Raw genomic sequence first — 110,075 nt, forward strand, 5'->3', positions numbered from 1 at the left:
TGCCCCCACCGACAGTGAGCCGAAACCGGACTTGCCGTTGAGCAGGTCTTCGATTTCCTTGGCCTGGTCGAGCAGGGCCACTGCCTGGGGCAGCAATTGGTGACCCAGTGCATTGAGGCTCAGGCGTTTGCCGGCGCGGTCGAACAACTGGCAGCTGGACTGGCGCTCCAGTTCGGTCACCGAAGTACTGGCCGCCGATTGCGATAAAGCCAGTACGCCGGCGGCTTTGGACACGCTCTGGTGCTGGGCTACCGCGACAAAAACCTGCAGTTGACGAAGTGTAAAACGCATATCTATATAACCGATAAGACATATCTTGATAATCAACTTAACAGATATCGTCGCTGCCCCTAAACTATTGCGTAACTGTGCGCTTGGTCCGCGCTGCGTCTTTCTTCAGGAGCCACCTTAGATGAGCAACATGAACCACGAACGTGTCCTCAGTGTTCACCACTGGAATGACACCCTGTTCAGCTTCAAGTGCACCCGCGATCCGGGCCTGCGCTTCGAGAACGGTCAGTTCGTGATGATCGGTCTGCAGCAAGAAACCGGCCGTCCGCTCATGCGCGCCTATTCGATTGCTTCGCCGAACTGGGAAGAGCATCTGGAGTTTTTCAGCATCAAGGTGCCGGATGGCCCGCTGACCTCGCAGCTGCAGCACCTCAAGGAAGGCGATGAGATCATCATCAGCAAAAAGCCTACCGGCACCCTGGTACTGGATGACCTGAACCCGGGTAAGCACCTGTACCTGCTCAGCACCGGCACTGGCCTGGCGCCGTTCATGAGCGTCATTCAGGACCCGGAAACCTACGAGCGCTTTGAAAAAGTGATCCTGGTTCACGGTGTGCGCTACGTGAATGAAGTCGCCTACCGCGAGTTCATCACCGAGCACCTGCCGCAGAACGAGTTCTTCGGTGAGGCGGTACGTGAGAAGCTGATCTACTACCCAACCGTTACCCGCGAGCCGTTTGAAAACGAAGGCCGCCTGACCGACCTGATGCGTAGCGGCAAGCTGTTCAGCGACATTGGCCTGCCACCGATCAATCCACAGGACGACCGTGCGATGATCTGCGGTAGCCCAAGCATGCTCGATGAAACCAGCGAAGTGCTCGACAGCTTCGGTCTGAAGGTGTCGGCGCGGATGCGCGAGCCGGGTGACTACCTGATCGAGCGCGCTTTCGTCGAGAAGTAAGGCGAGCGCGACAAAAAACGCAGACCGAGGTCTGCGTTTTTTTATGCCTGAGATTTGCCCGGTGGCCGCCTGCGGTCAGCTGTCGAGGGTGACTTCCAGCACCTGGATCCGGTCCAGTTGCGGGTAGTGCCAGCGTACCTGTACATCCCAGAACTTGACCCCGTAGACGCGCTCCGGTGGCGGTACCTGGTAGGCCGGACGCGGGTCCTGGGCCAGACACTGCTCAATCAGCTCAACCAGCGGCTCACCCAGGCGCAGCGCGTGCTCACGGGCTTGCAGCAAGGCCGCATCAGCCCAGGCCACGCTGATCGGTGCAGGCGCCGCGCTGGCCATCAGGTTGATCGCATCGCTGACGCAATCTGCGTAGGGCACGTACGGCTTGATATCCAGCACTGGCGTGCCGTCGAGCAGGTCGATCCCGGACAGCAACAAGCGCCCAGGCTCTACCCCTTCCAGGCGCACCACTGACTGGCCGATACCGTTGGGCCGATGCGTGGCGCGGGTGGCGAACACGCCCATGCTCTTGTTGCCGCCCAAGCGGGGAGGGCGGACCTTGAGCCGTGGCTTGTCTTCCAGCGCCTGGTGAAACAGAAACAGCAGCCAGACATGGCTGACCTGCTCCAGGCCTGCCACCGCATCACCCTGATCGAACGGCGGCAACAGCTCGAGCACGCCACGCGCCGCCGGTGCCAGCTGAGGCTGGCGGGGGATGGCGAACTTCTCCTTGAAGCAGGAGCGGACAATGCCAACCGGCGCAACGCTATGCTGCATGCTCACTCAGCCGTGCACGCGCTGGGTCAGGCCCTTGAGGAAATTGCGCAGCAGTTGGTCGCCGCACGGGCGGTAATTGTCATGGCCAGCCTTGCGGAACAGGGCGCTCAGCTCTGGCTTGGTCACCGGGAAGTCGACCGACTTCAGAATCGCGTGCATGTCGTCTTCTTTAAGCTCGAAGGCGACCCGTAGTTTTTTCAGGACGGCGTTGTTGGTCACCGGTACTTCGATCGGCTGCGGTGGGCGCGACTCGTCGCGGCCGCGGCGATGGATCACCAGGCCATCGAGGAAGTGCGCCATGACTGCGTCCGGGCAACGCACATAGCCTTCCTCTTCTTCTTTCTTCATGTAGCTTGCGACTTCGTCGGCGGACACGGTAAGGCCGGACAGGCCGACGATCTCGATGATCTTGGCGTCATTGACCTTGAGCATGTAGCGCATGCTGCGCAGGACGTCATTGTGGTTCATTGTTGCAAATCCTGTTCAAAGCCGCGCCGAGCTGGCGCGGCGGTATTCCTTAGAAACGTTCGGTTGCTGCTACGTAGCGCCATTGGCCCAGCGGCAGCTTGCCCATCGACACACCGCCGACGCGGATGCGGCGCATGCTGACGATCTCCAGCTTCAGGCTGGCGCACAGGTCGCTGATATCGCCGCGCTGCGGGTTCTTCACAACCATGCGCAGGTGGGTTTCGTTCTGCCAGCTGGCCTTGGCCTTGGGCAGTTCGCGATCATTGCGCGACACGCCACGGGCAAGCCGCTCAAAGGCTTGCGGGGTGGCTTCACCGCGCACCTCGATGATGAATTCCTGCTCGAGCTTGCGCAGGTCGCGTTCGATCTTGCCGCTGACCTTCCAGTCCTGGGTGAACAACTGCAAGCCGCTGACGCCGCGCTCCAGCGGCGCCATGCAGGTCAGCCGGGTGAAGTGGCTGTGCAACGGGCGCACATCCTGGCTGTGGGCTTCGCTGAGGGTAGCCATGACCATGCTCGCGCGGGCGCTTTCCGGATCCATCCCGGCGGGTTGATTGAGCAGCAAGGTCACCAGTGCCGGCGCCTCGGCGCGGGCCCCTGGCAGCAGGGCGACCTGCTGGCCCTCGACCTTGAACTGGGGCTGCTCGACGACCAGGCCATCCACCGTCACCCAGCCGCCTTCGATGTACTGCTCGGCCTCGCGGCGGGAGCAGCCGAGTTGCTCGATGAGGCGTTTGGACAGGCGTACGGGTTCAGACATGGAGACGATTCGCTAAAGGCAGATTAAGACCTGCCATTGTACCTGCCCGCGCGTTGTTGAGGGCCGGGAATCTGCTGCTTTAACGGTGTTTGTCAGCACCGTGGTCGCCACTGCGGTCGCGCAGACGAAGGTGCAGCAAGGGATACGGCTGACCGAGGCCGTCCTGCTCCGAGCGTCCGATAATTGCAAAGCCCTCGTGCAGGTAGAAGCCCAGCGCCTGCGGGTTTTGCTCGTTGACGTCCAGATGGTCGGCGTTCAGTTCGCTGATGGCGTGGCGCAGCAGGCGCTTGCCGACACCTTTGCCGCGGTGCTCGGGGCCGACGAAGAGCATGGCGACCTGACCATTGGCGACCCCGGCGAAGCCGAGAATGCGCTGACGCACGTCCTTGCAGCAGATCAGCATGACCGCATCGAGGTACTTGGCTAGGATGTGATCGCGCAGCAGCAGGATGTAGGCATCCGGGAGAAAGTCGTGGGTGGCGCGGACCGAAGCTTCCCAGACGCGGATCAGTTCCGGGTAGTCGCTGGCGCGAGGAGTTTGCAGGGTGAACAGGGCTGGCATCGCGGCAGTCTCTGGTGCTGATTGCAGAACCATAGATGCTTAGTGCAGGCTTTGCTGGTTGGGGCCGCAATACGGCCCCAAGCAATCGTCAGACCGGCTCGGCCCACATGTCGTATTCGTCGGCATCCACGATCCGGCAACGGACCTTGTCGCCCGGCTTGAAGCCATGGTCGCCATCGATGAACACGCTACCGTCGATCTCTGGGGCATCGAAGAAGCTGCGGCCAACCGAGCCTTGTTCTTCGACTTCGTCGATCAGCACTTCGATCTCACGACCGATGCGCAGTTGCAGACGGGCGGCGCTGATGGCTTGCTGATGGGCCATGAAACGGTCCCAGCGGTCCTGTTTGATGTCGTCCGGCACTTCATCCAGGCCCAGATCGTTGGCCGGCGCGCCTTCGACCGGCGAGTACTGGAAGCAGCCGACGCGGTCGAGCTGGGCTTCGGTCAGCCAGTCGAGCAGGTACTGGAAGTCTTCTTCGGTCTCGCCCGGGAAGCCGACAATGAACGTTGAGCGGATCACCAGCTCAGGGCACTGCTCGCGCCAGTTCTTGATCCGCGCCAGGGTGCGGTCTTCGAACGCCGGGCGCTTCATCGACTTGAGCACTTTAGGGCTGGCGTGCTGGAACGGGATGTCCAGGTACGGCAGGAGCTTGCCAGCGGCCATCAGCGGAATCACGTCGTCGACGTTCGGGTATGGATACACGTAGTGCAGACGCACCCAGACGCCCAGGCTGCTCAGCGCTTCGCACAGCTCGAGCATGCGGGTCTTGACCGGGCGGCCGTTCCAGAAATCGGTCTTGTACTTGACGTCGACGCCGTAGGCGCTGGTGTCCTGGGAGATCACCAGCAGCTCCTTGACCCCGGCCTTGACCAGGCGCTCGGCCTCGCTCAGCACGTCACCTACCGGGCGGCTGACCAGCTTGCCGCGCATCGACGGGATGATGCAGAAGCTGCAGCTGTGGTTACAGCCTTCGGAGATCTTCAGGTAAGCGTAATGACGCGGGGTCAGCTTGACGCCTTGCGGTGGCACCAGGTCGATCAGCGGATTGTGGTCCTGGCGCGGTGGCACCACTTCATGCACGGCGTTGACCACCTGCTCGTACTGCTGCGGACCGGTGACCGACAGCACGCTTGGGTGCACGTCACGAATGTTGCCCTCGGCGACGCCCATGCAGCCGGTGACGATGACCTTGCCATTGGCTTTGATCGCTTCGCCGATCACTTCCAGCGACTCGGCCTTGGCGCTGTCGATGAAGCCGCAGGTGTTGACCACCACGACGTCGGCGTCCTCGTAGGTCGGCACGACTTCATAGCCTTCCATGCGCAGCTGGGTGAGGATGCGTTCAGAGTCGACCAGAGCCTTGGGGCAGCCGAGCGAAACGAATCCTACCTTGGGCACGGTAGAAGCGGGGGTGGTGGACATAGCTAACCTCGGTATTGAATGCGGCTGCAGCGCCGGTGGCGCAGCAATCGTGACGGGCGCTAGCGGCGCCTCTGATCAAAAAGTGCGCAATTCTAGCGAGCACAAGGTCGCTTGACCAGCAGAAATACGACGAACGCTGCGCTATGCTTCGCGCCATTGCAGCGAGGTCAATGTTGGACCTGGCTGCGGGTTCGAATTCTATTGGTCCGATGTGGCCGTCTGCGGGAGTGGTCGATGGTTCAGGCAAGCAGTCACGCCCAAGCGGGGCAAGGGGTCGCGCGCCCGATTGGCCTGCTGGTGGCAGCTGTTGGGGTGGTCTATGGCGATATCGGCACCAGCCCGCTTTATACGCTCAAGGAGGTGTTTTCCGGCGGCTACGGGGTGCCGGTCGACCATGATGGTGTGCTCGGCATCCTGTCGTTGATCTTCTGGTCGCTGATCTGGGTGGTGTCATTCAAGTATGTGACGTTCATTCTGCGTGCCGACAACCAGGGCGAGGGCGGCATCATGGCCCTCACCGCGTTGGCCACGCGGGCTTCAGCGCCTTATCCGAAACTGCGCATCGTCATGATCGGCTGCGGCCTGGTCGGTGCCTCGTTGTTCTATGGCGACAGCCTGATTACCCCGGCGGTATCGGTGTTGTCGGCGGTTGAGGGCATGGGGCTGGCGTTCGACGGCATTGACCACTGGGTGGTACCGATTGCCGTGGTGGTGCTGGTGGCGCTGTTTCTGGTGCAAAAGCACGGTACGGCCAAGATCGGCATCCTGTTCGGGCCGGTGATGGTGCTCTGGTTCGCGGTGCTGGCGCTGCTCGGCCTGCATGGCATCGTGCAGAGCCCGGAGGTGATCAAGGCGCTGAACCCGGCCTGGGCGGTCAACTTCTTCGTGGTGCATCCTGGCATGGGTGTGGCCATTCTCGGCGCGGTGGTGCTGGCGCTGACTGGCGCCGAGGCGCTGTATGCCGACATGGGCCACTTTGGCCGCAAACCGATTGCCCGCGCCTGGTTCATCCTGGTGCTGCCGGCCCTGGTGCTGAACTACTTCGGGCAGGGCGCATTGCTGCTGCAGGACCCGGAAGCGGCGCGCAATCCGTTCTACCTGCTGGCTCCGAGCTGGGCGCTGTTGCCGTTGGTCGGCTTGTCCACCCTGGCCACGGTGATCGCTTCCCAAGCCGTGATTTCTGGAGCCTTTTCGTTGACGCGCCAGGCGATTCAGCTCGGTTACATCCCGCGCATGCAGATCCAGCACACCTCCAGCGACGAGCAGGGGCAGATCTACATTGGTGCGGTGAACTGGGCGCTGATGATCGGCGTTGTGCTGCTGGTGATCGGCTTTGAATCATCCGGCGCGTTGGCTGCGGCCTACGGCGTAGCGGTGACCGGTACCATGCTGATGACCACACTACTGGTGGCGACGGTGATGCTGCTGTTGTGGAAATGGCCGCCACTGCTGGCAGTGCCGATCCTGATCGGCTTCCTGTTGGTCGATGGGCTGTTCTTTGCCGCCAACCTGCCCAAGGTAGTGCAGGGCGGCGCCTTCCCGGTATTGGCAGCGATTGCCTTGCTGTTGTTGATGACGACCTGGAAGCGCGGCAAGCAGATCCTCGTGGAGCGCATTGACGAAGCCGCGCTGCCGCTGCCGATCTTCATCAGCAGCATCCGCGTGCAGCCGCCGCATCGGGTCGAGGGCACTGCGGTGTTTTTGACCGCGCGGCCAGACGCCGTGCCTCATGCGCTGTTGCACAACATGCTGCATAACCAGGTTCTGCATCGTCAGGTGGTGTTGTTAACGGTAGTCAGCGAAGACCGGCCGCGGGTGCCGGAGCAAGAGCGCTTCGAGGTCGAAGCCTATGGCGATGGGTTCTTCCGGGTGCTCCTGCACTTTGGCTTCATGGACGAGCCGGACGTGCCGCAGGCACTACGCTTGTGCCATCTGGACGAGCTCGACTTTAGCCCGATGCGCACGACTTACTTCCTGAGTCGCGAGACGGTTATCGCCTCACGTCTGGAAGGCATGGCGCGCTGGCGCGGGGCGTTGTTCGCATTCTTGCTGAAGAACGCCAACGGCAACCTGCGCTTCTTCAACCTGCCGTTGAACCGAGTGATCGAACTGGGCACTCAGGTCGAGATCTGAAGTAACCGGGGCCGCAATGCGGCCCCGATTACTACTCAGTTCTGTTCAGCTACGTTGGTTTTGCCCTGGCGCGTCTCGATCTCGCCGATCAGGCGCTTGGCCAGTGCCGGGTAGTTCTCATCGAAGTGGTGGCCACCCGGCAGTTTCAGGCGCTCGCCAACTGCAGTTTGCTCGGTGCAGCCGCTCTCGTCGGCCTCTTCGACACCATAGATGCATACAACCTTGGCCGCAGGCATACGGGCCATTTCCGGGCCGGTCGGTGCTTCCTGGCCTTCTTTGCCAAGCCAGCCTTCGACTTCGATCTCGAAACTGCCGCTGCGGGCAAACGCCAGCAGGATCACCGCATCCACGCGCTGCTGATCTTCTTCTGGCAGGCGGTTGTAGATCGCCGGCAGTACGTCGGCGCCGAACGAATAGCCGGTCAGGACAAAGCGCTTGGTGCCCCACTTTTGCCGGTAGTGCTGCATCAGTTCGGACAAGTCGATGGCGCTCTGTTCCGGGGTCTTGTGCTGCCAGTAATAGCGCAGCGTGTCGATGCCGACCACCGGATAGCCGAGTTTGGCCATTTCGCCTGCTACATCGCGGTCAAGGTCGCGCCAGCCACCATCTCCGGAAAGGAACAGGGTCACGGTATCAGTGGTTTGCCCGGCAGGCACTTCCACCACCGGGATGCTCAGCGCGTTGCCGTCGTGGCCGACCAGAACCTGGGTCAGCTGACCCTTGAGCACCTGCGGCAGATGGATGTCGTAGTCGCTGATGCTGGTTTCGGCGTTGCTTTGATCACGGACGAAGGCGGCGCTGGCGTCATCCGGGTTGTCGTTCCAGGCGACATTCCAGTGGCCATGGGCAGCGCTTTTCGGTAGTGCCGGGCAGCCGGGTTGCTCAAGCTTGAAGTCGACCGAGATGGCGCGGGCCTTGTCATCGGTCTGGCTGGACAGCCAGCGCCAGGCTTGCGCTGCGCCAGGGCCGATGCCGGCAACCACGGTCGGTGCGCCGCCCAGATGGCTGATGGCCTGATCCAGCGCCTGTTGCTGCTTGGCGCAATCGACAGGTGGCAGGGTCACCTGCACCAGCTGCGCTTCGCCGGCCTGGCTCAGGTCGAGCAGTTGCTTGTCGCTGAGCGCCTGATCTTCAGGCACGCCAATCGCCACGCGGGTTTTGGCGGTGACTGCAGGTGTGGCTAGAACCAGGCTGCTGCCATCGGTCAGGGTCAGGTGCTCGACCTGAGCCTCCGGCGCCGGCCGGGTCCACAACCAGAACCACACGGCGGCACCCGCCAGGGCAAGCAACAAAGCGATCAATAGGAAGTGCCAATAGCGTCGAATCATCAGCGTTTCACCAATCCAGTCAGGCCGCCAGCGATCAGGGCGGCAGTGTCAGCCAATGCCACCAGCGGGTCCAGCCCGGCTGGCACGGCCATGTAACGAGGTTCCCAGTCTGGCTGGAACTTGTCCTTGAAACGGCGCAGACCCTGGAAGTTGTACAGCTGCTCGCCGCGCTGGAACACCAGCGAACCCAGGCGCTGGGTCAGCGGTGCGCCACGTCGCGGCTGCAGGCCGGAGAGCGGGACCATGCCCAGGCTGAAACGCCCGTAGCCATGGTTTTTGTAGTGCAGGATCAAGCCGATCATCATGAACTCCATGGTCAGCTTCGGCGCTTCAGGGTGCGCGCGCATCAAGTCGAGGCTGGCCAGCTCCAGGCTGTGTGTCTCGAGCAGGTTGGCGAACGCCACCGGGCGACCTTGGAAGCGGATCAGGGCGATGCGGAAGTGCTGTAGGTATTCCGGGCTGAAACGGCCCAGCGAAAAGCCTTTCTCGCGTACGTTCTTGCCGCTGAGCCAGGCGTCCGAGATTTCCTTGAGCTCGTCCATGGGTGCTTGGCCAGGTTCGTGTACTTCCAGGCTCAGGCCGTCGCGGCCACCGCGGTTCCAGGTGTAGCGCAGGTCTTTCATCTCCTTGCCTTTGGCTTCCAGATCGAAGCGGCGCAGATCAACCCGCGCTTCTTCGCCAAGCTTGAGCGCGGTCAGGCCGATGTCCATGTAGAAAGGCAGGTTCTCGGCGCGTACCTGGTAGAACACCGGGCGGGCATGGTGCACGTCGCACAGGTCACGGAACTGCCAGATCATCTCGGCGCGCTCCTGGGCAGGGCCAATCGGGTCGTATAGTGCGACCAGGCTACGGCCACGGCGGGCATACATGATGAAGGCGTTGTCGTTGGGGTGGAACAGCAGCGCCTTGTCGCCGGTCAGGGCCAGGCCGCCGTCTGGTTGATCGGACGCCAGCAGGATCTGCCGGGCCCTTTCCAGCTCATCGGCGGTCGGCAGATGGATCACCGGCCGCGCCGTGCGCAACAACCAGGTCAGGGCGACGAACACCAGCAGCACCGCGCTGCCCATGGCTGCGCGCAGGCCGCGTGGGGCGTCGGCATCGAGGGTGAACTGCCACCACAGCTGATGGCTATAGGGCACGTCCTGATAGGCGAACAGCAGCAGCCAGACCGATGCGCCGATAACGCAAGCACTGGCGACCAGATACACCGGCGAAAACGGCAGCTCGAGCAGGCGGCTCGGCCGGTAGAACGAGCGTCGGAACACCGCCAGCAGGACTGCGGTGAACGTCAGAACGCAGGCTTCTTCCCAGTCGAAGCCTTTCAGCAGCGACAGCAGCGCGCCCACCAACAGCAACACCGTGGTCAGCAACCAGGCAGCGGACAGACGTCGGCGCAGGCCCTGGGCCAGCAGCAGGCAAAGCACGCCGATCAGGCTGGCGCCGAAGTGCGAGGCGTCGATCAGCCGGTGCGGTACCAGAAAGCCCATGTGTTCGAGGCGCGTGTCGATCTCCGGTGTGGCGCCGGAAAACAGCAGCACCACGCCGGACAGAAACACCAGAATCGCCAGCACTGGTGCAGCCAGCCCGGAAGCGGCCTTCAGTGCCTGCTGGGCGAACAGCAAGCGGCGGGCTTCGTTGGCCAGCAGCAGAACGCAGGCCAGCAGCAGCGGCAACACCACGTAGATCAAACGGTACAGCAACAACGCTGCTGCCAGTGGCGCCGCGCCAAGCTGATCGGCAAAAGCGGCCAGCAGGATCGCTTCAAACACACCGACGCCACCCGGCACATGGCTGAGCACGCCCGCTGCCAGTGCCAGCAGGTACACCAGCACAAACGCGCCAAACGGCGGCGCCTCAGGCAGCAGCAGATACAACACTGTGGCGGCAGCCGCAACATCAAGTGCGGTGATCAGCAGTTGCAGGCCGGTCAGGCGCGCGCCGGGCAGGCGCAGCGTGCGCCGACCGAGCTTGACCAGCAGGCTGTCAGCCAGCGGCTGCTCGGCCGACCGGCGCCGATAGAGGCCGGCGACCAGCAGTGCACTCAGCATCAGTACCGCAATGGCGATGGCCGCCAATATACCGGCCGGCATGCGTAAGGCGATTGCTGCCGCAGGCAAGTTGCTCAGCGTTGCCAGTGCTGCCAAAGGGGGCAGGGCGCAGCCCAGCGACAAGCTGGCGAATACCGTCATCCGCGCCACTTCACCGGCACCCAGACCATGGCGGGCATACAGCCGATAACGCACCGAGCCACCCGACAGTATCGACAGGCCAATTGCATTGCCAATGGCGAACGCACTGAAACCGCCCAGCACCAGGGTTGCGGCTGGCAGCTTAACGGCGGCGTAGCGGCTGGCAGACCATTCATAACCAAACAGGATCACGAAGCCGACCACGGTCGCTAGCAGTGCACCGAGCATGGCCTGCTTCGGCACGCTGAGAATGGCGTCGTGCAGCGCATAGATATCCAGCTCACTGAGCAGGTGACGGCAGGCAATCAAGGCCATGCCGAACAACAGCAGGGTCAGTACCAGAACGATCGGTTGCCGATACCGGCTCAGCCGCTCGAGCCAGGGCAGGCGTTGGGCAGCCACCGGCAGCGCCGCGGTGAGTGGCGTCTGGGGATCAGGGGTATGGGCGGTCATGAGTTACCTCGGGCCGACAGCGCGAGGTGAGAGAAAGGTGCGGCCAAGTGGAAGTCCCTTAGGAAAACGTATCCAGATATTACTCCTGCCGGAGGCGCTTGCAGCGGTCCGACGGGGTTAAAGATAGTTCATCCATTAGGGCTGGCCAGGGTGTGGCAAAAGGCGAGGGCAGGCTGATCGGGGATTTTCAGAACCCCGGAAACAACAAACCCCGCGCTGTTTAAAACAGTGCGGGGTTTGTTCTGACGATTTGGTTGCGGGAGCCGGATTTGAACCGACGACCTTCGGGTTATGAGCCCGACGAGCTACCAGACTGCTCCATCCCGCGTCAGTGGGGCGCATTCTACGCATTACTGGCACTAGGTCAAGTCTTCCACGCTGATGCAGCGTAAATAACTTAAAAGCACAACGTGCAGACGAAAAAAATGGCCGCTGTTTTCACAGTGGCCATTTTCTCTGTTTGGTTGCGGGAGCCGGATTTGAACCGACGACCTTCGGGTTATGAGCCCGACGAGCTACCAGACTGCTCCATCCCGCGTCTGTGGGGTGGACTATACCCTGATTCGCGCTGATGTCAAGCTTACCCTTTGATTTAGAACAAATTATTCTAGGACAGCTTTATTTGAAGCAAAGAAAAAGGCCACTGTTTGCACAGTGGCCTCTTCTATATTTGGTTGCGGGAGCCGGATTTGAACCGACGACCTTCGGGTTATGAGCCCGACGAGCTACCAGACTGCTCCATCCCGCGTCTGTGGAGTGGATTCTACGCCCTGGCGCTGCGCAGTCAAGCTATTTCTCAGGGAAATCCTTTTCTGTTCAATCTGTTAGCGTCTCAATTAAGCGCCGGGCTCAGCAACGGCGGGCATTCCAGGCCAATTGTCGAATAGCAGAGTGCGCACGGTGCCAGCGCGTGGCGGTTACGGTAATATCTGTATGAATTTACAGTACTGACGGTCATCCATGTCTTTGCGCAAGATCATCCATGTCGACTGCGACTGCTTCTACGCTGCGATCGAAATGCGTGACGATCCGAGCCTGGCTGGCCGGCCGATGGCGGTGGGTGGCTCGGCGGAGCGGCGCGGGGTAATTGCCACCTGCAACTATGAAGCGCGCGCTTATGGGGTACGCTCGGCAATGTCCTCGCGCCACGCGCTTAAACTCTGCCCTGACCTGTTGATCGTCAAGCCGCGTTTCGAGGCCTACCGCGAAGCCTCACGCGAGATCCAGGCGATCTTTCGTGACTACACCGAGCTGATCGAGCCGCTGTCGCTGGATGAAGCCTATCTGGATGTCAGCGACAGCTCCTGGTACGGCGGCAGCGCCACGCGGATTGCTGAGGATATCCGCCAGCGCGTCGCCAAGTCCTTGCACATCACGGTTTCAGCAGGGGTTGCGCCAAACAAGTTCCTGGCCAAGATTGCCAGCGACTGGCGCAAGCCCAACGGACTGTTCGTGATTACCCCCGGCGAGGTGGAGGCGTTTGTTGCCGCGCTGCCGGTGGCTCGCCTGCATGGTGTGGGCAAGGTCACTGCCGACAAACTGACCCGGCTGGGTATCGATACCTGCATGGACATGCGCGAATGGTCAAAGCTGGCGCTGGTGCGCGAGTTCGGCAGTTTTGGTGAGCGTTTGTGGGGGTTGGCCCGTGGTGTGGATGAGCGCGCTGTGCAGAATGACAGTCGGCGTCAGTCGGTCAGTGTCGAAAACACCTACGATACCGATCTGCCTGATCTGAACAGCTGCCTGGCCAAATTGCCTGAGTTGCTCGATAGCCTTAATGAGCGGGTCGCGCGGATGGACAGCAGCTATAAAGCCGACAAGCCATTCGTCAAGGTCAAGTTTCATGACTTCACGCAGACGACCATGGAGCAGGCGGGTGCCGGGCGCGATCTGGAGAGTTACCGACAGTTGCTGAGCCAGGCGTTTGCCCGAGGTGGCAAGCCGGTGCGGTTGCTTGGAGTAGGGGTGCGCTTGCGCGATCTGCGCGGGGCGCATGAGCAGCTGGAGTTGTTTGCGCAATCTTGAGGGTGCGTCAGCAAGGCCGCCAGGCGGCCCTGTGACGAAGGCGATTATTGTCCGCCTGGATCTGCTACCAGTCGCCCGGTCTGTTTGGTCAGTGCCTGCAAGAATTCCTGCTGCAATTCTGGATCATTGCGGGTCAGTTCAATCAGGCTCTGCTCAAGCTCACTGGCTTCTTCTTCCAGGCCAAGCTCGGACAGCCGCTTGACCCGGTGAACCCACTGGCTGACATCGTCGTCTTCAAGGTCATCGAAGATCAGGTGCCGTGCTTCGACCAGTTTGTTGCGCAGCGTGCCGCTGACCAGCAGGCTGGCGTCGCCGCGAATGCCGTTGTCCTCGTCGACCACCTGCAGGTGCAGGGTGCCTACGCGGCCGAGATTCTGCTCGGAAAACGGCGCATCCAGCAGGTTCAGCCGCAGCACACCGTTACGGTCGGTGGTCAGCTCATGGTTGAGCTTGCCAGCCTTGACCTCGACCAGGCGCTCGCTCCAGGGCAGGTTGGTGGATTCTTCGCGCTTGGCTTTCTCCACCTCGCTGATGCCCGCCAGGTTCTGCTGGGCACGGCCGTTGGATTGCACGTTCATGAATGGATTGAGCCCGGCAACGCCATAGCTCAGCCAGTCATGAGTGACGCTCTGCGGCAGGTTGCCCAAGGCGAACACATTGACCACATTGGCACCGACTCCGGCCACCACCGCGACCGCGCCCAGCGGGATCTCGTAGATCTCCCGCCAGGGCTGGTAAGGGGTGTAGCGGTCGTAGCGGCGGGTCACTTCGAACTCGGTGACTTCGAAGCGCTGCTGCTCGTGAACGCGCACGCGCCGTTGCGGAAGCTCCATTACCTTGGGCTCGCCAACGTCGATCTGCAGACTGTGCTCGAGCAACTTGCGCTCGACGCGTTCTTCATGCTCGCTGCGCTGGGACATCTGATTGGCGCAGCCGCTGACGAACAGGGCGCCGCAGAGTGCGGCGCCCCCCAGGGTAAAGGTACTTCGCTTGTACATGTTCACTCGCGCAGTGGGCTATCAGCGACGGATGCGGGCTTGCAGGAAGGTCAGCACTTCGTTGACCGGCAGCGCCTGGGCGTCCTGCTCGGTGCGGTGCTTGTATTCCAGATTGCCATCGGCCAGACCGCGGTCACTGACCACGATCCGGTGCGGGATGCCGATCAGTTCCATATCGGCAAACTTGTTACCTGGGCTGGTCTTCTTGTCACGGTCATCGAGCAGCACTTCGAAGCCTGCAGCGGTCAGTTCGGCGTACAGCTTGTCGGTCGCCTCACGCACCACCTCGGTTTCGTAGCGCAGCGGTACCAGAGCGATCTGAAACGGCGCCAGGGCATCGTTCCAGATGATCCCTTTGTCGTCGTAGCTCTGCTCGATGGCAGCAGCAACCACGCGCGAAACGCCGATGCCGTAGCAACCCATCGACAGTACTACTGGCTTGCCGTTCTCGCCGAGTACCTGGCACTTGAGCGCCTCGCTGTACTTGGTGCCGAGCTGGAAGATATGCCCGACTTCGATGCCGCGCTTGATCACCAGGGTGCCCTGGCCATCTGGGCTTGGGTCACCGGCAACCACGTTGCGCAGGTCGGCTACTTCAGGCACTGGCAGGTCACGCTCCCAGTTGACGCCGAAGTAGTGCTTGTCGTCGATGTTGGCGCCGATACCGAAGTCGCTCATCAGGGCCACCGAGCGGTCGATGATGATTTCCAGCGGCAGGTTCAGCGGGCCCAGCGAGCCTGCACCGGCGCCAATGGCGTCACGCAGCTCGGCGTCGCTGGCCATGACCAGCGGTTCGGCAACCTGCGGGAGCTTGGCGGCCTTGATTTCGTTGAGTTCGTGATCACCGCGCACGATCAAGGCAATCAGCTTGCCTTCTTCAGCGCCGCGCACGATCAGGGTCTTGACCGTCTTCTCGATTGGCAGGCCATGGTTTTCGACCAGTTGGGCGATGGTCTTGGCATGCGGAGTATCGACCAGGCGCAGCTCTTCGGTTGGCGCCGGGCGCACGCTTTCGCGTGGGATGGCTTCGGCTTTTTCGATGTTGGCGGCGTAGTCGGAGCTGTCGCTGAAGATCACGTCGTCTTCACCGGTAGCGGCCAGGACGTGGAATTCGTGCGAGTAGTTGCCACCGATCGAGCCGGTATCAGCCTGCACTGGGCGGAAGTTCAAGCCCAGGCGGGTAAAGATGTTGCTGTACGCCTGATGCATGCGGTCGTAGGTTTCCTGCAGGGAAGCCTGGTCGGCATGGAACGAGTAGGCGTCCTTCATGATGAACTCGCGGCCGCGCATCAAACCGAAGCGTGGGCGGATCTCATCGCGGAATTTGGTCTGGATCTGGTACAGGTTGAGCGGCAGCTGTTTATAGCTGGACAGCTCGTTGCGGACCATGTCGGTGATCACTTCTTCGTGAGTCGGGCCAACACAGAAGTCGCGGTTGTGCCGGTCTTTCAGGCGCAGCAGCTCTGGGCCGTACTGTTCCCAGCGGCCAGATTCCTGCCACAGCTCGGCTGGCTGGATGCTCGGCATCAGCACTTCAAGCGCGCCGGCGGCGTTCATTTCTTCGCGGACCACGGCTTCGACCTTGCGCATTACCCGCAGGCCCATCGGCAGCCAGGTGTACAGGCCGGAGGCCAGCTTGCGGATCATGCCGGCGCGCAGCATGAGCTGATGGCTGATGACCACTGCATCGGCAGGGGTTTCTTTTTGGGTGGCGAGCAAATATTGACTGGTGCGCATGGGGGGCCGTGTCGATTGCCTAAGACGTTGAAATGACCCCGCATTCTACGGGGGCGAAACGAAAGCGTACAGGATGCCGCAGCGCAGGCCAGTTGTCAGCCAAGAAAAAGCCCGGCGTGGTCGCCGGGCTTTTCAAGTGCGGGGCACTGCAAGCCAGGCTTACAGGATGCTCAGCGGGTACTCGACGATCAGACGCAGTTCGTCCAGAGAGTTGGAGTAAACGGCGTCGGACGAGCGATAAGTTGCCTGACGAACACGGAAGCTCAGGTCCTTGGCGGGGCCCTCCTGAAGCACGTATTTGACGTCGATGTCACGTTCCCACTCGGTTCCGTTGTTGGTGCCTTCCACTTTCGCATCCGTACCGCGTACGTAGCGAGTCATGAAGGTCAGGCCAGGAATACCGAACTCGGCAAAGTTCAGGTCATAACGTGCTTGCCAAGACTTCTCGCCTTCAGCATTGAAGTCGGAGCGGGCAATGGAGTTTGCCAGGAAAATGGTGCCATTACCGTCGACGCCATACTGATAGCCGCCGTCGCCGGTCATCTTCTGATACGCGACGGTGAAAGTGTGCGCGCCAATGCTATAGGCGCCGGACAAGCTGAATGCGCGGCTGTCGATCTTGTCGCCATCATAGGCTCGAGCTTCGCCGCTGCCACTGCTCTTGGTGTCATACACGTTGAAGTCGAACACCAGGCCTTGAGTGTCAGAGATCGGCAGAGCCCAGTTGACGTTGGCGTAGTATTTGCGCCAGTAGTCTTCAACCTTGGAGTAGTAAAGGCTGGTGCTGAGGCTGTCGGTGAAGGCATACGTGCCGCCGGCAACGTCGGCTTTCTTCAGGCGGAAGTTGTCACGGTTGGTCTGTTCCTGACCGGTCAGGCTGGTGAAGCGACCCGCATTCAGGGTGAGGCCTTTGATTTCGCTACTGGTGATCAATGTGCCCTGGGCCATCTCAGGCAGCAAGCGGCTGTCGTCGGTGGCGAATACAGGCAGCGATACGAATTGGTCGCCAGCCTTGAGTACGGTGTCGGAAATGCGGAACTTGACCGCCGCGCCACCCTTGGAGTAGTCGTCCTGGGAACGGCCATCTGAACCGGTAGGGAACAGGCCCGTGCCGGAGAAGCCACGACCGCTGTCCAGCTTGAGGCCGAGCATGCCGATGGCGTCGACACCTACACCGATGGTGCCTTGGGTGAAGCCCGATTCAAAGGTACCGATGAAGCCTTGGCCCCATTCACGCTGATCATGACGCAGGCCGGCTGCGCGGTTAGCGGCCGACTCCTGGTTACGATAGTCACGGCTGAAGTACAGGTTGCGCAACTTGACTGACAGCTGGCTGTCTTCAATAAAGCCTTTGGAATCATCCTGCGAAGAGGCGATGGCCATTTGCGAGGTGCCTGCCGCAACGGCCAGGGCGATCATGCTCCACTTCATCACGCGCATCGTGATTTGCTCCTTTGGTTTTTAGGAAGAGTACCGCTGCGCCCGGGGTTTTAATTATATGGGGCAGCTCTTTCTTGTTGTGTCGGCGCGAAGGTATATCACGCTGACTCTTTATTTGGCGATATGCATAAAGCAACTTTTCACAAACTTTATGGCGTGTCGCTTATAACTAATTCAATGTCGCAAATTACGCGCCGAACAGCGGACATATATCCCAGCGTTCTGCTCCCTCATCCGTTAACCCAGGACGGTACCCCTTGATAGTGCTTCGGCGCCGTGGTCTGTCGGTAGCTCCTGCTCACTGCAGGTGTCGTGCCGACTTGGCGTTGAGGGAATGCAACAAGCGTGCTCATTTTCACATTGAGTTGATGAATTTTTCACATCTGCCTGATCGCTTGCTGGCAAACCTCCGAAAATAAAGGGTTCGGTCTGTCTGATGGTGTGCCAATATTCAACGGTCGATGCAACTGTAAGGTTGCTAACTAAACCAATGTGTTACCGCCGATTGTTCATCTTGAGTAGTTTTACTGGGAACCGCCGTCAGCACTGCGACGGACGGCTCTATTTTGGTGCGAAAAGTAGCGCTTTGTTACCGCGGCGGTGCAGGGCAGCTGTGCAAGCCAGCTAAAGTTTAGCTGGAACGCCCGATTTCATGCCTGTTGCGGCCAGGCAGGGTATCCTCCGCGCACCATGCCTGCGTTGCGCAGGCGATCTGATTGAAGGAGATTTGCCGTGTTCGTCCTGGATCCGCGTTTGCAGCAGGATTGCCTGGTGCTGGGAGATTTCCCGCTGTGTCGGCTGTTGTTGAGCAAAGACGCCAATTATCCGTGGTTCATTCTGGTGCCGCGGCAAGCCGACGTCAGTGAGCTGTTTGACCTCACGGCAGCCGACCAGCAGCAGCTGTGGCAAGAAACCACCTGCCTGGCCAATTCGCTCAAACAGGAATTTGCTGCCGACAAGATGAACGTGGCGACCTTGGGCAACGTGGTCAGCCAACTGCACATGCACGTGATCGTGCGCCACCGCAACGATGCTGCCTGGCCTGCGCCAGTGTGGGGCAAGGTGGCGGCTGCAGAGTACAGCGAGGAGCAACTCGCACAGCTTCGCCAGCGCCTGCGCTCGGCGTTGAACAACAATGACTTCAAGGAGGCGTGAGCTGATGTCTCTGGAATCGCAAATCATCGACCTGGAAACCCGTCAGGCGTTTCAGGATGACGCGCTGCAGGAGCTCAATGATGTGGTGGTCGAGCAGGGGCGGGTGATCAATCGTCTGCAACTGCAGATGGCCGAGCTGATCAAGCGTTACGAGGAGATGGTCGGGCAGTACGGCAGCGAAGGTGAAGAAGCGCCGCCGCCTCATTACTGAGGATGGGTACCTTGCGGGTGCATAGCGCCCGCAAGGCCTTTGCTGTCAGCGGCGCGAGACCGCGATCACGTCTTCGGCCTGCAGGCCCTTGTCGCGGTGCATGACCGAGAACTCCACGCGTTGGCCTTCGACCAGTACGCGGTGGCCGTCGCCACGGATGGCGCGAAAGTGCACGAAGATATCGTCGCCGGAGTCGCGCGAGATAAAGCCGAAGCCTTTCGAGGTGTTGAACCACTTGACGGTGCCGGTATCGCGCTTGCTGCCTTCCTGGGCAGCGCCGCCAGCATTGCGCGAGCGGCCGCTGCTGCGGCTGAAGCCGGCGACCAGGTGTGCCAGAACTGCCAGAGCAGCGCACAGCAGTGCAGGCAGGTTGCCCAGTTCAGGCCGGACCAGCACGGTTACTGTTTGCAGGGCAACCGCCAGCACCAGCAAAGCGCTGGCCAGGTATTGCAGTTGCAGGCGCGCGCCGCGGTAATAAATCGGCACGACCGGCGCCAGCAGTAGGTTGAGCAGGCCGAGCAAGGCCAGGTACACGGCCTCCGGTTGCTGCAGGAAGGGAATTGCCTCGGTGCGAAGGCTTGGTATGAGCGACAGCAGCAAGGCTGCTACGCCCGTCACCAGATGGACGATCTTGAACATTTGGGTTGGCTCACGTTTATAAGGTCAATCACAGGAAGAGCGGGCAGCACGGTGCGCATGAGAGAGAAAGCGCGGTCACGCAGCTGGCCTGCCTATGCATCCGGCATTAACAATCCGCACGGATGGCACCCTGCCTATTTAACAGCAAAGGCCCGGTGAGCTCAAACCGGGCGGATGATGGGGGGATCGATTGCCCTGCGTCACATGCAGGCGCAGGCAAGTCTTGTTACAGTGCGCCTTCATCCGCTTGACTACCCAAGCCATATGAAAAAGGGGAGCTTCATGGCAATCGATATCGGTATCAGTGAAGAAGATCGCAAGTCCATCGTCGATGGGCTGTCCCGTTTGTTGTCGGATACCTATGTGTTGTATCTGAAAACCCATAACTTTCATTGGAACGTTACCGGTCCGGCGTTCCGTACCCTGCACCTGATGTTCGAAGAGCAGTACAACGAGCTGGCCCTGGCGGTTGACTCGATCGCCGAGCGGATCCGCGCGCTGGGCTTCCCGGCGCCTGGTTCCTACGCGTTCTATGCCCGCCACTCATCGATCCAGGAGGAGGAGGGTGTGCCGCCTGCTGATGAGATGATCCGCCAGTTGGTCGATGGGCAGGAGGCGGTCACGCGTACCGCACGCAGTATTTTTCCGGTGGTCGACAAGGTCAGTGACGAGCCAACGGCGGATCTGCTGACCCAGCGTATGCAGGTGCACGAGAAGACCGCGTGGATGCTGCGCTCGTTGCTCGAAGGCAAATAAACTGTCCAAGCCGCCCTGCGCTGTGAAGCGCAGGGCGGTGGTGAACTGCACGCGCAGGCGGAAAATTTTGCCGCTGCTCATGCCCCGCCTCGCGGCGCTTCATTACACGCCATGATTCATGTCTCCAGCACATGAATGGATCCCCTTGGCGATGGAGTGGCAGCAGTGGACATCAGGGTGCGGAGCAGCAAACGCAATGTGTGTCAGGGACATTGGCCAGGCAAGGCCTGTGTCGATCCCTTCGCAGCGGACTTCGACATGCTGCAGGTGCAGCCAGTGTCGCGGTCGGTCAGGCTTAATGGCTTTGCCACCTGCCTGCGCCTGGAGGATGTGTATTGGCAGATATTGCAGCGTATTGCCGAGGTCAATCAGTGCTCGGTCAGTGCGGTATTGTCCTACATTGACCGCGAAGTTCACCTGCGCCACGGCGGGGTGCGCAACTTCAGCGGGCTGGTCCGGGTGATCTGCGTTGCCTGGCTACGCGATCCGCCAAGCGCGCGTTGAGTGCCGGGCGGGCTGCACTGACCTCTCTAACCATATATAATGCCGGTTTTTGCTGCCCCGGCAGCCAGCGTTATGGTTTGCGAGAGATCCCCGTGCCCCTTTACGACTATCAATGTGCAGCCTGCAACCATCAGCTTGAGGCGTTGCAGAAGATCAGCGCCGCGCCGTTGACTGATTGTCCGGCCTGCCAGGCGCCGGAATTGAAGAAGCAATTGTCCGTTCCAGGTTTTCGCCTCAGTGGCACTGGCTGGTACGAAACCGACTTCAAGACCGGGGCAAAAAAGAATCTGGCAGGCGGCGACAAGGCCGACTGAGTTGAATTGCAATGTCCGGGTCTTGCAGTATTAGCCCTCTGGGCGGCCAAGGCCTCCATCGAATACACGAATCACGAGAAGCGAACCACCATCATGATGCGCAGCCAATATTGCGGCCAACTGAACGAGAGCCTGGACGGCCAGGAAGTCACCCTTTGCGGCTGGGTCCATCGTCGCCGCGACCACGGCGGGGTGATTTTCCTCGATATCCGTGACCGCGAAGGCATGGCCCAGGTCGTGTTCGACCCGGATCGCGCCGAAACCTTCGCCGCCGCCGACCGCGTGCGCAGTGAATACGTCGTGCAGGTCACCGGTAAAGTGCGCAAGCGTCCCGAAGGTGCAGTCAACGCCAACATGGCGTCGGGCGGCATCGAAGTGCTGGGTTACGAGCTGACCGTACTCAACGAAGCCGAAACCCCGCCGTTCCCGTTGAACGAATACTCCGACGTCGGCGAAGAAACCCGCCTGCGTTATCGCTTCATCGACCTGCGTCGTCCGGAAATGGCCGAGAAGCTGCGTCTGCGTTCGCGCATCACCACCAGCATCCGCCGCTTCCTCGACGAAAACGGCTTCCTCGACGTCGAAACACCGATCCTGACCCGTGCCACCCCAGAAGGTGCACGTGACTATCTGGTGCCAAGCCGTACCCACGCCGGCAGCTTCTTCGCCCTGCCGCAATCGCCGCAGCTGTTCAAGCAGTTGCTGATGGTGGCCGGCTTCGACCGTTACTACCAGATCGCCAAGTGCTTCCGCGACGAAGACCTGCGTGCCGACCGCCAGCCGGAATTCACCCAGATCGACATCGAGACCAGCTTCCTCGACGAGTCCGAGATCATGGGCCTCACCGAGAGCATGATCCGCAAGCTGTTCAAGGAAGTGCTGGATCTGGAATTCGGTGAATTCCCGCACATGACCTTCGAAGAGGCCATGCGCCGCTACGGTTCCGACAAGCCAGACCTGCGTAACCCGCTGGAACTGGTTGACGTTGCCGACCAGCTGAAAGATGTCGACTTCAAGGTCTTCGCCGGCCCGGCCAACGATCCGAAGTGCCGCGTCACCGCCCTGCGCCTGCCAGGCGGCGCAAGCATGCCGCGTAGCAAGATCGACGAGTACACCAAGTTCGTTGGCATCTATGGTGCCAAGGGCCTGGCCTACATCAAGGTCAACGAGCGCGCCAAGGGCGTCGAAGGCCTGCAGTCGCCGATCGTCAAGAACATCCCTGAGGCCAACCTCAACGTGATCCTCGATCGCGTCGGTGCGGTTGATGGCGACATCGTGTTCTTCGGTGCCGACAAGTTCAAAGTGGTCAGCGAAGCCCTGGGTGCGCTGCGGATCAAGGTCGGCAACGACTTCAACCTGCTCACCTGCGAATGGGCACCGATGTGGGTTGTCGACTTCCCGATGTTCGATGAGAACGAAGACGGCAGTTTCAGCGCCTTGCACCACCCGTTCACTGCACCCAAGTGCACCCCGGAAGAGCTCGAGGCCAATCCGGCCACGGCGCTGTCGCGTGCCTATGACATGGTGCTCAACGGCACCGAGCTGGGTGGCGGTTCGATCCGTATTCACCGCAAAGAGATGCAACAGGCGGTGTTCCGCCTGCTCGGTATCGAAGCGGCGGAACAGGAAGAGAAGTTTGGCTTCCTGCTCGACGCGCTGAAGTTCGGTGCACCGCCGCACGGCGGCCTGGCCTTTGGTCTGGACCGTCTGGTAATGCTGATGACCGGCGCCCAGTCGATTCGTGAAGTGATCGCCTTCCCGAAAACCCAGAGCGCTGCCTGCGTCATGACCCAGGCTCCGGGCCTGGTCGATGCCAAGGCACTGCGTGAGCTGCACATCCGTCTGCGCGAGCAGACCAAGGTCGAGTAACACCGACCCGGGCGCGCCCGTGAGGTCGCGCCCTCGAATTTATCGCGTTCCGCCCTTCGGGGCGGAACCTGTTTGTGGATCAAGGATTCGGAGTCGATATGGCTGGTCATTCCAAGTGGGCGAACATCAAGCACCGCAAAGAGCGCCAGGATGCCAAGAGAGGCAAGGTCTTCACCAAGTGGATTCGCGAGCTGACGGTCGCGGCCAAGCAGGGCGGCGCCGATCCAGCGTCGAACCCACGCTTGCGACTGGCGCTGGACAAGGCACTTGGTGCCAACATGAGCCGCGACATCATTGATCGGGCAGTTGCCCGCGGCGCCGGTACCAACGAAAGCGACAACGTCGAAGAGCTCAGCTATGAGGGTTACGGCCCTGGCGGCGTGGCGATCATGGTCGAAACCATGACCGACAACCGCAACCGTACCGCAGCGGCTGTGCGCCATGCCTTCACCAAATGCGGCGGCAACCTTGGCACCGACGGTTCAGTTGCTTATCTGTTCGAGCGCAAGGGCCAGATCAGCTTTGCCCCTGGCGTTGACGAAGACGCCTTGATGGAGGCGGCCATGGAGGCCGACGCCGATGACGTGGTCAGCAATGACGACGGCTCGTTCGAAGTGTTCACCTCATTCAACAGCTTTTATGCCGTGCGCAACGCGCTGGAAGAAGCTGGGTTCAAGGCCGCCGACGCCGAAATCGTGATGCAGCCGACTACCAGTGCCGAGCTTGATCGCGATGGCGCTGAAAAAGTCCTCAAGCTGATCGATATGCTCGAAGACCTGGACGACGTGCAGAACGTCTATTCCAATGCGCAGATCTCCGATGAGGTCCTTGAGCAGCTAGGCTGATGCCGGCGCTTCAAGCCATCAGGGCCTGACTGCTCCAAGCGTGTTTTCATTTTCAACTTGCAGGCCCTATGACTCTGATTCTTGGTATCGACCCCGGTTCGCGCATCACCGGTTTTGGCGTGGTCCGCCAGACCGCCCGGGGCTGCGAATATGTGGCGTCGGGGTGTATTCGTACGGGCGCCGGCGAGTTGTCCGAGCGCCTGCAGATCATCTTTCGTGGCGTCAGCGAGATCATTCGCCAGCACGGCCCGGTTACCATGGGCATCGAACGGGTGTTCATGGCGCGCAATCCGGATTCGGCGCTCAAGCTCGGCCAGGCCCGTGGTGCAGCCATCGTGGCCGGTGCCGAAGCTGGCCTGGAGATCGCCGAATATAGCGCCACCCAGGTCAAACAGGCGGTGGCTGGCACCGGCGCGGCCAACAAAGACCAGGTGATGCTGATGGTCATGCACCTGCTCAAGCTGACGCAAAAGCCGCAGATCGACGCCTCTGATGCCTTGGCTATCGCCCTCTGTCATGCGCATACCCGCTCCAGCCTGATCCCCCACGGCTTGACCACTGCGCGCAAGCGCGGCGGACGCTTGCGTCTGTAACCGCTTCATGCGCTGATACACATTTTGGCCGGGTGAAACGTTCACTCGACGCATTTGCTGATAGGGTTGACCGGTCTGTGGCCGGCGCTCGAAAGGAAGGATCGAAACGTGATTGGACGTTTGCGCGGCACCCTGGCGGAAAAACAACCGCCGCATCTGATTATCGACGTCAACGGCCTGGGCTATGAGCTCGAAGTGCCGATGACCACCCTGTATCGCCTGCCCAAGGTTGGCGAGCCGGTTACCCTGCATACCCACCTGGTGGTGCGTGAAGACGCCCACCTGCTCTACGGCTTTGGCGAAAAGCGCGAGCGCGAGCTGTTCCGTGAGCTGATCCGTCTCAACGGCGTCGGCCCCAAGCTGGCGCTGGCGCTGATGTCCGGGCTTGAAATCGACGAGTTGGTGCGCTGCGTGCAGGCGCAGGATGCCTCGGTGCTGGTGCGTGTACCCGGGGTTGGCAAGAAGACTGCCGAGCGCCTGCTGGTCGAGCTCAAGGACCGCTTCAAAGCTTGGGAGACGTCCTCGTCGATGTTCACTCTGGTATCCGACGGCCCGGCGCCGGCCGGTGGCGCGTCCACCGCCGAAGCCGACGCGGTCAGTGCGCTGGTGTCGCTGGGCTACAAGCCTCAGGAAGCCAGCAAGGCTATCTCGCTGATCAAGGACAAGGCCGGCCTGAGCAGCGAAGACCTGATCCGCCGCAGCCTGCAAGGGATGATTAGCAAGTGATCGAAGCCGACCGCCTGATCGCCGCTTCCGGACGCGACCGCGAAGAAGTCCAGGACCGCGCGATTCGCCCGCTGAGCCTCGATGAGTACATCGGCCAGCCGGTGGTGCGCGACCAGATGGGCCTGTTCATCCAGGCTGCCCGTGGCCGCAACGAGTCGCTCGACCATACCCTGATCTTCGGCCCGCCGGGCCTGGGCAAGACCACCCTGGCCAACATCATCGCCCATGAGATGGGCGTTTCGGTGAAGAGCACGTCAGGGCCAATTCTGGAGCGGCCCGGTGATCTGGCGGCAATGCTGACCAATCTCGAGCCGCACGATGTGCTGTTCATCGACGAAATTCACCGGCTCTCGCCGATTGTCGAAGAAGTGCTGTACCCGGCAATGGAAGACTTCCAGCTCGACATCATGATCGGTGAGGGCCCAGCCGCGCGTTCGATCAAGCTCGATCTGCCGCCGTTCACCCTGGTCGGCGCGACCACCCGAGCGGGCATGCTGACCAACCCCTTGCGTGACCGCTTCGGCATCGTCCAGCGCCTGGAGTTCTACAGCGACAAGGACCTGGCCACCATCGTTACCCGTTCGGCGGGCATTCTGGGCCTGGTCATCGATGATTTCGGCGCCTTCGAGATTGCCCGGCGTGCACGCGGTACGCCGCGGATCGCCAACCGCCTGCTGCGCCGGGTGCGCGACTACGCCCAGGTACGCGGCAAGGGCGAGATCACCAAGGCGGTGGCGGACCTGGCGCTGAATCTGCTGGATGTCGACGAGCGCGGCTTCGATCACTCCGACCGGCGTTTGCTGCTGACCATGATCGAGAAGTTCGATGGCGGTCCGGTCGGGGTGGACAACCTTGCCGCTGCCATCAGCGAGGAGCGCCATACCATCGAGGACGTGCTCGAGCCGTACCTGATCCAGCAGGGCTACATCATGCGTACGCCGCGTGGCCGCGTGGTGACGCGGCACGCCTACCTGCACTTTGGCTTGAACCTGCCCGGGCGTTTGGCCGACCCGGCGGATTTTTCCGATGTTGTCGATGAATGACAGATCAAAAGGCGGTTTCCGTGGTCCTACCGCTGGCATGCCCATGGCGCGCTGGCACTAAGGCATTACCGAATGCAAAAACACTTGCCGGGCGGATTGGCAAGCCGAGGAGTAAGCACTAGAGTATGCGCGCGCAAAATGGGCTTGAATCGTTCGCACACCGCTGTCGCGTCTATTACGAAGATACCGACGCAGGCGGCGTGGTGTATTACGTCAACTACCTGAAATTCATGGAGCGTGCGCGCACCGAGCGGTTGCGTCACCTGGGTTTCTCCCAGCATCAACTGGCCGGGGAGAATCTGCTGTTCGTGGTTCACTCCACCGAGGCGCGCTACCACGCGCCGGCGCGCCTGGATGACGAGTTGCGGGTAACCGCAGAAGTCGTCGAGGTGAACCGCGCCAGCCTGCGCTTCGTGCAGCAGGTGTGGCGAGAACAAGATGCAAAGCTGCTCTGTGAGGGGCAGTTTCTGGTGGCCGCTGTGCGCGCCGACACTTTCAAACCCCGAGCCATCCCCCCAGCGCTGCGCGACGCCTTCCTGGCGGGCGGCCCGGGTACTCAATCGAATGCAGGAGAATAAGCGTGGAAGCTAACGTCGTCGACCATACCTCCATGTGGAGTCTGGTCAGCAATGCCAGCATCGTGGTGCAGCTGGTAATGCTGATTCTGGTGGCCGCCTCGGTCACTTCATGGATCATGATCTTTCAGCGCAGCAGCATGCTGCGCGCCGGTCGTCGTGCGCTGGATGCCTTCGAGGAGCGCTTCTGGTCGGGCATTGATTTGTCCAAGCTGTACCGTCAGGCAGGCAGCAACCCGGACCCGGATTCGGGTGTCGAGCAGGTGTTCCGTGCCGGCTTCAAGGAATTCTCGCGTCTGCGTCAGCAGGCGGGTGTAGACCCTGACGCGGTCATGGAAGGCGTTGGTCGGGCCATGCGCGTAGCCATCTCGCGTGAAGAAGAAAAGCTCGAGCAGAGCCTGCCGTTCCTCGCCACCGTCGGTTCGACCAGCCCATACATCGGCCTGTTCGGTACCGTATGGGGCATCATGAACTCGTTCCGTGGTTTGGCTTCTGCCCAGCAGGCAACCCTGGCTACCGTTGCGCCGGGCATCGCCGAGGCATTGATTGCCACTGCGATCGGCCTGTTTGCTGCGATCCCTGCGGTTATCGCCTACAACCGTTTTGCCGCACGCAGCGAAACGTTGATCAGCCGTTACTACACCTTCGCCGACGAGTTCCAGGCGATCCTGCACCGTAAAGTGCACACCAGCGAAGAGTAATCAGGTAGAAACCCATGGCCCGAGTTCGCCACAAACGCAAGCCCGTCGCCGAGATGAACGTGGTGCCCTACATCGACGTGATGCTGGTGCTGCTGGTCATCTTCATGGTGACGGCCCCGATGCTCAACCAGGGGGTCAAGGTCGACCTGCCCAAGGTTTCCAGCGAAGCCTTGCCGCAGGACAACAACGTCCAGATCCTTACCATCTCGATCAAGGCCGACAAGACCTACTACTGGAACCTTGGCAGCGAGGTCGATACCGACAAACAGATGGACAAGGCCATGACCTTGCCGGACATGACCAATGCCGTGACCAAGATCATTGCCGCCGGTCGCGACCAGGGCAAACAGACCCAGGTCTTTATCCGTGGCGACAAGTCCGTCGATTACGGCTCGGTCATGGGCGCCATGGGCGGGTTGCAGAAGGCCGGTGTCGGTAACGTTGGCCTGATTACCGAGGCGCCCTGATGCAACAGCGAGAGCCATCTGCCTCGGAAAGCTACTTCTGGCCCAGTGTCTGGGCCATTGGCTTGCATGTCGTGGTGTTTGCGATGCTGTTCGTCAGCTTCGCCATGACCCCTGAGCTGCCGCCGTCCAAGCCGATCGTTCAGGCTACGCTGTACCAGCTCAAGTCCAAGAGTCAGGCCACTACCCAGACCAATCAGAAGATTGCCGGGGAGGCGAAGAAAACCGCTTCGCGCCAGACTGAAGTCGAACAGCTGGAACAGAAGAAGGTCGAACAGGAGGCCGTGAAGGCCGCGGAACAAAAGAAAGCCGACGCGGATCAAAAGGCCGAAGCTGCTCGCGAAGCGGCAGAAGCCAAAAAAGCCGAAGAAGCTGCCAAGACTGCTGAAGCCAAGAAGGCCGCCGAGGCCAAGAAAGCCGAAGAGGCGAAGAAAGCCAGCGAAAAACAGCAGGCTGATATCGCCAAGAAGAAGGCGGAAGAAGAGGCCAAGAAAAAGGCCGACGAAGAAGCCAAGAAAGACGCAGCTGAAGAGGCGAAGAAGAAAGCCGCCGAAGAAGCCAAGAAAAAAGCCGCCGAGGATGCCAAGAAGAAAACGGCAGCCGAGGAAGCGAAGAAGAAAGCAGCTGAAGAGGCCAAGAAGAAGGCCGCTGCAGATGCCCAGAAGAAAAAAGCCCAGGATGCAGCCCGCAAGGCGGCAGAAGACAAGAAAGCCCAGGCCCTGGCCGAGCTGTTGTCTGATACCACCGAGCGCCAGCAGGCTCTGGCTGACGAGCAGGGCGACCAGGTAGCCGGTGATTTCGACGACCTGATCCGCATGCGCGCTGCAGAAGGTTGGGCCCGTCCGCCTTCGGCACGCAAAGGCATGACGGTAGTGCTGCAGATCAACATGCTGCCCGATGGCACCATCACCAGCGTCAGTGTGGCCCGCGCCAGTGGCGACGGTCCGTTTGATGCTTCGGCGGTGGCAGCGGTGAAGAACATTGGTCGACTGACCGAAATGCAGGGCTTGAAGCCGAGTGATTTCAATGCGTATCGCTCGTTCAAGATGACATTTACACCTGAGGATCTAGCGCTGTGATTAAACTCTTTCGAGGGCTGCTGGTCATGCTCTGCTGCGTGGCAGGTATGGCCGTAGCAGAGGAAAAGAACATCCTGGTCACCAGCGGTAGCGATCGGGCCACGCCCATCGCGGTAGTACCGTTCGGCCTGCAGGGTGGCAGCGTGCTGCCAGAAGACATGGCCGACATCATCGGCAATGACCTGCGCAACTCTGGCTACTACTCGCCGATTCCAAAGCAGAACATGATCAGCCAGCCAAGCCAGGCCAGCGAAGTCATCTTCCGCGACTGGAAAGCCCTGGGCGCCCAGTACGTCATGGTCGGTAGCATCGTGCCGTCCGGTGGCCGTCTGCAGGTGCAGTACGCGCTGTTCAACGTGGCCACCGAGCAGCAAGTGCTGACTGGCAGCGTTGCCGGTACTGTCGACCAGTTGCGCGACATGTCGCACTACATTGCCGACCAGTCGTTCGAGAAGCTCACCGGCATCAAGGGTGCGTTTTCCACCCGCATGCTGTACGTGACTGCCGAGCGCTTCTCTGCCAACAACACCCGCTACACCCTGCAGCGTTCAGATTACGACGGTGCCCGGGCAGTGACCCTGCTGCAGTCGCGTGAGCCGATTCTGTCGCCACGCTTCGCACCGGATGGCAAGCGCATCGCCTATGTGTCGTTCGAGCAGCGTCGCCCACGTATCTTTGTCCAGCACATCGACACCGGTCGCCGTGAGCAGATCACCAACTTCGAAGGCCTCAACGGCGCGCCAGCCTGGTCGCCGGATGGTTCGCGCCTGGCGTTCGTACTGTCCAAGGACGGCAACCCGGACATCTATGTGATGAACATGGGTTCGCGCGCGATCAGTCGCGTAACTGCCGGCCCTGGTATCAACACCGAACCGTTCTGGGGTAAAGATGGCAACACGCTTTACTTCACCTCCGACCGTGGTGGCAAGCCGCAGATCTACAAAACGTCGGTCAGTGGCGGTTCCGCCGAGCGTGTAACGTTCGTGGGTAACTACAATGCCAACCCGAAACTTTCGGCGGACGAGAAGACCCTGGTGATGATTCATCGCCAACAGGGCTTCACCAACTTCAAAGTGGCGGCCCAGGACTTGCAACGTGGAAGTGTAAAGATTCTCTCAGAGACCAGTCTTGACGAGTCCCCCACTGTTGCGCCCAACGGCACCATGCTAATCTACGCCACCCGCCAGCAGGGCCGGGGAGTCTTGATGCTCGTCTCTCTCAACGGACGCGTGAGGCTCCCGCTTCCTACCGCGCAAGGCGAAGTCAGAGAACCGTCCTGGTCCCCTTACCTGAACTGATGCGGCGTTACACCGTTTTGCTTAACACACTGGGGTTTCATTAGGAGTTTCACGATGGAAATGCTGAAGTTTGGTAAATTCGCTGCGCTGGCTCTGGCCATGGCTGTAGCTGTAGGTTGCTCTTCCAAAGGTGGCGACAACGCCGGCGAAGGCGCTGCTGTAGATCCTAACGCTGGTTACGGTGCCAACACTGGCGCTGTTGACGGCAGCCTGAGCGAAGAAGCCGCCCTGCGCGCAATCACCACCTTCTACTTCGAATACGACAGCTCGGACCTGAAGCCAGAAGCCATGCGCGCTCTGGATGTTCACGCCAAGGACCTGAAGTCCAACGGCAGCCGTGTTGTTCTGGAAGGCAACACCGACGAGCGTGGTACTCGCGAGTACAACATGGCTCTGGGTGAGCGTCGCGCCAAAGCCGTACAGCGTTACCTGGTTCTGCAGGGCGTTTCCCCTGCACAGCTGGAACTGGTTTCCTACGGTGAAGAGCGTCCAGTTGCCACCGGCAACGACGAGCAATCCTGGGCTCAGAACCGTCGCGTAGAACTGCGTAAGTAAGTCCTATGCGTACGTGCCGCCGTGCTTTGACCGTCCTCGCACTCAGCCTGCCCTTCACGGCGTGGGCTGCAGTCCCTGTAGTAGATGACAACGCGAGCAGTTATCCGCCCGCGGGTTATGGCACGAGCGGCGCCTATGCCGGAGCAGGGGCTTCAACCCCTGCTTCTGCACAGGGTCAGTTGTTCATGCAGCTGCAACAGATGCAGGATCAGATTTCCCGCCAGCAAGGCATCATCGAAGAGTTGCAGAACGATGTGTCGCGCATGAAGCAGGAAAACCTGGAGCGATACCAGGATCTGGACCGTCGCATTTCAAGTGGTGCCGCGCCTGCCGCGACTCCCGATAATTCTTCAACCGGTGGCGCATCCGATGCCGCTGCCGGTGCAGCAGCCGGCGCCGCTGGCGCTGCTGCGCAACAACCGGCCGCGGGTAGCGAGCCGGCTGATCCGGCGAAAGAAAAGCTCTACTATGATGCTGCTTTCGACCTGATCAAGCAGAAGGACTTCGACAAGGCCAGCCAGGCGTTTACCGCCTTCCTGCGCAAATACCCTAACAGCCAGTATGCCGGCAACGCGCAATACTGGCTGGGTGAGGTGAACCTGGCCAAGGGCGACCTGCAAGGTGCAGCTCAGGCGTTTGCCAAGGTCAGCCAGTCGTATCCCAAGCACAGCAAAGTGCCTGATTCCTTGTACAAGCTGGCCGACGTCGAACGTCGCCTGGGCCGTACCGACAAGGTCAAAGGCATTCTGCAGCAAGTAGTTACCCAGTACCCCGGCACTTCCGCCGCGCAACTGGCGCAACGCGACCTGCAAAAGCTCTAAGCAGCCCGTTTGTGAGAAAACCCGCGCCTGGCGCGGGTTTTTTCGTTAGACTCTTGGCCCTTTTACGTAAACACGCTGCTGCGGATAACGCTTTGTCGAGTCCGCGACAGTGCCTGACGGAGGCGGACAGCCTGTTTAGCTGTCACGCCCGTGGCGATCATGCAAGATACCTTACGCATCACCGAAGTCTTTTACTCGTTGCAGGGTGAAACGCGCACGGCTGGCCTGCCCACCGTGTTTGTCCGCCTGACTGGCTGCCCGTTGCGCTGCCAGTACTGCGACAGCGCCTATGCCTTCACCGGCGGTACGATTCGCAGCCTGGATTCGATCATGGAGCAGGTGGCGGGCTTTCGTCCGCGGTATATCTGCGTTACCGGTGGCGAGCCATTGGCTCAGCCCAACGCGTTGCCGTTGCTTGAGCGTTTGTGCGATGCAGGCTACGAGGTGTCGCTGGAAACCAGCGGCGCGCTGGATATTTCCAAAGTCGACAGCCGCGTCAGCCGTGTGGTCGATCTGAAGACCCCGGCCTCGGAAGAATCGCACCGCAACCGCTACGAGAACATCGAGCTGCTGACCCGTAATGACCAGGTAAAGTTCGTCATCTGTTCGCGCGAAGACTACGACTGGGCTGTCTCCAAGCTGATCCAGTACAACCTCGATCAGCGCGCAGGCGAAGTGCTGTTCTCGCCTAGCCATCATCAGGTCAGTGCCAGTGATCTGGCTGACTGGATCGTTGCCGACAACCTGCCCGTGCGCTTCCAGTTGCAGCTGCACAAGCTGCTGTGGAACGACGAACCCGGCCGCTGAAACCCAAGGACCAAGACATGACTGACAAACGCGCGGTAATCCTGCTTTCCGGTGGCCTCGACTCGGCGACCGTGGTCGCCATGGCCCAGGCCGATGGCTACAGCTGCTACACCATGAGTTTTGACTACGGCCAGCGTCATCGCGCCGAGCTCGACGCAGCCGCCCGGGTGGCCCGCGACATGGGAGTAGTCGAGCACAAGGTGATCGGTCTCAACCTTGACGGCATCGGCGGCTCGGCGTTGACCGACAGCAGCATCGACGTGCCTGAGGCACCTGGCGAAGGCATCCCGGTCACCTACGTGCCGGCGCGCAACACCGTGTTCCTGTCGCTGGCCCTGGGTTGGGCCGAAGTACTGCAGGCACGCGATATCTTCATCGGCGTCAACGCGGTGGATTACTCCGGCTACCCGGATTGCCGTCCTGAGTTCGTCGAAGCATTCGAGCGCATGGCCAACCTCGCGACCAAGGCCGGTGTTGAAGGGCAGGGCTTCCGCATTCAGGCGCCGCTGCAGAACATGAGCAAGGCACAGATCGTCCAGGCCGGTGTTGCCCGCGGCGTCGATTACAGCCTGACAGTGTCCTGCTACCAGGCCGATGATCAGGGCCGCGCCTGCCGCAAGTGCGACAGCTGCCGCTTGCGCGCGGACGGCTTCAAGGCCGCAGGTGTGGAAGATCCGACCCGCTACTTTTAAGCCTTTTACTGATGGGGTGTTGATTTTTCGTTAGAAATCAGTATTATACGCGCCATCAAAAGGGTCGTTAGCTCAGTTGGTAGAGCAGTTGGCTTTTAACCAATTGGTCGTAGGTTCGAATCCTACACGACCCACCATTTTTACAGCTGTGCGGAGCAAGCCTCTGGCTTGGTTCGGTATCAAATCAAGATGAAAAAGCCCGCCTTTCATGGCGGGCTTTTTCGTTTCTAGAGTTCCATGCGCGCAGCGTGGCATGGCCTTGAGGGCGTTGTCTTCACCAGAGCTGAGGCAGTGGTGCCGGGCCTTGCAGTGAAGGGAACAGCGGCAGTACATCGCTGGCCAGTTCATCAATGATGCCGAAGTGCAGGCATTCGTCGTATGGATCAACGATGAAACTGCAGCCGATAGCGGCCTGGCCTGCTGACAGGCACTTACTCAGCCCATTCGGGATCCCCGGTAAACACCACCGTGATCCAACGATCCGGCCCTTCGCCACCCACCGCATCACCGATCTCGTTGCGCAGTGCGTCCCATTCGGCGATGGTCCGCGCAGCCATGTCGGCAGGCACGATGAAGTACAGCTCGATCTCGCGCGAGCGCCCGACCTTGGCCACATACGCCCGAAACGACTGCAGGCCATGCTTGTGCGCGAAGGCCTGGGCGACGTTGTCGACGTGTTGCTTGAGGTCGCTCGGCGTCACCAGGAAGATATCGGCCAGGGCCTGGCGTACCACCGACAACGGCAGCGGAATGATCACCAGGCACACCAGTCCGAGCACCGCCGGGTCGATGTACGGTGAAATCCACTGCCACTGCGTGCCCTGAATCGCCAGGCCAACGCAGAAGGCAATCAACAGCGCGGCGGTAATGCTCGCCGACATGACCCAGCCCTTGACGTCCATGCGCACGAAGTCGGAGTTGAGCGTGCGGTTCGCGCGGGCCTCGACCACGGCGATGGTGACGCAGGCAATCACGGTCAGCACGGCGTAGATCAGGGCGATGCCGAACTCGAGGTCACGGCCGCCTTCAAGCAGGCTGCTGACCGCGTTGATCAGGGCGTAGATGGCCACGCCGCTGAGCAGAATGCCGTTGAGTGCCAGCACCATCGGTTCAAGGTGCCAGAAGCCCATGCTGAAGCGCTCGCGCAACTTGCGCGACATCTGCGCGCTGCTGACGTGGGCGGTGATCAGCTTGACCACCACCAGCGACAAGCCGCTCATGCTGGCGTCGACCAGCGAATAGACGCCGTCGAACACAATCGAGAACGAGCCCGAAGCCAGGCCGAAGGCGATACCGATGGTGGCGATGAACAGAGTGACTGCGATCGAGGTGCGCAGTAGGCCCTGCTCGCAGGTCAGGTCGAAAAAAGCCGGTTTGGGTGAGATCTGCATAACTGAAACTCTTGTACGGCGGTAATGCCGGGGGATAGCGGCCTCGGCATTGCCGAGGCTAGTACAGACTAGACGCGAAACTGCGCCATCAATGCTTGTTGCTGATTGGCCAGGTGGTTCAGCGCCTGGCTGATGCGCGCCGATTCGTCTGCCTGGCCGGCGAGCGAGTCGGTCACATCGCGAATGCCGGCCACGTTGCGGTTAACTTCTTCGGCGACGGCGCTTTGCTCTTCGGCAGCCGAGGCGATCTGCAGGTTCATGTCGGTGATCACTGCGACGGCCTCGCCAATGCGCTGCAGCGCGGGCATCGCCTGCTCCATCTGCTGCGCACTGTCCTGCGCCTGGCGCTGGCCGGCCTGCATGGTGCCGACCACGGCTTCGCTGCCTTGCTGCAGGCCTTCGATCACCTGGCGGATCTCCTCGACTGATACCTGGGTACGCTGGGCCAGGCTGCGCACCTCATCGGCCACCACCGCGAAACCGCGCCCAGCCTCGCCGGCGCGGGCTGCTTCGATAGCGGCGTTGAGTGCAAGCAGGTTGGTCTGCTCGGCAATGGCGCGGATCACCTCCAGTACCGAGCCGATCTGCTCGCTGCGGCTCTCCAGCGCTTTCGCCTGGCCCATCGCCGCATCCATGTCGCTGGCCAGTTGGGAAATTGCCCGACGGGTGTCGGCTACCCGCTGCAGGCCTTCGCGGCTGGCCTGATCGGCGCCGCGTGCCGCCTGCGCTGCCTGCGCGGCGTTATGCGCAACGTCCTGCGCGGTGGCGCTCATTTCATTGGCGGCGGTCGCCACCTGCTCGATCTCGCGTTGCTGTTGCTGCATGCCATTGCTGGTCTGGCTGGCGATGGCGGCGGACTGGTCCGCCGTAGTGCGCGCGTCCTGTAGCGAGGCTTTGACCTGGGCAATCACCGGTTGCAGCTTGTCGAGAAAACGGTTGAACCAGCCGGTCAACTGGCCCAGTTCATCATCGCGGGCGTAGTCCAGCCGGCGGGTCAGGTCGCCTTCGCCGCTGGCGATATCCTGCAGACGCCGGGCTACCATCAGGATTGGCCGGGTAACGCCACGCGCGGTCAGCCAGACCAGCAGCAAACCCAGCACCGCTGCAAACAGGCCGATGGCCAGGCTGATCAGGTTGGCGTCCTGGTTATGCCCGGCCAGGCGTTGGTTCAGCGCTACTGCCGGCGCCTGCAACACGGCCTCGGGCAGCTCCAGCAGAACTTGCCATGGGGCGGCGTCAGGGATAGGCGCAAATGGCTGCGAGACGCGCATCTGGCCGTGATCCAGGCGCCGCACTGGCTGCCCGGCAAGCAAGCTTGGTAGCAGCTCGCGGGCCGGCCCGCTGAGGACGTGCTCGAGCGGCTTGCTCAGTTGCGTGGCATCAGCGCTGTGGCCGGCGAGCAAGCCCGCCGGGCTGACGATGCTGACCTGGCCTTGGCCGTCGAACAGTTCCTGGCGGCCACTGAGGCTCAGTTGCTGGAGGTTGTCCAGGCTGATGTCCAGGCCAACTACGGCGATGACCTTGCCGTTATCCATGATCGGCATGGCGATGCTGGTCATCAGGATCTGCTGGCCATTGATCTCGTCGAAGTAAGGTTCGACCACGCAAGCCTTGGCGGTTTGCTCCGGGCAGGTCAGCCAGCGGTTGTAGGGCGAGCCGTTGGCGCCAATGCTGCTGTCGGCAAGCATCGCCTCGGGCATGGCTTCGGCGGTCAGCGTGCCGGACTGTGCTTGCGACCAGTACAGCGAGAAGCGTCCGCTGTCATTGCTACCGTGCTCGGGCTGGTTGATGAAGCGCGCATCCTGTTGGTCGAGGGCGTTGGGCTGGAACACCAGGTACAGGCCGATCAGGCCAGGGTTACCCGCCAGCGCCGACCGTGCCTGCGCAGCCAGCGCTGCGCGCAGGTCGTTGTCGCCGCGCTGCCTGAGCACCTGCACCAGACGGCTGAAACCGCTGCCGTATTGGTAGGCATCCATGAAGTAGCGCTGAATACGCAGTGCCTGGGTTTCGGCCTGAGCCTGCAGGCGCAGGCGGGCGCTGTGGTCGAGCAGTTCGCTGTTGGCGCTGAACACCTGTGCTGCGCTGCGGCGCGCCTGAGTCAGCGAGGTGGCCACCAGCAGGGCGACGATGACCAGCAGGCACAGGCCGGCGAGCAGGGTGATCTTCCACTGGATGGAAAGGCGGCGCGGGAGCATGGGTTTTCCTTCTCGAGCAGAGCGACGCCCGCATCAAGCGGGCGTCGGTGGGGGAGGCTCAGTCAGCGATACAGCTGGGCGGCGCGATGCGAAACGCCTTGGTCAGCCAGCCGAGGTAGATCAGCCCGGCCAGTGCCCAGGCGCCGCCAAACAGCAGCGAGTGCTGGTTGAGGTCCAGCCAAAGCGAGACGATGATGCAAAAGCCAATGGTCGGCAGCACCAGGTACTTGAAGGTCTGGGCCAGGCTCTTGCGACCCTTCTCGCGCAGGTAGCAGTGGTTGATCACCGCCAGATTGACGAAGCTGAAGGCAACCAATGCGCCAAAGTTGATTACCGAGGTAGCTGTGACCAGATCAAAGAAGATCGCCGACAACGCCACCAGTCCCACCACGGCAATGTTCAGCACCGGCGTCTTGTACCGAGGATGCAGGCGGGCGAACACCCGAGTCGGGATCACCCCGTCGCGGCCCATCACATACAGCAGCCGTGACACACTGGTCTGCGAGGCCAGGCCCGAGGCGATGGTGTTGATCACCGTGCAGGCGATGAACACCGACTGGAACAACTTGCCACCGACATACAGGGCGATTTCCGGCAGCGCCGCTTCCTGGTCATGGAAGCGCTGCATGGTCGGGAAATAGGCCTGGATGAAGTAGGACACAAGAATGAACACCACGCCGCCGATCAAGGCGGTGAGGAAGATCGCCCGCGGAATGGTCTTGCCCGGATCGCGAGTTTCCTCCGACAGGCAGGTCACCGCATCGAAACCCAAGAACGAGAAGCACAGAATGGTCGCACCGGCGGCCAGCGCGCTGAACTGCACCTGTGGGTCGACAAACGGGATCAGGCTCCAGGCCGTGCCCAGGCCCTCGCCATGCTCAAGGCCACGTGCGCAGAGATAGATGAACACACTGATTATCGCCACCTGCACGGCCACGAACAGGGCATTGAAGTGGGCCACCAGGTTGACGCTGCGCATGTTGACCAGGCTGATCAGGGTGACGAAGCCCGCCACCCAGATCCACTGCGGCACCTCCGGGAACATCGCCGACAGGTACAGCTTGGCCAGCAGGGCGTTGACCATCGGCAGCAGCAGGTAATCCAGCAGCGAAGACCAGCCGACCAGAAAACCCACGTGCGGATTGATCGCCCGCTGGGTGTAGGTGTAGGCCGAGCCCGACTGCGGAAAACGCCGTACCAGCGTGCCGTAGCTCACCGCGGTGAACAGCACGCCCAGCAGCGCCAGGATGTAGGCACTGGGCACATGCCCGGCAGTAATCCCGGAAACGATGCCAAAGGTGTCGAAGACGGTCATCGGCGTCAGGTAAGCCAGACCGATGATCACCACATGCCACAGGCGCAGGGATTTGCGGAACTGGCCGCCGGTGCTTGGTTCAGGCTGCATGCGTGCGATGCTCCTGAGCCTGAACGGTGGGCGAGTAGGCGGGCGGGCACAGCCAGGTCGTGCGGATGAGCTCCATGTTGTTCACCTTTTATGTCGGAGCGAGGGCGGGCGCATGCGAGGCGCCGGTGGCATGGCTGACAGTGCCGCAGCGAAGTTCAAGGCGCGCAGAGTCCCTAGTGGGGCGAGTAAGCGCGCTGCGGTTGTTCTTCGTTGTTAGGCGCTGAAGCAAGGTGGTTAAAATAAAAAACGATGCCGGGTAGGGTGTCAAGTTAAACATGACAGGATGTAACGGAGATCGAGCTTTTATCGGGTTTTTGCCGCTTATGCCCCAAGGTAAGTGCGAATTTTCATTCAAAGACAGATTTTAATGTCCGTAAAAATTTACGATCGCTGATTGCCAAACACATCCTCAGCAAATTTTTGCCCACCGAGCCCGGCGCATCCGACAGGCGTCAGTGGTACCCTTCGTGCCCAGCGCGACGGTGTCGCACCCAGTCCCCCCTTATGGAAAGCAATCGGTTCAATTCATGAAGAAATCAGTAGGCATCCTCTCCGGCCTGGCCGTCGCCATCGCCATTGCAGCTACCGCTGGCGCCTGGTACACCGGCAAGCAACTGCCCGCCGAGTTGCAGGCTTCGGTCACCCGTGCCAACGAAGAACTGCTCAAGGCCACTGCTGGTACCGGCGGCAGCATGAGCCTGGAACTGACCTCGCTGGAGCAGCACCTGTTCAGCAGCACCGCGCACTACCGGCTCAAGGCCAAGGATGTGTGGCTGGGCGAAGGCCAGGCGCTGAACTTCGATGTCGGCATCACTGATCAGCTTGAGCACGGGCCATTCCCGTGGTCGCGGGTCAAGGCGCTGAAACTGATGCCGGTGATGGTCTCGAGCAACAGCGTGCTCGACAAGGACGAAGCCACAGCCAAGTGGTACAGCGCTGCGGGCGAGCAATCGCCGATCACCGCCAATGTCGATGTCGGTTATGGCGGTCACATCGACAGCGATGTTCGCCTGGCGCCGATCAAGCTCAATGAGGTAGACGGCAACAGCGTTGACTTCTCCGGCATGCAGGTGCTGCTCAGCGGCGACCGTGAAGGCAAGGCTGTGAAGATTCACGCCAACGCTGATCGTCTGCAGATGAAATTGGTGGGTGCAGACCATCCGCCAGCGACCTTCACCCTGGACAAGTTCAAGGTAGGCGGCAACCTGGCCAGCACCGACCACGACATGGTCTATGTCGGCAACGTCGATGTCCTGCTTGGCCAACTGGAGGCTGTGCTTGGGCCAAAGCAGGAAGTGATGTTGCTCAAGGACCTGGAGCAAACCAACCTGTACACCGCCGAAGGTACTGACAAGATCGGTGCGCGAATCGCGTACAAGGTTGGCGACATCAACTACGCCAACCGTGCCGTCGGCAGCGGCAAGATGGTCGTGACCATGAACTCGGTCGACGTGCCGGCCCTGCAGTCACTGGCCGAGTGGTACCAGACCAAGCTGCCTGAAGTGCAGGCCATGCAAGCGGCCACTGCTGCTGGCGAGCCAATGCCGTCGTTCAACATGAGCGAGGAAGAGAAGGTCAAGGTTCAGGCAGACCTGCAGAAGATGCTTGCCGCCAAACCAAAGCTGGCCCTGGAGGAGTTGTCGTTCAAGACTGCCAACGGCCAGAGTCACTTCAAGCTGGCGCTGGACTTCGCCGCGCCGAGCTCGTTCGACCTGCCGCCTGATCAACTGGCCAAGCAACTGATCAGCCAGCTCAACGGCGAGCTGCTGGTGTCCAAGCCGATGGTCGGCGACCTGACCGCCTTGCAGGCCCTGCTCGAAGGCCAGACCGACCCTCAGGCGATTGCCCAGCAGTCCAGCCAGGCCGGTGAAATGCTCGGCATGATGGCGCTGCAAAGCGGCATGGCCACGGTCAAGGGTGACGACGTCGTGTCGAACCTGCACTACGCCGATGGCATGGTCGACTTCAACGGCAAGAAAATGACCGTTGAAGAGTTCGTCATGAGCCTGGCTGCACTCATGGCGGCGCCGTGGCCGCAGGGCTGACCGTGTGAAGGCGGGGCCAGGCAACGGTGGGGCAAGCCCACCGTTACCTGGCCTCGCAACTGCAAGCACTTGCGCGAAATCAGGTCAGCTACGCCGGCCTGATTGGCACGCGCAGAAATCGCTTTTGCAATGACCTGATTGTCTGTAGCCTTCGGCGCGATAATAATCCGCGCCCGCAGAAGGCCGTGATGGCCTGTCTGGCCGTCCGGCGTCATTAGCCTGACTGCCAGGGCTCGGTGATACTCTTGACTGACGCGCACGCGCGCCCGCAGGTCCAGCGATCATGACCCAGATTTCCGAACGGCTGTTGGTTCAAGCTCACCTTGACGCCAAGCAACCCCATCCCCTGACGCCCGCGCAGGAGGCCGAATACCGTGCGGCCATCGCTGCCGAGCTCAAGGCCCAGAATGCTGTGCTGGTTGCGCACTTCTACTGTGACCCGGTGATCCAGGCCTTGGCCGAAGAAACCGGCGGCTGTGTTTCCGACTCGCTGGAAATGGCCCGCTTCGGCAAGAACCACTCGGCCGACACCGTGATTGTCGCCGGCGTGCGCTTCATGGGCGAAACGGCAAAAATCCTCACCCCGGAAAAACGCATCCTGATGCCAACCCTGGAAGCGACCTGCTCGCTCGACCTGGGTTGTCCGGTAGAAGAGTTTTCGGCGTTTTGTGACAAGCACCCCGAACGAACCGTGGTGGTGTATGCCAACACGTCGGCTGCGGTCAAGGCGCGTGCCGACTGGGTGGTGACCTCCAGTTGCGCGCTGGAGATCGTCGAAACCCTGATGGATAACGGCGAAAAAATCATCTGGGGGCCGGACCAGCACCTGGGCCGCTATATCCAGAAGAAGACCGGCGCCGACATGCTGCTGTGGGACGGTGCCTGCATCGTCCATGAGGAGTTCAAGTCGCGCCAGCTCGCCGACATGAAAGCGCTGTATCCGGATGCGGCGATTCTGGTCCACCCGGAGTCGCCTGAGTCGGTGATCGACCTGGCCGATGCGGTAGGCTCGACCAGCCAGCTGATCAAGGCGGCGCAGACACTGCCGAACAAGACCTTCATTGTCGCCACCGACAGCGGCATCTTCTACAAGATGCAGCAGCTGTGCCCGGACAAGGTCTTCGTGGCCGCGCCTACCGCGGGCAATGGCGCTGCCTGCCGCAGCTGTGCGCATTGCCCGTGGATGGCGATGAATACCCTCGAGCGCACCCTCGACTGCCTGCGCACCGGCAGCAACGAGATCCTGGTCGACCCGGCCTTGATCCCGCGCGCTATCAAACCGCTCAACCGCATGCTCGACTTCACTCAGGCGGCCCGCCTGAAGTTGTCCGGCAACGCCTGATCCGCAGCTTGGGCGACGCCGGGCAAACCGGCGCCGCCTGAACGCTGCTTAGCGCATCATGTCCTTGACCATCCGCTGCTGCTCGAGAATCTGCCGCTGACGGGCGTCGATCTGCGACGCCAGCGGGAAGTTGCTGCCCGCGCGGCGTTTGGCGAAGTCGAGCTGCTGCACTGCCTGGTCAAAATCACCGACCAGCGTGAAGTACTCGGCGCGTGCCCGATGCAGGCCAATGGTATTGCCCGACAGCCCGCGCACTTCAGCCACTTCGTACCAGACGTCCGGGTCGTCCGGGCGCTTCTTGACCAGGTCATCCAGCACTTTCTCTGCCTCAGCCGGCTTGCCCTGCTTGATCAACAAGTCGGCGCGCGCCTGCTGCAGCGGATAATTGTTCGGATACAGGCTGCGTAGCCGCTCGACCCGCTGCTGCGCGTCGGCCAGGCGATTGTTGGTGATTTCCAGGTCGATCTGCGCCAGGTTGTAGGTGATGTCGTTGGGCGCCTTGGCCAGCAGTTGCTTGAGGTTGTCCCGCGCTTCGTTGAGGCTGCCGCCCTTGATCTGCGCCAAGGCAAGGCCGTAGCGGGCAGCATCCAGCTTGGGATCATCTGCGAGTTGATCGCGGAAGCGCTTGGCCGCAAGCCCCGGCGTGCCTTCGTAGGTCAAGGCGACGCGGGCGCGAATCAGCTGATAGCGCAGGCTGTCCTCGACGCCGCCCTTGGGCATCTGTTCGGCGCGGTTGCGGGTGTCGGCGATACGCGACTCGGTCACCGGGTGAGTCAGGAGAAACTCCGGCGGCTTGGCGCCGTAGCGGTACTGTCGGGCGAGGCGCTCGAACATGCTCGGCATGGTGCGTGGGTCGAAGCCGGCTTTTTCCAGGTTCTGGATGCCGATGCGGTCGGCTTCCTGCTCGTTCTGCCGCGAAAAGCGCCGCTGCTCCTGAATCGCCGCTGCCTGGGTGCCGGCAATCAGGCCAATACCGGCATCGCCGCCACCACCGGCTGCCAGTACGATGCCGGCCAGCAGTGCGGCCATCATCGGCACCTGCATGCGCTGCTGAGCTTCTATCCCTCGGGCAAAGTGGCGTTGCGACAAGTGGGCCAGTTCGTGGGCCAGTACCGAGGCGTATTCACCTTCAGTCTGGGCATTGAGGAACAGCCCGCCGTTGACCCCGACAATCCCCCCGGGAGCCGCGAAGGCGTTCAGCTCGCGGCTGTCGATAAGCACGAATTCCAATCGGCGGTCCTGCAGCTGGCTGGTCTCGGCCAGGCGATAGACGCTGGTTTCGACGTAGTCCTTGAGCTGCGGATCATTGAGCTGGCGCACTTGCCCGCGCAGCAGGCTGAGCCAGGCGCGGCCGAGTTCATGTTCTTGCTGCGGGGAAACGATTGCAGAACTGGCATCGCCCAGCGACGGCAGGTCATCGGCATGCCCGGGCAGGGCCATCAGGCAGGCCAGCGTCAGCAGGGTAGGGCGCAGTAGATTCATGCACGAAGCTCGCGTCGGATCAAAGACCCGTACTGTAGCCCGCTCACACCTTGGCGACCAGTGGCGGTATCCTACCAGGCTTGTCTGCCATGCACCGTTGCCACCGCCAGGAGCCCCTTGGATGATCGATACCCTGACCTGCGACGCCGAACTCGACGCCAGCGGGCTTAACTGCCCATTGCCGCTGCTCAAGGCAAAAATGCAGCTTAACCAGATGGCAGCGGGCGCAGTGCTCAAGGTGATTTCCACCGACGCCGGCTCGCAGCGCGACTTCAGCACTTTCGCCCGTTTGTCCGGTCATAGCCTGCTGCAACAAAGCGCCGAAGCCGGCGTGTATACCTACTGGCTGCGCAAGGCCTGAGTTTTCCGCCCAAGGATCGTCAATGTTCAAAGTGCTTCGTGACTGGATGCAGCGCTACTTCTCCGATGAAGAAGCCGTAGTCCTGACAGTCCTGCTGGTTCTGGCCTTTACTGCCGTGCTCACCCTCGGCGGCATGCTCGCGCCGGTGCTGGCGGGGATGGTCCTGGCGTATCTGATGCAGGGCCTGGTCAACGCCCTGGAGCGGATGCGGGTGCCCAGTGGTGTTGCCGTGGGCGTGGTGTTCGCCTTGTTCATCGGCGCGCTGGGGGTATTTCTGCTGGTGCTGGTGCCGCTGCTCTGGCACCAGTTGATCACCCTGTTGAACGAGCTGCCGGGAATGCTCGGTAAATGGCAGTCGCTGCTGTTGCTGCTGCCTGAGCGCTATCCGCACCTGGTCTCTGACGAGCAGGTGCTGCGCGCCATCGAATCGGTGCGCGGTGAGATTGGCAAGTTTGGCCAATGGGCGCTGACCTTCTCGCTGTCGAGCCTGCCGCTGCTGGTCAGCGCCATGATCTACCTGGTGCTGGTGCCGATTCTGGTGTTCTTCTTTCTCAAGGACCGCGAGTTGATCGGGCGCTGGGTCAGCGGCTACTTGCCGCGTGAACGCAGGCTGCTGACCCGGGTCGGTGACGAGATGAACCGGCAGATCGCCAATTACATTCGCGGCAAGGGCATCGAGATTCTGATCTGCGGGATCGCCACCTACATCGCCTTCATCAGCCTGGGGCTCAACTACGCCGCGCTGCTGGCGCTGTTGGTCGGGCTGTCGGTGGTGGTGCCGTACGTGGGGGCGGTGGTGGTCACCGTGCCGGTCACCTTGATCGCGCTGTTCCAGTGGGGCTGGGGCGATCAGTTCATCTACCTGATGGCGGTATACGCGATCATTCAGGCGCTGGACGGCAACGTGCTAGTGCCGCTGCTGTTCTCTGAGGCGGTCAGCCTGCATCCAGTCGCGATCATCTGCGCGGTGCTGCTGTTTGGCGGGCTGTGGGGCTTCTGGGGGATCTTCTTCGCCATCCCGCTGGCGACCCTGTTCAAGGCCGTACTGGATGCCTGGCCCAGGCAAGAGCCGGCTGTAGCACCGTTGCTGTAAGAACTGGGGCCGCTTTGCGACCCTTCGCGGGTAAACCCGCTCCCACAGGTTTAGTCGGCGCTGCAGACCCTTGTGGGAGCGGGTTTACCCGCGAAGGGTCGCAGAGCGGCCCCATACAGTTTCAGGCCTGATTCAATGCCTGCGCCGCTGCAAGCACGGCATCGACATGGCCTGGCACTTTCACGCCGCGCCATTCCTGACGCAGAACACCGTCCTTGTCGATCAGGAAGGTGCTGCGGTCCACACCCATGTATTCCTTGCCGTAGAGCTTCTTCAGCTTGATCACGTCGAACAGCTGGCAGAGCGCCTCGTCCTTGTCGCTGATCAGCTCGAAGGTGAAGCCTTGCTTGGCCTTGAAGTTCTCGTGCGACTTCAAACCGTCACGCGAGACGCCGAACACCACGGTGTTTGCCGCGGCAAACGCGTCGAGTTGATCGCGAAAGCCCTGGCCTTGAGTGGTGCAGCCGGGGGTGCTGTCCTTGGGGTAGAAATACAGCACCACCTGCTTGCCCTTGAGCTCAGCCAGGCTGACGCTCTGGCCGCTGGTGGCCTGGGCCTGGAAGTCGGCGACAGGTTGATCGAGGGTTACCGCCATGTGAGGCTCCTTACACCGGGTTTTGAGGGCGCCATGGTTCGATCAGGGCATCCAGGTTCAGCGCATCGGCAAAGTCCAGGAACTGATCGCGCAGCCAGCTGATCTGGGTGCCGGCCGGCAACACCACGGTGAACTGGGCGTTGAGCATGCTGCTGCCGGTCTGCGGCGCCAGATAGGTATCGCAGGTCATGGCTTCGAGCTCGACGTTGTGGTCGAGGAAGAACTGGCACAGCTCGTTGATAATGTCCGGGCGATAGGCGGCGCTGACATAGGCCACATAAGGCAGGGCCTGCGGGCGCACTTCCTGATCGGCGCTGCGCACCACATCAAGGGTCAGGCCGTGCTTCTTGCCCAGGCCCGGCAGGGTGGCTTCAAGGCGGGCAAGGGCATCCCAGCTGCCACCGACTTGCAACACCAGGGCGCTGGTTTCGCCGTGGCGCGACAGGCGCGAGGTGACTACCGCGCAACGATTGTCGACGGCGGCGCGGCTGAGAACGTTGGCCAGCTCCATGGGATTGGGGCCCAGGGCACTGATGACAAGGAATTGTTCGCGGACTGTGGGGGTGGACATGCAGCATTCCTAAAACGATGAGCGGTCGGTGCAGGACCTGGGACAGCCTCCGTTACAGCAAGGTTCTGAGCCGATTGCAGCGGCTGTAGACACCCGCGGGAGGCACTGTCGACGGCCCGGCGGGCCGCTCTGCACTGATCAAAGGATCAAGGGTAGCGAAAAGCAGCGCCGAGGGGAATGCTCCGCCCGCCAGCTTTGCTTGTGCAAGGCCGATGGCGCCAGTACCATTACCGCTCTCTTTTTCCGGCAGGAGCAGTTACATGATTGCGGGCAGTATGGTGGCACTGGTCACTCCCATGGATGCACAAGGGCGTCTGGACTGGGACAGCCTCGGCAAGCTTGTAGACTTCCACCTGGAAAAAGGCACTCATGCGATCGTCGCCGTCGGTACCACCGGCGAGTCGGCCACCCTCGATGTCGAAGAGCACATCCAGGTCATCGAATTTGTAGTCAAGCGTGTCAACGGCCGTATTCCGGTCATCGCCGGAACCGGTGCCAACTCCACCTCCGAAGCCGTGCACCTGACCCAGAACGCCAAGAACGCCGGTGCCGACGCCTGCCTGCTGGTGGTGCCGTACTACAACAAGCCGACCCAGGAAGGCCTGTATCAGCACTTCAAGCTGATCGCCGAGTCGGTCGACATCCCGCAGATTCTGTACAACGTGCCCGGCCGCACCTCCTGCGACATGCAGGCCGAGACCGTGATCCGCCTGTCCACCGTGCCGAACATCATCGGTATCAAGGAAGCCACCGGCGACCTGGTCCGGGCCAAGGCCATCCTCGATGGCGTCAGCAGCGACTTCATCGTGCTGTCGGGTGATGATCCGACCGCGGTCGAGCTGATCCTGCTCGGCGGCAAGGGCAATATCTCCGTTACCGCCAACGTCGCCCCGCGCGAAATGGCCGATCTGTGCGAGGCCGCACTGGCCGGCGATGCCGACAAGGCCCGCGCAATCAACGAACAACTGATGCCGCTGCACAAAGACCTGTTCTGCGAAGCCAACCCGATTCCGGTGAAGTGGGCGCTCGTGGAAATGGGCCTGATGCACAAAGGCATTCGCCTGCCACTGACCTGGCTGAGCGAGAACTGTCACGAAAAAGTCCGTACTGCCTTGAGCAAGTCCGGCGTACTGGTTTAATCGAGGAAGTACACCGCATGAAGCGATTGGCTGGTCTATCCGCCCTTGCCCTGATCATTTCCAGCACCAGCGGCTGCGGCTGGCTGTGGGGCGACGAGGGTTATTTCCGCGACCGCGGTAGCGATTACCTGCAGGCGCAACCGACCGCGCCGATGCAGCTGCCGGCAGACGTGGCCAACGTCAAACGCCTCGATCCGCTGTTGCCGATCCCGCGTAACGTTGCCGACGACACCGCCACTGGCGAATACGAAGTGCCGCGTCCGCAGCCGCTGTCGGCTGCTGCCGACATCAGCGACTTTACCCTGCAGCGCAGCGGTAACAGCCGTTGGGTGCTGGCCCAGCGTTCGCCTGCCGAAGTCTGGCCGGTGGCGCATCAGTTCTTTGAAGACAACGGCTTCCGCATCGCTGAAGAGCGTCCGCAGACCGGCGAATTCACCACCACCTGGCAGCGCTTCGACGAACTGTCGGCTTCGCTTGGCCAGCGCCTGGCCAGCTCGGCCAGCAGCGCCGAGAGTGAAGTACGTGTTCGCGTACGCATGGAACCCGGCGTGCAGCGCAACACCTCCGAGGTGTTCGTAGTCAGCGTCGAGCGTCCGGCTGGCAGCACTGCCCAGACCGATTTCCCGAGCAACTCGACCAACACCGGCGTCGATGCGCTGCTGGTCGACGAGATGCTCGCCAGCATGAACCGCAGCGCCGAGAAGGGCGGTTCGGTTTCGCTGCTGGCTGAGCGCGACTTCGATGCCCCAAGCCGGGTCAGCCTGAGCGAAGACGGCAGCGGCAACCCGGTGCTCAACGTCGGTTCCGACCTCGACCGCGCCTGGTCTGGTGTCGGCCGTGCGTTGGAGCAGGGCGAATGGCGCGTTGAAGACATCAACCGCAGCCTGGGCCTGTACTACATCAACTTGTCCGAGAAACCCGAAGACAAGAACAACCAGCCCGGCTTCTTCAGCCGCCTGTTCGGCAGCGAGCCGACCCAGGAAGAGCGTGAAGAGCGCGCCGAGCGTTATCAGGTACGCCTGAGCAAGGTTGGCGAGAGCGTGCAGGTAACGGTCGAGAAAAACATCAACACCGTGGCCCCGGCCGATGTCGCCCGCCGCGTGCTGAGCGCCATTCAGGACCGTTTGGGTTAAGTGCGCTTCGCAGTACTTGGAAGCGGCAGCCAGGGCAACGGCACGCTGATCGCCAGTGGTGATACGTACATCCTGGTCGATTGCGGGTTTTCCCTGCGGGAAACCGAGCGGCGCCTGGCGCTGCTCGGGGTCTCGCCAGCACAGCTGAGCGCGGTGCTGGTCACCCACGAACATGCCGACCACGTGCATGGCGTGGGTTTGCTGTCGCGGCGCTACAATGTACCGGTCTACCTCAGCCAGGGCACCTTGCGCGGCTTGCGCAAGCCGGTCGAGGTCGCCGGTTTTCTCGGTTGTGGTGACAGCATCAGCATCGGCGCGCTGCAGGTCAGCGCGGCGCGGGTCGAGCACGACGCCCATGAGCCGCTGCAGTACGTGCTCAGCGATGGTCGCCGGCGCTTCGGCATGCTCACCGACCTGGGCTGCTACGACGCTCGGCTGCTGGAGCGCTATCAGGGTCTGGATGCCCTGCTGATCGAAGCCAACCATTGCCGCGACTTGCTTGCCCGCGGTCATTACCCGCACTTTTTGAAGTTGCGCGTAGGCGGCAGCCAAGGACATTTGAACAACCACCAGGCCGCCAACCTGGTGGCCGAGCTGGGCTGGCAGCACCTGCAACACCTGGTGCTGGCGCATCTCAGCAGCAAGAACAACCTGCCACAGCTGGCCCGTCAGTGCTTTGTCGACGCCCTTGGGTGCGACCCGGACTGGCTGCAAGTGGCGAATCAGGAACATGGGCTCGACTGGCGCGAAATCGCCTAGCCCACCAACTCAAGCAAGCGGAGCCCATCATGGAAAAACGCGACGAACTCTACCGCGGCAAGGCCAAATCGGTTTACAAGACCGATGACGCCGACCGCTTGATCCTGCTGTTTCGCAACGATACCTCGGCGTTCGACGGCAAGCGCATCGAACAGCTCGACCGCAAAGGCACGGTGAACAACAAGTTCAACGCCTTCATCATGCAAAAGCTTGAAGAAGCCGGCATCCCGACTCAGTTCGACAAGCTGCTGGGCGACAACGAGTGCCTGGTGAAGAAGCTCGACATGATCCCGGTTGAGTGCGTCGTGCGTAACTACGCCGCCGGCAGCCTGGTCAAGCGTCTGGGCGTGGAAGAGGGCATCAAGCTCGAACCATCGACCTTCGAACTGTTCCTCAAGAACGACGAAAAGGGCGACCCGTTCATCAACGAATCCCATGTTGTGGCTTTCGGCTGGGGCACCGCCGAGCAGCTGGTCGAGATGAAGAAGCTGTCGCTCAAGGTCAACGAAGTGCTGAACAAGCTGTTCGATGACGCCGGCCTGCTGCTGGTCGACTTCAAGCTCGAATTCGGCGTATTCCACGGGCAGATCGTCCTCGGCGACGAGTTCAGCCCGGACGGCTGCCGCCTGTGGGACAAAGAAACCCGCAAGAAAATGGACAAGGACCGCTTCCGCCAGGGTCTGGGCGACGTGATCGAAGCCTACGAAGAAGTGGCCAAGCGTCTGGGCGTGCCGCTGTAAGGCCCGCTGTGACGCAAGCGTTTGATACCACGCGAATTTTTTTCAGATAAAGGTTTGCCTTTTACGAAATCGCTGGTATGATGCGCGCCATTGGAGAGATGCCGGAGTGGTCGAACGGGACGGATTCGAAATCCGTTGTACTGGCAACAGTACCTAGGGTTCAAATCCCTATCTCTCCGCCATACATCGAAAAGCCCCGCAGATGAAAGTCTGCGGGGCTTTTTGTTTTTTGCGTTGTCTGAAATGTGCGCAGGCATGGTGTTACCGTACTTCCTGATTTCATTTTCATGAGTGGTATGAGAAGACCTTCGCTAATGAGCTCTACTTGCTCTCATGCACCAAACTAATATGCCGCGTATGCGTGACTTGAATCAGTAAATTTAGTTGCTTTTTTACTTGCATGAAAATCGCCGTTTGAACCACTGGCTTCCCCCCGTTGCATAAAAGACCGCAATCATCTCTGCTGATGCTGATGCTGATGCTGATGCTGATGCTGATGCTGATGCTGATGCTGATGCTGATGCTGATGCTGATGCTGATGCTGGTCGGCAGCGGCTGCTGCGCCGTCAACGGCTGGGCAGGTTCAAGATTACGGTTCGGAAAGGGATTACAAGAATGCAAGCTCTGTGAGTTCGACATGTTGAGAGGTTTTGTTGGTGTGAAGAGTAGCGTCAGAAGCCTTACATTTTTTCGTTAGCTCGCCAGATCTATCGCTCAAGCATTACTAAGTTCACTAACACGGTATTTGACTTGGATCCAATGCCCAGAAACTGTATGATCCCGCCGCCGTCAGTACGATGGCGCATGATCATTTAAAGGACTTAGTATGAAAAAGCTGTTCAAAGCTACCGTCGCTGTAGCCGTCGTATCGGGTGTTGCGCTGCTGTCGGGTTGCACCGGCCAGGTCTACAACCAGCAAAAGAATTGCTCTTACGACTACCTGTTCCACCCTTCGGTTTCGGTCTCCAAGATCATTGGCGGTTGCGGCCCGATCGACAAGCTGCCACAGCAGCAGTAATTCCAGATCGTTGACGGGGCTGTTTGCTGCCCCGTCCAAGACCCTCGGTCATCCACGTGGCCGGGGGTTTTTGTTGTCTGGCGTTTACTCGGGCCACGGCCGCCCCGCGACATTCGGCCACTGAGACATCCCGTCACCTTGCCTGCCACTTGCGAATTTGTTTGTGCTGGCATTTCGGTTACAATCGGAAAAACGTTTCAGCCCTGACTGGTCAATTCGACCTTAGGCTGGCGTCCCTGTTTCTCAAGCTGCTGACTCCAATGATCAATAAAAAGCGCGCGCTGAAGGACATGGATAAACGAGGCCCTGCCTAGGCCTTCCTTACGTGCTATCGATTGGAATTGATCAATGTTCAAGAAAGCTGGCAAGACCCTGCTGGGTCTGGCTGTCGCGGCGAGCCTGATGCAGGCGCACGCCGATGAAGCGAAGAAAGTAGACGTGCTGCTGGTTGGCGGCGGCATCATGAGTTCGACCTTGGCGGTCTGGCTCAATGAGCTGGAGCCGAGCTGGTCGATGGAGATGGTCGAGCGCCTGGATGGCGTCGCTGAAGAAAGCTCCAACGGCTGGAACAACGCCGGTACCGGTCACTCTGCGCTGGCCGAGCTGAACTACACGCCAATGGATAAAGACGGCACCGTCAATATCTCCAAGGCCATCGAGATCAACGAATCGTTCCAGATCTCCCGCCAGTTCTGGTCGTGGCAGGTCCGTCAGGGCGTGTTGAACAACCCGCGTTCGTTCATCAACACCACGCCGCACATGAGCTTCGTGTGGGGCGACGACAACATCAAGTTCCTCAAGAAGCGTTACGACGCGCTGCAGGCCAGCCCGCTGTTCCGTCCGATGCAGTACTCGGAAGATAACGCGCAGATCGCCAAGTGGGTCCCGCTGATGATGGAAGGGCGTGATCCTTCGCAGAAGCTGGCCGTGACCTGGACGCCGATCGGCACCGACGTCAACTTCGGCGAGATCACCCGTCAGTTCGTCAAGCACCTGCAAACCCGGGAAAACTTCGACCTGAAGCTGTCCACCGAAGTGCAGGACATCACGCGTAACGAAGATGGCTCGTGGCACGTTGAGTACAAGAACCTCAAGGACGGCAGCAAGTCGGCCACCGACGCCAAGTTCCTGTTCATCGGTGCTGGCGGCGGCGCGCTGAAGCTGCTGCAGAAGTCGGGCATCCCGGAAGCCAAGGAATACGCAGGCTTCCCGGTCGGCGGCTCGTTCCTGGTGACCGAGAACCCTACCGTGGCCATGCAGCATATGGCCAAGGCCTACGGCATTGCTTCCACCGGCGCGCCACCCATGTCGGTGCCGCACCTGGATACCCGCGTGCTTGATGGCAAGCGCGTGATTCTGTTTGGCCCATTCGCCACCTTCTCGACCAAGTTCCTCAAGAACGGTTCGTACCTCGACCTGCTGAGCAGCACCACGCTGCACAACGTCTGGCCGATGACCAAGGTAGGTGTTGATCAGTATCCGCTGGTCGAGTACCTCGCTGGCCAGCTGATGCTGTCTGACGATGATCGCTTCGCGGCGCTGCAGACCTACTTCCCGAACGCCAAGAAAGAAGACTGGCGCCTGTGGCAAGCTGGTCAGCGCGTGCAGATCATCAAGCGTGACGAAGAAAAAGGCGGCGTACTCAAGCTGGGTACCGAAGTCGTGACCTCGCAGGACCGCAGCATTGCCGGCCTGCTGGGCGCTTCGCCAGGCGCTTCGACTGCGGCACCGATCATGCTCACCGTGCTCGAAACCGTGTTCAAGGAAAAGGTCGCAACGCCTGAGTGGCAAGCCAAGCTGCACGAAATCGTGCCAAGCTACGGCACCAAGCTGAACGATTCGGCTGCTGCTGTGCAGAAAGAGTGGAACTACACCGCTGAAGTGCTGCAACTGGAAAAACCACCGGTTATCGATCAGAGCGTTGGCACTGATACAACCGTGAGCAAGCCAGTTGAAAGCAACCCTGCGAGCGACATGGCGCTGTAATCAGGCTTTAGCTGCGCGGTAACCATTTGCCGCTACGGCAACCAGCCCATAAAAAACCACGAGGTGCTGCCTCGTGGTTTTTTTATGCCTGCGGTTTGCGGTTCAGGCTTGAACTGAATTTGAGTCATGCGGAGTACCTTGTCTGGTGTCTGAATTCAAACCTGTGCGGTCGGCAGATCTGCGGCTTGCCACCAAGTCCCCGCTGGACGGCGCATGCTGTGCCTTGTGATCAGTAGAGAAGGGCGCTTCGAACGGCGTTCATTACGCCTGCTGCGCGAGCCGATGGGCTGCGCAGGGGGAGAGGATGCGGCGGTTACTCAGCGCTGGCGCAGGATGCACTCGAGCAGGCCGGGGAAGCGGCTGTCGAGCATTTCGCTGCGCAGCGAATTCATGTGCGTGGTGCCGACATTGCGCGTCTGCACCAGGCCCGCATCACGCAGCACGCGAAAATGATGAGACATGCTCGACTTGGGCCGGCCGCCATCCAGCTCGCCGCAAGTGGCTTCGGTGACACCCGCCAAATGGCGCACGATGGCCATGCGCACGGGGTCGCTCAAGGCGTATAGCACGCGTTCGAGGATGAGGTCTTCACAGCTTGGATATTTGTAGGCTCGCATGGTCGACATGATAACGGGGCTTTCATTAATTGCCATAGTTCGATTATGATCGAACTATCGTATACCCAACCTGCTGGAGCTGGCTCATGTCTGCATTGTTCGAACCCTACACCCTCAAAGACGTCACCTTGCGCAACCGCATTGCCATTCCACCGATGTGCCAGTACATGGCCGAAGACGGCATGATCAACAACTGGCACCACGTGCATCTGGCAGGAATGGCCCGCGGCGGCGCCGGCTTGCTGGTGGTCGAAGCCACTGCAGTATCGCCAGAAGGACGCATCACCCCAGGCTGCGCCGGGATCTGGAGCGACGCCCACGCCGAAGCGTTCGTACCGGTGGTGAAGGCGATCAAGGCGGCCGGTTCCGTACCCGGCATCCAGATCGCCCACGCCGGGCGCAAGGCCAGCGCCAATCGCCCATGGGAAGGTGACGACCATATCGCCGCTGACGACGCCCGCGGCTGGGACACCCTGGCACCGTCGGCAATTGCCTTTGGCGCCAACCTGCCGAAAGTGCCAAAGGCCATGACCCTGGACGACATCGCTCGGGTCAAACAAGACTTTGTCGATGCTGCGCGCCGCGCCCGTGACGCCGGTTTCGAGTGGATCGAGCTGCACTTCGCCCACGGCTACCTCGGCCAGAGCTTCTTCTCCGAGCACTCCAACCAGCGTACCGATGCTTACGGCGGCAGCTTCGAAAACCGCAGCCGCTTCCTCCTCGAAACGCTGGCGGCCGTGCGTGAAGTCTGGCCTGAGCATTTGCCGTTGACCGCCCGCTTCGGTGTGCTGGAATATGATGGCCGCGACGAGCAGACCCTGGTCGAGTCGATCGAACTGGCCCGTCAGTTCAAGGCCGGTGGCCTCGACCTGTTGAGCGTCAGCGTTGGTTTCACCATCCCCGACACCAACATCCCGTGGGGCCCGGCCTTCATGGGCCCGATTGCCGAGCGCGTGCGCCGCGAAGCAGGCCTGCCGGTGACTTCGGCATGGGGCTTCGGCACGCCGCAGCTGGCTGAAGGCGCGCTGCAAGCGGGTCAGCTGGATCTGGTTTCGGTAGGCCGTGCGCACCTGGCTGACCCACACTGGGCCTACTTCGCCGCAAAAGAGTTGGGCGTGGACAAAGCCTCGTGGACCCTGCCAGCGCCGTATGCGCATTGGCTGGAGCGCTATCGTTAAGGCTCGCCCTAACGCCAGCCAGCACCGTTAACCACGCGGGGCCAGTCCGAGCAGCACAGCGCTGCGAGACTGGCCCCGCGTTTTTTGTGGCTAGCAGTTACTGGCCAAACACTATCCGTGCCTGGTTAAAGCACTGCTCGGCAATCGCCGACCTCGGCTCGCTGCGGCGCAGCAGCAGGCCGACCGGGCTGAGCACGCTGGCCTCGGTGATGGGGGTGATGCGCATGTGTTCGCTCAAATCCTCCAGCCCGCAGTTGAGCGGCATCACTGCGCAGCACATGCCGCTGGTGATGGCCTGGATCAGCTGGAAGGTCGAGTCGCTTTCCAGCACTGCCAGTGGCGCAAGGCCGCGGCTGCGAAAGCTCAGGTCCAGCGACTGGCGGTAATGCATGCCCTTGCTGAGCAGCCCCAACGGCAGATCCCCCAGCTCATCCCAGGCCAGCTCGCTTTGCTCGAACTGATAATGGCGGGTGTCGTGCAGCAGGCCCATGGTGGTGGTGCCCAGTTCGATCACGTCGAAAAAACTTGAGTTAACCTGATCCAGATAGCAGATTCCCAGGTCGAGCTGATTGCGGCTGAGGCCATCGACAATCTGCTCGGAGGTACTCGAGCTTAGCTGAAACTGCAGCTCGGGAAACTTCTCCCGCAGCGGCACCAGCAGCGCCATTGGATTGAAACTGGCCAACGGCACGCTGCCCAGGCGCAGGCTACCGACCACTTGGCCGCGGCAGCTGGCCGCTTCGGCCTGGAGGCCGTCATGTGCGGCCAGCAGTGTCCGCGCCCAAGCCAGAATGCGTTCGCCGGCCTCGGTGAAACCCTCGAAGCGCTGGCCACGTTCGACCAGCACCAGGTCAAGTTCTTCTTCCAGATTACGCAGGCGCATCGACAAGGTCGGCTGGGTGATATGGCACAGCGCAGCGGCCTGACCGAAGTGCCGGGTCTGGTCCAGGGCGATAAGAAACTTGAGCTGCTTGATGTCCATGGGGCGGCCTGCGCAATCGGAATGCGTTGACCTTAACCAAGTTGAGCGGGGCTAGCCATTGTTTAGTCGCCGCCGCCCGGTTCAGCTGAGCAAGTGATCGACCGGCATCAGCGCCGGCGGCAACGGCTCGTGGCCAAGCGCCGCAAGCACGTCGCGCTCCAGGGTGCGCACCAGTGAGTCGGTGGGCAGGTCGTTTTCGTCGCGGCCGAACGGATCTTCCAGCTCGTTGCCGATCGCATCCAGGCCAAAGAACGTGTAGCTGACGATGGTGGTGAACAGCGGCGCCAGCCAGCCCAAAGGTTCTGCCAGGGCGAACGGTAGCAGCAGGCAGAAGATATAGATGGTCCGGTGCAACAGCAGGGTGTAAGGGAAGGGTAGCGGCGTGCCCTTGATCCGTTCACAGGTCGCCTGCACTTCGGCCAGGCCAACCAGACGCTGTTCGAGCAGGGTGTAGCGCCATTCGCTGATCTGTTGCGTCTGCGCCAGCTCCGAGCAGCGCTGGCCGATGTTACGCAGGATGCCGTCGCAGACGTTGTGCGGGCTGAGTGAATGCGCCGGGTTCAGCCACGGCCGCGCCGCGCCGAGGGCATCCTCACCGCGCAATCCAGCGTTCAAGGCATGGGCAAAGCCGCACAGGCTGCGCAGCACCTCGCGGCGCAGCTCGGGGTCGGCAATCGCCACGCTCTCGCGCACGAACGAGCGCACCTCGATGAGCATCCGCCCCCAGGCCTTGCGGCCCTCCCACCAGCGGTCATAACAGGCCGTGTTGCGAAAACTCATGAAGATCGACAGCGACAGGCCGAGCAAGGTGAAAGGCGTGGCGCTGACCGGCGAGAACATCTCTGGATAATGCCGCTCGACCAGCACGATCAACGCCGCCAGCAAGGTAACCAGCAGGCAGCGCCAGGCAATGCGCTTGACGATCGAGCCTTTCAGGGTGAACAGCACACGCAGCACATCGGGCCGGGAATGGACGATCATGGGGATCCAGAGGCGGTTGGGTCAGCCGCCAGTCATGTTCATGAAGCGCAGGATCTGCACCTCGCCGCCTACTTCGAAGTGGTGGCGGTAAGGCTTGAGCTGCACCGCTTCGCGGATGGCATGCTCGAGGCGCTCGGCGTCGCCTGGGTGCGCACGCAGCACCTGTTTCAGGTCCAGCGAATGCTCGTTGCCCAGGCACAGCAGCAAGCGGCCCTCGACGGTCAGGCGGACACGGTTGCAGGTGGCGCAGAAGTTGTGGCTGTGCGGCGAGATGAAGCCGACCCGCGTCTGCGCTGCCTCGGCCAAGCGCCAGTAGCGCGCCGGGCCCTGCGATGATTCGGCAGATTCGATCAGGCTGAAGTGCGCCGCGAGGCGGTCGCGCACATCATCGCTGGAATAGAACGACTCGCCGCGCTGATGCTCGCTGATCACGCCCAGCGGCATCTCTTCGATGAAGGTGATGTCCAGCTCACGGTCGATGGCAAAGCGCACCAGATCGACCAGTTCGTCATCGTTGCGACCCTTGAGCACCACGCAGTTGAGCTTGATCCGCTTGAAGCCGGCGCGGCGCGCGGCGTCGATGCCGGCGATGACCTGGGCCAGATCGCCGGTGCGGGTCAGCTGACGAAAGCGCTCCGGGTCGAGGCTGTCGAGGCTGATATTGAGGCGGCTGAGGCCGGCGTCGAACAGCGGCTGCGCCAGCCGGTCGAGCTGCGAGCCGTTACTGGTCATGCACAGTTCACGCAGGCCGGGCAGGGCGGCAATGCGCCGACATAGGTCGACGATGCCCTGACGCACCAGTGGCTCGCCGCCGGTCAGGCGGATCTTGCGAGTGCCGAGGGCGACGAAGCGTTCGGCTACCTGATACAGCTCTTCAAGGCTGAGAATCTGCTGGCGCGGCAAGAACTGCATGTCTTCGGCCATGCAATAGACACAACGAAAATCACAGCGGTCGGTGACCGACATCCGCAGGTAGTCGATTTTTCGGTTGTAGCCGTCGATCAGGGCCTGGCCGTTGGGTTCCACAATCGCGCTCGCGTCTAAGGAGGGTCGGCCGGTTGGCCGCAGGGCAGTGAGTCCAAGCTATAACCTGTACCCGACGCCGTCAAATTGCTTTGTCCACTCGGTTGATCGGCGCGCTCTATCAGCCGTTCAAACCAATTGATCGACGCATCAGCGATGCACCGGATAGGCCGTGGTGTACTTCATCTGTTCCATGGCAAAGCTGGAGGTGATGTTCGACAGGCCATCGGTGCGGGTGATCAGCTTCTTGTAGAAGCGGTCGTAGGCGGCAATATCGCTGACCACCACCCGCAGCATGTAATCCCAATCGCCAGACATGCGGTAGAACTCCATGACCTCCTCGAAGCCGCTGACGGTGGCGGCAAATTGCTCGAGCCAGGCATTGTCGTGGCGCTGGGTCTTGAGCTGGACGAACACGGTCAGACCCAGGCCCAGGCGTTGCGGATCAAGCAGTGCGACGCGGCCGAGAATATAGCCATCATCCTGCAGGCGCTTGACCCGCTTCCAGCATGGGGTGGTGGTGAGGTTGACCGCTTCGGCCAGCTCCTTGAGCGAGGTGGAGGCGTCGCGTTGGAGCAGGGTGAGGATGTGCTGGTCGAAACTGTCCATGCCGGTGCGTCGCCTTGCCGAGAAAAATATGCTCCAGACTAGCCGTTAACGAGCACGAATAGAATGCTGGGGCCGGGGTATCGCACGCATCCGCCTGCGCTCGGCCAATCGCGGCGGATATGCGATAGTGACGGCCATCAACCCCGCCTTCTACCAGTCACTGGGCCCGATCATGTCCGACAAACCGCGCAACTTCGCCACGCGTACCATTCACGCTGGCGAGCAATTCAGCGTTGCCGACAACGCCATCTTCCCGCCGATCTACACCGCCAGCTCGTACATCAAGCGCGGCCTCGACGATAACCCCGAGTACGCCTACAGCCGCGTTGCCAATCCGACCCGGCATGCCTACGAGAGCTGCGTTGCGGCGTTGGAAGAAGGGCTAGGTGCGGTCGCCTGTGCTTCCGGCGTCAGCGCCACTTCGACAGTGCTCGAGTTGCTCGACAAGAACGCTCACGTGGTGGTGATGAACGGCGTCTACGGCGGCACCTTCCGCCTGCTCGAAGACTACCGCAGCCGCACCTCCGGGCTGACCACCACCTATGTCGACCTGAATGACCTGGACGCCCTGGCAGCGGCGATTCGCCCGGACACGCAGCTGATCTGGATCGAGTCGCCGACCAATCCGCTGCTGCACCTGGTCGATATCGAAGCGGTGTGCAGCCTGGCCCGTGCCCGCAATATCCTCACCTGCATCGACAACACCTTCTGCTCGCCGTGGAATCAGCAGCCGATCACCCTCGGCGTGGACCTGGTGATGCACTCGGCGAGCAAGTACATCGGTGGCCACTCCGACCTCACCGGCGGAGTCGTGGTGGCGGCCAACGCCGAGTTGCTGGCGCGCCTGCGCAAGATCAGCATGGCCGTCGGTGCCGTGCAGGGGCCGTTCGATTGCTACCTGGCCCTGCGCGGACTGAAGACGCTGGACGTGCGCATGGAGCGCCAAAGTGCCAATGCCCTGCGGGTGGCGCAGTTCCTCGACAGCCATCCGCTGGTCGACAAGGTGTTCTATCCAGGTCTGCCCAGCCACCCGCAGCATGAGCTGTGCAAGCGCCAGATGCGCACGGGCGGCGCGGTGGTGACCTTGCAGGTGAAGGGTGATCGCGAGGCGCTCAAGCGCTTTGTCGACGCGCTGTCGATCTTTGTCCTGGCCGATTCGCTGGGCGGCGTCGAGAGCATGATCAACCATTCCTGGAGCATGTCGCACAACTCGTTGAGCCCAGAGCAGAAAGGCGTGATGGGGATTACCGAGGGCCTGTTGCGGCTGTCGCTGGGGATCGAGGACTGCCGCGATCTGATCGATGATCTGCAAGGCGCCTTGCAGGCCAGCGCCGCAGCCTGAGGCTTTGTTGATCGCCATCGCAGGCTTGCCCCGCGATGGCGGTTTTACAGTTGTTGCAGCCGGGTCAGGACTTGGCTGGATGAATGATTCGTTCGATCTTGTCCTTGATCAGCAGCCGCTCCTTGCGCAATAGCGTGACGGTGTCATCGGTGGCGGCGGTGCGTTCAGCGACGTCCACCTCTTTGTCCTTGGCCTGGTAAGCCTTGTGTAGCTTGAGCAGCTCCGGGTCCTTGGCGCTCAGTGCGTGAAAGTCGTCAGGCTGGATGCTGAGGTCTGCGAACAGATCATGCGGTACGGGCATTTCTTCACCTCCGTCAGGGGTTGGACACTGGTGCAGAATCTTGAGGATAGCCGCGTTTGCCAAAGACGTGGGTGGGGGTGGTCTGGCAGCGGTTGGCTGAACGTCGGCTGAATGAAAGGTAAACACGTGTAATTGTTGCTGGATGTCAGAGTTTGTTGGCGGGTTTTTCACAAAAAAACGATGGTCTGCTTCCCACAATCCGCTTCGAATTGCCACGCGCTGAGTCGCGCCTGGGCCAACATCAAACTCGATAGCGAAGACCATGCTGAAACTCGACAATCTGCGGACCGAATGGGTCACGTTACTGGCCAGCCTGTACCTGTTGATTGGCTTCAACAGCCTGCTCTGGAGTCACCTCCAGACGGTGGTGCCGCCAGGGTTGACGGGGCTTTGGCTGATGCTGGCGTTTGCCCTGCTGATGCTGTTTGCGTTCAACCTGGTGTTGACCTTGATTGCCTTCAAGTATGTGTTGAAGCCGGTCTTGATGGTGCTGTTTGTCAGCGGTGCGGCAGTGGCTTACTTCATGAATCAGTACGGTGTGCTGATTGATGCAGGCATGTTCCGCAACGTTGCCGAGACCAACATCAGCGAAGTGCGTGATCTGCTCTCGTTGAAGTTCATCGGCTATATCGTGCTGCTGGGTTTGCTGCCGGCCGCACTGGTGTGGAAGGCGCCGATCGCCTATCGCCCGTGGCACCGCGAAGTGTTCGGCAAACTGCTGGTCGGGGGGGCCTGTACGGTGGCGTTGGGCGCGGTGGCCCTGGCTAACTATCAGGGCCTGTCTTCGCTGTTTCGCAACCACCACGAAATCCGCCTGATGCTCACCCCAAGCAACGTTGTTGGCGCCTCGTTTGGCTATGCCAGCGAGCGGTTGGGCAGTGCGGCCGCGCCGTTTCAGCGCTACGGCGAAGACGCCCGCCGCGATGCCGCTGCCTGGCAGCAGCACAAGCGCAAGTCGTTGACGGTGTTGGTAGTGGGTGAAAGCGCCCGCGCGGAAAACTTTGGCGTGCTCGGTTATAGCCGCGATACCACCCCGCGCCTGAGCAAGGAAGACGGCCTGCTGGGCTTCACCGATGTGCATTCGTGCGGCACCGAAACCGCTGTCTCGGTGCCGTGCATGTTCTCCGGCATGCCGCGCAGGGACTACGATGCCAGCGTCGCCCGTAACCGGGAGGGGCTGCTGGACGTGCTCCAGCGCGCCGGCCTGACGGTGCAGTGGCGTGACAATCAATCAGGCTGCAAGGGTACCTGCGACCGCGTGCAGTTCGTCGACGTCAGCAACCTCAAGGACCCCGCCCTGTGTGCCGGCGGTGAGTGCCACGACGAAATCCTCCTGCAAGGCCTGGCCGAGCTGCTCGACAGCCTCGACCAGGACACCGTGCTGGTCCTGCACCAGATGGGTAGCCACGGCCCTGATTACTACAAGCGTTATCCGCAAGCGTTCGAGCGATTCACCCCGGTGTGCCGCAGCAATGCCCTGAACCAGTGCGATCAGCAGGCAATCATCAATAGCTACGACAACACCCTGGGTTACACCGACCACGTGCTGGCCTCGCTGATCGACCTGCTGCGCAGCCGGCAGGACAAAGTCGACACCGCCATGCTGTACCTGTCCGACCACGGCGAATCGCTGGGTGAGTACAACCTCTATCTGCATGGCACGCCGTACATGCTGGCGCCCGAGCAGCAACGCCATGTGCCGATGCTGGCGTGGTTCTCCGACAGTTACCGGCAGGACTTTGGCCTCGACAACGACTGCCTGGCGCGCCTGCGTGATGCCCCGCTGAGCCAGGACAACCTGTTCCACTCGATGCTCGGCCTGCTGCAGGTGCACAGCGCGGTCTACCAGCAATCACTGGACTTGTTCGCCGGCTGCCGGCCGTGGCTGGCGGCTGGCCGCTGACAGCAGCGCCGGGCGATGGTCGCCATGTTTCGCGTGCGCGGCCCACGGCGTATATACTGCGCGCCACTGTTTGTGGGAGAGCCTCGTGGCCAACGAAATACACTGGATCTGTGACGACCAGAGCCTGGCCGAGCACTGCCGGACCTGGCGCGAATTGCCCTTCGTAGCGCTCGACACCGAATTCATGCGGGTAGACACCTTCTACCCCAAGGCCGGGCTGCTGCAGGTTGGCGACGGTCAAAAAGCCTTTCTTATCGACCCGTTGCGGGTTCGTGACTGGCAGCCTTTGGCTGACCTGCTCGAAGACCCGCAAGTGGTCAAAGTGGTGCATGCCTGCAGTGAGGACCTTGAAGTTCTCCTGCGCCTGACCGGCAAGCTGCCACAGCCGTTGTTCGACACCCAGTTGGCCGCAGGTTACCTCAACATCGGTTTCTCGATGGGTTACTCGCGCCTGGTGCAGGACGTGCTCGGGCTCGATCTGCCCAAGGGCGAAACCCGCTCTGATTGGCTGCAGCGGCCTCTGTCGGAAACCCAGGTCAGCTACGCCGCCGAAGACGCCGTGCACCTCGCCGAGCTGTTCATCGCGCTGCGCCCGCGGCTGTCCGATGACAAGTACGCCTGGGTGCTGGAAGACGGCGCCGAACTGGTTGCGCAGATGCGCCGTGAAGTCGAGCCGCAGCTGCTCTACCGTGAGGTCAAGCTGGCCTGGAAGCTGTCGCGTCAGCAGCTGGCAGTCCTGCGTGAGCTGTCGGCCTGGCGCGAGCTTGAAGCGCGCCGCCGCGACCTGCCGCGCAACCGCGTGCTGCGTGAGCATTCGCTGTGGCCGATCGCCAAGACCCAGCCAGATAGCCTCTCGGCCCTGGCCAAGATCGATGACATGCACCCGCGCACCCTGCGTCAGGACGGCGAGTTCCTCCTGCAATTGATCAAGCAGGCCGGCAGTGTGCCGGCTGAGCAGTATCCGCCAGCGCTGCCTGAGCCATTGCCGATCGAAGCCTCGGCCATCCTCAAGCGCCTGCGCGCCATCGGCCAGGCCGAAGGCGAGCGGCTGGGCATCGCCCCGGAGCTGATGCTGCGCAAGAAAACCCTCGAGGCGCTGCTCAAGAGCGGCTACCCCAATGGGCCCTATCAACTGCCCGATTCGCTGCGCGGCTGGCGTCGCGAGCGGATGGGCCAGGCGCTGCTGGATGATCTGGCCGCGCTCGGAGAATCCTCATGAAACGCATCTGCTCGATCTACAAGAGCCCGCGCAAAAACGAAATGTACCTTTACGTGCTCAAGGCCGACGGCCTGGAGCGGGTCCCAGCAGGTTTGCTGCCGGCCTTCGGTACGCCGATTCACGCCTTCGACCTGGTGCTGTCGCCGGAGCGCAAGCTGGCCCGGGAAGACATCGAACAGGTGCTGAACAACCTCGAGGCCCAGGGCTACCACCTGCAGATGCCGCCGCTCGAAGACGAGTACATCGAGCACCTGCCTGAAGAGCTGCTGCGCCGCAACGACCCGGTCTGATAGGCCCGCGCTGCCCATCGTTCGCCCAAGCGGCCCGCTACTCGGGCCGTTTTCCGTTATCTGCCAAGGTTGTCTTTTGAGATGCGCGTTCTGATCGCTGAACAGGATCATGCCAACTATGCCGGCCTGCTGGCCGCTGCCGCCCCCGACCTTGAAGTGCTGACCAGCGGTAACTCCGCCGAGCTGGCGCTATTGGCGCCGCAATGCCCGGTGTGGCTGGGTCAGCCAGACCTGCTGGCGACCCTGCTGCGCCAAGGCCATAAGCCAGAATGGGCGCAGTCGACCTGGGCGGGGATTACCCCGCTGCTGGCCGACGGCCTGACGCGTGACTACCGCCTGACCCGCGCTGTGGGCATCTTTGGCCAGGTCATGGCCGAATACATGCTGACCTACATGCTTGGCCACGAGCGCGAGGTATTGTCGCGCTTGGTCAGCCAGGTCGAGCGGCGCTGGGATGAACGCCCTGGGCACAGCCTGCAAGGGCGCCAGGTGCTGATCGTTGGCACGGGCGATATCGGCCAGCGTGTGGCGGAGTTTCTTGTGCCGTTCGGGGTGACCCTGTACGGCGTTGCCAGCAGCGCGCGTCAGCAGGCGCCGTTTGTTGAAGTGGCTGGGCTCGATCAATTGCCACAGCGAGTCGAGCAGGCTGATTACGTAATCAACCTGTTGCCTGATACCCCTGCCACCCATGACCTGTATAACGCCGCGCTGTTCAAACGCTTCAAGCCCAGTGCGCTTTTGATCAACGCTGGTCGCGGTGTTTCGGTGGTGGACGCCGACCTGGTCGCAGCCTTGAAGGAAGGCCATCTGGCCGGCGCCGTGATCGACGTATGCCGGCAGGAGCCGCTGCCGCAACAACATCCGTTCTGGACGGCGTGGGGTTTACTGCTGACCGGGCACAGCTCCGCGCCGACCTCGCCTACGGCGATGGTGCGTTTGTTTGTCGAGAATCTGCGGGACTATTTAGCGGGGCAGGCACTGCGCGGCGAGGTGGATTTCCAGCGCGGTTATTGATGTGTAGCGCGGGGCGTCTGGAGCAAGCGTCGCCTCGCGCTGCGGTAGATCAGAGGCTGAAATCGCCTTCTGCAGCCAGCTCGGCCAGTGGCTTGCGCGGGCTAGGTACTTCACGGGCCTGCAGGCCTTCGGCGAGCGTGGCCTTGTCGCCCAGCTTGCCGATCGCGACCATCGCCTGCAGCTCATAGCCTTCGGGGATCTTCAGTTGTTCGCGGGCCATCGCCTGGTCAAAGCCGGCCATGCCGTGGGTGTGCCAACCGCTGAGGCTCGCTTGCAGCGCCAGGTGGCCCCAGGCCGAACCGGTATCAAATGCGTGCCACAATGCTGGCGACTCTTCGCTGGCACCGGGTGCGATAAAGCTGGTCTTGGAAATCACCAGCACCAGCGCCGAGGCATGCTGGGCCCAGCTGCGGTTGAACGGCACCAGCAGCTCCAGGTAGCGCTGCCAGTTTGGCGTGTCGCGACGGGCATAAAGGAACCGCCACGGCTGCGAGTTATAGGCCGAAGGCGCCCAGCGCGCCGCTTCGAAGAAGCTCAGCAGGGTTTCTTCGCTGATCGGCTCGGGGTTGAATGCGCGGGGCGACCAGCGATTGATGAACTGCTCGTTGATGGCGTAATCGGCAACGCGTGGGTTGGCGCTCATGACAGCTCCTGCAAGACACAAGGGGAAGCCGGCACGCTACTGCGTCTGGACACCCCTGACAAGCGGTCTGGCTTTGCCCAAGGCCAGGCTCTAGACTGGCGCCGCCGCCTGCTGCGGCCCAAGAACAACTGCGAGAAACCGTGTGATGATGGCCCAGACTGCGCCCTTCTGGCAGCGCAAGACGCTCGATCAACTCGACCCGCAAGAGTGGGAATCACTCTGCGATGGCTGCGGCATGTGCTGCCTGCAGAAACTCGAGGACGAGGACGACAACAGCGTCTACTACACCCGCATTGCCTGCAAACTGCTCGATCTGAACAGTTGCCAGTGCAGCGACTACCCTAATCGCTTCAAACACGTGCCCGACTGCATCCAGCTCACCCCGGGCAAGGCCGATCAGTTCAAATGGTTGCCGCCGACCTGTGGCTATCGGCTGGTCAGCGAAGGCAAGGACCTGCCCGCCTGGCATCATCTGGTCTGTGGCGACCGCAGTCAGGTGCATGAGCAACGTATTTCGCAGTCCGGGCGCATGCTCAGCGAGAACGATGTGGCTGAAGACGACTGGGAAGACCATTTGATTTTCCGCGCCGGCTGAGCGCCGCGGTGATTGGCCTGTGCCGAACAAGGAGTTTGTCTATGCGTTGCCCTTTGCTGCTTGTTCTGGCGCTGGCGGCTTGCTCGCCAGCCTGGGCCAAGAAGGTCGATCTGGATTACCAGGTGCGCCTGCTGCCCAACAGTGGCCAGGCCGAAGTACGCCTGACCCTGGCTGATGGCAGCGCGGTGCGTAGCCTGGATTTTGCCTTGGGCAAGGCCAATGCCTACAGCGGTTTTCAGGCCGATGGCCAGTGGTCACAGCAGGGTGAGCGTGGCGTGTGGCGCCCGGCTGCGGGCAAGACCAGCCTCAGTTACCGCGTACGGCTCGACAGTGCTGCATCAGGGGGTGCCTTCGAGAGCCGCATGACCGCGCATTGGGCGGTGTTCCGTGGCGATCAGTTGGTGCCGCCTGCACGTCTTGATCAACAGGACGGCACCGAGTTGGTAGCGCGCCTGTCAGTCGAGCTGCCGCCCGGCTGGAAGAGCGTGGAAACCGCCTGGCCGCGGATCGGCCAGCACAAGTTTCGTATCGATGATGTCTCGCGCCTGTTCGATCGGCCGACTGGCTGGATGCTCGCCGGTAACCTCGGCAGCCGCCGCGCGCGCCTGGGCGAAACCGACGTCACCGTGGCGGCGCCGCAAGGGCAGGGCATGCGCCGGATGGACACGCTGACGTTGCTGACGTTCGTCTGGCCTCAGTTGCAAGCGGTGTTCCCGCGCAATCCGCCCAAGTTGTTGCTGGTTGGCGCACGCGATCAGATGTGGCGGGGCGTGCTTGGCGAGCACAACTCATTGTTCATCCACAGCAACCGCGCCTTGATCAGCGAGAACGGCAGCAGCCCACTGCTGCGTGAGCTGGTCCAGCTGTTTGCGCAGATCAAGGTGCGCGATGACAGCGACTGGATCAGTGAAAGCCTGACGGACTACTACGCCACAGAACTGCTACGCCGGGCCGGCGGCATCAGTGATGATCGCTATGATGCCTGGCAGGCACGCCTGCACAAACAGGGCGCCAAGGTCACTCGGCTGGTGGCCAGGCAGGCTAACGCCGGGCAGATCGCGCGAGGCGTGCAGGTGTTGCAGGCATTGGATCGGGAGATCCGCCTGCACACTCAGAATAAACGCTCACTGGACGACGTCACCCAGGCGTTGATGCGCATGCCGAGTGTGAATACTGCAGAGTTCATCCAGATCAGCGAGAGCGTGCTTGGGCGCAGCTCAGACGTGCTTCAGAGCAAATTGCTACGCTAGCCCTGCTTGCACGCAGTTGGTGTAGGAGCGGCCTTGTGTCGCGAAAGGGTCGCATAGCGACCCCGGCAACCTAGCGTCAAACGACAGATCGAGGGGCCGCTGCGCAGCCCTATCGCGACACAAGGCCGCTCCTACAAAGGGCGCGGTGTTAGAGCTTCGGGGTGTGGACGCCGTCGTCACCGGTGATAGTTACGCCGCGGGTAGCAGCGTCGGCACTGGCGCGAAGCACTTCCAGCTCGGCGGCGCCACGGTCAATGTCACCCTTCAGACGCTGGTATTCCTGACGATGACGCAGCCACCAGGCCTTGGTCGCACAACGGCCCTTGACCCCGCGTGCCAGCGCCAGGCCGCCAACGGCAACCTGCAGCAGGCCGATCACGCCGCCATGGCGCATACCTTTGCTGATCATGAGGGCGCCACCGGCCAAGGAACTGGCGCGTTCCCAGCCATGCACGTTCTTTTCCTCGGTATGGGCATTGGAATCTAGATCAAGCATGAGCAGAGCCTCCAGGTAGGTTGGTAAATAACTGACCCTGGCGGTTGTCGCGCCGTTCATTTCATATGCCCAGCGGCCTGCCTGTTACTTGAATTTAGGCCCCGAGCGGGTGTTCAGGCCCTTGGCCAGGCGGTCGTAAAGCACCACGTTGACGGTTGCCGCAAGGTTCATGCAGCCTTCGGTGGGGATATAGATGGTTTCTTCGCACCAGGCGCGCACGTTTTCGTCGAGGCTGCCGTCTTCCGGGCCGAAGATATAGATGGCGCGATCAGGGTGGGTGTATTCAGGCAGGGGGCGGGCGCCGTCGACCAGCTCCACCGCCACCGGCGTGCAGCCCAGCGGGATGATGCGTTGCAGGTCGTCGATGCCGATCAGCGGAATGTCGTAATGCACCCGCTTGGTGTCGGTGACGAAATCACGCGCGCGCTCATACCGCTTGCCGGTGTAGAACACCGAACTGACGCCGTAACAACCCGCAGCGCGCATCACCGAACCGACGTTCTCTGCAGACTTGGGGTTGAACAGCCCGATGCAACTGTACCGTTTGTTCGCCACGTGCCGGGGCCCTTCGCAAAAAAAGACGCGATTATACGGGGTTGCCCGACCGCTGTGGGCTCAGTCTTTCTTGAGCAGACCGGCCAGCCCGGCGAACGGGTTGTGGGTAGCCTTGGCGATGCTCGGGGTGGCCGTCGAGCCTTCGCTGAAGTACTGCTGATCGGTGTAGCGCGAGTGCTCGTTGTCGTGGCAGTACAGGCACAACAGCTCCCAGTTGGAGCCGTCCTGGGGGTTGTTGTCGTGGTTGTGGTCGCGGTGGTGCACGGTCAGTTCGCTCAGGCGCTTGCCGGCGAACTCACGGGCGCAGCGGCCGCAGACGTGCGGGTACATCTTCAGGGCCTTGTCGCGGTAGCCCATTTCCTTGTCGCGCTTGGCGTCGGCGATGATGCGGTCCAGGCGGGCGGTGGCGGAGAGGGTGGAACTCATGGTGTGACCTTTCTTGTAATCAGGCTGATGACGGTTATGGCGTTGAGTCTAGCGTGGTTACAGGCCAGGCGGACAGGCAAAAACCCGCAGATGGGCGTAGCCTGTAGATGAATTTTCGACAGGAGGTTGCCGATGCTCCACGCGATCCTCAGCGTACTGATCCTGCTCGCCGCGCCGCTGGCCGACGCTGCCGGGCAACAGCCACGCATTAGTACGCCGGTGCCCGGTGCTCCGGGTACCGCCACGCCCACGCCGTATCCGCAGATCACCCCGAGCGCGCCACCCAAAGCCTACGACAATCAACCCGGTGGGCCGCTGTTGCCACCGATGCCGCTGCCTAGCCCGCGCCGGGACGAGCCGCTGCCCGGCTTGCAGCAGGACGCGCCCAGGCCGCAGGGCAAAGACGACTAGACCTGCGCCAGGCGCTGGCCATCCTGCATGCGCAGGCGTTTGGACAGCGCCACGGCGAGTGCGCGAATGATCCGCGCAGCAATCCGCGGCGCTTCGTTGAGCATCTTCTCCAGCGAATCCTTGCCCAGCGTCAGCAGCTGGCATTCGCTGGCGGCCACGCAACTGGCCGAGCGCCGCTCGCCGTCGAGCACCGCCATTTCGCCAAAGGCGCCACGGCGCAATACGGCGATTTCGACGGCCTGGCCACTGCTGTCGGTCTTGCGCACCGACACCTGGCCGCGGTGCAGAATGCACATGAACGTGCCGGCGTCGCCCTCGGCAAAGATAGTCTCGCCGGCGCTCATGTTGCTCAGGCTGAAATAGCCGGCAGCGGCAGCAAATTCGCTGGCCTGCAAGGTGTCGAACAGGCCGCAGTCCATGAGCATGTCGCGGATTTCGGCATTGAGGTGGGAATGGTCGGACATGGTCTGGTCTTCTGCGCTTGGCGTGGCAGCGTTGATCACGCGGCCACGCAAGATTGTTCACGGTTGTGCATAGGACAACAGCAAAGCCGGTTTACACCACGCCGAGCTCATTGAGTACGAACGCATATTCCAGCGCCACATCGCGCAGCCCCTGATAGCGGCCGCTCATGCCACCATGGCCTGCACCCATCTCGGTCTTGAGCAGCAGCAGGTTGTTATCGGTCTTGAGCGTGCGCAGGCGTGCTACCCACTTGGCTGCTTCCCAATACTGCACACGGCTGTCGTTGTAGCCGGCCACTACCAGCATCGCCGGGTAGGCCTGAGCCTTGACGTTTTCATAGGGCGCGTAAGCCTTGATTCTTGCATGCACCTCGGGTTGTTCAGGGTTGCCCCACTCGTCGTACTCGGTCACGGTCAGCGGCAGGTCAGGGTCGAGCATGGTGTTGAGCACATCGACGAACGGCACCTCGGCAATCGCGCAGCGGAACAGCTGCGGGCGCAGGTTGAGCACCGCGCCGATCAGCAATCCACCGGCGCTGCCGCCGCTGATCGCCAGTTGTTCCGGGCGGCTGACACCGGTTGCGATCAGGTGCTCGGCGCAGGCGATGAAGTCGTCAAAGGTGTTCTGCTTGTGTTCTTGCTTGCCAGCGCGGTACCAGGCCTCACCCAGCTCGCCGCCGCCGCGCACATGGGCAATGGCAAAGGCCACGCCGCGCTCGAGCAGGCTCAGCCGCGCATGGGAGAACCACGGGTCGAGGCTTTCGCCATAGGCGCCGTAGCCATACAGATAGAGTGGCACCGTCTTGCCGACGTCGTCGCGGCGGCGTACCAGGCTGATCGGGACTTGGGTGCCGTCGTTGGCGGTGGCCCACAGGCGTTCGCTGACGTAGGCGTCGGCGTCAAAGGCACCGAGCACCGGGGTCTGCTTGAGCACTGACTGCGCGCCGTTGGCCAGTTCCAGCTGGCGCACCTGGGCCGGGCGATTGAGTGCCTCGTAGCGCAGGCGGATGCGCGTGCTGGCAAATTCCAGGCTGTCTTGCACGTATAGGCTGTAGGCCGCATCCGGCAGCTCGACGCGGTAAGGCGCCTGGCCTTGCGGGCGTACTTCAATGATGGGCAGGCCGCCTTCACGCAGGCTCAGCGCCAAGGCACTGGCATTCAGGCTGAGGCCTTCGAGCATGATGTTGTCGCGGTGGGCTACCAGCACCTGCCACTGTGCACGGCTGGGCACTGCCGCAGAGGGCGCCTGGTACAGGGCGAAGTTGATACCGTCCTGGTTGCTGCGGATAAACCAGCGCCAGTCGCCATCGAGCTGGCCGTGATCGGGGAAGTATTCATGGCCTTCTTCGCGTGCAGCCAGGCAGGTGAACTCGGCCAACGGCGTCTCGGCATCCAGCACCCAGGCTTCGCTGGTGGTCTTGCTGTTGAGCAGCAGGATCAGCTGGCGCTCGGAGCTGGCTCGGTAGCAGTGCAGAAAGAAGCGCCCGTCGTCTTCTTCGAACACCGTATGCGCATCAGCCTCGCCCAGGCTGAACCGGCGCAGGCGGCAGGGGCGATGGGTGTCGTCGAGTTCGGCGAAGAACAGCGTGCGGCTGTCGTTGGCCCAGGTCATGCTGCCGTCGCAGTCCTCGAAGGGCAGGGTGGTGATGGCGCCAGTGGCCAGGTCCTTGACATACAGCGTGTAGGTTTCTTCGCCATTGGTGTCGAGGCTGTAGGCCAGCAGCTGGTGGTCGGGGCTTACATTGAACGCGCCAAGCGACAGGAAGCCGCCGGCCGCCAGCTCGTTCGGGTCAAGCAACAGCTGTTCGGCGCTGGCGTCGACTGTGTTGGAATCATCTGCCGGGCGTGGGCAGCGGTAGTGCCGCGGGTACTCATCGCCAGCAGTGGTGCGGGTGTAGTACAGCCATGGCCCCCACGGCGAGGGCAGCGACAGGTCGGTTTCCAGAATGCGCCCTTTGATTTCCTCGAACAGCTGCTCGCGCAACGGCGCCTGATCGGCCAGGCAGGCCTCCTGATAAGCGTTTTCGGCCTGCAGGTAGGCGAGCACTTCGGCGCTGTCGCGCTGCTGCAGCCAGGCGTAAGGGTCGTTACCGGGGGCTTGCTGGGCGATCGGGGCAGTAATAGCGGGCATGTATGGTCTCTGGCGAAAGCGAATAGGGCCGGGCGACAGTGGCACCGGTGATCACGGGCAGACAGGCACCTGTGCCTAAAAGTGTTTATCATAGGCATCTCTTCGCCTGGCTTGCACGAACACCATGACCGAGAACGACTATACCCTTGCCTGGGGCCTGTATGCGGTGGCCGCCATCGGCTGCCTGCTGGTGACCTTCAAGCTGACTGGCTGGATGTGGCGCTGGCTGCGCGAACCGCTGCGGGTGCTGGTTGCAGTGCTGCTGCTGACGCCGACGATTGTCGACCCGGTCAAGGAAAGCTTCGCCCCGGCCATTGCCATCAGCGCGCTGGATATCGCCTTCAAGGTTGGCAACAACGCCTGGCGCGCGGCGTCCGATCTGGCCATGTACGGCATGATCGCCTTTGCTTTGTATCTGTTGTTCGTGCTGTTGCGCTGGCCGCTGGAAAAACGCTCCCGTGAGCGCCGCGAGCAAGCTGATGCAGCTGCCAGGCGGCAAGCCGCAGAAGACAGCGAAGTGCTGGTCGAGGCGCCGGTTGCCGCCGATCGCCACGACCGTTACCGCAATGATCCGCCGGCACCGGCCGCGCCTGGCCGTGGCCGGGTCGAGCCACGTCTCTGAGGGGAGCTGCAAGGCATGTGCGAACTGCTCGGCATGAGTGCCAACGTCCCCACTGATATCGTTTTCAGTTTTTCCGGGCTGATGCAGCGCGGCGGCCGCACCGGGCCGCACCGCGATGGCTGGGGCATCGGCTTTTACGAAGGGCGCGGCCTGCGCGTGTTTCAGGACCCGGCAGCGAGCAGCGAGTCGGAAGTCGCCAAGCTGGTGCAGCGCTACCCGATCAAGAGCGAAGTGGTTATCGGCCACATCCGCCAGGCCAACGTCGGCAAGGTCTGCCTGAGCAACACCCACCCGTTCGTGCGTGAGTTGTGGGGGCATAACTGGTGCTTCGCACACAACGGCCAGCTGCCGCAGTTCAGCGGCCAGCGCACCTTCTACCGGCCGGTCGGTGATACCGACAGCGAAGCGGCCTTCTGCGACCTGCTCAACCGCGTGCGTGATGCCTTCCCCGAGCCGGTCGAGGTCGAGCAACTGCTGCCGGTGCTGGTCGAGGCCTGCGCCGAGCACCGCAGCAAGGGCGTGTTCAACTGCCTGCTGAGCAACGGCGACTGGCTGTTCTGCTTCTGCTCGACCAAGCTGGTGCACATTACCCGCCGCGCGCCGTTTGGCCCGGCCCGGCTCAAGGACGTCGACATGATCGTCGACTTCCAGGCCGAAACCACGCCCAATGATGTGGTCACGGTGATCGCCACCGAGGCCCTGACCGAGAACGAAACCTGGAACCGCTACGAACCCGGACAATGGGCGTTGTGGCGGCATGGCGAATGTATCGCCCACGGGCAAAGCTAAGGACGCGGCATGTTCAGAAGTTATCTGCGGTTGCTGTTGTTCACCTGCGGCCTGCTGGCGGGCATTCAGGTCCCTGGCCTGGTCAAGGATTACGGCCAGCGCGTCGAGGCCCGTGTGCTCGAGTCGCGCGAGGCCTTGTCCGGCTTCCAGGAAACCGCCCAGCGCTTCTTCAAAGGCGACCTGCAAGCGCTGCTGCAGCATTACCGCACCAGCGAGGATCCGGTATTCATCAGCGATGCCAACAGCATCGAGAGCCTGCTGGTCCGCAACCAGTTACTGGAAAACGAGTGGCAGGCCATGCAGGGCTCGTGGCTGAGCCAGAGCTGGCACGTGCTGGCGCAGGCTGACCCGCAATTGCGCGAAGAGACCTTGAACAGCTACAGCTACCAGATTCTGCTGGTGCCCGAAGCCATCGGCTGGGGCCTGAGCGCAGGCTTTGTGCTGGCGTTCGTGGTCGAAAGCGTGCTGGTGCTGCTGGGCTGGGTCATCCTTGGCGGGCGGCGCAAGGTGGTCAAGGAAAGCTGGCGCTAAGCCGGCTGGCCGCCTCGGCGCCGCCGTACTCTGTTCTAGTCGATTCAGGAGTCCGCCAGATGCAAACCCTGCTTCTCAACTGCGACATGGGTGAAAGTTACGGCAGCTGGCGCATGGGTCTGGATGCCGAGGTCATGCCCTACATCGACTGCGCCAATATCGCCTGTGGTTATCACGCGGGCGACCCGAGCATCATGCGCCGCACCGTGGCCCTGGCCCTGCAGCATGGTGTGACCATTGGCGCGCATCCGGCCTATCCGGATCTGGTCGGCTTTGGTCGTCGCTCGATGGCCTGCAGCAATGAAGAAATCCGTGATCTGTTGCACTACCAGATCGGTGCACTGGACGGCATCTGCAAGGTGCAGGGCGGGCGCGTGGCGTACGTCAAACCGCACGGCGCACTGTACAACGACATGATGGCCGACCCAGTGAAATTGCGCGCCGTGCTCGAAGCCGTAGCCGCCTACGACAGCAGCCTGCCGCTGATGCTGATGGCTACTGCTGATGACCGTGCGGCGCAGCAGCTGGGCGAGGAGCTGGGTGTTACCTTGTGGTTCGAGGCATTTGCCGATCGTGGCTACACGGCCAGCGGCCACCTGCTGTCGCGGCGGCTGCCGGGGGCGGTGCACCATGAGCCGGCGTTGATCATCGAGCAGGCGCTGCGCCTGGCCCGTGGCGAGACGTTGCTGGCAGACGACGGCAGCGCGCTGCGACTGAACGCCAGCACTTTGTGCGTGCACGGCGACAACGACAGCTCGCTGGCGGCGGTACGGCAGATTCGCCAGGCCCTGGATGCGCTGGTGCAGCCATGAACCTGCGCATCGAGGCGGTGGCCATCGACAGCCTGATGGTGCGCCTGTTCGATCGCATAGATGAAGCCAACATGCCGTGGATCCTCGCTGCCAGCCAGCGCCTGAGCAGTGCCCTGGGCGCCGATCTGGTTGACCTGGTGCCGTCCTATACCACCGTGATGGTGCAGTTTCGGCAGTCACCGGCTGCGGCGCGAGGGCTGATTATCGAAGCGCTGCAAAATCTGCAGCCGGATGCAGGCGCGGCGGGGCGCAAGCACGAAATTGCCGTGTGGTATGACCCCAGTGTCGGCCCCGAATTGCCATTGCTGGCAGCGCGCAGTGGGCTGTCCGAGGCCGAGGTGGTGCGCCTGCACAGTGAGCGTGAATACCCGGTATTTGCCCTTGGCTTTGCCCCAGGGTTCGGCTTCATGGGGCTGGTCGACGAACGCCTGGCCACGCCACGGTTGAGCACCCCGCGCAAGCGCGTGGCCGCTGGCAGCGTCGGCATTGCCGAGCGCCAGACGGCGGCCTACCCGGCAGTGTCGCCGGGCGGCTGGAACCTGATCGGTCGCACGCCAGTACGTCTGTTTGACCGCGAGCGCGAGGGCTACAGCTTGTTGCAGCCGGGTGACCATGTGCGTTTCGTCGCGGTGGACCACGCCGAATTCATCAGCCTGGGTGGCGACGACAGCCCGCTGGAGGGCCAGGCATGAGTCTGTTGATCGAGGCCAGCACGCCGCTGTGTCAGCTGCAGGATGGCGGGCGCTTTGGCGTGCGCCATCTCGGCGTGACCCAGGGCGGGGCGCTGGATTGGGTGGCGCTGCACTGGGCCAACTGGCTGCTGGATAACGCCTTGCAGGAGCCGGTGGTGGAAATTCCCTTGGGTGGTTTCAGCGTGCTCGCCCAGCGCGACTGCTGCCTGGCCTTGGCGGGCGCTGATCTCGATGCACGAATCGATGGCCAGCCGCTCAAGCCCTGGCGCAGTTTTCATCTGCGTGCGGGGCAGCGGCTGAGCTTTACCCAGCCTCTGCACGGTGCTCGTGCTTATCTGGCCGCGCTTGGTGGTTTTCAGGCCGAGGCGGTAATGGGCAGTTGCGCCACGGTTGTACGCGAACAGCTGGGCGGGCTTGATGGCCAAGGTTCGGCGCTGATCAAGGGGCAGTTGCTGGCATGCGCCGATGCCCTGCCGGCCGAGCGCGAGGTGCCAGCACAATCAAGGCCGGTGTACGCCGCCAAGCCTGCGCTGGATCTGGTAATGGGCGCACAACTGGGGCAGTTCAGCGGCACCAGCCTGTTCGAGGCGTTCAACCGGGACTGGACCCTGGACAGCCGCGCCGACCGCATGGGCATGCGCCTGCTCGGGCCGCAACTGGTGTACCAAGGCGAGCCGATGATCTCGGAGGGTATCCCGTTGGGCGCCGTGCAGGTTCCACCGGATGGCCAGCCAATCGTGTTGTTGAACGACCGGCAGACCATTGGCGGCTACCCGCGGCTAGGGGCATTGACGCCCTTGGCGCTGGCCCAGTTGGCCCAGTGCCTGCCGGGGGGGCAGCTGCGCTTCAGAGCGGTGCTGCAGGAGTTCGCCTGGCAGGAGCAGCAGGCTTACCTGCAACGCTGGAGCTGATCTGAACGGCCGGGGTTACTTGGCCAGGTACTTCATGGCGTCTTCCAGGCCCTGCAAGGTCAGCGGGTACATCTTGTCTTCGATCAGCTCGCGGATCAGGTGAGTCGACGTGGTGTGCTCCCAGGCCTGTTTGGGGTACGGATTGATCCACACCACCTTCTTGAATTTTTCCTTGATCCGCCGCACCCAGACATACCCGGCTTCCTCGTTCCAGTGCTCGACACTGCCGCCGGGCTGGGTAATTTCATACGGCGCCATGGCCGCGTCGCCGACGAACACCACCTTGTAATCATCGCCGTACTTGTGCAGCAGGTCGAAGGTGGCGAAGCGCTCGGCGTTGCGCCGCAGGTTGTTCTTCCACACCGACTCATACACGCAGTTATGGAAGTAGTAATACTCCAGGTGCTTGAACTCGGTCTTGCACGCTGAAAACAACTCCTCGCAAATGCGCACGTGGGCATCCATCGAGCCGCCTATGTCGAACAGCAATAGCAGCTTCACCGTATTGCGCCGCTCCGGGCGCATCTGGATATTGAGCAGGCCGGCATCGCGGGCGGTGTGGTCGATGGTGCCGTCGATGTCGAGCTCTTCGGCCGCGCCCTGGCGAGCGAACTTGCGCAGGCGGCGCAGGGCCAGCTTGATGTTGCGCGTGCCCAACTCGACCTGATCATCGAGGTTCCTGTACTCGCGCTGCTCCCAGACCTTGACCGCCTTGCCGCGGCGCTCACCGGCGTCGCCAACGCGAATGCCTTCAGGGTTGTAGCCGCCTGAGCCGAACGGGCTGGTGCCGCCGGTGCCGATCCACTTGTTGCCACCGGCATGGCGTTTTTTCTGTTCTTCGAGGCGTTTCTTGAATTCTTCGATGAGCTTGTCCAAACCGCCCAACGACTGGATCTGCGCGCGTTCCTCATCGGTCAGCGAACGCTCGAACTCCTTGCGTAGCCAGTCTTCAGGGATCAGCGCCTCAAGGTGCCGGTCGAGGTTTTCCAGGCCTTGGAAGTACGCTGAAAAAGCCCGGTCGAACTTGTCGAAGTGGCGTTCATCCTTGACCAGAATGGTCCGCGCCAGAAAGTAGAACTCGTCCATGTCGGCGAATACCACCCGCTGCTGCAGGGCATTGAGCAGGTCGAGCAGTTCACGCACCGACACCGGCACCTTGGCCGCGCGCATTTCGTTGAACAGGTTGAGCAGCATGACTGGCTCCTGTCAGCGATTACCGCGCCGGCTCATGAACGCCAGGCGCTCGAGCAACTGCACGTCCTGCTCGTTCTTGACCAAGGCGCCGGCCAGCGGCGGGATGGCCTTGGTCGGATCACGCTCGCGCAGGACCGCTTCGCCGATGTTGTCGGCCATCAGCAGCTTGAGCCAATCGACCAGCTCGGAGGTCGAGGGTTTTTTCTTCAGGCCCGGTACCTTGCGCACATCGAAGAACACATCCAGCGCCTCGCTGACCAGCGACTGCTTGATGTTCGGGTAGTGCACATCGACGATCTTCTGCAGGGTGTCGCGATCAGGGAAGGCGATGTAGTGGAAGAAGCAGCGGCGCAGAAACGCATCCGGCAGCTCTTTTTCGTTGTTGGAGGTAATGATGATGATCGGGCGCTGCTTGGCCTTGATGGTCTCGTCGATTTCGTAGACGTAGAACTCCATCTTGTCGAGTTCTTGCAGCAGGTCATTAGGAAACTCGATGTCGGCCTTGTCGATCTCGTCGATCAGCAGAATGACCCGCTCTTCAGCCTCGAAGGCTTCCCACAACTTGCCCTTTTTAAGGTAGTTGCGCACATCGTGGACCTTGTCCACACCCAGCTGCGAGTCGCGCAGGCGGCTGACCGCATCGTACTCGTAGAGGCCTTGATGGGCTTTGGTGGTGGATTTGATGTGCCAGGTGATCAGCTTCGCGCCAAACGATGCCGCCAGTTGCTCGGCGAGCATGGTCTTGCCGGTGCCGGGCTCGCCTTTGATCAGTAGCGGGCGTTCGAGGGTAACTGCCGCATTGACCGCCAGTTTCAGATCATCGGTGGCGACGTAGTCGCGGGTGCCTTCGAACTTCATCAAACAATCCTCTGCAAGTGTCTGGGCCGGCCCAGGCAAGGCTATCTAAATGTGTACTGGACTATACGCCGCACCTGGGCAGCTGCAAACGCAGACCGGGTATTCAGTCTCTGAATGGTGCGTCGCGCCGCCTTTCAGTCAGTGTCAGGCGCGGGCCTTTCATAGCGCGCACTGAACGCCTGGATGAAGCCATTGCGCAGGATCTGCAGAAACGCCTCGAAGCCATTGATGTTCTGCTGATGCACACTGCCGCTGAGCTCGACGCGGGTGGCGAACTGGTTTTCCGGCTGGTTTTTCAGCACGGTTTCGGTAGTGCCGACCACCGCTTCCCAGATCGAACGGAAAAAGCTTTTGTCTTTGTTCTCGACGTCTTGCTGCCAGTTGAATACTTCCACATTGCGCAGCAGCGGTTTGATGTAGCCCTTTAGTCGGCCTTTTTCGGCCTGAGCCTCGATCACCACGTCGCCATTGCCGGCATTGAAGTCGAACTTGCCATAGGCACTGGCGAAGTCATTCATCTTGCGCAGTTCAATGCCAGTAGCGCGCAGGCGGAACTCGAAATCATCGAAGTCGCTGAACGGGTCAAAGGTCGCCTTGCTCTCGACCTTGGCATCGCCGAGCAGGCGCGCGGTGCCTTCGAAGCTGGCGTCGCGGCGGCCCTCGGCATCGCGCACATTGGTCAGGTTGCGGATGCTCGCCTGCAACTGCGTGGCCTTGAGCGTTACCGGCGGCTTGGAGTTGAAGTTGCGGAAGGTCAGCGTACCGTCATCGATGCGCACTTCGTTGAGGGTGATTGGCAGCAGTTTTTCCAGCTGCTGGCGCCAGTCGGTGCCTTGACCGGTCTGCGAGTTCTGCTTGTTGCCACCGTCGACGAAGTTAAGCTCCGGGCGCAGGAAGGTCACCTCGGCCACCACTGCGTGGTCGTACCACAGCGAATGCCAGCTCACCGAAAAGTCGACTTTCGGCGCATCGACAAACGGCACCGGTACCTTGCCAGTGGTCTTGACGATCTTAAGGCCGTTGATCTGGTAGGCGCCGCGCCACCACGCCAGGTCGACGTCGCTGACCTGGCCGCGGTAATCACCCATGTCGGCCAGTTTTTCGTTCAAGTAGTCGCGCATCAGGTAGGGCAGGGCCAGGTGCACGGCAAGCAGTATCACAAGCAGGCTGACCAGGGCGAACAGTGGCCGGCGATAGCGGGCTGTCATGAGGGCTCTCCAAAGCAGGTTGAGCGGTTGACCGCAGGCATCGCCGGGGAGTTCGACCGGGCTTTACGCTGCTGGCGGGCAGGCTTACCCTTGAGGCTTTCCCCGCTCGGTTAAGGACCCTGCCAATGAGCCGTATCTACGCAGACAACGCCCATTCCATCGGCAACACGCCGCTGGTGCAGATCAACCGCATCGCCCCGCGCGGGGTGACCATCCTGGCCAAGATCGAGGGGCGTAACCCCGGCTACTCGGTCAAATGCCGGATCGGCGCGAACATGGTCTGGGACGCCGAAGGCAGTGGCAAACTCAAACCGGGCATGACCCTGGTCGAGCCGACTTCGGGCAACACCGGTATCGGCCTGGCCTTCGTTGCCGCCGCCCGTGGCTACAAACTGCTACTGACCATGCCCGCTTCGATGAGTCTGGAGCGGCGCAAGGTGCTCAAGGCGCTGGGCGCCGAGCTGGTGCTGACCGAGCCTGCGCTGGGCATGAAAGGCGCCATCGACAAGGCCAACGAAATCGTTGCTTCGGACCCGCAGATGTATTTCCAGCCTGGCCAGTTCGACAACCCGGCCAACCCGGCTATCCATGAAAAAACCACCGGCCCGGAAATCTGGAACGACACCGACGGCGCGGTTGACGTGCTGGTTGCAGGCGTCGGCACGGGCGGCACCATCACCGGTATTTCCCGTTACATCAAGCACACCCAGGGCAAGCCGATCCTGTCAGTTGCGGTCGAGCCGGTGGCCTCGCCCCTGATCACCCAGGCGCTGGCCGGCCAGGAGCTCAAGCCCAGCCCGCACAAGATTCAGGGCATTGGCGCCGGGTTCATCCCCAAGAACCTTGATCTTTCGATTGTCGACCAGGTCGAGACGGTCAGCGATGACGAAGCCAAGGCCATGGCCCTGCGCCTGATGCAGGAGGAGGGCATTCTCTGCGGTATCTCCTGTGGTGCAGCGATGGCTGCGGCCGGGCGCCTGGCCGAAAAGCCAGAGATGACCGGCAAGACCATTGTGGTGATCCTGCCCGACTCGGGCGAGCGCTATCTGTCGAGCATGCTTTTCTCTGACCTGTTTACCGAGCAGGAAAACCAGCAGTAAAATCCTGTGTCATGGCGGCTCTTGAGCAAACCGAGAGCCGCCTTGGATTCCCGGCGCAGGGCGTGTACCGCGCAATTGCCTGACCCCGCGCAATACCCCGCGAAAGCCTTTATTACAAAATCTTCAACATTGCTATCCGGCGCAACCTGTTTTTACTGCGGGCGGATGGGTTTATGATGTTCGGCTATCTGCAAGTGATGGCCTGATTTCCTACTCCAAGGAGTGTTGCATGAGCTTTTCCTTTGTCGCCAAGGCGGGTGTCCTGCTGGTGTTCTTCGGCAGCGTGCTGTACGTCCATTTGCGCGGCAAGGCGCGCTTGCCGGTGCTGCGCCAGTTCGTCAACCATTCGGCGCTGTTCGCCCCCTACAACAGCCTGATGTACCTGTTCTCCGGCGTGCCGTCCAAGCCATACCTGGATCGCCAGCGCTTCCCTGAGCTGGATGTGCTCAAGGACAACTGGCCGGTGATCCGTGAAGAGGCCATGCGCCTGTTCGACGAGGGCTACATCCGCGCCGCCGAAAAAGACAATGACGCAGGCTTTGGCTCGTTCTTCAAGAAGGGCTGGAAGCGCTTCTACCTGAAGTGGTACGACAAACCGCTGCCGTCGGCCGAGGCGCTGTGCCCGAAGACCGTCGAGCTGGTCAGCAGCATCCCCAGCGTCAAGGGCGCGATGTTTGCCCTGCTGCCAGGTGGTAGCCACCTGAACCCACACCGCGACCCGTTCGCCGGTTCGTTGCGCTATCACCTCGGGCTGTCCACACCCAACTCCGACAACTGCCGCATCTACGTCGACGGCGAGCCGTATGCCTGGCGTGACGGGGAAGACGTGATGTTCGACGAGACCTTTGTGCACTGGGTCAAGAACGAGACCGACGTCACTCGGGTGATCCTGTTCTGTGACATCGAGCGGCCGCTGACCAGCCCGCTGATTACCCGCATCAACCGTAAGGTCAGTGCCTTCCTCGGCCGTGCTACTGCACCGCAGAACACCGATGACGAGCGCGTCGGCGGGATCAACCAGGCCTATGCCTGGAGCAAGCGTTTCAGCAACAAGCTCAGCACCCGGGTCAAACAGTTCAAGCGCGCCAACCCGAAGGCCTACCGCATTCTGCGGCCGATCCTGGCCGTACTGGTGGCTTACCTGCTGTATCGCTGGTTGTTCTGACTCAGCGAAACTCTGCGGGGATGGCGTGGCGCAACACGCCTTCCTCGAACTCCAGCGTTCCAGCTTCGCGCTGGGTCAGCAAGTAATAGAGCAAGGTGTCGAGCGACTGCGTCGGCGGCACCTGCACGGCCAGCATCTTCACCGCCTGCTCCACTTCGCTGGGGCAACCGAACTCGCTCAGCGCTGCGCGCACCGGCTCCAACGCCCCAGCTAACTTGACCAGCACGCGAAACACGCTGGCGCCGCCACTGTTGCTCAACGCCGCAAACCACACCTCGCCATCGGCTTCGCTGACGCTGATCAGGTCGCCGGGGGCGATGCCGTAGGCGTAGAACGGGATGCTGTCGATCAGGTAGCCAGCCTCTGTCTGCTGCGCCCACAGGCCTTCCACCGAAGCCGGAGGGTAGCCTTGCGCATCCTGCTCCAGGCGGAACAGGACCTTTTTGAACACCGGCGAGTGCTCCGTGCTCATGAGCGCGCCTGCGCCAGCGCGCGCGGTGCAGGCCTGAGTACCAGCCACAGCGCGACGCCGATCAGCAGCCCGCCGTACAGGTGGCCCATCGACAGCGACTCATCCAGCAACCAGGCGCCCCACAGCACGCCGAACACCGGGATCAGGAAGGTCACGGTACTGGCCTTGACCGGGCCGATCTCGGCCAGCAGGCGGAAGTACAGGATGTAGGCAAAAGCCGTGCATAGCAGGCCCAGCCCGAGCAACGACAACCACACCTGCCAGCCGCCCCAACTGGCAGGTGGCTGGCTGAGGGCGCTCCAGGCGAACAGCGGGCTCAACAGCAAGGTTGCGCCGAGCATGCTGCCCAGGGCCGACAGGCGGCTGTCCAGGCCGCTGATCCAGCGCCGCGCGAGGTAGCCGGCAAAGCCGTAGCAGGTGGTCGCGGCCAGGCACGCCAGCGCGCCTTGCACCAGGGCCAGGTCCAGTGCCACCGGGCCGGCGCCACTGAGGATGCCGACGCCGAGCAGGCCAAGAAAAATCCCCGCCAGCTTGCTGGCCGTCATTGGCTCGTGGAAGAACAGCGCGCCGATCAGCACGCCCATCAGCGGCGTGGTGGCGTTGAAGATCGCCGAGTAACCCGCAGGCAGCACCTGCGCGGCCACCGAGTAGAACGTCGCCGGGATGCCCGAGTTGATCATGCCCAGCAGCAGGCAGGCGCCGAGCTTGCCGTTGAACTGCCATGGCACCCGCGCCACGGCCAGGATCGCGATCAAGCCCAGGCACGCGATCGAGACCCGGAAAAACGCCGTCGGTACCGTGCCGAGCTCCGGGGCGATGATGCGCATGAACAGGAAACTGGCCCCCCAGACAGCGGCAAGGGTCAGCAGGCGGGCGAGGGCGATGGGGCTCACGGGGGTCTCCAGAATCAGGGCAGGGTGGGAGTGTACGTGAGTGCGCTGGGCAGGTTCTTGTCCTTTCTTGCTGCGCTACTAAGCTGAGCGCTTGAACCCTGCAGAGGCATCAGTATGTCCCAGCACTGGCCCGCCAGCGAAATCGCCCGCAGGGTACTCGATGGCTTCGATAACTACCGCGAGCACTTCCGGCAGATAACCCTGGGTGCGCGCGAGCGATTCGAGCGCGCTGACTGGCACGACAGCCAGCGGGCGGCAGCTGCGCGGATCAGCTTGTATGAGGAGAAGGTCGTCGAGGTCAATGGCTGGCTGCGCGAGGGATTTGCCGAGGCGCTATTGCTCGATGTCGCACAATGGCCGTTGGTCAAAAGCGCCTACATTGGGCTGATCAACCCGCGGCTGGACGATGAGTTGGCCGAGACTTGGTACAACTCACTGTTCTGCAGCCTGTTCAGCCATGACCTGATCAGCGACAGCTGCATGTTCATCCACACCACCCGGCCGGCCCTGCGCGACCATCAGCGCGCTGCGCAGACGCGCATTTATCAGGCCGACGGTAGCTTGAGCGGGTTGTTGCACCGGGTGTTTGCCGATTACCCGTTCAGTGTCGACTATGCGGACTTGCCCAGCGACGTCAGCCGCCTTGAACAGCAACTGCGCAGCAGCTTGCCCGACTGGGTGTGCAAGGACGCGAGCCTGGCACTGGAGCTGTTTGCGCCGGTGCTGTACCGCAACAAAGGTGCGTATCTGGTAGGCCGTTTGTACACCCGGGATGAGCAGTGGCCACTGGTGATCCCACTGCTGCACCGCGAAGGTCATGGCCTCGAGGCGGACGCGGTGATCACCGACGAAGCCGAGGTGTCGATCATTTTCTCTTTCACCCGCTCCTATTTCATGGTCGATGTGCCGGCGCCGGCGGAGTTCGTCAGCTTTCTCAAACGTATTCTGCCCGGCAAACATGTGGCCGAGCTGTATACCTCGATTGGCTTCTACAAGCATGGCAAGTCGGAGTTCTATCGGGCGCTGATCAATCATCTGGCCAGCAGCGACGACCGCTTCGTCATGGCGCCGGGTGTGCGCGGCATGGTCATGAGCGTGTTTACCCTGCCGGGCTTCAGTACGGTGTTCAAGATCATCAAGGACCGTTTCGCACCGTCAAAAACAGTCGACCGCACTACCGTGATCGACAAATACCGCCTGGTAAAAAGCGTCGATCGGGTCGGGCGCATGGCCGACACCCAGGAGTTCGCTGACTTTCGCTTCCCGCGGAAAAAGTTCGAGGCCGCGTGCCTGGCCGAGTTGCTGGAAGTGGCTCCGTCCACCGTGGTGCTGGAGGGCGACACGGTGCTGATCCGCCACTGCTGGACCGAACGGCGGATGACGCCGCTGAATCTGTATCTGGAACAGGCCAGCGACGCCCAGGTGCTGGAGGCGCTGGAAGATTACGGCCTGGCGATCAAGCAACTGGCGGCGGCCAATATCTTCCCCGGTGACATGCTGCTGAAGAACTTCGGCGTAACCCGCCATGGGCGGGTGGTGTTTTACGATTACGACGAAATCTGCTTTCTCGATGAGGTCAACTTTCGCCATATCCCGCCGCCGCGCTATCCCGAAGACGAGATGTCAGGCGAGCCGTGGTATTCGATCGGCATCCATGATGTGTTCCCGGAAGAATTCCCACCGTTTCTGTTTGCCGATATCGGCCAGCGCCGCCTGTTCAGCAAGCTGCACGGGGAGCTATACGACGCCGATTACTGGAAAGGGCTGCAGGCGGCCATTGCCGGCGGCAAGGTCATCGATGTGTTCCCTTATCGACGTCAGTCGCGCGAATGACGGTCAGCCCCTGAGGCATTTCAGTTCACTGAAGCTGGTGCGCACCTTGCTCAGGCGCTCTTGCAGAAGCTGACGCTGGGCGGGTGTGCTGTCCTTGATCAGGTCTACCAGCAGGCCGCGCGCCTGGAGCTCGGTGTTGTTGAACGCCTTGCGATAGTCCTGCGTCCACAGGCTTTCTTTGTGCTGCAGCAGCTGTGCGACGCGCGGTTCGAAGCTGGGCGTCGCACGTTGCTGCATGGCCAGCAGCAACTGTTGCTGCCAGTGCGCGCGGTTGGCGATCCACTGGCGGTTCTGGTCGCCCAAGGCTTGCGACCAGTTCTGCACGCGCAGGCGCTGGGCGGCGTTGAGCTCGCCGAGCCAGGGCTTGATGCGTTTCTCCATACGTTCGGCGCGTTTGCTGATTTGCTTGGCCAGCGGCGTGTCGACGTAGGTGCGCTGGCGCTCGCGGATGTCATCCGCGAATGCCTGGCGCATCTCTTCGACCTGCTGATCATCCATGCCGCGCAGCAGTTCGACTGCGGACGGAGTGATTGCTTCGGTGACCCGGGCAATCGCCTCGCGGGCCTCTGCTGTGCGCTGCTGCAAGGCCTGATCGGTGACTTGATCCTCGGCGACCATCGCACGCATGCGGTCGAGCCAGTCGAGGTAGCCGGGCAGCTGTGTGGAGCAGTGCCACGCCAGATGCGCCTGCAAGCGCTGGTCGAGCCAGTTTTTCTGCTCGCGGTTCATGTCCAGATAATCGCCCAGCGACCACGGCACCAGCGTGTCGAGGTTGCGATAGGCAAGGTCGATGCGGCTGCAGCCGAACAGGGTGGCGGCGCAGAGCAGGGCGACAAGGCTGAAGCGCAGGGCGTTGGTCAGGCAGACAGGCATGAGCGAATCCTTGCAAGAGCGTGCCAGCAATAGACGCAGCGGCGGGTTTGCAGTTCAGTCGAACCAGCGGTCGGGCGAGGCGGCGGGTTCAGGTGTAGAATAGCCGCCTTGTCTTGAGGAACATCGGAAATGGCTCTACTTGGGCGTTACAACAGTTTGCAAATCGTCAAGCACGTCGAATTCGGCCTGTACCTGGATGGCGGCGCCGACGGCGAAATCCTCCTGCCGCGGCGTTACATCCCCAAGGATACGCCCACCGAGCTCGATGACTGGCTCAACGTGTTCATCTACCTGGACAGCGAAGACCAGCTGATCGCCACCACCGAGAAGCCCAAGGTGCAGGTCGGCGAGTTCGCCAGCCTGAAGGTAAAAGATATCAATGGGGCTGGTATCTTCCTCGACTGGGGCCTGAGCAAAGACTTGCTGATGCCCTACTCGGAAGAGAAGCGCTCGCTGAAGATCGGCGATTACTGTGTTGTCCACGTCTACCTGGACAAACGCACCCGCCGCATCACCGCCACCGCGCGGCTTGACCGCTACCTCGACCTGACCCCGGCCGCGTACACCGCAGGCCAGCCGGTTGAGCTGCTGGTGGCCGATGAAACCGATCTCGGCTTCAAGGCGATCATCAACAACCGCCATTGGGGATTGATTCACAAGAACGAGATATTCAAGTTCCTGCGTTCGGGCATGCACGAGAAGGGCTTTATCAAGGAAGTGCGCCAGGACGGCAAGATCGCCCTGAGCCTGCAGCCGGTTGGTCAGGCCCTGGCCGATGGCCTGCAAGAGCAGATCATGGCCAAGCTGGAAGCTGCTGGCGGCACTCTGGCAGTGTGTGACAAGAGTGATCCGCAGGTGATCAGCGGCCTGTTCAACGTCAGCAAGGGCAACTTCAAGAAAGCCATTGGCGCGTTGTTCAAGGCCGGCCGTATCGTCATCCTTGACGATCGCATCGAGCGGGTCTGATCAGTCCTGGACGAAGGTGCGGAAGTCCAGCTGCTCGCCGCCCGGCCGGGTGTCGCGCAGCAGCGAATCGCGGTCAGCGCTGAGGGCCAGACTGATGGTCGAGCGGCGCTTGCCGGCGTTGCGCACTTCCAGTTGCTCCTGGTGCGCACGCAGGTAGTTGATCGGCACTTTCAAGTGCTGCAGCTCGTCTGACTCCGGACTGTGCAGCAGCAGGTTGACCCAGTCAGGCTGGCCTTTGACCAGCAGCCGCATCGGGATGTCGAACCACCACAGGTTGCGCTTGGGGTCGAGGATGGCGAACAGGCAGTTGTCGCTGCTCAGCACCGGCCGGGCCAGCGCTTGGTTGCGCCGGGCGATGGCGGCGGGTTTGTCGAGTTTCATGCAGGTTCCTGCGGGTTGACGCTTGAGATGACCTGACATTGTGCGGGGTGGCGCGCGGGCGAGCAAGGCTTGCACACGCTGATGTCGCTTTACCCGGCTGCCTGCAATGGGCGGCTGTTTGCCGATGTTTCAGCGCCTGATGGTTTTGCGCGCAAGGCAATGATCGAGAAAAAAATGAAACTCTCGGCAAAGGCCACCGGTCGATTCGTATGTCGACGCGGTTATCTCGCGTCTTTGCCTAAAAGGAACTTCCCCATGAGTGGCACCAAAGACAAAGCGAAAGGCTTGGCCAACGAAGCGGTAGGTAACATCAAGCAAGGTGTCGGCAAGGTCACCGACAATGACAAGCTGCGTGCAGAGGGCAAGGCGCAGGAAGTCAAAGGCGAAGCACAGCAGAAAGTCGGCGATGTCAAAGACGCGGTTAAAAAGCCATAAGCGCTCATTCTTAGGAAAACGGCTATCCAAGGGTTGATGCCGGTAAGTTAAGGTTTGAATGCTGATTTTGGGGCTGCTCTGCAGCCCTTCGCGGGCAAGCCCGCTCCCACAGGATCGCGCACAGTCTGACTCCAGCACTGTACCTGTGGGAGCGGGCTTGCCCGCGAAGGGCCGTAGAGCGGCCCCAATTGCTTTTGATGAGCAATGAACAGCAACGCGCCTGGCGTGGTCTATTAGACTTGCATGCATACCATAAGGCCTGTCGCATCGGCGGCCGGCAGCCAAGATGATCGAGCGGCGAAAGGAGACGCTATGATTTTTAACGCCTTGCAGGGCCTCCCCCTGCACCGTGTGCTGGTGCGCACCGTCAGTGAGTTTCTCGATGACGAGATGTCCACCTACGCGTCGGCTCTGGCCTACCAGATGCTGTTTTCGCTGTTCCCGTTCCTGCTGTTCCTGATTGCCCTGATCGGTTTCCTGCACCTGCCTGACTTCTTCTCCTGGCTGCGCTTGCAGTCCGAGCTGGTGCTGCCGCCGCAGGCACTGGAACAGGTCAATCCGGTGATCGACCAATTGCAGCAGTCCAAGGGTGGCCTGCTCTCGGTGGGTATCGTGATTGCCCTGTGGACCGCCTCGGCCGGTGTGCGCTTGATGATGAGTGCGATGAACGCCGCTTACGACGTTCCGGAAGGGCGCCCGGTGTGGAAGCGCATCCCGCTGTCGATCTTCTACACCATCGGCATCGCCGGCATGCTCCTGGCAGCGGCGGCGTTGATGGTATTGGGCCCACAGGTAATGGAGTGGATTGCGGCGCAGGTGGGCATGCAGGAGTTCATCGTTACTCTATGGACGATCGTGCGCTGGCCGGCAATCGTCGTGCTGATGATGGTCGCGGTGGCGTTGATCTACTACGTCATGCCGGACGTGAAACAGAAATTCAAGTTCATTACCCCAGGCTCGGTGCTGGCGGTGGTGGTGTGGATCATCGCCTCGCTGGGCTTTGGTTATTACGTCAAGACCTTCGCCGACTACAACGCCATGTACGGCAGCATCGGGGCAATTATCGTGCTGCTGCTGTACTTCTATATTTCAGCCGCCGTACTCTTGCTTGGCGCCGAGATGAACGCGGTGATCGAGCACATGTCCGCCGAGGGTAAAGACCCAGGCGAGAAGGACTTTGACGGCCACAAGCCGAAGGAGACCGTGTCTGTGCTGGGTCATGAGCGTCCGGTGGCGACCGAACCCCCGAGCCCAGAGCCGAACCGCTGATGATCCGTGACATCCTGAAAATGGGCGATGAGCGCCTGCTGCGCATCGCCCCGCCTGTTCCCGAACACCTGCTTGGCAGCGCCGAACTGCAGCAGTTGATCACCGATATGTTCGAGACCATGCACCATGTCGGTGGCGTTGGCCTGGCCGCGCCGCAGATCGGCGTCGACCTGCAACTGGTGATCTTCGGCTTCGAGCACAGCGAGCGCTACCCGGACGCCGAGGCAGTGCCGCAGACCATTCTGCTCAACCCGGTCATTACACCGCTGTCGAGTGAGACCGAGGAGGGCTGGGAGGGCTGTCTGTCGGTGCCGGGCTTGCGCGGTGTGGTGCCGCGGTTCACGCGCATCAGCTACAGCGGCATCGACCCTGAGGGCAACTTGATCGAGCGCGTCGCTGAAGGTTTCCATGCGCGGGTCGTGCAGCATGAGTGTGATCATCTGATCGGTCGCCTGTATCCATCGCGGATCCAGGACTTCTCCCGGTTTGGCTACACCGAGGTGTTGTTCCCTGGGCTGGACATCGGCGACGACTGATCACGGCCGAGCGCGACCAGGTTTTTGCTGCGCTGATAGCGCGCCAGACGCATGCTCAGCGCCTCGGGCAGATCATGCGCGGGGCCAAAGCCCAATCGCTGATAGAACGGCAGTAGCTCCGGGTGGCAGAACAGCCACACGGGGCCCGATGCAGTTGCCAGCGAGGCCTCGATCAACTGCCCAGCGATGCCACGCCCACGCCACTGTGGGTCGACCAGCAGCCCGGTCAGCCATTGACCGTGGCCCACCGGGCTCAAGCTCATCCCCGCAACGATTGCGCCCGCACGCGCTACCCACAGCGCGCCGCCGGCTGCCGAGCGCATGCGCGAGCCTTGCTGGCGATAGAAGTGATCAAGCAGGCGTTGCTCCAATCCGCAGAGGGGCGCGTAGGTCAGGGCAGTCATCGTGTGTTCCAGTTCAGCGGTAGCGGGCGCCCGGGGGGGCAGACTGTTGCACATTGCGCAAGGCTGTATGTCCTACCGTGGGGTTCAAGTATTGCGTAACAGGCGTAAAATTGTCTCATCCCCTCAGCAGTACGACAAAGCGGGACCGGTACTTCGTGCCATCGGTGCACTCGATGACAACTTCTCCGCGCCAATGACGGCGGACTGAAGTCAATCGCTCAGCTTGATCGCCTCAAAGGCCAACTCTCATGAAAGCTCTACTGATTCTTGCACTCTTCGGTGTGTCCTCGTTCGCCTTCGCAAAAGAGGCTCAACCGGTGTCCAGCCCACCTGTGGCGGTGCAATATGAATACGGCACCAACCTCGACATCAAACGTGTGATCAGCCTGTCGACCCTGCCCAATGTCTGCGATGTGGTGCCTGCCACCATGACTTACGAGGACCATCAGGGCCAGGTCCATACTCTGCAGTACCGGGCGATGGGTGAGGGTTGCAGCCAGGGCTGATCAGGCCTCGGCCAGTGCCTGACGGACGGCCTCCAGGCCTTGTTTGAGCTGTGCTCGGCTGGTGGCTGCCGACAGGCTGATCCGCACGGCCTTGACCTCATCCACACCAATCGCGAAAACGTTGCCGGGAACGACCTCGACCCCGCGCCTGCGGCAATCAGCGGCCAGCGCCTCGGCGCCGGCCGGTGCCGCTACCCATACGTGCGGTGAGGCCTGCCGGTCGTCGAGCAACGCCGCGCCCAATACACTGCGGGCCAGTCGCCAGCGCTCGGCGGTTTCTTGGCGGTTCCAGGCCAAGCGGCGGGCGGCAGTACCGTCGGCGATCCACTGGCAGGCGATATGCAGATCCAGCGGCGAGACCGACCAGTGACTCGCCTGGCTGTGCGGCTCGATCTGCGCGAGCAGGGACGGCTGGGCCACGATCCAACCCACGCGCAAGCCGGCGGCAACCGTTTTCGAAAGGCTGCTTACCAGAATCCCGCGCCCCTCAAGCAGGGGGTACAGCGGTGGCTGCTCGCTCAGTGCGCCGTACACATCATCTTCGATCACCAACAGCTGATGGCGTTTGACCACCTCGGCGATGGCCTGGCGGCGTGCCGCGTCCATGCAGGTTGAGGTCGGGTTGTGCAGGGTTGGGGTGATCACCAGCACGCGGGCGCCGCTGGCACGCGTGACGCGGTCCAGCTCCTCCGGACGCAGGCCGTGCTCATCCAGCGCCACGCCGTGCACTGGCAAACGCAATTGCCGGCACGCCGCCTTGATCCCAGGCGCCGTCAGCGCCTCGACCATCACCGCTTCACCGTCCTCGCACACTGACTGCAACACGCAGTTCAGCGCGTATTGCGCGCCGGCACACAGCAGCAGCTCGTCGGTCGCGAGAGTCAAACCGCGTTCGGCCAGCCAGCGTGCCCCGTGTACGCGCCCCGCCAGCAGTTGCTCAGGCCCCAGGTAATGCTCGAGCAAGCCAGACTGCTCGAGTTCTAGCAGCCTGTGCAGGCTGGCCTGCAGATCTCGGTTGTCGGGTTCGACCACTGGCACGTTGGTCGACAGGTCGATCACCGCTTGTTCTGCATCGTGGCGCTTGAGCCGGAACAGGGTGGCCTCCTTGCTGCCCGCCAGCACATAGGTACCACGCCCCACCGCGCCAGCGACCAGATGACGGGCAGCGGCTTCGCGGTAGGCTTGCTGGGTGGTGCTTGGGTTGAGCCCGAGCGCCCAGGCCAGGCGCCGCTGCGGCGGCAGGCGCTGGCCAACCTTGAGCTCACCGCGCTCGATGGCGTCGGCAATGGCATCTACCAGCGCCAGATAACGCGGCTGATCGCTGGCATTCAGCGTCGGGATCCACATGAAATTGCCACCCATGCAATATATCGATTTACCCATACAATGCCCCGCGCCTAGGATCAGGGCAACTCACACGATGAAGGAAGATCGTCATGTTCGACCTGGCCGCGCTGCGCGAAGCTGCTGATTTCGTCCACCAACACCTGCCCGCAACGCCGCAGCATGTCTGGCCGCTGCTGGCCGAGCGGGCCGGCTGCGAAGTGTGGGTCAAACACGAAAATCACGCTCCGACCGGCGCGTTCAAGGTGCGCGGTGGCCTGGTCTACGTGCGTTCGTTGTTGGCGCACGGGCAGCCGCCGAAAGGGCTGGTCACGGCCACACGCGGCAATCACGGCCAGAGCATGGCGTTGGCCGCGCGCCAGGCGGGTATCCCGCTGGTGATCGTCGTGCCGCAAGGCAACTCGCGGGAGAAAAACGCCGCCATGCGGGCCTTGGGCGCCGAGCTGATCGAGCATGGTGCCGACTTCGATCTGGCCCGCGAAGAAGCCGCGCGGTTGGCCAACGAGCTGGGCTACCAGATGGTGCCGTCGTTCCACCCGGAGCTGGTGCGCGGCGTAGCGACCTATGCCTTGGAGCTGTTCGATGCGGTCGCCGCGCTGGACTGCGTGTACGTGCCGATCGGCATGGGCTCGGGCATCTGCGGGTTGATCCAGGCGCGCAACCTGCTTGGGCTCAAGACCGAAATCGTCGGCGTGGTCTCGACTGCCGCCGACGCCTACGCGCAGAGCTTTGAACAGGGCCGCATCGTCACCACCGCCACGGCCAACACCTTTGCCGATGGCATGGCCTGTCGGATGCCGCACCCGGATGCCTTTGCCTTGATTCATCAGCATGCCGCGCGGATCGTGCGGGTGACCGATGACGAGATCGCCGAGGCCATGCGCATTTACCACGAAACCACTCACAACACTGCTGAGGGAGCTGGCGCTGCAGGTTTGGCTGCGCTGTTGCAGGAACGTGAGCGGCAGAAGGGCAAGCGCGTTGCGGTGGTGCTCAGTGGCGCGAATATTGATCGTCAACGTTATGCGCAGGTCTTGAGCGGCTGAATACCCAGACGGCGCTGGCGTACTCTTAAACGGGTAAGTGAAGATCGGCGCAACCGGGAAGCAGGCAATTTCTTCCAATACCGGCGCCGTTGGCCTGTGGCTTAATCAGCGCCTCCTGATCTGTCGCGTAGCTATTACCCATGCCTTTTTCCAACGGATTTCTGCTGAGCCTGTCGCTGTGTCTGGACATCGGCATCGCCAATATCGCCATGATCACCCTGGCCATGCAGCGTGGTTTTCTTCAGGGATTCTGGTTGGGCCTGGGCACCTGCGTAGGTGACCTGATCTACGCCATCGCAGCATTGGCCGGGATGACCGTGCTGCTGCAGTTCGAGAGTGTGCGCTGGGTGCTGTGGCTTGGTGGTTCGGCGTTGTTGATCTGGTTTGCGCTGAAGATGCTGCTGGCCGCCTGGCGCGGCGGGCATCTGGATGCGCGCGCCGAGGTGGTGCTCGAGTCGGGTTGGCGCGAGTTTGCGCGAGGGGTGTTTCTGGCGATGTCGTCGCCGAGCGCGATCCTCTGGTTCGCTGCGGTCGGCGGTGTGCTGATCTCCCGCTCAGGCGCTGGCAGCTTGCTCGACGCGGTTGTGTTTCTCGGCGGTTTCTTCACGGCCGGTCTGCTCTGGTGCGTGAGCTTGTGCGGTATTGCCAGCCACGGCGGGCGCTTGCTCGGTGACCGCTTGCTGACCTGGTCTTACCTGCTGTCGGCAGCGATTTTCTGCTACTTCGCGGTGTATGTGATCGTTTCAGGCTACCGCGAATTCATTCTTGCCGCCGCGTAATGTTGCGGCGTCACGCCATGTACCCGGCGAAACGCTGTGATGAAGTGGCTCTGGTCGTAGAAACCCAGGTCCAGCGCCACGTCCTGTGCGTGTTGGCCAAGACGTAACCGGCGCCGCGCTTCGATCAGGCGCAGTTGCATGTGGTACTGCAACGGGCCCAGGCCGGTGGCCTTTTTGAAGCAGCGTACGAAGTGATATTTGCTCAAGCCGGCGACCTGCGCCAGCTGCTCGAGAGGCAGCCGTTGCTGCAGATGCTCACGCATGAATGCCTGGCTGGTAGCGACGGCCGCTGACTGCTCATGGGCGGCGCTGGCGGGTTGCTCCAGCAATTGCGCGAGCAACAACAGCTCGGCCTGTTCGCGTTGCTCGTCACTGGCCCGAGCCAGCTCCAGCAACGCAGCAAACAGCTGCGGCCGCTGCAGCACGCCTTGCTGTAAACGTGGCGCAGTAGCGGTCGAGCGCAGATTGTCGGCGCTGATCAGTTGCGTGATCGCCGCTGGCGCCAGGTGCAGGCTGATGTATTCCACACCTGTCGTGGCAAATTCCGAACCCTGCACGGCCAGCGGGTTGTACAAGGTGATCTGGCCTGGCGCCACCTCCAGCTCGCGGCCATCGAGCCAAATCCGCTCCTGGCCACTGAGATTGGCGCCGATCACGTACTCGTCATGGGTATGCCGCGGGAAGCTGGCACCGCCTTGCGCGCGCACCCAGCTCAGCTCGAAATGCGGGCTTGCAGGCAGGGTTTCGCTGGTCAAAGGCATGGCAATACCCGTAGGCGGCAGCAGGAGTGCAGTGGCCAATGGTACCCGTCGACCGGGCTCAAAAAAATATTTTTCAGTGCCTGTCGATTTCGCCTCTCGCAATTCGACTAGTCATGAAGGCGCTGGATGATCCTGCGCTGCCCTGGTCGAGAGCCCAATAATGACTACCTCAACCGAATCGCTACTGCGTCAACAGATCGACAGCTGGATGCAGGCCGTGCGCGAGCGTGACATCGATGCAATCGTTGCTCCCTACGCCGAAGACGTCGTCGCCTTTGACGCCATTCAGGCCCTGCACTTCAAGGGCAAGGCCGCCTACCGTGCGCACTGGGAAATGTGCATGGGCATGTGCTCGGGCGAGATGGTGTTCGAGATCCATCAACTGACCCTGCATGTCGACGACAACCTCGCCCTGGCCCACTGGCTCAATCGCTGCGGGCCGGCAGATGACGACAGCCAATGCGGCTTCATGCGCGTTACGGTCGGCTATCGTCGCAGTGGCGCGCAGTGGCAGGTCATCCACGAGCACTGGTCGGCGCCGTTCGACATGCAAACCCAGAAGGCGCTGTTCAACCTGCAACCTTGAGCTGAGCACGCCTGCTGTTATCGCCAAACGCACTGTCCACTGACGTTGGAGGCAATCATGAAATACCTGTGCCTGGTCTATTGTGACGAGGGGCTGCTGCACAGCTTGCCCGACAGCCCCGCCGATGCCGAATGCCAGGCTTATGCGCAGGCACTGGAGGGCAGCGGCCGCGTGCTCGCCGCGCAGGCGCTGCAGTCTGTCCAGGCCGCGACCACGGTGCGCGTGCGCAATGGCCAGATGAGCCTGACCGACGGGCCATTCGCTGACACCAAGGAACAGCTCGCCGGTTTCTATCTGGTCGAAGCGCGCGACCTCAATGAAGCGTTGAGCATCGCCAAAGGCATCCCCGCCGCCCGAGTCGGCAGCGTCGAGGTCCGCCCGGTGCGCGAACTACAACCCTGAACGTGGAGCACAACAACAATGACGCACGCACACGCAGGCTCTGCAGTGGCCGAACATGAACTGTCCATCACTCGCCTGATCGACGCCCCACCGGCGAAGGTATTCCGCGCCTGGAGCGAACCGCAATGGCTGATGAAGTGGTGGGGCCCGCACGGCATGACCACCCCGGAATGCGAAATGCAGCTGTGGGTTGGCGGCCTGTTCCGGACCTTGATGCGCACCGCGGACGGCACCGAATACGATAACCAGGGTGTCTTCCTGGAAATCGTGGCGCCACGTCGGCTGGTCTTCACCGATGCGTTTCGGCCGGGCTGGGTCCCCGCCGCCAAGGCCTTCATGACCGCAGTGGTGACCTTCGATGATGAACACGGCAAGACCCGCTATACCGCCCGCGCGCTGCACTGGAATGCCGAGGATTGCCGCGCCCACGAAGAAATGGGCTTTCACCAGGGGTGGGGACAAAGCCTGGACCGCCTGGTGGAGGTAGTCACTCAGCAGATGCCTGACTGATGCTCGGCGAGCAGCTGCGTGAGGTGGTAGATGAGCTCTACCGACGAGACTCGCGGCGCATTCTGGCCACCTTGATTCGCCTGCTGGGTGATTTCGACCTGGCCGAGGAGGCCATGCACGAGGCGTTTTTCATCGCGGTCGAGCGCTGGCAGCGTGATGGCATCCCCAGCAATCCACGGGCCTGGCTGGTGTCGACCGGGCGCTTCAAGGCCATCGATCTGTTGCGCAGACATGCCCGTTTCGATCATGCCCAGGCGGATCTGATCATGCTTGTGCCCAGCGATGACGACCCCGCTGATGAAGCGCTACTCGGCGATGACCGCTTGCGCCTGATCTTCACCTGCTGCCACCCCGCGCTGGCTGCGGATGTCCAGGTGCCGCTGACCCTGCGTGAAGTCTGTGGCCTCAGCACCGAGCAGATTGCCAGTGCCTTTGTCCAGCGTCCGGCAACCATTGCCCAGCGCATCGTCCGCGCCAAGGCGAAGATCCGCGATGCCGGTATCGCCTATCAGGTCCCCGAGCAGGCCGAGCTGCCAGAGCGTCTGGACAGTGTCCTGCGGGTGATTTACCTGGTCTTCAACGAAGGCTATTCAGCCAGCTCGGGTGAAGCGGTGGTGCGCCGTGAGCTGTGTGATGAGGCGATTCGGCTTGGTCGACTGCTGCTGCAACTGCTGCCGGCCCCGCAGGTGACAGGCCTGTTGGCACTGATGCTGCTGCAAGCTTCCCGGCAAGCAGCGCGCAGTGACCTTGACGGTAACCTGGTACTGCTCGATCAACAGGATCGCCGCCTGTGGAATCACCAGCAGATCGCCGAAGGCTGCCAGTTGGCCGAACAGGCGCTGCGCGCTGGCCCGGCCGGTATCTACAGCCTGCAAGCGGCGATCGCGGCGCTGCATGCAGAAGCGCTCCGCCCGGAAGATACCGACTGGGCGCAGATCATTGGTTTGTACGATGTATTGCAGCGCCACTGGCCATCACCGGTGATCGAACTCAATCGCGCCGCAGCCCTGGCCAGACGCGATGGCCCGCAGGCGGGCTTGGTGCTGATCGAAGCGCTGTTGCAGCGCGGCGAACGGCTCGACTATCACCTGGCGCACGCCGCCTGCGCAGAACTGCACGGCCAACTGGGCCAGACCGAGCAGGCTCGCGCAGCGTGGCAGCGAGCCCTGATACTGACTCAACAAGGGCCGGAGCGGCGCTACATCGAGCAGCGCCTGCGCGACTTGCAGGGCCGCTAGAAGTCAGGCTTCGGCAACGCTCGGCTCGAAGGTCGGCGGCGTCACCAGCTGCACGGTCTGCTGCTTGCGCGGCGCGAGAATCTCGGCTTCGCCGGCAATCACCAGCTCACCGTTCTGGTTGTAGACGTTGGTGGCGATACGCACCTTGAACTTGGGCAGCTTTTCGAGGATTTCCAGGCGCACGGTCAGTGTGTCGCCGATTTTTACCGGCTTCTGGAAACTCATCTGCTGGCCCAAATACACCGTGCCTGGGCCGGGCAGGTTGCAGGCCACTGCCGCGCTGATCAGGGCGCCGGTGAACATGCCGTGGGCAATCCGCTCGCGGAAGATGGTCTTGGCAGCGTACTCGGCATCGAGGTGGACGGGGTTGTGGTCACCGGACATGGCGGCGAAGAGCTGGATGTCGCGCTCTTCAACGCGCTTGACGAACTCTTCATTTTTCTGACCCACTTCGAGGGCTTCGTAGGGGGTGTTGGTGACCTGGGTCATCAGGGCTTCCTTATTGGCGGACGGGGCCTGGCTATCATTCACTGCGAGCGGGGCGGCCAAGGGCCAGCGTCTGCTCGAGCCAGCCGAGAATGTCGGCGGTAACCTCGTCGCGATTGGTTTCATTGAGCAGTTCGTGGCGCGCCTGCGGGTACAGGCGCAACTGCACATGCCGGTTGCCGGTCGCGCTCAAAGCGACGGCCAGATCACTGAGACGCTTGCCGGCACTCACCGGATCACATTCACCGCCAATTATCAGTATCGGCAGGTTCGGATCGACCTGGGCAAGGTTGCTCGGCCGGCTGACTTGCGCCAGGCCTCGGAGCAGATCGAGCCACAACTGATTGCTGCAACGAAACCCGCACAGCGGGTCGGCGATGTACTTGTCTACTTCGGCTTCGTCGCGACTTAGCCAGTCGAATGGCGTCCGGGTAGGCTTGAAGGCATTGTTGAAGCTGCCGAACGAAAGCTTGTCGATCAGCGCACTGCTGGCCTCGGCGCCCTGGCGCCAGGCTTCGGCGCGGACGATCAGGGCCGCGGCGCGATACAGCCTGGGCGGCTGCAGGTTGGAGCCGCTGAGAATAGCTCCGTGCACGCTGGCGCTGTGGTGCAGCAGGTAAGCCTGGACGATGTAACTGCCCATGCTGTGGCCAAACAAAAACAGTGGCGTGCCAGGAAAGCGCTGGCCGATGTGCTGGCTGAGCAGGCCGAGATCGTTGACCACGGCATTCCAGCCATCCTTGCGGGCAAACAGGCCCAGACGACCGTTCTCGGCGGTCCGGCCATGGCCACGCTGATCAGGCGCGAGCAGGGCAAAGCCGGCGGCGCTCAGTGCCTGGCCCAAGCGCTGATAGCGCCCGCCATGCTCGGCCATGCCATGCGCCAGCAGCACCACGGCCTTGACCGGTGTGGCCGGCAGCCATTGGTGCAGGTACAGGTTGCTGTGCTCACTGGCGGCAACCCAGAGCGCATCGTAAGCCATGACCGCGTCCTTTTCTGTGCATGTTCCCCGACAGTGTACGCACTACCACTGAAATTGCAGGGCGGGCACAAATAAGATTCACAATGTTAATGGCGGCCCTTGGCGTGTTTGCCACCTCCCACTTACCTGCTAACGTCGGCTCAACGCCTGTCGCCCCGTGCAGCAGGTCAAGGACGCTCCAGGCCAAGAGGAACAATAATAAATGCATGCCGACTTCTGGAATGACAAACGCCCGGCGGGCGTGCCTTCCTCCATCGATATCAATGCCTACCGCAGCGTGGTCGATGTGTTCGAGCGCTCCTGCAAGCGCTTCGCCGACCGCCCGGCCTTCAGCAACCTCGGCGTGACCTTGAGTTATGGCGAGCTCGAACACCACTCGGCGGCCTTCGCCGCCTGGCTGCAGGCCAATACCGATCTGGCCCCCGGCGATCGTATTGCCGTGCAGATGCCCAACGTGCTGCAGTACCCGATTGCGGTGTTCGGTGCGCTGCGGGCCGGGCTGATCGTGGTCAACACCAACCCGCTGTACACCGAGCGGGAAATGCGCCACCAGTTCAAGGATTCCGGCGCGCGTGCGCTGGTGTACCTGAACATGTTTGGCAGAAGGGTGCAGGAGGTGCTCCCCGATACCGGCCTTGAGTACCTGATCGAAGCGAAGATGGGGGATCTGCTGCCTACCGCCAAAGGCTGGCTGGTCAATACCCTGGTCGACAAGGTCAAGAAGATGGTCCCGGCCTTCGATCTGCCGCAGGCAAAGTCGTTCAAGCAGGTGCTGCGCGAGGGCAGGGCGTTGAGCCACACACCGGTGCCGCGCAGCCTCGACGATGTCGCCGTGCTGCAGTACACCGGCGGCACCACCGGCTTGGCCAAGGGCGCCATGCTGACCCATGCCAATCTGGTCGCCAACATGCTGCAGGTACTGGCGTGCTTCTCCCAGCACGGCGCCGACGGCCAGAAGATGATCAAGGAAGGCCAGGAGGTGATGATCGCGCCGCTGCCGCTGTACCACATCTATGCTTTTACGGCGAACTGCATGTGCATGATGGTCACCGGCAACCACAACGTGCTGATTACCAACCCACGTGATATCCCGGGGTTTATCAAGGAGCTGGGCAAGTGGCGTTTCTCGGGCTTGATTGGCCTGAATACGCTGTTTGTCGCGCTGATGGACCACCCCGGTTTCAAGTCGCTGGATTTCTCGGCGTTGAAGGTCACCAACTCCGGTGGTACCGCGTTGGTCAAGGCCACCGCGGAGCGTTGGGAGAGCCTGACCAAGTGCCGCATCGTCGAAGGCTACGGCCTGACCGAAACCTCGCCTGTGGCCAGTACCAACCCTTATGGGCAGCTGGCGCGGCTGGGCACAGTAGGCATCCCGGTAGTGGCCACGGCGTTCAAGGTCATCGATGACGATGGCAACGAGTTGCCCTTGGGCGAGCGCGGCGAGCTGTGTATCCAGGGCCCGCAAGTGATGAAAGGCTACTGGCAGCAGCCCGAGGCAACGGCGCAGGCGCTCGACAGTGCAGGCTGGTTCAAGACGGGTGACATCGCCGTCATCGATCCTGATGGCTACACGCGGATTGTCGACCGCAAGAAAGACATGATCATTGTCTCGGGCTTCAACGTGTACCCGAACGAGATCGAGGATGTGGTGATGGCCCACCCGCAGGTCGCCAACTGCGCCGCAATCGGGGTGCCGGACGAGCGTTCCGGCGAGGCGGTGAAGCTGTTTGTGGTGGCCCGTGAAGGGGGCGTCAGCGTTGAAGAGCTGAAGGCCTACTGCAAGGCCAACTTCACCGGTTACAAAGTGCCCAAGCACATCGTCCTGCGCGATTCGCTGCCAATGACGCCGGTCGGCAAGATCCTGCGGCGCGAGCTGCGCGACATCGCCTGACCGGTCTGGCCTAGGCACTGCAGAGGCAAGCAGCGGCGACGCGCTTGCCTCTCTTTATATGCATAGCCAGTAGATCAACCCACAGCAGCCGGTTTGCGACATTTTGGCTAATTACTCTAAATATGACTTATATAATTCATTGAGTCATATTTGTGACCGTTTGGCCTGTTTTGGCCTCTAGGCGACCCTTGGCAAAGCTGATACTCTCGGCCCGCTTTCAGAGGATACGGTTGGCAATGAACCGGCGCCTTCTATCAATAATAAACGCATAAACGCGTATAAAGAATTCGCTGTTGCTCAAGGAGTTGGCTTCCATGATCGAAAATTTTTGGAAGGATAAGTACCCAGCCGGGGTAGCGGCGCAAATCAATCCTGATGAATTCCCCAATATCCAGGCGGTGCTCAAGCAATCCTGCCAGCGTTTTGCCGACAAGCCGGCCTTCAGCAACCTGGGTAAGACCCTGACCTATGGCGAGCTGTACACGCTGTCCGGCGCGTTTGCCGCGTGGCTGCAGCAGCACACTGACCTCAAGCCGGGCGACCGCATCGCCGTGCAGCTGCCGAACGTGCTGCAGTACCCGGTGGCGGTATTCGGTGCCATGCGCGCTGGCCTGATCGTGGTCAACACCAACCCGCTGTACACCACGCGGGAGATGGAACACCAGTTCAACGACTCTGGCGCCAAGGCGCTGGTGTGCCTGGCCAACATGGCCCACCTGGCTGAAAAGGTGGTGCCCAAGACCCAGGTCAAACACGTCATCGTCACCGAAGTGGCCGACCTGCTGCCGCCGCTGAAACGGCTGCTGATCAACAGCGTCATCAAATACGTGAAGAAGATGGTCCCGGCCTATCACCTGCCCAAGGCCGTACGTTTCAACGATGCCTTGGCCAAGGGCGCCGGCCAGCCGGTCAACGAAGCCAACCCGCAGGCCGATGATGTTGCCGTGCTGCAGTACACCGGCGGCACCACCGGGGTGGCCAAGGGCGCCATGCTCACCCACCGCAACCTGGTCGCCAACATGCTCCAGTGCCGTGCGTTGATGGGCGCCAACCTGCAAGAAGGCTGCGAGATCCTGATCACGCCGCTGCCGCTTTACCACATCTATGCCTTTACCTTCCATTGCATGGCAATGATGCTGATCGGCAACCACAACGTGCTGATCAGCAACCCGCGCGACCTGCCGGCGATGGTCAAGGAGCTCGGCAAGTGGAAGTTCAGCGGCTTTGTCGGCCTCAACACGTTGTTCGTTGCCCTGTGCAACAACGAAGGCTTTCGCGCTCTGGACTTCTCGGCACTGAAGATCACCCTGTCCGGTGGCATGGCCTTGCAGTTGAGCGTTGCCGAGCGCTGGAAAGCCGTAACCGGCTGCGCCATCTGCGAAGGCTACGGCATGACCGAAACCAGCCCGGTTGCTGCGGTCAATCCGGCTGAGGCCAACCAGGTCGGCACCATCGGCATCCCGGTGCCGTCGACGCTGTGCAAGATCATCGATGACAGCGGCCAGGAGCTTGCCCTGGGCGAGGTCGGCGAGCTGTGCGTCAAAGGCCCGCAGGTGATGAAAGGCTACTGGCAGCGCGAAGATGCTACCGCCGAGATTCTCGATGCCGACGGCTGGTTGAAGACTGGCGACATCGCCTTGATCCAGACCGATGGCTACATGCGTATCGTCGACCGCAAGAAGGACATGATTCTGGTGTCCGGCTTCAACGTCTACCCCAATGAACTTGAAGACGTGCTCGCCGGTTTGCCGGGTGTGCTGCAGTGCGCTGCGATCGGTGTACCGGACGAGAAGTCGGGCGAGCTGATCAAGGTGTTCATCGTGGTCAAGCCGGGCATGACCCTGACCAAGGAGCAGGTCATGGAGCATATGCGCGCCAACGTCACCGGCTACAAGGTGCCGCGTTATATCGAGTTCCGTGATGCCTTGCCAACCACCAACGTCGGCAAGATCCTGCGCCGCGAGCTGCGTGACGAAGAGCTGAAGAAGCAAGGCCTGAAAAAGACCGCCTGATCAGGTGGCGACTGCGTGGCAGCTGATGCCCGCGCAGTCGCCGCTGCAGCTGTCAGCGCAGTTTTTCCAGCATCTGGTAGTACCACATCCCGGCCGCCAGCAGCGGATTGCCGAGCAGGTCGCCCATTGGCACCTTGACGTGCTTGCAGCCGGCAAAGGTATCGAACTTCTCCAACGTTCCGGTCACCGCCTCAGCCATGATTTCACCCATGATGTGGCTGGTGGCAACGCCGTGCCCGGAATAACCCTGGCAGTACCAGACGTTGTCCGAGAGTTTGCCCAACTGCGGAATGCGGTTGACCACGATGCCCATCGCGCAGCTCCACTGGAACTCGATCGGCACGCCTTTGAGAGCGGGGAAGGTGCGCTCGATGCACGGCCGCAGCTCGCCGGCGATGTCCCGTGAATCCTTGCCGGAGTAGTTGGCGCCACCGCCGAACAGCAAGCGCTTGTCGGCGGTCAGGCGGTAGTAGTCGAGGACGAAGCGGCAGTCGTACACCGCCAGATCCTCCGGGTTGATCTGCTCGGCCAGTTCGCCCAGTGGCGCGGTGGTGACGATGCCGCCCATCGCCGGGAAGATCTTGCCCTTTAGCTGGCGCTTTTCCAGCTTGTGATAGACATCGCCGGCGAGCATCACCTGACGCGCCTCGATCCGGCCCTGGGCGGTGACCACCGCCGGGCGAGGGCCGTGAACGATGTCGAGTACCTCGGAATTCTCGAAAATCAGGGCGCCCATCGCGTGTGCCGCGCGCGCTTCGCCCAGGCACAGGTTTAGCGGGTGCAGGTGCAGGTTGCGCATGTTCTTCAGGCCGCCCAGGTACAGCGGGCTCTGCAGGTGGCGGGCAACCCCGTCGCGATCGAGCAACTCGAGCTGATCACCCATGCCACGGCGTTGGGCCTCGGCCTGAAAACTCTGCAGCTCGGCCATGTGCGATGGCTTCATCGCGGTGTGCAGGTGGCCGCGCTTGAGGTCGCACTCGATGCCGTAGCGTTGCACCCGTTGCTCGATGATCTGGTGGCCGCGCCAGCGCAGTTGCCAGATGAAGTCATCGACCTCGCTGCCGAGGCGCGCGCTCATCTGCTGGCGCATCGCCTCGTCGCCGGACAGGCTGCCCGTCACCTGGCCGCCGTTGCGCCCGCTGGCGCCCCAGCCGATGCGATTGGTTTCGACAATGGCCACCTTGAGCCCACGTTCGGCCAGCTCGACCGCCGTGGCTACGCCGGTGAAACCGCCGCCGATGATCGCCACATCGACCTGGTGCGTACCCTGCAAAGTGGGGTACTGGCTGTGATCGTTGACAGTGGCGCTGTAGTAGGACGGCGCGCGCTGGGCCGAACCCTTGTTCAGTGCTGCGTTCATGCGAATTCCTTGAGATGAAAAGGGTAGGGCTCAGGCCTGGTGCAGGTACCAGCGCCAATCCTGCTCGCCGACTTCGGCCATGAACTGGCGGTACTCGGCGCGCTTGACCTTGAGGTATACCCCGAGAAAATCCTCGCCGAGAGCCTCTTTGGCCCAGGTCGACTGCTCCAGTGCAGCGAGCACGGTCAGCCAGTCGGTGGGCAGGTGTTCGGTGGCCTGGGCATAACCGTTGCCCGTCACCGGCGCGCCGGGGTCGAGCTGTTCGCGCAGGCCCTGATGGGTGGCGGCGAGAATCGCCGCAGCCGCCAGATACGGGTTGGCGTCGGCGCCGCAGATGCGGTGTTCGATGTGCCGGCTGTTGGCCGGGCCGCCGGGCACGCGCAGGCTCACGGTGCGGTTGTCGACGCCCCAGGTCGGCGCCAGCGGCGCGTAGCTGTTGGCCTGGAAGCGGCGGAACGAGTTGGCGTTGGGGCAAAACAGCAACAGTGATTCATGCAGATGGCGGAGCATACCGGCGACTGCCTGGCGCAGCAGCGGCGTGCCGGCCGGATCTTCACTGGCAAACAGATTGTGACCCTCGGCGTCGGCCAGGCTCAGGTGCATGTGCATGCCGGTGCCGGCCAGTTCGGCGAACGGCTTGGCCATGAAGCACGCCTGCATGCCGTGGGCATGGGCAATGCCCTTGACCAAGCGCTTGTAGCGCACGGCCTGGTCCATCGCCGCCAGGGCGTCGCCGTGTTCCAGAGTGATCTCGACCTGGCCTGCGGCGTACTCGGAAATCGCCGTGCGCGCAGGGATGCCCTGGGCTTTGCAGGCGGCGTACAGGTCAGCCAGAAACGGCTCGATCTGCTCCAGTTCGCGCAGGCCATACACTTGGGTGGCGCGCGGGCGGCCGCCGTCGTTGTCCAGCGCGGGCTGCGGCCGGCCGTGGGCGTCGCGCTGCTGGTCGAGCAGGTAGAACTCCAGTTCGCAGGCCATCACCGGGTGGTAGCCGTCGGCCTTGAGCGCTTCGATGGTGCGCAGCAGGACGTGACGTGGGTCGGCAACACTGGCTGGTAGGCCTTCACGCGGGTGCATGCTGACTTGCACTGCCGCGGTTGGCACCCGCCGCCACGGCAGGCGCACCAGACTGCCCTGCAGGGGATAAGCGCGGCAGTCGATATCGCCGACGTCCCACACCAGGCCGGAGTTTTCCACGTCGTCGCCATTGATGGTCAAGCCAAGAATGGTGCTCGGCAGCGGCCTGCCGCTTTGGTAAACCGCCAGCAGTTCGTCACGGTGCAGCAGCTTGCCGCGGGGCACACCGTTGGCATCGAGGATGAACAGCTCGATCAGGTCGATATCAGGGTTATTGGCCAGAAACTGTTCGGCCTGCTCAAGGGGAGCAAAGTGCATGGTGGATTCGCTCGCGGCTCATTGCTGAGGCGCACGGACCTGCGCGCAATGGGCGCCAGGCCGGACTGGGTAAACCGGCGCAGAGACGCCGGGTCTGGTCAGTGCAATGCGGGCGAAAGATCGGGCGGGCGAGCGTGGCGGCAGTGCCACAGGGCCCAGAAGGCGAGGATGATGTGCACCAGTGGATTTTCGCCGACACAGGCCCGGGCCTTCGGCAGCGAAGGGCGGGACGGCGGGCGTGCGGTGCGGGTGGGGACGCTCATGGGTTGATACTCCCATGGGCTGTAAGGTTGATTAAATCAGCGAATGGCTACCTTAAGTTAGCTGCTGGCTAAACATTCGCGCCAGCCATGCTCGCTGAAGTTCACGCAACCCGCGCCCGGCGCTGAAAGCAAAGATTCGGCAAATCTGCGACAATCGCCCCTCTTCGAATGCCAATCATGTACCAGCAGGCTCACCTGCATCATTAAAAAGCCCCATGACTGATAACGCCATCGACCAGCTGCTGAACAATCTCGACCACGCCATGATCGCCGACCGTCATCGTCTGCGCCGGCAACTGCACGAGCTGCGCAAGCGCCCGGACGAGGCCAAGCTGGCCTTGTGGGCAGACAAGGTGCAAGCCTCGTTCGACAAAGTCAGCGCGCGCCAGGCGAGTGTGCCGAGTATCCGCTACGACGACAGCCTGCCGATTGCGGCCAAGCGTGACGAGATCAAAAAAGCCCTGAGCGAACACCAGGTGCTGATCATCGCCGGCGAAACCGGCTCTGGCAAAACCACCCAGCTGCCGAAAATCTGCCTGGAACTGGGCCGCGGCAGCCACGGCCAGATCGCCCACACTCAGCCGCGGCGGATCGCTGCGCGCAGCGTGGCCGCGCGGGTGGCCGAAGAGCTCGGCACGCCGCTGGGGGCATTGGTTGGCTATCAGGTGCGCTTTGAAGATCAGAGCGATGCCAACACCTTGGTCAAGCTGATGACCGACGGCATCTTGCTGGCTGAAACCCAGCATGACCGCTTTCTTGAGCGCTACGACACGATCATCGTCGACGAAGCCCACGAACGCAGCCTGAACATCGACTTCCTGCTCGGCTACCTGAAGACCTTGCTGCACCGTCGGCCCGAGCTGAAGCTGATCATCACCTCGGCGACCATCGACCTGGAGCGCTTCTCCAAGCATTTCGACGATGCGCCGATCATCGAGGTGTCTGGTCGGACTTATCCGGTCGACACCTGGTACCGGCCGCTGACCAGCGAGCATGACGAGGAAGGCAACCAGGTCGAAGAAGACCTCAGCGTTGATCAGGCGATTCTGGCCACCCTCGACGAGATCGCTGCGCACGAGCGCAGTGCCGGCAAGGGGCCGGGCGACGTACTGGTGTTTCTGCCGGGCGAGCGGGAGATCCGCGACGCCGCCGAAATGCTGCGCAAGGCGCAATTGCGCCACACCGAAATCCTGCCGCTGTATGCGCGGCTGTCGCCGGCTGAGCAGCAGAAGATCTTCCAGTCGCACCCGGGCCGTCGCGTGGTGCTGGCGACCAACGTCGCCGAGACCTCGCTGACCGTGCCGGGCATCCGCTACGTGATCGACAGCGGCACCGCGCGCATCAGCCGCTACAGCTACCGGGCCAAGGTCCAGCGCCTGCCGATCGAGGCGGTGTCGCAGGCCAGTGCCAACCAGCGCAAGGGCCGCTGCGGCCGGGTCGAGCCGGGCATCTGCATTCGCTTGTACAGCGAAGATGACTTCAATGGCCGGCCGGCGTTTACCGACCCGGAGATCCTGCGTACCAACCTCGCCGCAGTGATCCTGCAGATGTTGCACCTGCGCCTGGGCGATATCGATGCCTTCCCGTTCATCGAACCACCGGATGGCAAGGCCATCAGCGACGGCTTCAACCTCTTGCAAGAGCTGTCGGCGGTCAACCGCGAGAACCAGCTGACCCCGCTCGGGCGGCAGCTGGCACGCCTGCCGATCGACCCACGGCTGGGGCGCATGTTGCTTGAAGGCGCGCGCCTGGGCAGCCTGCAGGAAGTACTGATCGTCACCAGTGCGCTGTCGGTGCAGGACCCGCGTGAACGTCCACCCGAGCGTCAGCAGGCGGCCGATCAGGCCCATGCGCAATGGAAGGACGTCGACTCCGATTTCGCCGGGCTGGTGAATTTGTGGCGCGGTTTCGAAGAGCAGCGCCTGGCCCTGACCGCCAACCCGCTGCGCAACTGGTGCCGCAAGAACTTCCTCAACTACCTGCGCCTGCGCGAGTGGCGTGATGCTCATCGGCAGCTGGCGTTGATCTGCCGTGACCTGCAACTGACCGTGAACAAAGAGCCGGTCGATTATCAGCGCATGCACAAGGCAATCCTCAGCGGCCTGCTCAGCCAGATCGGGCAGAAGACCGAAGAGGGCGATTACCTCGGTGCGCGGCAGCGGCGCTTCTGGATTCATCCATCGTCCGGCATCGGTCGCAAGCGCCCGCAGTGGGTGATGGCCGCCGAGCTGGTCGAAACCACCAAGCTGTATGCGCGCATGGTTGCCAAGATCGAACCGGACTGGATCGAGCCGTTGGCCGGCCACCTGATCAAGAAGAACCACTTCGAGCCGCACTGGGAGAAGAAGCGTGGCCAGGTGGTCGCCTTCGAGCAGATCACCCTCTATGGGCTGATTCTGGTCGGTCGCCGCCCGGTGCATTACGGCCCGATCGATCCGGTTGTTTCGCGTGAGCTGTTTATCCGCGAAGGACTGGTTGGCGGCGAAATCCAGTCGCGGGCCAAATGCCTGACGTCCAACAAGCGCCTGCTCGAGCAGCTCGACGAGCTCGAGGCCAAGGCCCGCCGCCGGGATATTCTGGCCGACGAAGAAACCCTCTACGGTTTCTACGAAGCACGCCTGCCGGCAGAGATTCACCAGACCGCGACCTTCGATGCCTGGTACCGCATGACCAGCCAGAAGGACGCCAACCTGCTGATCATGCGCGAAGAGGATGTGCTCGCTCGCGAGGCTAGCGAAGTCACTGCCGCGCAGTATCCGGACACCTTGAAGATCGGTGATCTGAGCCTGTCGCTGAGCTATCACTTCGAGCCCAATCATCCGCGCGACGGCGTCACCGTGCGGGTGCCGGCGCCGCTGTTGCCGAGCCTGCCGGGCGAGCGTCTGGAGTGGCTGGTGCCGGGCCTGCTCGAAGCCAAGTGCATTGCCCTGGTGCGCAGCCTGCCCAAGGCGCTGCGCAAGAACTTCGTGCCGGTGCCGGACTTCGTCAAAGCGGCGCTTTCGCGCATGACCTTTGGCCAGGGCAGCCTGCCTCAGGCCCTTGGCCAGGAGTTGCTGCGCATGACCGGTGCGCGCGTCTCGGACGAAGCCTGGGCCGAAGCCGTCGAGCTGGTCGAGAGCCATCTGCGGATGAACATCGAGGTGGTCGACGGCGAGGGCAAGTTCCTCGGCGAGGGCCGTGATCTGGCCGAGCTGACTGCACGCTTTGTTGCCGCCAGCCAGGCGGCGTTGGCCATGCCACGTACCGAAAAATCCGACCAGCCGGTACAGGCCAAGGCCTTTACCCCGGTAGCCGAGACCGCCCAGCAGAAGATCGCCGGGTTGTCGATGACAGTGTATCCGGCGCTGGTCGAGGACAAGGGCGCGGTCCGTGAAGGGCGTTTTTCGACCCAAGCCGAGGCCGAGTTCCAGCACCGCCGGGCGTTGCAGCGGTTGCTCCTGCAGCAGTTGGCAGAGCCGGCCAAGTTCCTGCGCAGCAAGCTGCCGGGGCTGACCGAGCTGGGCTTGCTGTACCGCGACATGGGCCGGGTCGAGGCACTGGTCGAGGATATTCTCCTGGCCAGCCTCGACAGCTGCATCCTCGACGGCGAGGCGCAGTTGCCACGCGATGGCGCCGTACTGGCGTCGCTGGCCGAGCGCAAGCGTGGCAGCTGGGCGGAGCATGCCGAGCGGCTGGCGCGCCTGAGCCTGGAGATCCTCAAGCTGTGGCATGGCCTGCAAAAGCGCTTCAAGGGCAAGATCGAGCTGAGTCAGGCGGTGTCGCTGAACGACATCAAGCAGCAGTTGGCCAACCTGGTCTATCCAGGGTTTATTCGAGAGACACCGGCGCAGTGGCTCAAAGAGCTGCCGCGTTACCTGAAGGCGATCGAGCTGCGCCTGGAAAAGCTGGGCAGCCAGGTGCAGAAGGACCGGGTCTGGAGTGGCGAACTGGCCAACCTCTGGGCGCAGTACAAAGCCCGCGCCGACAAGCACGCCCAGGAAGGCAAGCGCGATGAGCAGTTGGTGCTGTATCGCTGGTTGCTGGAAGAGTATCGGGTGTCGTTATTCGCCCAGCAGTTGGGGACCAAGGTTGCGGTTTCGGACAAGCGCCTGAGCAAGCAGTGGAGCCAGGTAGAAGGCTAAATTGCTGAAGTTGTGGCAAACTCGCTGCAGGTTTTCAGCGAGACCTGGCCAGGCCGGCATGGGCAGCAATACGCCGATGCAGGTGTGGCCAGGCGCAACGTTCGAAGGCACAGCCTTCGGCCGTTTCAAGGCAGACAATTACAGGTTCAACTTGGTACCAAGGTGCCATTAGCCAAACCCTATTTCGGCCAACGCCCCAGCGTGATGGCCTTCGACCAGAGGAACGATCGTGCATAACGTCGTGATCAGCGGCACCGGCCTGTTTACTCCGGCCCAGAGCATTTCCAATGAAGAACTGGTGGAGTCGTTCAACACCTGGGTGCAGCAATTCAATGCCGACAACGCCGACGCCATCGAGCGTGGCGAGGTCGAGGCTCAGGCCGAATCCAATGCGGCCTTTATCGAAAAGGCTTCGGGCATCAAGAGCCGCTTCGTCATGGACAAGGCCGGCATCCTCGACCCGCAGCGGATGAAGCCGCTGCTGCCTGAGCGCAGCAACGAAGAACAGTCGATCCTCTGCGAGATGGCCGTGAGCGCGGCGCTGATGGCATTGCAACGCGCTGGCCGCACTGCGGCCGATGTCGATGGCGTGATCGTCGCCTGCTCCAACCTGCAGCGGCCATACCCGGCCATCGCCATCGAAGTGCAAGCTGCGTTGGGCATCCAGGGCTTTGCCTTCGACATGAACGTGGCCTGCTCCTCGGCGACTTTCGGCATCCAGACCGCTGCCAACAGCGTGCAGCTCGGGCAGGCGCGGGCGGTGCTGATGGTGAACCCTGAGGTGTGCACCGCGCACCTGAACTTCCGTGATCGCGACAGCCATTTCATCTTTGGTGACGGCGCTACGGCTGTGCTGATCGAGCGTGCCGACCTGGCGACCTCGGCGCATCAGTTCGAGATCGTCAGCAGCAAGTTGCTGACCCAGTTCTCCAACAACATCCGCAACAACTTTGGCTTCCTCAACCGCACTGCCGAAGACGGTGAGGGTGCTGCCGACAAGCTGTTCGTGCAGGAAGGTCGCAAGGTGTTCCGCGAAGTGTGCCCGATGGTGGCCGAGCTGATTGCTCAGCATTTGGCCGAGAACGATCTGCAGGCCAGTGACGTGCGCAGGTTCTGGCTGCATCAGGCCAACCTGAGCATGAACCATCTGATCGTGAAGAAGCTGGTCGGCCACGAGGTGGCTGAAGAGGATGCGCCGGTGATTCTTGATCGGTATGCCAATACCAGCTCGGCGGGCTCGGTGATTGCCCTGCATTTGTATCAGGATGATCTGCCCAAGGGCGCGTTGGGTGTGCTGAGTTCGTTTGGGGCGGGGTATTCGATTGGCAGCGTGATCCTGCGCAAGCTGTGATCTAACAGCGAGGCTGCTTTGCAGCCCTTTCGCGACACAAGAGACCGCGCTAGCCAGTCATGCGCGGTCCTCTGTAGGAGCGGCCTTGTGTCGCGAAATGAGGGCGCAGCCCTCACTGGCGTACCATCCGGACGACCTGATCACACATCCCTCAGCGCCACCGCGACTACCGTATCCGAACCCCACAAAAGGAGCAGGACATGGAAAGTCCCCACGCCCACAGCTTACGCCGTGGCCGAATATCCGAGCCCGGACGCTCATGTTTGCTCACCAATACGCGCGGG

General features: G+C 61.9%; 110 protein-coding genes, 5 tRNA genes and 1 pseudogene (1 of these 116 only partly in view). 68 read left to right on the plus strand and 48 right to left on the minus strand.

Features of this window, described 5'->3' with window-relative positions; all coding sequences use genetic code 11:
* A protein-coding gene (finR, locus tag ACIOAU_RS01825) for a LysR family transcriptional regulator FinR (RefSeq protein ID WP_101317363.1) crosses the window boundary here: on the minus strand, positions 1–291 show its 5' portion. 636 nt of this gene lie to the left of the window's left edge; the window shows 291 of its 927 coding nt (coding positions 1–291); it begins with the start codon at positions 289–291; its stop codon lies off the left edge, out of view.
* A gap of 121 nt (positions 292–412) precedes the next feature.
* Between finR and fpr the strand changes: the two genes are divergently transcribed.
* The gene (gene fpr, locus ACIOAU_RS01830; RefSeq protein WP_103436354.1) at positions 413–1,192 is read left to right on the plus strand and encodes a ferredoxin-NADP reductase; all 780 of its coding nucleotides are present in this window, start codon (positions 413–415) and stop codon (positions 1,190–1,192) included.
* A 75-nt stretch (positions 1,193–1,267) separates the two neighbouring features.
* Here the strand turns inward: fpr and tsaA are convergent, their stop codons facing one another.
* The 5 genes from tsaA to rimO form a co-directional block, all read right to left on the minus strand.
* A complete protein-coding gene (gene tsaA / locus ACIOAU_RS01835; RefSeq protein ID WP_101317367.1) occupies positions 1,268–1,963 on the minus strand; it encodes a tRNA (N6-threonylcarbamoyladenosine(37)-N6)-methyltransferase TrmO in 696 nt (231 codons plus the stop codon).
* Between the two features lie 6 nt (positions 1,964–1,969).
* Positions 1,970–2,431, minus strand: a complete 462-nt coding sequence (locus tag ACIOAU_RS01840; RefSeq protein WP_101317369.1) for a DUF1456 family protein — start codon at positions 2,429–2,431, stop codon at positions 1,970–1,972.
* A gap of 49 nt (positions 2,432–2,480) precedes the next feature.
* The gene (locus tag ACIOAU_RS01845; protein ID WP_401179594.1) at positions 2,481–3,191 is read right to left on the minus strand and encodes an rRNA pseudouridine synthase; all 711 of its coding nucleotides are present in this window, start codon (positions 3,189–3,191) and stop codon (positions 2,481–2,483) included.
* Positions 3,192–3,270: 79 nt separating this feature from the next.
* Positions 3,271–3,753 (minus strand): GNAT family N-acetyltransferase, encoded by a 483-nt coding sequence (locus tag ACIOAU_RS01850; RefSeq protein WP_101317373.1) that lies wholly within the window; start codon positions 3,751–3,753, stop codon positions 3,271–3,273.
* Between the two features lie 88 nt (positions 3,754–3,841).
* Positions 3,842–5,179 (minus strand): 30S ribosomal protein S12 methylthiotransferase RimO, encoded by a 1,338-nt coding sequence (gene rimO / locus ACIOAU_RS01855; RefSeq protein ID WP_101317375.1) that lies wholly within the window; start codon positions 5,177–5,179, stop codon positions 3,842–3,844.
* A 234-nt stretch (positions 5,180–5,413) separates the two neighbouring features.
* On the opposite strand from rimO, the gene ACIOAU_RS01860 reads away from it, so the two are divergent.
* On the plus strand, positions 5,414–7,312 hold the full coding sequence (locus ACIOAU_RS01860; protein WP_401179599.1) for a potassium transporter Kup: 1,899 nt from the start codon (positions 5,414–5,416) through the stop codon (positions 7,310–7,312).
* Between the two features lie 35 nt (positions 7,313–7,347).
* On the opposite strand, the gene ACIOAU_RS01865 is transcribed toward ACIOAU_RS01860, so the two are convergent.
* The 5 genes from ACIOAU_RS01865 to ACIOAU_RS01885 all read right to left on the minus strand — a co-directional run bounded on the left by ACIOAU_RS01865 (position 7,348) and on the right by ACIOAU_RS01885 (position 12,030).
* Positions 7,348–8,640 carry a virulence factor family protein gene (locus tag ACIOAU_RS01865; RefSeq protein WP_401179602.1) on the minus strand — a complete coding sequence of 431 codons (1,293 nt, stop codon included), beginning with the start codon at positions 8,638–8,640 and terminating at the stop codon, positions 7,348–7,350.
* Entirely contained in the window at positions 8,640–11,282 is a 2,643-nt protein-coding gene (mprF, locus tag ACIOAU_RS01870; RefSeq protein WP_401179605.1) for a bifunctional lysylphosphatidylglycerol flippase/synthetase MprF, read from the minus strand. The genes ACIOAU_RS01865 and mprF overlap by 1 nt, the downstream gene beginning before the upstream one ends.
* A gap of 251 nt (positions 11,283–11,533) precedes the next feature.
* Positions 11,534–11,610, minus strand: a tRNA-Met gene (locus ACIOAU_RS01875).
* A gap of 133 nt (positions 11,611–11,743) precedes the next feature.
* A tRNA-Met gene (locus ACIOAU_RS01880) sits at positions 11,744–11,820 on the minus strand.
* A 133-nt stretch (positions 11,821–11,953) separates the two neighbouring features.
* Positions 11,954–12,030, minus strand: a tRNA-Met gene (locus ACIOAU_RS01885).
* 218 nt (positions 12,031–12,248) lie between these two features.
* Between ACIOAU_RS01885 and dinB the strand changes: the two genes are divergently transcribed.
* The gene (gene dinB / locus ACIOAU_RS01890) at positions 12,249–13,307 is read left to right on the plus strand and encodes a DNA polymerase IV (RefSeq protein WP_401180149.1); all 1,059 of its coding nucleotides are present in this window, start codon (positions 12,249–12,251) and stop codon (positions 13,305–13,307) included.
* A gap of 44 nt (positions 13,308–13,351) precedes the next feature.
* On the opposite strand, the gene ACIOAU_RS01895 is transcribed toward dinB, so the two are convergent.
* The 3 genes from ACIOAU_RS01895 to ACIOAU_RS01905 form a co-directional block, all read right to left on the minus strand.
* Positions 13,352–14,305: a hypothetical protein gene (locus ACIOAU_RS01895; protein WP_101317385.1), complete on the minus strand. Its 954-nt coding sequence runs from the start codon at positions 14,303–14,305 to the stop codon at positions 13,352–13,354.
* A gap of 21 nt (positions 14,306–14,326) precedes the next feature.
* Positions 14,327–16,042 (minus strand): proline--tRNA ligase, encoded by a 1,716-nt coding sequence (locus ACIOAU_RS01900; protein ID WP_101317387.1) that lies wholly within the window; start codon positions 16,040–16,042, stop codon positions 14,327–14,329.
* Between the two features lie 159 nt (positions 16,043–16,201).
* Positions 16,202–17,482, minus strand: a complete 1,281-nt coding sequence (locus ACIOAU_RS01905) for an OprD family porin (RefSeq protein ID WP_150570877.1) — start codon at positions 17,480–17,482, stop codon at positions 16,202–16,204.
* A gap of 732 nt (positions 17,483–18,214) precedes the next feature.
* Here ACIOAU_RS01905 and ACIOAU_RS01910 point away from each other — a divergent pair.
* Complete coding sequence (locus tag ACIOAU_RS01910) at positions 18,215–18,637, plus strand: HIT domain-containing protein (protein WP_101317391.1); 423 nt, start codon at positions 18,215–18,217, stop codon at positions 18,635–18,637.
* Between the two features lie 4 nt (positions 18,638–18,641).
* The gene (locus tag ACIOAU_RS01915; RefSeq protein WP_101317393.1) at positions 18,642–18,848 is read left to right on the plus strand and encodes a SlyX family protein; all 207 of its coding nucleotides are present in this window, start codon (positions 18,642–18,644) and stop codon (positions 18,846–18,848) included.
* 45 nt (positions 18,849–18,893) lie between these two features.
* On the opposite strand, the gene ACIOAU_RS01920 is transcribed toward ACIOAU_RS01915, so the two are convergent.
* Entirely contained in the window at positions 18,894–19,487 is a 594-nt protein-coding gene (locus tag ACIOAU_RS01920) for a cold shock domain-containing protein membrane protein (protein WP_401179610.1), read from the minus strand.
* 282 nt (positions 19,488–19,769) lie between these two features.
* Between ACIOAU_RS01920 and ACIOAU_RS01925 the strand changes: the two genes are divergently transcribed.
* From ACIOAU_RS01925 to ACIOAU_RS02010, 18 genes are all read left to right on the plus strand, one after another.
* A complete protein-coding gene (locus ACIOAU_RS01925; RefSeq protein ID WP_101317397.1) occupies positions 19,770–20,243 on the plus strand; it encodes a Dps family protein in 474 nt (157 codons plus the stop codon).
* 258 nt (positions 20,244–20,501) lie between these two features.
* Positions 20,502–20,747: a ribbon-helix-helix domain-containing protein gene (locus tag ACIOAU_RS01930; protein ID WP_258197118.1), complete on the plus strand. Its 246-nt coding sequence runs from the start codon at positions 20,502–20,504 to the stop codon at positions 20,745–20,747.
* A gap of 92 nt (positions 20,748–20,839) precedes the next feature.
* Complete coding sequence (locus ACIOAU_RS01935; protein WP_101317401.1) at positions 20,840–21,061, plus strand: FmdB family zinc ribbon protein; 222 nt, start codon at positions 20,840–20,842, stop codon at positions 21,059–21,061.
* A gap of 93 nt (positions 21,062–21,154) precedes the next feature.
* The gene (gene aspS, locus ACIOAU_RS01940) at positions 21,155–22,930 is read left to right on the plus strand and encodes an aspartate--tRNA ligase (protein ID WP_101317403.1); all 1,776 of its coding nucleotides are present in this window, start codon (positions 21,155–21,157) and stop codon (positions 22,928–22,930) included.
* A gap of 98 nt (positions 22,931–23,028) precedes the next feature.
* Positions 23,029–23,775 (plus strand): YebC/PmpR family DNA-binding transcriptional regulator, encoded by a 747-nt coding sequence (locus ACIOAU_RS01945; RefSeq protein WP_101317405.1) that lies wholly within the window; start codon positions 23,029–23,031, stop codon positions 23,773–23,775.
* 68 nt (positions 23,776–23,843) lie between these two features.
* The gene (gene ruvC, locus ACIOAU_RS01950; protein WP_101317407.1) at positions 23,844–24,368 is read left to right on the plus strand and encodes a crossover junction endodeoxyribonuclease RuvC; all 525 of its coding nucleotides are present in this window, start codon (positions 23,844–23,846) and stop codon (positions 24,366–24,368) included.
* A 108-nt stretch (positions 24,369–24,476) separates the two neighbouring features.
* Positions 24,477–25,094: a Holliday junction branch migration protein RuvA gene (ruvA, locus tag ACIOAU_RS01955; RefSeq protein ID WP_220633224.1), complete on the plus strand. Its 618-nt coding sequence runs from the start codon at positions 24,477–24,479 to the stop codon at positions 25,092–25,094.
* Complete coding sequence (gene ruvB, locus ACIOAU_RS01960) at positions 25,091–26,137, plus strand: Holliday junction branch migration DNA helicase RuvB (RefSeq protein WP_401179617.1); 1,047 nt, start codon at positions 25,091–25,093, stop codon at positions 26,135–26,137. The genes ruvA and ruvB overlap by 4 nt, the downstream gene beginning before the upstream one ends.
* 125 nt (positions 26,138–26,262) lie before the next feature.
* Complete coding sequence (ybgC, locus tag ACIOAU_RS01965; RefSeq protein ID WP_101317414.1) at positions 26,263–26,715, plus strand: tol-pal system-associated acyl-CoA thioesterase; 453 nt, start codon at positions 26,263–26,265, stop codon at positions 26,713–26,715.
* Positions 26,716–26,717: 2 nt separating this feature from the next.
* Complete coding sequence (gene tolQ / locus ACIOAU_RS01970; RefSeq protein ID WP_101317416.1) at positions 26,718–27,413, plus strand: protein TolQ; 696 nt, start codon at positions 26,718–26,720, stop codon at positions 27,411–27,413.
* Positions 27,414–27,427: 14 nt separating this feature from the next.
* Complete coding sequence (tolR, locus tag ACIOAU_RS01975; RefSeq protein WP_101317418.1) at positions 27,428–27,880, plus strand: protein TolR; 453 nt, start codon at positions 27,428–27,430, stop codon at positions 27,878–27,880.
* Positions 27,880–28,956: a cell envelope integrity protein TolA gene (gene tolA / locus ACIOAU_RS01980; RefSeq protein WP_103436372.1), complete on the plus strand. Its 1,077-nt coding sequence runs from the start codon at positions 27,880–27,882 to the stop codon at positions 28,954–28,956. Before tolR ends, tolA begins: the two co-directional genes overlap by 1 nt.
* A 26-nt stretch (positions 28,957–28,982) precedes the next feature.
* Positions 28,983–30,254, plus strand: a complete 1,272-nt coding sequence (gene tolB, locus ACIOAU_RS01985; protein ID WP_189691595.1) for a Tol-Pal system beta propeller repeat protein TolB — start codon at positions 28,983–28,985, stop codon at positions 30,252–30,254.
* 54 nt (positions 30,255–30,308) lie between these two features.
* Complete coding sequence (gene pal / locus ACIOAU_RS01990) at positions 30,309–30,809, plus strand: peptidoglycan-associated lipoprotein Pal (RefSeq protein WP_043201913.1); 501 nt, start codon at positions 30,309–30,311, stop codon at positions 30,807–30,809.
* 5 nt (positions 30,810–30,814) lie between these two features.
* A complete protein-coding gene (ybgF, locus tag ACIOAU_RS01995; protein ID WP_101317426.1) occupies positions 30,815–31,630 on the plus strand; it encodes a tol-pal system protein YbgF in 816 nt (271 codons plus the stop codon).
* 159 nt (positions 31,631–31,789) lie between these two features.
* Positions 31,790–32,437 carry a 7-carboxy-7-deazaguanine synthase QueE gene (gene queE / locus ACIOAU_RS02000; RefSeq protein ID WP_101322958.1) on the plus strand — a complete coding sequence of 216 codons (648 nt, stop codon included), beginning with the start codon at positions 31,790–31,792 and terminating at the stop codon, positions 32,435–32,437.
* A 17-nt stretch (positions 32,438–32,454) separates the two neighbouring features.
* Positions 32,455–33,129 carry a 7-cyano-7-deazaguanine synthase QueC gene (queC, locus tag ACIOAU_RS02005; protein WP_101317428.1) on the plus strand — a complete coding sequence of 225 codons (675 nt, stop codon included), beginning with the start codon at positions 32,455–32,457 and terminating at the stop codon, positions 33,127–33,129.
* A gap of 61 nt (positions 33,130–33,190) precedes the next feature.
* A tRNA-Lys gene (locus tag ACIOAU_RS02010) sits at positions 33,191–33,266 on the plus strand.
* Between the two features lie 294 nt (positions 33,267–33,560).
* On the opposite strand, the gene ACIOAU_RS02015 is transcribed toward ACIOAU_RS02010, so the two are convergent.
* From ACIOAU_RS02015 to ACIOAU_RS02030, 4 genes and pseudogenes are all read right to left on the minus strand, one after another.
* Complete coding sequence (locus ACIOAU_RS02015; RefSeq protein ID WP_401179626.1) at positions 33,561–34,520, minus strand: cation diffusion facilitator family transporter; 960 nt, start codon at positions 34,518–34,520, stop codon at positions 33,561–33,563.
* 68 nt (positions 34,521–34,588) lie between these two features.
* Complete coding sequence (locus tag ACIOAU_RS02020) at positions 34,589–35,344, minus strand: methyl-accepting chemotaxis protein (protein WP_371918919.1); 756 nt, start codon at positions 35,342–35,344, stop codon at positions 34,589–34,591.
* Positions 35,345–35,446: 102 nt separating this feature from the next.
* Positions 35,447–36,715, minus strand: a pseudogene (locus ACIOAU_RS02025) (HAMP domain-containing protein); the annotation flags it as partial.
* 58 nt (positions 36,716–36,773) lie between these two features.
* Entirely contained in the window at positions 36,774–38,120 is a 1,347-nt protein-coding gene (locus ACIOAU_RS02030) for an APC family permease (RefSeq protein WP_150570897.1), read from the minus strand.
* 527 nt (positions 38,121–38,647) lie between these two features.
* Between ACIOAU_RS02030 and ACIOAU_RS02035 the strand changes: the two genes are divergently transcribed.
* Together ACIOAU_RS02035 and nadA are read left to right on the plus strand one after the other, a co-directional pair.
* Positions 38,648–40,165, plus strand: a complete 1,518-nt coding sequence (locus ACIOAU_RS02035; RefSeq protein ID WP_188035559.1) for a YdgA family protein — start codon at positions 38,648–38,650, stop codon at positions 40,163–40,165.
* Positions 40,166–40,448: 283 nt separating this feature from the next.
* Positions 40,449–41,507 (plus strand): quinolinate synthase NadA, encoded by a 1,059-nt coding sequence (gene nadA, locus ACIOAU_RS02040; protein ID WP_101317438.1) that lies wholly within the window; start codon positions 40,449–40,451, stop codon positions 41,505–41,507.
* Between the two features lie 48 nt (positions 41,508–41,555).
* Here nadA and ACIOAU_RS02045 read toward each other — a convergent pair whose 3' ends face one another.
* Positions 41,556–42,989, minus strand: coding sequence for a M48 family metalloprotease (locus tag ACIOAU_RS02045; RefSeq protein ID WP_101317440.1), 1,434 nt, complete (start codon positions 42,987–42,989; stop codon positions 41,556–41,558).
* Positions 42,990–43,110: 121 nt separating this feature from the next.
* On the opposite strand from ACIOAU_RS02045, the gene ACIOAU_RS02050 reads away from it, so the two are divergent.
* Positions 43,111–43,350 (plus strand): sulfurtransferase TusA family protein, encoded by a 240-nt coding sequence (locus ACIOAU_RS02050; protein ID WP_150571996.1) that lies wholly within the window; start codon positions 43,111–43,113, stop codon positions 43,348–43,350.
* Positions 43,351–43,372: 22 nt separating this feature from the next.
* Positions 43,373–44,443 carry an AI-2E family transporter gene (locus ACIOAU_RS02055; RefSeq protein WP_101317444.1) on the plus strand — a complete coding sequence of 357 codons (1,071 nt, stop codon included), beginning with the start codon at positions 43,373–43,375 and terminating at the stop codon, positions 44,441–44,443.
* Between the two features lie 121 nt (positions 44,444–44,564).
* Here the strand turns inward: ACIOAU_RS02055 and ACIOAU_RS02060 are convergent, their stop codons facing one another.
* Both ACIOAU_RS02060 and ACIOAU_RS02065 read right to left on the minus strand, forming a co-directional pair.
* Entirely contained in the window at positions 44,565–45,038 is a 474-nt protein-coding gene (locus ACIOAU_RS02060; protein ID WP_101317446.1) for a peroxiredoxin, read from the minus strand.
* A gap of 10 nt (positions 45,039–45,048) precedes the next feature.
* Entirely contained in the window at positions 45,049–45,609 is a 561-nt protein-coding gene (locus tag ACIOAU_RS02065) for a glycine cleavage system protein R (protein WP_101317448.1), read from the minus strand.
* Positions 45,610–45,869: 260 nt separating this feature from the next.
* Here ACIOAU_RS02065 and dapA point away from each other — a divergent pair, with 260 nt between their 5' ends.
* The 8 genes from dapA (at position 45,870) to mqo (ending at position 52,384) form a co-directional block, all read left to right on the plus strand.
* The gene (dapA, locus tag ACIOAU_RS02070; protein WP_101317450.1) at positions 45,870–46,748 is read left to right on the plus strand and encodes a 4-hydroxy-tetrahydrodipicolinate synthase; all 879 of its coding nucleotides are present in this window, start codon (positions 45,870–45,872) and stop codon (positions 46,746–46,748) included.
* A gap of 17 nt (positions 46,749–46,765) precedes the next feature.
* A complete protein-coding gene (bamC, locus tag ACIOAU_RS02075) occupies positions 46,766–47,881 on the plus strand; it encodes an outer membrane protein assembly factor BamC (RefSeq protein WP_101317452.1) in 1,116 nt (371 codons plus the stop codon).
* Positions 47,882–48,640 (plus strand): MBL fold metallo-hydrolase, encoded by a 759-nt coding sequence (locus ACIOAU_RS02080; protein WP_101317454.1) that lies wholly within the window; start codon positions 47,882–47,884, stop codon positions 48,638–48,640.
* Between the two features lie 29 nt (positions 48,641–48,669).
* The gene (gene purC, locus ACIOAU_RS02085) at positions 48,670–49,380 is read left to right on the plus strand and encodes a phosphoribosylaminoimidazolesuccinocarboxamide synthase (RefSeq protein ID WP_103436385.1); all 711 of its coding nucleotides are present in this window, start codon (positions 48,670–48,672) and stop codon (positions 49,378–49,380) included.
* Positions 49,381–49,472: 92 nt separating this feature from the next.
* Positions 49,473–49,562: transfer RNA gene (locus ACIOAU_RS02090), tRNA-Ser, on the plus strand.
* 284 nt (positions 49,563–49,846) lie between these two features.
* Positions 49,847–50,077, plus strand: a complete 231-nt coding sequence (locus tag ACIOAU_RS02095) for a hypothetical protein (protein WP_401179637.1) — start codon at positions 49,847–49,849, stop codon at positions 50,075–50,077.
* 129 nt (positions 50,078–50,206) lie between these two features.
* Entirely contained in the window at positions 50,207–50,398 is a 192-nt protein-coding gene (locus ACIOAU_RS02100; protein ID WP_101317458.1) for a DUF4223 family protein, read from the plus strand.
* Between the two features lie 348 nt (positions 50,399–50,746).
* The gene (gene mqo / locus ACIOAU_RS02105) at positions 50,747–52,384 is read left to right on the plus strand and encodes a malate dehydrogenase (quinone) (RefSeq protein WP_101317460.1); all 1,638 of its coding nucleotides are present in this window, start codon (positions 50,747–50,749) and stop codon (positions 52,382–52,384) included.
* Between the two features lie 317 nt (positions 52,385–52,701).
* Here the strand turns inward: mqo and ACIOAU_RS02110 are convergent, their stop codons facing one another.
* On the minus strand, positions 52,702–53,037 hold the full coding sequence (locus tag ACIOAU_RS02110; protein ID WP_401179641.1) for an ArsR/SmtB family transcription factor: 336 nt from the start codon (positions 53,035–53,037) through the stop codon (positions 52,702–52,704).
* Positions 53,038–53,087: 50 nt separating this feature from the next.
* Between ACIOAU_RS02110 and xenA the strand changes: the two genes are divergently transcribed.
* On the plus strand, positions 53,088–54,179 hold the full coding sequence (gene xenA / locus ACIOAU_RS02115) for a xenobiotic reductase XenA (RefSeq protein WP_150571477.1): 1,092 nt from the start codon (positions 53,088–53,090) through the stop codon (positions 54,177–54,179).
* A 97-nt stretch (positions 54,180–54,276) separates the two neighbouring features.
* Here xenA and ACIOAU_RS02120 read toward each other — a convergent pair whose 3' ends face one another.
* The 4 genes from ACIOAU_RS02120 to ACIOAU_RS02135 form a co-directional block, all read right to left on the minus strand.
* Complete coding sequence (locus tag ACIOAU_RS02120; RefSeq protein WP_181106050.1) at positions 54,277–55,161, minus strand: LysR family transcriptional regulator; 885 nt, start codon at positions 55,159–55,161, stop codon at positions 54,277–54,279.
* An 81-nt stretch (positions 55,162–55,242) separates the two neighbouring features.
* Positions 55,243–56,142 carry a bestrophin family protein gene (locus ACIOAU_RS02125; RefSeq protein ID WP_401179646.1) on the minus strand — a complete coding sequence of 300 codons (900 nt, stop codon included), beginning with the start codon at positions 56,140–56,142 and terminating at the stop codon, positions 55,243–55,245.
* Between the two features lie 21 nt (positions 56,143–56,163).
* Positions 56,164–57,168, minus strand: coding sequence for a GTP 3',8-cyclase MoaA (gene moaA / locus ACIOAU_RS02130; RefSeq protein ID WP_103436467.1), 1,005 nt, complete (start codon positions 57,166–57,168; stop codon positions 56,164–56,166).
* Between the two features lie 147 nt (positions 57,169–57,315).
* Entirely contained in the window at positions 57,316–57,774 is a 459-nt protein-coding gene (locus ACIOAU_RS02135) for an Lrp/AsnC family transcriptional regulator (RefSeq protein ID WP_101317474.1), read from the minus strand.
* 160 nt (positions 57,775–57,934) lie between these two features.
* Here ACIOAU_RS02135 and ACIOAU_RS02140 point away from each other — a divergent pair, with 160 nt between their 5' ends.
* Positions 57,935–59,116, plus strand: coding sequence for a trans-sulfuration enzyme family protein (locus ACIOAU_RS02140; RefSeq protein ID WP_401180154.1), 1,182 nt, complete (start codon positions 57,935–57,937; stop codon positions 59,114–59,116).
* 64 nt (positions 59,117–59,180) lie between these two features.
* Here ACIOAU_RS02140 and ACIOAU_RS02145 read toward each other — a convergent pair whose 3' ends face one another.
* Positions 59,181–59,417 carry a YdcH family protein gene (locus ACIOAU_RS02145; protein WP_101317476.1) on the minus strand — a complete coding sequence of 79 codons (237 nt, stop codon included), beginning with the start codon at positions 59,415–59,417 and terminating at the stop codon, positions 59,181–59,183.
* A gap of 262 nt (positions 59,418–59,679) precedes the next feature.
* On the opposite strand from ACIOAU_RS02145, the gene ACIOAU_RS02150 reads away from it, so the two are divergent.
* The 4 genes from ACIOAU_RS02150 (at position 59,680) to ACIOAU_RS02165 (ending at position 63,843) form a co-directional block, all read left to right on the plus strand.
* Positions 59,680–61,320 carry a phosphoethanolamine transferase gene (locus ACIOAU_RS02150; RefSeq protein ID WP_401179651.1) on the plus strand — a complete coding sequence of 547 codons (1,641 nt, stop codon included), beginning with the start codon at positions 59,680–59,682 and terminating at the stop codon, positions 61,318–61,320.
* Positions 61,321–61,405: 85 nt separating this feature from the next.
* Entirely contained in the window at positions 61,406–62,539 is a 1,134-nt protein-coding gene (gene rnd / locus ACIOAU_RS02155; protein ID WP_188035562.1) for a ribonuclease D, read from the plus strand.
* Positions 62,536–62,829, plus strand: coding sequence for a YcgL domain-containing protein (locus ACIOAU_RS02160; RefSeq protein WP_101317482.1), 294 nt, complete (start codon positions 62,536–62,538; stop codon positions 62,827–62,829). The genes rnd and ACIOAU_RS02160 overlap by 4 nt, the downstream gene beginning before the upstream one ends.
* Positions 62,830–62,910: 81 nt before the next feature.
* Positions 62,911–63,843, plus strand: coding sequence for a D-2-hydroxyacid dehydrogenase (locus ACIOAU_RS02165; RefSeq protein ID WP_150571990.1), 933 nt, complete (start codon positions 62,911–62,913; stop codon positions 63,841–63,843).
* A 49-nt stretch (positions 63,844–63,892) separates the two neighbouring features.
* Here the strand turns inward: ACIOAU_RS02165 and ACIOAU_RS02170 are convergent, their stop codons facing one another.
* Entirely contained in the window at positions 63,893–64,486 is a 594-nt protein-coding gene (locus tag ACIOAU_RS02170) for a nitroreductase family protein (RefSeq protein WP_150571483.1), read from the minus strand.
* A 145-nt stretch (positions 64,487–64,631) separates the two neighbouring features.
* Between ACIOAU_RS02170 and ACIOAU_RS02175 the strand changes: the two genes are divergently transcribed.
* Together ACIOAU_RS02175 and ACIOAU_RS02180 are read left to right on the plus strand one after the other, a co-directional pair.
* Positions 64,632–65,081 carry a YcgN family cysteine cluster protein gene (locus tag ACIOAU_RS02175; RefSeq protein ID WP_103436475.1) on the plus strand — a complete coding sequence of 150 codons (450 nt, stop codon included), beginning with the start codon at positions 64,632–64,634 and terminating at the stop codon, positions 65,079–65,081.
* A 41-nt stretch (positions 65,082–65,122) separates the two neighbouring features.
* Positions 65,123–66,331 carry a hypothetical protein gene (locus tag ACIOAU_RS02180; protein WP_401179657.1) on the plus strand — a complete coding sequence of 403 codons (1,209 nt, stop codon included), beginning with the start codon at positions 65,123–65,125 and terminating at the stop codon, positions 66,329–66,331.
* A 148-nt stretch (positions 66,332–66,479) separates the two neighbouring features.
* On the opposite strand, the gene ACIOAU_RS02185 is transcribed toward ACIOAU_RS02180, so the two are convergent.
* The 3 genes from ACIOAU_RS02185 to ACIOAU_RS02195 form a co-directional block, all read right to left on the minus strand.
* Entirely contained in the window at positions 66,480–66,827 is a 348-nt protein-coding gene (locus tag ACIOAU_RS02185) for a DUF2892 domain-containing protein (protein ID WP_312388815.1), read from the minus strand.
* 84 nt (positions 66,828–66,911) lie between these two features.
* Positions 66,912–67,382, minus strand: coding sequence for an RNA methyltransferase (locus tag ACIOAU_RS02190; protein WP_101317494.1), 471 nt, complete (start codon positions 67,380–67,382; stop codon positions 66,912–66,914).
* A 60-nt stretch (positions 67,383–67,442) separates the two neighbouring features.
* On the minus strand, positions 67,443–67,808 hold the full coding sequence (locus ACIOAU_RS02195) for a YajD family HNH nuclease (RefSeq protein WP_101317496.1): 366 nt from the start codon (positions 67,806–67,808) through the stop codon (positions 67,443–67,445).
* A gap of 132 nt (positions 67,809–67,940) precedes the next feature.
* On the opposite strand from ACIOAU_RS02195, the gene ACIOAU_RS02200 reads away from it, so the two are divergent.
* The gene (locus ACIOAU_RS02200) at positions 67,941–68,219 is read left to right on the plus strand and encodes a hypothetical protein (RefSeq protein ID WP_101317498.1); all 279 of its coding nucleotides are present in this window, start codon (positions 67,941–67,943) and stop codon (positions 68,217–68,219) included.
* On the opposite strand, the gene ACIOAU_RS02205 is transcribed toward ACIOAU_RS02200, so the two are convergent.
* Together ACIOAU_RS02205 and ACIOAU_RS02210 are read right to left on the minus strand one after the other, a co-directional pair.
* Positions 68,216–68,683 (minus strand): cyclic nucleotide-binding domain-containing protein, encoded by a 468-nt coding sequence (locus ACIOAU_RS02205; protein ID WP_101322960.1) that lies wholly within the window; start codon positions 68,681–68,683, stop codon positions 68,216–68,218. The two genes, ACIOAU_RS02200 and ACIOAU_RS02205, sit on opposite strands and share 4 nt — an antisense overlap.
* Before the next feature lie 91 nt (positions 68,684–68,774).
* On the minus strand, positions 68,775–70,814 hold the full coding sequence (locus tag ACIOAU_RS02210; RefSeq protein ID WP_401179663.1) for a S9 family peptidase: 2,040 nt from the start codon (positions 70,812–70,814) through the stop codon (positions 68,775–68,777).
* A 124-nt stretch (positions 70,815–70,938) separates the two neighbouring features.
* Between ACIOAU_RS02210 and ACIOAU_RS02215 the strand changes: the two genes are divergently transcribed.
* The 6 genes from ACIOAU_RS02215 to ACIOAU_RS02240 are packed head-to-tail and all read left to right on the plus strand — an operon-like array spanning position 70,939 to position 75,171.
* Complete coding sequence (locus ACIOAU_RS02215; protein WP_401179666.1) at positions 70,939–71,436, plus strand: MFS transporter; 498 nt, start codon at positions 70,939–70,941, stop codon at positions 71,434–71,436.
* A 15-nt stretch (positions 71,437–71,451) separates the two neighbouring features.
* Positions 71,452–72,225 (plus strand): class II glutamine amidotransferase, encoded by a 774-nt coding sequence (locus ACIOAU_RS02220; protein WP_101317504.1) that lies wholly within the window; start codon positions 71,452–71,454, stop codon positions 72,223–72,225.
* A 9-nt stretch (positions 72,226–72,234) separates the two neighbouring features.
* A complete protein-coding gene (locus ACIOAU_RS02225) occupies positions 72,235–72,756 on the plus strand; it encodes a DUF2937 family protein (protein ID WP_101317506.1) in 522 nt (173 codons plus the stop codon).
* A 59-nt stretch (positions 72,757–72,815) separates the two neighbouring features.
* Complete coding sequence (locus ACIOAU_RS02230; protein ID WP_101317508.1) at positions 72,816–73,568, plus strand: 5-oxoprolinase subunit PxpA; 753 nt, start codon at positions 72,816–72,818, stop codon at positions 73,566–73,568.
* Entirely contained in the window at positions 73,565–74,260 is a 696-nt protein-coding gene (gene pxpB, locus ACIOAU_RS02235; RefSeq protein WP_401179671.1) for a 5-oxoprolinase subunit PxpB, read from the plus strand. The genes ACIOAU_RS02230 and pxpB overlap by 4 nt, the downstream gene beginning before the upstream one ends.
* Positions 74,257–75,171 carry a biotin-dependent carboxyltransferase family protein gene (locus ACIOAU_RS02240; protein ID WP_401179674.1) on the plus strand — a complete coding sequence of 305 codons (915 nt, stop codon included), beginning with the start codon at positions 74,257–74,259 and terminating at the stop codon, positions 75,169–75,171. Before pxpB ends, ACIOAU_RS02240 begins: the two co-directional genes overlap by 4 nt.
* Positions 75,172–75,186: 15 nt before the next feature.
* Here the strand turns inward: ACIOAU_RS02240 and ACIOAU_RS02245 are convergent, their stop codons facing one another.
* The 3 genes from ACIOAU_RS02245 to ACIOAU_RS02255 form a co-directional block, all read right to left on the minus strand.
* The gene (locus ACIOAU_RS02245; protein ID WP_101317513.1) at positions 75,187–76,365 is read right to left on the minus strand and encodes a VWA domain-containing protein; all 1,179 of its coding nucleotides are present in this window, start codon (positions 76,363–76,365) and stop codon (positions 75,187–75,189) included.
* Positions 76,366–76,377: 12 nt separating this feature from the next.
* The gene (locus ACIOAU_RS02250) at positions 76,378–77,223 is read right to left on the minus strand and encodes a MoxR family ATPase (RefSeq protein ID WP_101317515.1); all 846 of its coding nucleotides are present in this window, start codon (positions 77,221–77,223) and stop codon (positions 76,378–76,380) included.
* A 134-nt stretch (positions 77,224–77,357) separates the two neighbouring features.
* Positions 77,358–78,431, minus strand: a complete 1,074-nt coding sequence (locus ACIOAU_RS02255) for a DUF748 domain-containing protein (protein WP_401179679.1) — start codon at positions 78,429–78,431, stop codon at positions 77,358–77,360.
* Positions 78,432–78,556: 125 nt separating this feature from the next.
* Between ACIOAU_RS02255 and cysK the strand changes: the two genes are divergently transcribed.
* Positions 78,557–79,531 carry a cysteine synthase A gene (gene cysK, locus ACIOAU_RS02260; protein ID WP_401179682.1) on the plus strand — a complete coding sequence of 325 codons (975 nt, stop codon included), beginning with the start codon at positions 78,557–78,559 and terminating at the stop codon, positions 79,529–79,531.
* Between the two features lie 229 nt (positions 79,532–79,760).
* A complete protein-coding gene (locus ACIOAU_RS02265) occupies positions 79,761–80,696 on the plus strand; it encodes an aspartyl/asparaginyl beta-hydroxylase domain-containing protein (protein WP_401179685.1) in 936 nt (311 codons plus the stop codon).
* 1 nt (position 80,697) lies between these two features.
* Here ACIOAU_RS02265 and ACIOAU_RS02270 read toward each other — a convergent pair whose 3' ends face one another.
* Both ACIOAU_RS02270 and ACIOAU_RS02275 read right to left on the minus strand, forming a co-directional pair.
* The gene (locus tag ACIOAU_RS02270; protein WP_312389215.1) at positions 80,698–81,168 is read right to left on the minus strand and encodes a DUF4265 domain-containing protein; all 471 of its coding nucleotides are present in this window, start codon (positions 81,166–81,168) and stop codon (positions 80,698–80,700) included.
* A complete protein-coding gene (locus ACIOAU_RS02275; protein WP_150571491.1) occupies positions 81,165–82,061 on the minus strand; it encodes a DMT family transporter in 897 nt (298 codons plus the stop codon). Before ACIOAU_RS02275 ends, ACIOAU_RS02270 begins: the two co-directional genes overlap by 4 nt.
* 114 nt (positions 82,062–82,175) lie before the next feature.
* Between ACIOAU_RS02275 and aceK the strand changes: the two genes are divergently transcribed.
* Positions 82,176–83,894 carry a bifunctional isocitrate dehydrogenase kinase/phosphatase gene (gene aceK, locus ACIOAU_RS02280; RefSeq protein ID WP_401179689.1) on the plus strand — a complete coding sequence of 573 codons (1,719 nt, stop codon included), beginning with the start codon at positions 82,176–82,178 and terminating at the stop codon, positions 83,892–83,894.
* Between the two features lie 3 nt (positions 83,895–83,897).
* Here aceK and ACIOAU_RS02285 read toward each other — a convergent pair whose 3' ends face one another.
* Positions 83,898–84,767: a DUF6279 family lipoprotein gene (locus ACIOAU_RS02285; RefSeq protein WP_401179692.1), complete on the minus strand. Its 870-nt coding sequence runs from the start codon at positions 84,765–84,767 to the stop codon at positions 83,898–83,900.
* Positions 84,768–84,896: 129 nt separating this feature from the next.
* On the opposite strand from ACIOAU_RS02285, the gene ACIOAU_RS02290 reads away from it, so the two are divergent.
* Positions 84,897–85,733 carry a S1 RNA-binding domain-containing protein gene (locus tag ACIOAU_RS02290; RefSeq protein ID WP_103436493.1) on the plus strand — a complete coding sequence of 279 codons (837 nt, stop codon included), beginning with the start codon at positions 84,897–84,899 and terminating at the stop codon, positions 85,731–85,733.
* On the opposite strand, the gene ACIOAU_RS02295 is transcribed toward ACIOAU_RS02290, so the two are convergent.
* Entirely contained in the window at positions 85,734–86,114 is a 381-nt protein-coding gene (locus ACIOAU_RS02295) for a hypothetical protein (RefSeq protein WP_401179695.1), read from the minus strand. It abuts the gene before it with no gap.
* A gap of 255 nt (positions 86,115–86,369) precedes the next feature.
* On the opposite strand from ACIOAU_RS02295, the gene ACIOAU_RS02300 reads away from it, so the two are divergent.
* The 3 genes from ACIOAU_RS02300 (at position 86,370) to def (ending at position 88,354) form a co-directional block, all read left to right on the plus strand.
* Positions 86,370–86,549: a CsbD family protein gene (locus ACIOAU_RS02300; protein WP_101317536.1), complete on the plus strand. Its 180-nt coding sequence runs from the start codon at positions 86,370–86,372 to the stop codon at positions 86,547–86,549.
* A 312-nt stretch (positions 86,550–86,861) separates the two neighbouring features.
* On the plus strand, positions 86,862–87,818 hold the full coding sequence (locus ACIOAU_RS02305; protein ID WP_101317538.1) for a YihY/virulence factor BrkB family protein: 957 nt from the start codon (positions 86,862–86,864) through the stop codon (positions 87,816–87,818).
* Positions 87,818–88,354 carry a peptide deformylase gene (gene def, locus ACIOAU_RS02310; protein ID WP_101317540.1) on the plus strand — a complete coding sequence of 179 codons (537 nt, stop codon included), beginning with the start codon at positions 87,818–87,820 and terminating at the stop codon, positions 88,352–88,354. The genes ACIOAU_RS02305 and def overlap by 1 nt, the downstream gene beginning before the upstream one ends.
* Here the strand turns inward: def and ACIOAU_RS02315 are convergent.
* On the minus strand, positions 88,309–88,677 hold the full coding sequence (locus tag ACIOAU_RS02315) for a GNAT family N-acetyltransferase (protein WP_150571518.1): 369 nt from the start codon (positions 88,675–88,677) through the stop codon (positions 88,309–88,311). The two genes, def and ACIOAU_RS02315, sit on opposite strands and share 46 nt — an antisense overlap.
* A gap of 329 nt (positions 88,678–89,006) precedes the next feature.
* Between ACIOAU_RS02315 and ACIOAU_RS02320 the strand changes: the two genes are divergently transcribed.
* The gene (locus tag ACIOAU_RS02320) at positions 89,007–89,264 is read left to right on the plus strand and encodes a DUF2790 domain-containing protein (RefSeq protein ID WP_101317542.1); all 258 of its coding nucleotides are present in this window, start codon (positions 89,007–89,009) and stop codon (positions 89,262–89,264) included.
* Here ACIOAU_RS02320 and ACIOAU_RS02325 read toward each other — a convergent pair whose 3' ends face one another.
* Positions 89,265–90,626, minus strand: coding sequence for a PLP-dependent aminotransferase family protein (locus ACIOAU_RS02325; RefSeq protein ID WP_401179700.1), 1,362 nt, complete (start codon positions 90,624–90,626; stop codon positions 89,265–89,267).
* A gap of 74 nt (positions 90,627–90,700) precedes the next feature.
* On the opposite strand from ACIOAU_RS02325, the gene ACIOAU_RS02330 reads away from it, so the two are divergent.
* Entirely contained in the window at positions 90,701–91,654 is a 954-nt protein-coding gene (locus ACIOAU_RS02330; protein ID WP_101317544.1) for a threonine dehydratase, read from the plus strand.
* A 140-nt stretch (positions 91,655–91,794) separates the two neighbouring features.
* Positions 91,795–92,433 carry a LysE family translocator gene (locus ACIOAU_RS02335; protein ID WP_401179703.1) on the plus strand — a complete coding sequence of 213 codons (639 nt, stop codon included), beginning with the start codon at positions 91,795–91,797 and terminating at the stop codon, positions 92,431–92,433.
* Here ACIOAU_RS02335 and ACIOAU_RS02340 read toward each other — a convergent pair.
* Positions 92,403–93,194 (minus strand): AraC family transcriptional regulator, encoded by a 792-nt coding sequence (locus tag ACIOAU_RS02340; RefSeq protein ID WP_101322963.1) that lies wholly within the window; start codon positions 93,192–93,194, stop codon positions 92,403–92,405. The genes ACIOAU_RS02335 and ACIOAU_RS02340 overlap by 31 nt on opposite strands.
* Positions 93,195–93,354: 160 nt before the next feature.
* Between ACIOAU_RS02340 and ACIOAU_RS02345 the strand changes: the two genes are divergently transcribed.
* Genes ACIOAU_RS02345 through ACIOAU_RS02360 form a run of 4 tightly spaced genes read left to right on the plus strand, consistent with a single transcriptional unit; the run spans position 93,355 to position 95,930 of the window.
* Positions 93,355–93,780: a nuclear transport factor 2 family protein gene (locus tag ACIOAU_RS02345; protein ID WP_101317548.1), complete on the plus strand. Its 426-nt coding sequence runs from the start codon at positions 93,355–93,357 to the stop codon at positions 93,778–93,780.
* Between the two features lie 57 nt (positions 93,781–93,837).
* Positions 93,838–94,182 (plus strand): YciI family protein, encoded by a 345-nt coding sequence (locus ACIOAU_RS02350; RefSeq protein WP_101317550.1) that lies wholly within the window; start codon positions 93,838–93,840, stop codon positions 94,180–94,182.
* 18 nt (positions 94,183–94,200) lie between these two features.
* Positions 94,201–94,692 (plus strand): SRPBCC family protein, encoded by a 492-nt coding sequence (locus tag ACIOAU_RS02355; RefSeq protein WP_150571501.1) that lies wholly within the window; start codon positions 94,201–94,203, stop codon positions 94,690–94,692.
* Positions 94,692–95,930 (plus strand): RNA polymerase sigma factor, encoded by a 1,239-nt coding sequence (locus ACIOAU_RS02360; protein WP_401179708.1) that lies wholly within the window; start codon positions 94,692–94,694, stop codon positions 95,928–95,930. The genes ACIOAU_RS02355 and ACIOAU_RS02360 overlap by 1 nt, the downstream gene beginning before the upstream one ends.
* A 3-nt stretch (positions 95,931–95,933) precedes the next feature.
* Here ACIOAU_RS02360 and ACIOAU_RS02365 read toward each other — a convergent pair whose 3' ends face one another.
* Together ACIOAU_RS02365 and ACIOAU_RS02370 are read right to left on the minus strand one after the other, a co-directional pair.
* Positions 95,934–96,419: a MaoC family dehydratase gene (locus ACIOAU_RS02365; RefSeq protein WP_101317557.1), complete on the minus strand. Its 486-nt coding sequence runs from the start codon at positions 96,417–96,419 to the stop codon at positions 95,934–95,936.
* A 34-nt stretch (positions 96,420–96,453) separates the two neighbouring features.
* On the minus strand, positions 96,454–97,398 hold the full coding sequence (locus ACIOAU_RS02370) for an alpha/beta hydrolase (protein WP_181106027.1): 945 nt from the start codon (positions 97,396–97,398) through the stop codon (positions 96,454–96,456).
* A 202-nt stretch (positions 97,399–97,600) separates the two neighbouring features.
* On the opposite strand from ACIOAU_RS02370, the gene fadD2 reads away from it, so the two are divergent.
* Both fadD2 and fadD1 read left to right on the plus strand, forming a co-directional pair.
* The gene (gene fadD2, locus ACIOAU_RS02375; protein WP_401179713.1) at positions 97,601–99,289 is read left to right on the plus strand and encodes a long-chain-fatty-acid--CoA ligase FadD2; all 1,689 of its coding nucleotides are present in this window, start codon (positions 97,601–97,603) and stop codon (positions 99,287–99,289) included.
* A gap of 314 nt (positions 99,290–99,603) precedes the next feature.
* The gene (gene fadD1, locus ACIOAU_RS02380; protein ID WP_150571506.1) at positions 99,604–101,301 is read left to right on the plus strand and encodes a long-chain-fatty-acid--CoA ligase FadD1; all 1,698 of its coding nucleotides are present in this window, start codon (positions 99,604–99,606) and stop codon (positions 101,299–101,301) included.
* Between the two features lie 52 nt (positions 101,302–101,353).
* Here fadD1 and ACIOAU_RS02385 read toward each other — a convergent pair whose 3' ends face one another.
* Positions 101,354–102,661 (minus strand): FAD-binding oxidoreductase, encoded by a 1,308-nt coding sequence (locus ACIOAU_RS02385; RefSeq protein WP_150571507.1) that lies wholly within the window; start codon positions 102,659–102,661, stop codon positions 101,354–101,356.
* 30 nt (positions 102,662–102,691) lie between these two features.
* Positions 102,692–104,056, minus strand: coding sequence for a glutamine synthetase family protein (locus tag ACIOAU_RS02390; protein WP_150571508.1), 1,365 nt, complete (start codon positions 104,054–104,056; stop codon positions 102,692–102,694).
* Between the two features lie 478 nt (positions 104,057–104,534).
* Here ACIOAU_RS02390 and hrpA point away from each other — a divergent pair, with 478 nt between their 5' ends.
* Both hrpA and ACIOAU_RS02400 read left to right on the plus strand, forming a co-directional pair.
* A complete protein-coding gene (gene hrpA, locus ACIOAU_RS02395; protein ID WP_401179718.1) occupies positions 104,535–108,440 on the plus strand; it encodes an ATP-dependent RNA helicase HrpA in 3,906 nt (1,301 codons plus the stop codon).
* A 229-nt stretch (positions 108,441–108,669) separates the two neighbouring features.
* Positions 108,670–109,791, plus strand: a complete 1,122-nt coding sequence (locus ACIOAU_RS02400) for a beta-ketoacyl-ACP synthase III (RefSeq protein ID WP_101317571.1) — start codon at positions 108,670–108,672, stop codon at positions 109,789–109,791.
* Positions 109,792–110,075 lie beyond the last annotated feature (284 nt).

The organism is Pseudomonas sp. NPDC088322 (assembly GCF_044740745.1).
Classification (GTDB): domain Bacteria; phylum Pseudomonadota; class Gammaproteobacteria; order Pseudomonadales; family Pseudomonadaceae; genus Aquipseudomonas; species Aquipseudomonas shirazensis.

What these genes read in the sequence shown, in the direction of transcription:
- fpr (WP_103436354.1), top strand. Translation starts at nt 413, where the DNA reads ATGAGCAACATGAACCACGAACGTGTCCTCAGTGTTCACCACTGGAAT.
- tsaA (WP_101317367.1), bottom strand. Translation starts at nt 1,963, where the DNA reads ATGCAGCATAGCGTTGCGCCGGTTGGCATTGTCCGCTCCTGCTTCAAG.
- ACIOAU_RS01840 (WP_101317369.1), bottom strand. Translation starts at nt 2,431, where the DNA reads ATGAACCACAATGACGTCCTGCGCAGCATGCGCTACATGCTCAAGGTC.
- ACIOAU_RS01845 (WP_401179594.1), bottom strand. Translation starts at nt 3,191, where the DNA reads ATGTCTGAACCCGTACGCCTGTCCAAACGCCTCATCGAGCAACTCGGC.
- ACIOAU_RS01850 (WP_101317373.1), bottom strand. Translation starts at nt 3,753, where the DNA reads ATGCCAGCCCTGTTCACCCTGCAAACTCCTCGCGCCAGCGACTACCCG.
- rimO (WP_101317375.1), bottom strand. Translation starts at nt 5,179, where the DNA reads ATGTCCACCACCCCCGCTTCTACCGTGCCCAAGGTAGGATTCGTTTCG.
- ACIOAU_RS01860 (WP_401179599.1), top strand. Translation starts at nt 5,414, where the DNA reads ATGGTTCAGGCAAGCAGTCACGCCCAAGCGGGGCAAGGGGTCGCGCGC.
- ACIOAU_RS01865 (WP_401179602.1), bottom strand. Translation starts at nt 8,640, where the DNA reads ATGATTCGACGCTATTGGCACTTCCTATTGATCGCTTTGTTGCTTGCC.
- mprF (WP_401179605.1), bottom strand. Translation starts at nt 11,282, where the DNA reads ATGACCGCCCATACCCCTGATCCCCAGACGCCACTCACCGCGGCGCTG.
- ACIOAU_RS01895 (WP_101317385.1), bottom strand. Translation starts at nt 14,305, where the DNA reads ATGTACAAGCGAAGTACCTTTACCCTGGGGGGCGCCGCACTCTGCGGC.
- ACIOAU_RS01900 (WP_101317387.1), bottom strand. Translation starts at nt 16,042, where the DNA reads ATGCGCACCAGTCAATATTTGCTCGCCACCCAAAAAGAAACCCCTGCC.
- ACIOAU_RS01905 (WP_150570877.1), bottom strand. Translation starts at nt 17,482, where the DNA reads ATGCGCGTGATGAAGTGGAGCATGATCGCCCTGGCCGTTGCGGCAGGC.
- ACIOAU_RS01915 (WP_101317393.1), top strand. Translation starts at nt 18,642, where the DNA reads ATGTCTCTGGAATCGCAAATCATCGACCTGGAAACCCGTCAGGCGTTT.
- ACIOAU_RS01920 (WP_401179610.1), bottom strand. Translation starts at nt 19,487, where the DNA reads ATGTTCAAGATCGTCCATCTGGTGACGGGCGTAGCAGCCTTGCTGCTG.
- ACIOAU_RS01925 (WP_101317397.1), top strand. Translation starts at nt 19,770, where the DNA reads ATGGCAATCGATATCGGTATCAGTGAAGAAGATCGCAAGTCCATCGTC.
- ACIOAU_RS01930 (WP_258197118.1), top strand. Translation starts at nt 20,502, where the DNA reads ATGCTGCAGGTGCAGCCAGTGTCGCGGTCGGTCAGGCTTAATGGCTTT.
- aspS (WP_101317403.1), top strand. Translation starts at nt 21,155, where the DNA reads ATGATGCGCAGCCAATATTGCGGCCAACTGAACGAGAGCCTGGACGGC.
- ACIOAU_RS01945 (WP_101317405.1), top strand. Translation starts at nt 23,029, where the DNA reads ATGGCTGGTCATTCCAAGTGGGCGAACATCAAGCACCGCAAAGAGCGC.
- ruvC (WP_101317407.1), top strand. Translation starts at nt 23,844, where the DNA reads ATGACTCTGATTCTTGGTATCGACCCCGGTTCGCGCATCACCGGTTTT.
- ybgC (WP_101317414.1), top strand. Translation starts at nt 26,263, where the DNA reads ATGCGCGCGCAAAATGGGCTTGAATCGTTCGCACACCGCTGTCGCGTC.
- tolR (WP_101317418.1), top strand. Translation starts at nt 27,428, where the DNA reads ATGGCCCGAGTTCGCCACAAACGCAAGCCCGTCGCCGAGATGAACGTG.
- tolA (WP_103436372.1), top strand. Translation starts at nt 27,880, where the DNA reads ATGCAACAGCGAGAGCCATCTGCCTCGGAAAGCTACTTCTGGCCCAGT.
- tolB (WP_189691595.1), top strand. Translation starts at nt 28,983, where the DNA reads ATGCTCTGCTGCGTGGCAGGTATGGCCGTAGCAGAGGAAAAGAACATC.
- pal (WP_043201913.1), top strand. Translation starts at nt 30,309, where the DNA reads ATGGAAATGCTGAAGTTTGGTAAATTCGCTGCGCTGGCTCTGGCCATG.
- ybgF (WP_101317426.1), top strand. Translation starts at nt 30,815, where the DNA reads ATGCGTACGTGCCGCCGTGCTTTGACCGTCCTCGCACTCAGCCTGCCC.
- queE (WP_101322958.1), top strand. Translation starts at nt 31,790, where the DNA reads ATGCAAGATACCTTACGCATCACCGAAGTCTTTTACTCGTTGCAGGGT.
- queC (WP_101317428.1), top strand. Translation starts at nt 32,455, where the DNA reads ATGACTGACAAACGCGCGGTAATCCTGCTTTCCGGTGGCCTCGACTCG.
- ACIOAU_RS02015 (WP_401179626.1), bottom strand. Translation starts at nt 34,520, where the DNA reads ATGCAGATCTCACCCAAACCGGCTTTTTTCGACCTGACCTGCGAGCAG.
- ACIOAU_RS02020 (WP_371918919.1), bottom strand. Translation starts at nt 35,344, where the DNA reads ATGCAGCAACAGCAACGCGAGATCGAGCAGGTGGCGACCGCCGCCAAT.
- ACIOAU_RS02030 (WP_150570897.1), bottom strand. Translation starts at nt 38,120, where the DNA reads ATGCAGCCTGAACCAAGCACCGGCGGCCAGTTCCGCAAATCCCTGCGC.
- ACIOAU_RS02035 (WP_188035559.1), top strand. Translation starts at nt 38,648, where the DNA reads ATGAAGAAATCAGTAGGCATCCTCTCCGGCCTGGCCGTCGCCATCGCC.
- nadA (WP_101317438.1), top strand. Translation starts at nt 40,449, where the DNA reads ATGACCCAGATTTCCGAACGGCTGTTGGTTCAAGCTCACCTTGACGCC.
- ACIOAU_RS02045 (WP_101317440.1), bottom strand. Translation starts at nt 42,989, where the DNA reads ATGAATCTACTGCGCCCTACCCTGCTGACGCTGGCCTGCCTGATGGCC.
- ACIOAU_RS02050 (WP_150571996.1), top strand. Translation starts at nt 43,111, where the DNA reads ATGATCGATACCCTGACCTGCGACGCCGAACTCGACGCCAGCGGGCTT.
- ACIOAU_RS02055 (WP_101317444.1), top strand. Translation starts at nt 43,373, where the DNA reads ATGTTCAAAGTGCTTCGTGACTGGATGCAGCGCTACTTCTCCGATGAA.
- ACIOAU_RS02060 (WP_101317446.1), bottom strand. Translation starts at nt 45,038, where the DNA reads ATGGCGGTAACCCTCGATCAACCTGTCGCCGACTTCCAGGCCCAGGCC.
- ACIOAU_RS02065 (WP_101317448.1), bottom strand. Translation starts at nt 45,609, where the DNA reads ATGTCCACCCCCACAGTCCGCGAACAATTCCTTGTCATCAGTGCCCTG.
- dapA (WP_101317450.1), top strand. Translation starts at nt 45,870, where the DNA reads ATGATTGCGGGCAGTATGGTGGCACTGGTCACTCCCATGGATGCACAA.
- bamC (WP_101317452.1), top strand. Translation starts at nt 46,766, where the DNA reads ATGAAGCGATTGGCTGGTCTATCCGCCCTTGCCCTGATCATTTCCAGC.
- purC (WP_103436385.1), top strand. Translation starts at nt 48,670, where the DNA reads ATGGAAAAACGCGACGAACTCTACCGCGGCAAGGCCAAATCGGTTTAC.
- ACIOAU_RS02095 (WP_401179637.1), top strand. Translation starts at nt 49,847, where the DNA reads ATGCTGATGCTGATGCTGATGCTGATGCTGATGCTGATGCTGATGCTG.
- ACIOAU_RS02100 (WP_101317458.1), top strand. Translation starts at nt 50,207, where the DNA reads ATGAAAAAGCTGTTCAAAGCTACCGTCGCTGTAGCCGTCGTATCGGGT.
- mqo (WP_101317460.1), top strand. Translation starts at nt 50,747, where the DNA reads ATGTTCAAGAAAGCTGGCAAGACCCTGCTGGGTCTGGCTGTCGCGGCG.
- ACIOAU_RS02110 (WP_401179641.1), bottom strand. Translation starts at nt 53,037, where the DNA reads ATGGCAATTAATGAAAGCCCCGTTATCATGTCGACCATGCGAGCCTAC.
- xenA (WP_150571477.1), top strand. Translation starts at nt 53,088, where the DNA reads ATGTCTGCATTGTTCGAACCCTACACCCTCAAAGACGTCACCTTGCGC.
- ACIOAU_RS02120 (WP_181106050.1), bottom strand. Translation starts at nt 55,161, where the DNA reads ATGGACATCAAGCAGCTCAAGTTTCTTATCGCCCTGGACCAGACCCGG.
- ACIOAU_RS02125 (WP_401179646.1), bottom strand. Translation starts at nt 56,142, where the DNA reads ATGATCGTCCATTCCCGGCCCGATGTGCTGCGTGTGCTGTTCACCCTG.
- ACIOAU_RS02135 (WP_101317474.1), bottom strand. Translation starts at nt 57,774, where the DNA reads ATGGACAGTTTCGACCAGCACATCCTCACCCTGCTCCAACGCGACGCC.
- ACIOAU_RS02145 (WP_101317476.1), bottom strand. Translation starts at nt 59,417, where the DNA reads ATGCCCGTACCGCATGATCTGTTCGCAGACCTCAGCATCCAGCCTGAC.
- ACIOAU_RS02150 (WP_401179651.1), top strand. Translation starts at nt 59,680, where the DNA reads ATGCTGAAACTCGACAATCTGCGGACCGAATGGGTCACGTTACTGGCC.
- ACIOAU_RS02160 (WP_101317482.1), top strand. Translation starts at nt 62,536, where the DNA reads ATGAAACGCATCTGCTCGATCTACAAGAGCCCGCGCAAAAACGAAATG.
- ACIOAU_RS02165 (WP_150571990.1), top strand. Translation starts at nt 62,911, where the DNA reads ATGCGCGTTCTGATCGCTGAACAGGATCATGCCAACTATGCCGGCCTG.
- ACIOAU_RS02170 (WP_150571483.1), bottom strand. Translation starts at nt 64,486, where the DNA reads ATGAGCGCCAACCCACGCGTTGCCGATTACGCCATCAACGAGCAGTTC.
- ACIOAU_RS02175 (WP_103436475.1), top strand. Translation starts at nt 64,632, where the DNA reads ATGATGGCCCAGACTGCGCCCTTCTGGCAGCGCAAGACGCTCGATCAA.
- ACIOAU_RS02180 (WP_401179657.1), top strand. Translation starts at nt 65,123, where the DNA reads ATGCGTTGCCCTTTGCTGCTTGTTCTGGCGCTGGCGGCTTGCTCGCCA.
- ACIOAU_RS02185 (WP_312388815.1), bottom strand. Translation starts at nt 66,827, where the DNA reads ATGCTTGATCTAGATTCCAATGCCCATACCGAGGAAAAGAACGTGCAT.
- ACIOAU_RS02195 (WP_101317496.1), bottom strand. Translation starts at nt 67,808, where the DNA reads ATGAGTTCCACCCTCTCCGCCACCGCCCGCCTGGACCGCATCATCGCC.
- ACIOAU_RS02200 (WP_101317498.1), top strand. Translation starts at nt 67,941, where the DNA reads ATGCTCCACGCGATCCTCAGCGTACTGATCCTGCTCGCCGCGCCGCTG.
- ACIOAU_RS02205 (WP_101322960.1), bottom strand. Translation starts at nt 68,683, where the DNA reads ATGTCCGACCATTCCCACCTCAATGCCGAAATCCGCGACATGCTCATG.
- ACIOAU_RS02210 (WP_401179663.1), bottom strand. Translation starts at nt 70,814, where the DNA reads ATGCCCGCTATTACTGCCCCGATCGCCCAGCAAGCCCCCGGTAACGAC.
- ACIOAU_RS02215 (WP_401179666.1), top strand. Translation starts at nt 70,939, where the DNA reads ATGACCGAGAACGACTATACCCTTGCCTGGGGCCTGTATGCGGTGGCC.
- ACIOAU_RS02220 (WP_101317504.1), top strand. Translation starts at nt 71,452, where the DNA reads ATGTGCGAACTGCTCGGCATGAGTGCCAACGTCCCCACTGATATCGTT.
- ACIOAU_RS02225 (WP_101317506.1), top strand. Translation starts at nt 72,235, where the DNA reads ATGTTCAGAAGTTATCTGCGGTTGCTGTTGTTCACCTGCGGCCTGCTG.
- ACIOAU_RS02230 (WP_101317508.1), top strand. Translation starts at nt 72,816, where the DNA reads ATGCAAACCCTGCTTCTCAACTGCGACATGGGTGAAAGTTACGGCAGC.
- pxpB (WP_401179671.1), top strand. Translation starts at nt 73,565, where the DNA reads ATGAACCTGCGCATCGAGGCGGTGGCCATCGACAGCCTGATGGTGCGC.
- ACIOAU_RS02240 (WP_401179674.1), top strand. Translation starts at nt 74,257, where the DNA reads ATGAGTCTGTTGATCGAGGCCAGCACGCCGCTGTGTCAGCTGCAGGAT.
- ACIOAU_RS02245 (WP_101317513.1), bottom strand. Translation starts at nt 76,365, where the DNA reads ATGCTGCTCAACCTGTTCAACGAAATGCGCGCGGCCAAGGTGCCGGTG.
- ACIOAU_RS02250 (WP_101317515.1), bottom strand. Translation starts at nt 77,223, where the DNA reads ATGAAGTTCGAAGGCACCCGCGACTACGTCGCCACCGATGATCTGAAA.
- ACIOAU_RS02255 (WP_401179679.1), bottom strand. Translation starts at nt 78,431, where the DNA reads ATGACAGCCCGCTATCGCCGGCCACTGTTCGCCCTGGTCAGCCTGCTT.
- cysK (WP_401179682.1), top strand. Translation starts at nt 78,557, where the DNA reads ATGAGCCGTATCTACGCAGACAACGCCCATTCCATCGGCAACACGCCG.
- ACIOAU_RS02265 (WP_401179685.1), top strand. Translation starts at nt 79,761, where the DNA reads ATGAGCTTTTCCTTTGTCGCCAAGGCGGGTGTCCTGCTGGTGTTCTTC.
- ACIOAU_RS02270 (WP_312389215.1), bottom strand. Translation starts at nt 81,168, where the DNA reads ATGAGCACGGAGCACTCGCCGGTGTTCAAAAAGGTCCTGTTCCGCCTG.
- aceK (WP_401179689.1), top strand. Translation starts at nt 82,176, where the DNA reads ATGTCCCAGCACTGGCCCGCCAGCGAAATCGCCCGCAGGGTACTCGAT.
- ACIOAU_RS02285 (WP_401179692.1), bottom strand. Translation starts at nt 84,767, where the DNA reads ATGCCTGTCTGCCTGACCAACGCCCTGCGCTTCAGCCTTGTCGCCCTG.
- ACIOAU_RS02290 (WP_103436493.1), top strand. Translation starts at nt 84,897, where the DNA reads ATGGCTCTACTTGGGCGTTACAACAGTTTGCAAATCGTCAAGCACGTC.
- ACIOAU_RS02295 (WP_401179695.1), bottom strand. Translation starts at nt 86,114, where the DNA reads ATGAAACTCGACAAACCCGCCGCCATCGCCCGGCGCAACCAAGCGCTG.
- ACIOAU_RS02300 (WP_101317536.1), top strand. Translation starts at nt 86,370, where the DNA reads ATGAGTGGCACCAAAGACAAAGCGAAAGGCTTGGCCAACGAAGCGGTA.
- ACIOAU_RS02305 (WP_101317538.1), top strand. Translation starts at nt 86,862, where the DNA reads ATGATTTTTAACGCCTTGCAGGGCCTCCCCCTGCACCGTGTGCTGGTG.
- def (WP_101317540.1), top strand. Translation starts at nt 87,818, where the DNA reads ATGATCCGTGACATCCTGAAAATGGGCGATGAGCGCCTGCTGCGCATC.
- ACIOAU_RS02315 (WP_150571518.1), bottom strand. Translation starts at nt 88,677, where the DNA reads ATGCGCTCGGCAGCCGGCGGCGCGCTGTGGGTAGCGCGTGCGGGCGCA.
- ACIOAU_RS02320 (WP_101317542.1), top strand. Translation starts at nt 89,007, where the DNA reads ATGAAAGCTCTACTGATTCTTGCACTCTTCGGTGTGTCCTCGTTCGCC.
- ACIOAU_RS02325 (WP_401179700.1), bottom strand. Translation starts at nt 90,626, where the DNA reads ATGGGTGGCAATTTCATGTGGATCCCGACGCTGAATGCCAGCGATCAG.
- ACIOAU_RS02330 (WP_101317544.1), top strand. Translation starts at nt 90,701, where the DNA reads ATGTTCGACCTGGCCGCGCTGCGCGAAGCTGCTGATTTCGTCCACCAA.
- ACIOAU_RS02335 (WP_401179703.1), top strand. Translation starts at nt 91,795, where the DNA reads ATGCCTTTTTCCAACGGATTTCTGCTGAGCCTGTCGCTGTGTCTGGAC.
- ACIOAU_RS02340 (WP_101322963.1), bottom strand. Translation starts at nt 93,194, where the DNA reads ATGCCTTTGACCAGCGAAACCCTGCCTGCAAGCCCGCATTTCGAGCTG.
- ACIOAU_RS02345 (WP_101317548.1), top strand. Translation starts at nt 93,355, where the DNA reads ATGACTACCTCAACCGAATCGCTACTGCGTCAACAGATCGACAGCTGG.
- ACIOAU_RS02350 (WP_101317550.1), top strand. Translation starts at nt 93,838, where the DNA reads ATGAAATACCTGTGCCTGGTCTATTGTGACGAGGGGCTGCTGCACAGC.
- ACIOAU_RS02355 (WP_150571501.1), top strand. Translation starts at nt 94,201, where the DNA reads ATGACGCACGCACACGCAGGCTCTGCAGTGGCCGAACATGAACTGTCC.
- ACIOAU_RS02360 (WP_401179708.1), top strand. Translation starts at nt 94,692, where the DNA reads ATGCTCGGCGAGCAGCTGCGTGAGGTGGTAGATGAGCTCTACCGACGA.
- ACIOAU_RS02365 (WP_101317557.1), bottom strand. Translation starts at nt 96,419, where the DNA reads ATGACCCAGGTCACCAACACCCCCTACGAAGCCCTCGAAGTGGGTCAG.
- ACIOAU_RS02370 (WP_181106027.1), bottom strand. Translation starts at nt 97,398, where the DNA reads ATGGCTTACGATGCGCTCTGGGTTGCCGCCAGTGAGCACAGCAACCTG.
- fadD2 (WP_401179713.1), top strand. Translation starts at nt 97,601, where the DNA reads ATGCATGCCGACTTCTGGAATGACAAACGCCCGGCGGGCGTGCCTTCC.
- fadD1 (WP_150571506.1), top strand. Translation starts at nt 99,604, where the DNA reads ATGATCGAAAATTTTTGGAAGGATAAGTACCCAGCCGGGGTAGCGGCG.
- ACIOAU_RS02385 (WP_150571507.1), bottom strand. Translation starts at nt 102,661, where the DNA reads ATGAACGCAGCACTGAACAAGGGTTCGGCCCAGCGCGCGCCGTCCTAC.
- ACIOAU_RS02390 (WP_150571508.1), bottom strand. Translation starts at nt 104,056, where the DNA reads ATGCACTTTGCTCCCCTTGAGCAGGCCGAACAGTTTCTGGCCAATAAC.
- hrpA (WP_401179718.1), top strand. Translation starts at nt 104,535, where the DNA reads ATGACTGATAACGCCATCGACCAGCTGCTGAACAATCTCGACCACGCC.